This is a genomic window from Sunxiuqinia rutila, assembly GCF_050589705.1.
Taxonomy (GTDB): Bacteria; Bacteroidota; Bacteroidia; order Bacteroidales; family Prolixibacteraceae; genus Sunxiuqinia; species Sunxiuqinia rutila.
Genome location: NZ_JBNGOT010000002.1, coordinates 229,646 through 344,988, shown reverse-complemented (window position 1 = coordinate 344,988; position 115,343 = coordinate 229,646). Strand labels below are relative to the sequence as shown.

76 protein-coding genes (2 of these 76 running past the window's edge) are annotated in these 115,343 nt (G+C 39.5%); 20 read left to right on the top strand and 56 right to left on the bottom strand.

The window, feature by feature from the left end; translation table 11 throughout:
* The 3 genes in view from ACRD6K_RS03225 to ACRD6K_RS03215 are tightly spaced (at most 52 nt apart) and all read left to right on the top strand, a layout consistent with a single transcriptional unit that may run on beyond the window.
* Positions 1–1,165: the 3' portion of a glycosyltransferase family 4 protein gene (locus ACRD6K_RS03225; RefSeq protein ID WP_430972054.1), read on the top strand. 140 nt of this gene lie to the left of the window's left edge; only the last 1,165 of its 1,305 coding nucleotides appear in the window; its start codon lies off the left edge, out of view; its stop codon occupies positions 1,163–1,165.
* Positions 1,166–1,217: 52 nt separating this feature from the next.
* Positions 1,218–1,898, top strand: a complete 681-nt coding sequence (locus ACRD6K_RS03220; RefSeq protein ID WP_430972053.1) for an ABC transporter ATP-binding protein — start codon at positions 1,218–1,220, stop codon at positions 1,896–1,898.
* Positions 1,895–5,125: an ABC transporter permease gene (locus tag ACRD6K_RS03215; protein ID WP_430972052.1), complete on the top strand. Its 3,231-nt coding sequence runs from the start codon at positions 1,895–1,897 to the stop codon at positions 5,123–5,125. Before ACRD6K_RS03220 ends, ACRD6K_RS03215 begins: the two co-directional genes overlap by 4 nt.
* Positions 5,126–5,183: 58 nt before the next feature.
* Here ACRD6K_RS03215 and ACRD6K_RS03210 read toward each other — a convergent pair whose 3' ends face one another.
* Complete coding sequence (locus tag ACRD6K_RS03210; protein ID WP_430972051.1) at positions 5,184–7,460, bottom strand: FAD-dependent oxidoreductase; 2,277 nt, start codon at positions 7,458–7,460, stop codon at positions 5,184–5,186.
* 48 nt (positions 7,461–7,508) lie between these two features.
* Positions 7,509–7,931 carry a thioredoxin gene (gene trxA, locus ACRD6K_RS03205; RefSeq protein ID WP_430972050.1) on the bottom strand — a complete coding sequence of 141 codons (423 nt, stop codon included), beginning with the start codon at positions 7,929–7,931 and terminating at the stop codon, positions 7,509–7,511.
* Between the two features lie 154 nt (positions 7,932–8,085).
* Between trxA and ACRD6K_RS03200 the strand changes: the two genes are divergently transcribed.
* The 6 genes from ACRD6K_RS03200 (at position 8,086) to ACRD6K_RS03175 (ending at position 14,055) form a co-directional block, all read left to right on the top strand.
* On the top strand, positions 8,086–8,781 hold the full coding sequence (locus ACRD6K_RS03200; RefSeq protein ID WP_299577806.1) for a Crp/Fnr family transcriptional regulator: 696 nt from the start codon (positions 8,086–8,088) through the stop codon (positions 8,779–8,781).
* Between the two features lie 844 nt (positions 8,782–9,625).
* Positions 9,626–10,492 carry an ion transporter gene (locus tag ACRD6K_RS03195; RefSeq protein ID WP_430972049.1) on the top strand — a complete coding sequence of 289 codons (867 nt, stop codon included), beginning with the start codon at positions 9,626–9,628 and terminating at the stop codon, positions 10,490–10,492.
* A 109-nt stretch (positions 10,493–10,601) separates the two neighbouring features.
* Positions 10,602–10,823, top strand: coding sequence for a DUF5808 domain-containing protein (locus ACRD6K_RS03190; RefSeq protein WP_212733469.1), 222 nt, complete (start codon positions 10,602–10,604; stop codon positions 10,821–10,823).
* A 434-nt stretch (positions 10,824–11,257) separates the two neighbouring features.
* A complete protein-coding gene (gene tnpA / locus ACRD6K_RS03185; protein ID WP_430972048.1) occupies positions 11,258–11,710 on the top strand; it encodes an IS200/IS605 family transposase in 453 nt (150 codons plus the stop codon).
* 335 nt (positions 11,711–12,045) lie between these two features.
* Positions 12,046–13,032, top strand: coding sequence for a lipoate--protein ligase (gene lplA, locus ACRD6K_RS03180; RefSeq protein ID WP_430972047.1), 987 nt, complete (start codon positions 12,046–12,048; stop codon positions 13,030–13,032).
* A gap of 222 nt (positions 13,033–13,254) precedes the next feature.
* Positions 13,255–14,055, top strand: a complete 801-nt coding sequence (locus ACRD6K_RS03175; RefSeq protein WP_430972046.1) for an aspartate dehydrogenase domain-containing protein — start codon at positions 13,255–13,257, stop codon at positions 14,053–14,055.
* On the opposite strand, the gene ACRD6K_RS03170 is transcribed toward ACRD6K_RS03175, so the two are convergent.
* From ACRD6K_RS03170 to ACRD6K_RS03125, 10 genes are all read right to left on the bottom strand, one after another.
* Positions 14,023–14,943 carry an NAD(P)-dependent oxidoreductase gene (locus tag ACRD6K_RS03170; protein WP_430972045.1) on the bottom strand — a complete coding sequence of 307 codons (921 nt, stop codon included), beginning with the start codon at positions 14,941–14,943 and terminating at the stop codon, positions 14,023–14,025. The two genes, ACRD6K_RS03175 and ACRD6K_RS03170, sit on opposite strands and share 33 nt — an antisense overlap.
* Before the next feature lie 567 nt (positions 14,944–15,510).
* Positions 15,511–16,128 (bottom strand): DEAD/DEAH box helicase, encoded by a 618-nt coding sequence (locus ACRD6K_RS03165; protein WP_430972044.1) that lies wholly within the window; start codon positions 16,126–16,128, stop codon positions 15,511–15,513.
* A gap of 281 nt (positions 16,129–16,409) precedes the next feature.
* Entirely contained in the window at positions 16,410–18,806 is a 2,397-nt protein-coding gene (locus ACRD6K_RS03160) for a TonB-dependent receptor domain-containing protein (RefSeq protein ID WP_430972043.1), read from the bottom strand.
* A 169-nt stretch (positions 18,807–18,975) separates the two neighbouring features.
* The gene (locus ACRD6K_RS03155) at positions 18,976–22,104 is read right to left on the bottom strand and encodes an efflux RND transporter permease subunit (protein WP_430972042.1); all 3,129 of its coding nucleotides are present in this window, start codon (positions 22,102–22,104) and stop codon (positions 18,976–18,978) included.
* Positions 22,104–25,136: an efflux RND transporter permease subunit gene (locus ACRD6K_RS03150; protein WP_430972041.1), complete on the bottom strand. Its 3,033-nt coding sequence runs from the start codon at positions 25,134–25,136 to the stop codon at positions 22,104–22,106. Before ACRD6K_RS03150 ends, ACRD6K_RS03155 begins: the two co-directional genes overlap by 1 nt.
* A gap of 68 nt (positions 25,137–25,204) precedes the next feature.
* Positions 25,205–26,314 (bottom strand): efflux RND transporter periplasmic adaptor subunit, encoded by a 1,110-nt coding sequence (locus ACRD6K_RS03145; RefSeq protein ID WP_430972040.1) that lies wholly within the window; start codon positions 26,312–26,314, stop codon positions 25,205–25,207.
* 227 nt (positions 26,315–26,541) lie between these two features.
* Positions 26,542–27,678: a DUF4934 domain-containing protein gene (locus ACRD6K_RS03140; RefSeq protein WP_430972039.1), complete on the bottom strand. Its 1,137-nt coding sequence runs from the start codon at positions 27,676–27,678 to the stop codon at positions 26,542–26,544.
* 261 nt (positions 27,679–27,939) lie between these two features.
* The gene (locus ACRD6K_RS03135; protein WP_430972038.1) at positions 27,940–29,118 is read right to left on the bottom strand and encodes a DUF4934 domain-containing protein; all 1,179 of its coding nucleotides are present in this window, start codon (positions 29,116–29,118) and stop codon (positions 27,940–27,942) included.
* Between the two features lie 64 nt (positions 29,119–29,182).
* Positions 29,183–30,337, bottom strand: a complete 1,155-nt coding sequence (locus tag ACRD6K_RS03130; protein WP_430972037.1) for a DUF4934 domain-containing protein — start codon at positions 30,335–30,337, stop codon at positions 29,183–29,185.
* A gap of 137 nt (positions 30,338–30,474) precedes the next feature.
* Positions 30,475–31,665 (bottom strand): DUF4934 domain-containing protein, encoded by a 1,191-nt coding sequence (locus ACRD6K_RS03125; RefSeq protein WP_430972036.1) that lies wholly within the window; start codon positions 31,663–31,665, stop codon positions 30,475–30,477.
* 822 nt (positions 31,666–32,487) lie between these two features.
* On the opposite strand from ACRD6K_RS03125, the gene ACRD6K_RS03120 reads away from it, so the two are divergent.
* Complete coding sequence (locus tag ACRD6K_RS03120; RefSeq protein WP_299577794.1) at positions 32,488–32,820, top strand: hypothetical protein; 333 nt, start codon at positions 32,488–32,490, stop codon at positions 32,818–32,820.
* Positions 32,821–32,960: 140 nt separating this feature from the next.
* Here the strand turns inward: ACRD6K_RS03120 and ACRD6K_RS03115 are convergent, their stop codons facing one another.
* Together ACRD6K_RS03115 and ACRD6K_RS03110 are read right to left on the bottom strand one after the other, a co-directional pair.
* Positions 32,961–36,785 carry a polysaccharide lyase family 8 super-sandwich domain-containing protein gene (locus ACRD6K_RS03115; RefSeq protein ID WP_430972034.1) on the bottom strand — a complete coding sequence of 1,275 codons (3,825 nt, stop codon included), beginning with the start codon at positions 36,783–36,785 and terminating at the stop codon, positions 32,961–32,963.
* 457 nt (positions 36,786–37,242) lie between these two features.
* Positions 37,243–37,413, bottom strand: a complete 171-nt coding sequence (locus tag ACRD6K_RS03110; RefSeq protein WP_430972033.1) for a hypothetical protein — start codon at positions 37,411–37,413, stop codon at positions 37,243–37,245.
* A 177-nt stretch (positions 37,414–37,590) separates the two neighbouring features.
* Between ACRD6K_RS03110 and ACRD6K_RS03105 the strand changes: the two genes are divergently transcribed.
* The gene (locus tag ACRD6K_RS03105; RefSeq protein WP_430972032.1) at positions 37,591–41,688 is read left to right on the top strand and encodes a hybrid sensor histidine kinase/response regulator transcription factor; all 4,098 of its coding nucleotides are present in this window, start codon (positions 37,591–37,593) and stop codon (positions 41,686–41,688) included.
* A gap of 1,731 nt (positions 41,689–43,419) precedes the next feature.
* On the opposite strand, the gene ACRD6K_RS03100 is transcribed toward ACRD6K_RS03105, so the two are convergent.
* The 31 genes from ACRD6K_RS03100 to ACRD6K_RS02950 form a co-directional block, all read right to left on the bottom strand.
* On the bottom strand, positions 43,420–44,781 hold the full coding sequence (locus ACRD6K_RS03100) for a macro domain-containing protein (RefSeq protein ID WP_430972031.1): 1,362 nt from the start codon (positions 44,779–44,781) through the stop codon (positions 43,420–43,422).
* A gap of 4 nt (positions 44,782–44,785) precedes the next feature.
* On the bottom strand, positions 44,786–49,786 hold the full coding sequence (locus tag ACRD6K_RS03095) for a DarT ssDNA thymidine ADP-ribosyltransferase family protein (protein ID WP_430972030.1): 5,001 nt from the start codon (positions 49,784–49,786) through the stop codon (positions 44,786–44,788).
* A 2-nt stretch (positions 49,787–49,788) separates the two neighbouring features.
* Positions 49,789–53,925: an AAA domain-containing protein gene (locus ACRD6K_RS03090; protein ID WP_430972028.1), complete on the bottom strand. Its 4,137-nt coding sequence runs from the start codon at positions 53,923–53,925 to the stop codon at positions 49,789–49,791.
* 120 nt (positions 53,926–54,045) lie between these two features.
* Complete coding sequence (locus ACRD6K_RS03085) at positions 54,046–54,582, bottom strand: hypothetical protein (protein ID WP_430972027.1); 537 nt, start codon at positions 54,580–54,582, stop codon at positions 54,046–54,048.
* A complete protein-coding gene (locus tag ACRD6K_RS03080; protein ID WP_430972026.1) occupies positions 54,579–56,000 on the bottom strand; it encodes an ADP-ribosylglycohydrolase family protein in 1,422 nt (473 codons plus the stop codon). Before ACRD6K_RS03080 ends, ACRD6K_RS03085 begins: the two co-directional genes overlap by 4 nt.
* 450 nt (positions 56,001–56,450) lie before the next feature.
* Positions 56,451–57,602 (bottom strand): IS91 family transposase, encoded by a 1,152-nt coding sequence (locus ACRD6K_RS03075; protein ID WP_430972025.1) that lies wholly within the window; start codon positions 57,600–57,602, stop codon positions 56,451–56,453.
* A complete protein-coding gene (locus ACRD6K_RS03070; RefSeq protein WP_430972024.1) occupies positions 57,583–58,416 on the bottom strand; it encodes a tyrosine-type recombinase/integrase in 834 nt (277 codons plus the stop codon). The genes ACRD6K_RS03075 and ACRD6K_RS03070 overlap by 20 nt, the downstream gene beginning before the upstream one ends.
* Positions 58,417–58,678: 262 nt before the next feature.
* A complete protein-coding gene (locus tag ACRD6K_RS03065; protein ID WP_430972023.1) occupies positions 58,679–59,299 on the bottom strand; it encodes a hypothetical protein in 621 nt (206 codons plus the stop codon).
* The gene (locus tag ACRD6K_RS03060) at positions 59,286–60,740 is read right to left on the bottom strand and encodes a PglZ domain-containing protein (RefSeq protein WP_430972022.1); all 1,455 of its coding nucleotides are present in this window, start codon (positions 60,738–60,740) and stop codon (positions 59,286–59,288) included. The genes ACRD6K_RS03065 and ACRD6K_RS03060 overlap by 14 nt, the downstream gene beginning before the upstream one ends.
* The gene (locus ACRD6K_RS03055) at positions 60,730–63,495 is read right to left on the bottom strand and encodes a DEAD/DEAH box helicase (RefSeq protein ID WP_430972021.1); all 2,766 of its coding nucleotides are present in this window, start codon (positions 63,493–63,495) and stop codon (positions 60,730–60,732) included. Before ACRD6K_RS03055 ends, ACRD6K_RS03060 begins: the two co-directional genes overlap by 11 nt.
* Before the next feature lie 22 nt (positions 63,496–63,517).
* Positions 63,518–65,842 carry a GmrSD restriction endonuclease domain-containing protein gene (locus tag ACRD6K_RS03050; protein ID WP_430972020.1) on the bottom strand — a complete coding sequence of 775 codons (2,325 nt, stop codon included), beginning with the start codon at positions 65,840–65,842 and terminating at the stop codon, positions 63,518–63,520.
* A complete protein-coding gene (locus ACRD6K_RS03045; RefSeq protein ID WP_430972019.1) occupies positions 65,832–67,685 on the bottom strand; it encodes a DUF262 domain-containing protein in 1,854 nt (617 codons plus the stop codon). Before ACRD6K_RS03045 ends, ACRD6K_RS03050 begins: the two co-directional genes overlap by 11 nt.
* A 58-nt stretch (positions 67,686–67,743) precedes the next feature.
* Positions 67,744–70,362, bottom strand: a complete 2,619-nt coding sequence (locus ACRD6K_RS03040; protein WP_430972018.1) for a DNA methyltransferase — start codon at positions 70,360–70,362, stop codon at positions 67,744–67,746.
* A gap of 15 nt (positions 70,363–70,377) precedes the next feature.
* Entirely contained in the window at positions 70,378–70,818 is a 441-nt protein-coding gene (locus ACRD6K_RS03035) for a hypothetical protein (RefSeq protein WP_430972017.1), read from the bottom strand.
* Position 70,819: 1 nt separating this feature from the next.
* Complete coding sequence (locus ACRD6K_RS03030) at positions 70,820–71,206, bottom strand: helix-turn-helix domain-containing protein (protein ID WP_430972016.1); 387 nt, start codon at positions 71,204–71,206, stop codon at positions 70,820–70,822.
* 13 nt (positions 71,207–71,219) lie between these two features.
* Positions 71,220–71,762, bottom strand: coding sequence for a hypothetical protein (locus tag ACRD6K_RS03025; RefSeq protein WP_430972015.1), 543 nt, complete (start codon positions 71,760–71,762; stop codon positions 71,220–71,222).
* A 41-nt stretch (positions 71,763–71,803) separates the two neighbouring features.
* Complete coding sequence (locus tag ACRD6K_RS03020) at positions 71,804–75,463, bottom strand: DUF6079 family protein (protein WP_430972013.1); 3,660 nt, start codon at positions 75,461–75,463, stop codon at positions 71,804–71,806.
* Entirely contained in the window at positions 75,460–75,891 is a 432-nt protein-coding gene (locus tag ACRD6K_RS03015; protein ID WP_430972012.1) for a hypothetical protein, read from the bottom strand. The genes ACRD6K_RS03020 and ACRD6K_RS03015 overlap by 4 nt, the downstream gene beginning before the upstream one ends.
* The gene (locus ACRD6K_RS03010; protein ID WP_430972011.1) at positions 75,888–76,175 is read right to left on the bottom strand and encodes a helix-turn-helix domain-containing protein; all 288 of its coding nucleotides are present in this window, start codon (positions 76,173–76,175) and stop codon (positions 75,888–75,890) included. Before ACRD6K_RS03010 ends, ACRD6K_RS03015 begins: the two co-directional genes overlap by 4 nt.
* 432 nt (positions 76,176–76,607) lie before the next feature.
* Positions 76,608–77,261 (bottom strand): hypothetical protein, encoded by a 654-nt coding sequence (locus tag ACRD6K_RS03005; RefSeq protein WP_430972010.1) that lies wholly within the window; start codon positions 77,259–77,261, stop codon positions 76,608–76,610.
* Positions 77,262–77,275: 14 nt separating this feature from the next.
* Entirely contained in the window at positions 77,276–78,175 is a 900-nt protein-coding gene (locus ACRD6K_RS03000) for a relaxase/mobilization nuclease domain-containing protein (protein WP_430972009.1), read from the bottom strand.
* A complete protein-coding gene (locus ACRD6K_RS02995) occupies positions 78,172–78,516 on the bottom strand; it encodes a MobC family plasmid mobilization relaxosome protein (protein WP_320112772.1) in 345 nt (114 codons plus the stop codon). The genes ACRD6K_RS03000 and ACRD6K_RS02995 overlap by 4 nt, the downstream gene beginning before the upstream one ends.
* A gap of 88 nt (positions 78,517–78,604) precedes the next feature.
* A complete protein-coding gene (locus ACRD6K_RS02990) occupies positions 78,605–79,312 on the bottom strand; it encodes a DUF6371 domain-containing protein (RefSeq protein ID WP_430972008.1) in 708 nt (235 codons plus the stop codon).
* The gene (locus ACRD6K_RS02985; RefSeq protein WP_430972007.1) at positions 79,284–79,694 is read right to left on the bottom strand and encodes a PG0870-related protein; all 411 of its coding nucleotides are present in this window, start codon (positions 79,692–79,694) and stop codon (positions 79,284–79,286) included. The genes ACRD6K_RS02990 and ACRD6K_RS02985 overlap by 29 nt, the downstream gene beginning before the upstream one ends.
* A 12-nt stretch (positions 79,695–79,706) precedes the next feature.
* Positions 79,707–80,078, bottom strand: coding sequence for a helix-turn-helix domain-containing protein (locus ACRD6K_RS02980; protein WP_430972006.1), 372 nt, complete (start codon positions 80,076–80,078; stop codon positions 79,707–79,709).
* Positions 80,079–80,181: 103 nt separating this feature from the next.
* On the bottom strand, positions 80,182–80,880 hold the full coding sequence (locus ACRD6K_RS02975; RefSeq protein ID WP_430972005.1) for a hypothetical protein: 699 nt from the start codon (positions 80,878–80,880) through the stop codon (positions 80,182–80,184).
* Between the two features lie 5 nt (positions 80,881–80,885).
* The gene (locus ACRD6K_RS02970) at positions 80,886–81,986 is read right to left on the bottom strand and encodes a site-specific integrase (protein ID WP_430972004.1); all 1,101 of its coding nucleotides are present in this window, start codon (positions 81,984–81,986) and stop codon (positions 80,886–80,888) included.
* A gap of 2 nt (positions 81,987–81,988) precedes the next feature.
* On the bottom strand, positions 81,989–82,912 hold the full coding sequence (locus ACRD6K_RS02965; RefSeq protein WP_430972003.1) for a helix-turn-helix domain-containing protein: 924 nt from the start codon (positions 82,910–82,912) through the stop codon (positions 81,989–81,991).
* A gap of 239 nt (positions 82,913–83,151) precedes the next feature.
* Positions 83,152–84,549, bottom strand: coding sequence for a tRNA uridine-5-carboxymethylaminomethyl(34) synthesis GTPase MnmE (mnmE, locus tag ACRD6K_RS02960; RefSeq protein WP_430972002.1), 1,398 nt, complete (start codon positions 84,547–84,549; stop codon positions 83,152–83,154).
* 88 nt (positions 84,550–84,637) lie between these two features.
* Positions 84,638–85,453: a DUF4422 domain-containing protein gene (locus tag ACRD6K_RS02955; protein WP_430972001.1), complete on the bottom strand. Its 816-nt coding sequence runs from the start codon at positions 85,451–85,453 to the stop codon at positions 84,638–84,640.
* A 30-nt stretch (positions 85,454–85,483) separates the two neighbouring features.
* Positions 85,484–86,155, bottom strand: coding sequence for a glycosyltransferase family protein (locus ACRD6K_RS02950; protein WP_430972000.1), 672 nt, complete (start codon positions 86,153–86,155; stop codon positions 85,484–85,486).
* Between the two features lie 331 nt (positions 86,156–86,486).
* Here ACRD6K_RS02950 and fabG point away from each other — a divergent pair, with 331 nt between their 5' ends.
* The 4 genes from fabG to ACRD6K_RS02930 all read left to right on the top strand — a co-directional run bounded on the left by fabG (position 86,487) and on the right by ACRD6K_RS02930 (position 91,213).
* Positions 86,487–87,233 carry a 3-oxoacyl-[acyl-carrier-protein] reductase gene (gene fabG, locus ACRD6K_RS02945; protein ID WP_299577760.1) on the top strand — a complete coding sequence of 249 codons (747 nt, stop codon included), beginning with the start codon at positions 86,487–86,489 and terminating at the stop codon, positions 87,231–87,233.
* Between the two features lie 68 nt (positions 87,234–87,301).
* On the top strand, positions 87,302–88,162 hold the full coding sequence (locus ACRD6K_RS02940; RefSeq protein ID WP_430971999.1) for a PfkB family carbohydrate kinase: 861 nt from the start codon (positions 87,302–87,304) through the stop codon (positions 88,160–88,162).
* Positions 88,163–88,223: 61 nt separating this feature from the next.
* Positions 88,224–90,122, top strand: coding sequence for a SpoIIE family protein phosphatase (locus ACRD6K_RS02935; protein ID WP_299577758.1), 1,899 nt, complete (start codon positions 88,224–88,226; stop codon positions 90,120–90,122).
* A 56-nt stretch (positions 90,123–90,178) separates the two neighbouring features.
* Positions 90,179–91,213, top strand: coding sequence for a mechanosensitive ion channel family protein (locus ACRD6K_RS02930; protein ID WP_299577757.1), 1,035 nt, complete (start codon positions 90,179–90,181; stop codon positions 91,211–91,213).
* Between the two features lie 35 nt (positions 91,214–91,248).
* Here ACRD6K_RS02930 and ACRD6K_RS02925 read toward each other — a convergent pair whose 3' ends face one another.
* Positions 91,249–93,768, bottom strand: a complete 2,520-nt coding sequence (locus ACRD6K_RS02925; protein WP_430971998.1) for an ATP-dependent Clp protease ATP-binding subunit — start codon at positions 93,766–93,768, stop codon at positions 91,249–91,251.
* Positions 93,769–94,056: 288 nt separating this feature from the next.
* Here ACRD6K_RS02925 and gyrA point away from each other — a divergent pair, with 288 nt between their 5' ends.
* Both gyrA and ACRD6K_RS02915 read left to right on the top strand, forming a co-directional pair.
* Positions 94,057–96,594 carry a DNA gyrase subunit A gene (gene gyrA / locus ACRD6K_RS02920; RefSeq protein WP_430971997.1) on the top strand — a complete coding sequence of 846 codons (2,538 nt, stop codon included), beginning with the start codon at positions 94,057–94,059 and terminating at the stop codon, positions 96,592–96,594.
* Positions 96,595–96,664: 70 nt separating this feature from the next.
* Positions 96,665–97,873: a tetratricopeptide repeat protein gene (locus tag ACRD6K_RS02915; RefSeq protein ID WP_299577754.1), complete on the top strand. Its 1,209-nt coding sequence runs from the start codon at positions 96,665–96,667 to the stop codon at positions 97,871–97,873.
* A gap of 690 nt (positions 97,874–98,563) precedes the next feature.
* Here the strand turns inward: ACRD6K_RS02915 and ACRD6K_RS02910 are convergent.
* The 9 genes from ACRD6K_RS02910 to ACRD6K_RS02870 form a co-directional block, all read right to left on the bottom strand.
* Complete coding sequence (locus tag ACRD6K_RS02910) at positions 98,564–99,043, bottom strand: methylglyoxal synthase (RefSeq protein WP_430971996.1); 480 nt, start codon at positions 99,041–99,043, stop codon at positions 98,564–98,566.
* Between the two features lie 92 nt (positions 99,044–99,135).
* Positions 99,136–99,642: a flavodoxin gene (locus ACRD6K_RS02905; RefSeq protein ID WP_299577752.1), complete on the bottom strand. Its 507-nt coding sequence runs from the start codon at positions 99,640–99,642 to the stop codon at positions 99,136–99,138.
* An 11-nt stretch (positions 99,643–99,653) separates the two neighbouring features.
* The gene (locus ACRD6K_RS02900; protein WP_430971995.1) at positions 99,654–101,696 is read right to left on the bottom strand and encodes an alpha-ketoacid dehydrogenase subunit alpha/beta; all 2,043 of its coding nucleotides are present in this window, start codon (positions 101,694–101,696) and stop codon (positions 99,654–99,656) included.
* A 45-nt stretch (positions 101,697–101,741) separates the two neighbouring features.
* A complete protein-coding gene (locus ACRD6K_RS02895) occupies positions 101,742–103,076 on the bottom strand; it encodes a dihydrolipoamide acetyltransferase family protein (RefSeq protein WP_430971994.1) in 1,335 nt (444 codons plus the stop codon).
* A 185-nt stretch (positions 103,077–103,261) separates the two neighbouring features.
* A complete protein-coding gene (locus ACRD6K_RS02890; RefSeq protein ID WP_299577749.1) occupies positions 103,262–103,714 on the bottom strand; it encodes a hypothetical protein in 453 nt (150 codons plus the stop codon).
* 95 nt (positions 103,715–103,809) lie between these two features.
* The gene (locus ACRD6K_RS02885) at positions 103,810–105,111 is read right to left on the bottom strand and encodes a serine hydrolase domain-containing protein (RefSeq protein ID WP_430971993.1); all 1,302 of its coding nucleotides are present in this window, start codon (positions 105,109–105,111) and stop codon (positions 103,810–103,812) included.
* Positions 105,112–105,137: 26 nt separating this feature from the next.
* Complete coding sequence (locus ACRD6K_RS02880; protein ID WP_299577747.1) at positions 105,138–106,049, bottom strand: dihydroorotate dehydrogenase; 912 nt, start codon at positions 106,047–106,049, stop codon at positions 105,138–105,140.
* Positions 106,043–106,816 (bottom strand): dihydroorotate dehydrogenase electron transfer subunit, encoded by a 774-nt coding sequence (locus ACRD6K_RS02875; RefSeq protein WP_299577746.1) that lies wholly within the window; start codon positions 106,814–106,816, stop codon positions 106,043–106,045. The genes ACRD6K_RS02880 and ACRD6K_RS02875 overlap by 7 nt, the downstream gene beginning before the upstream one ends.
* Before the next feature lie 132 nt (positions 106,817–106,948).
* On the bottom strand, positions 106,949–107,392 hold the full coding sequence (locus ACRD6K_RS02870; RefSeq protein ID WP_430971992.1) for a helix-turn-helix domain-containing protein: 444 nt from the start codon (positions 107,390–107,392) through the stop codon (positions 106,949–106,951).
* 943 nt (positions 107,393–108,335) lie between these two features.
* Here ACRD6K_RS02870 and ACRD6K_RS02865 point away from each other — a divergent pair.
* On the top strand, positions 108,336–109,538 hold the full coding sequence (locus ACRD6K_RS02865) for a metallophosphoesterase (protein WP_430971991.1): 1,203 nt from the start codon (positions 108,336–108,338) through the stop codon (positions 109,536–109,538).
* On the opposite strand, the gene ACRD6K_RS02860 is transcribed toward ACRD6K_RS02865, so the two are convergent.
* Positions 109,530–112,448, bottom strand: a complete 2,919-nt coding sequence (locus tag ACRD6K_RS02860) for a TolB-like translocation protein (RefSeq protein WP_430971990.1) — start codon at positions 112,446–112,448, stop codon at positions 109,530–109,532. The genes ACRD6K_RS02865 and ACRD6K_RS02860 overlap by 9 nt on opposite strands.
* 702 nt (positions 112,449–113,150) lie before the next feature.
* Between ACRD6K_RS02860 and ACRD6K_RS02855 the strand changes: the two genes are divergently transcribed.
* Together ACRD6K_RS02855 and ACRD6K_RS02850 are read left to right on the top strand one after the other, a co-directional pair.
* On the top strand, positions 113,151–115,217 hold the full coding sequence (locus ACRD6K_RS02855) for a hypothetical protein (protein ID WP_430971989.1): 2,067 nt from the start codon (positions 113,151–113,153) through the stop codon (positions 115,215–115,217).
* 16 nt (positions 115,218–115,233) lie between these two features.
* Positions 115,234–115,343 carry the start of a DUF6340 family protein gene (locus ACRD6K_RS02850; protein ID WP_430971988.1) on the top strand. The gene runs 946 nt beyond the window's last position, so 110 of the gene's 1,056 nt are visible here — the first part of the coding sequence; its start codon is at positions 115,234–115,236; its stop codon lies beyond the right edge, outside the window.

Below are 115,343 nucleotides of genomic sequence, written 5' to 3'. Positions count from 1 at the left end.
AGATGCACATGATTTAAATGAAGTTCCTGTCTTTTATGGGGCAGTAGACATTTACCTGAAGCAGCGCTTTCCGGTTTTCCGGCACCTTCCCACTTTTGTGGATAAAATGCTGAACTCAAAATCCATCTTGCACCTGGCTGCTCAAAATGCGGGATCAACCCGGGCAAAAGGGCTGGAGGAAATGACCGTCTCAATGTTGCTGGGTGAAGAGGGCCTGCAGCGAGGGGAACTGGAGCGTTTGGTGGAGTGGTTGCGTGATGAAGCCAAACCGGATGTGGTTCATCTGTCCAATGCACTGCTGCTGGGATTGGCACGGCGCATTAAGCAGGAAATGAATATTCCGGTGGTGTGCTCGCTGCAGGACGAAGATGTGTGGGTGGATGTGATGAGTGATCAGCACCGCGAAGAGGTTTGGCAATTGATGGAAGAACGGGGACGTGAAGTGGATGCCTTTGTATCGGTCAGCGATTTTTATGCCCGGGAAATGAAAAAACGAATGCATATCCGTCCGGACCAGTTGTTTATCAATCATATTGGGGTGGATTCAGCCGATTATCCCATCAAGCCGGTTGAAGGCAAGGAACCGGTAATTGGTTATATCTCGCGCATGTGCGAAGAAAATGGCCTGGGCATTTTGGTTGATGCCTTTATTCACCTCAAGGAAAATGAAGCTTACCAGGCGGTGAAGCTGAAGATTACCGGAGGGAAAACCAATGACGATACCAGCTTTATCAAACAACAAAAGAAGAAAATTGCAGCAGCCAAGCTTGAAGATGATGTTTTATGGGTTGAAGAATTTGAAAATCCTTCGCGACAAAATTTCTTCGATACCGTTGCCCTATTAACTGTTCCGGTATTGAATGGCGAAGCATTTGGTTTATACCAGCTGGAAGCTCTGGCATCCGGAATTCCGCTTGTTCAGCCTGAACTAGGGGCTTTCCCCGAAGTGGTTGGCTTGTCGGAAGGTGGCTTGATTTATCATCCCAACAGTGCCAAGAAACTCGCCAAGGCCTGGAAAAGCATCATTCTGGATAAGGAAAAACTGAGTGAATTAAGCACCAAAGGGCAGGAAGGGGTCAAAGCGCATTTTGATATCCACAAGCAAGCTGCAAAGTTGGTGGATATCTATCAGAAGGTAACTGCCAAAGAAGAATATCGCTATTGAGTTGTTTTTTTCCCCATAATGAAACCACTCAAAACCCAAAAATCACAAATCTATGCTTGAAATCAAGTCGCTAAGCAAAAGCTTTTATTCCGGATCAGGGAAGAAACGAGTCATTTTGGATGAACTAAATCTGACGGTAAACGATGGTGAGAGTGTTGCCATCGTAGGGCCTTCCGGTTCCGGAAAAACCACTTTGCTCAATATGGTGGGGGCACTCGATCGGCCTGATGCTGGAGAGGTGCTGCTGGATGGTGAGTCTGTATTCAGCAAAAATGAAAAGCAGCTGGCTGAGTTTCGGAACCAATCCATTGGCTTTGTTTTTCAGATGCATCACTTGCTGCCTCAGCTTAATTTGGTTGAAAATATTTTGCTTCCGGTCATTGCCCGGCAAAAGAAAGTGGATGATCCGAGCCGCCAACGCGCCGAAGCATTGACGCAAAAACTGGGAATTCGTGAATTGAAACATCAAAAGCCCGGAGAGCTATCTGGCGGAGAGTGCCAACGGACGGCTGTTGCTCGCGCGTTGATTAATCAACCTAAAATTGTGCTGGCCGATGAACCTACCGGCGCATTGGATCAGCATTCGTCAGATCAGCTGGCTGATTTGCTTCTGCAGCTCAATAAAGAAGAAAAAACCAGCCTGATTGTTGTGACACACTCCATGAGTCTGGCTTCAAAAATGGATAAGATTTACCAACTTGAAAACGGAAAACTACAACTGGTTCAATCATGAATGGATTTCGTTACGCCCTTAAATCGTTGCTTCACTTTTGGAAATTAAACCTGACCATTGTATTCGGAGTGGCACTCAGTACGGCTATTTTGTTGGGTGCTTTCATCATTGGCGATTCCGTGTCCTACAGCCTGCAGCAAATTACCTTGCAGCGCCTGGGGCAAACTAATTGGGTCGTAACTGGTGGTGAGCGCCTTTTCCGGGCGGAGTTGGCAGAGGCTGTTTCTTCGGAAGAAATAAAAAACACTTCGCTGCTGTTTTCCAACGGCATGGGGGTGCTGAACGGCGGACAAGCTCGGGCAAATCAGTTGCAGGTTTGGGGCATATCGGCAGATTTTAATGCCTTTGCCGGAACCGATAGCTTGTATGCTTTGGCTAAAAATGAAGCGGTTATAAACGAAGCGCTGGCGGAGGTATTAGGGGTAAAAGTGGGAGAGGAGCTGCTGCTGCGTGTTAATAAGCTAAGTACTTTTCCGGCCAATACGCCTTTTGTTTCAGCCGAAGAAAATACAATTTCGTTTCGGGTAAAAGTAAAAGCGATCGCGAGTCAGGTACAAACGGGCAATTTCAACCTACAGAATATTCAATCGGCCCCTAAAAATATTTTTCTTTCCCGCGATTTTCTCAATCACGAAATGGATTTGGACGATAAAGCGAATGTGCTGCTAGTTAGTGGTTCCGGATTGAATGAAGCAGGCTTGTACGAACGCATTGCCACAAACTGGACCCTAAAGGATTTGAACCTTTCGATCCGGGAGAATGAAGCGCTCAATTATACGGAATTGATTTCGGACCGGGTATTTATAGAGCCTTCCGTTGCTGAACGTTTACTTGAGCAACCGGAAACCTATCCGGTGTTTGCTTATTTCGTCAACCAGCTGACCAATCGTAACCAAAGTACGCCTTACTCTTTTGTGGCTGGACTACCTCTTGAACAATTGGAACTAGGCGATCAGGAAATCATGATCAACCGTTGGTTGGCGGCTGATTTGCAGGCCAAGTCCGGAGATTCGATCATGATGAGCTACTTTGAAGTGGGCCCTTTGCGTCAGTTGGAAGAAAAGTCTGCCTGGTTTCGTGTGTCGAAAATTGTGGACATGGAAGGGGCGTGGGCTGATCTTATGCTAATGCCGGATATTCCGGGTTTGTCGGATGCCGGGCACTGCAGCGATTGGGAAACCGGAGTGCCGGTTGATTTGTCGGAAATACGGCCAAAGGATGAGGATTACTGGAACAAATATAAAGGAACACCCAAAGCCTTTGTCAACTTAAAAACAGCTCAGAAGCTTTGGGGGAATCGATTTGGGAGGTCAACAGCTGTTCGGTTAAATGGTTTGCATGCTGAAGACTTTACCCGGCGTGTTTTGACTGAGATTCATCCACAGGATGTCGGTTTTCAGGTGAAAGATGCCAGATCATCGGGTTTGCAGGCTGCCAACCAAGGAACTGACTTTGGTGGACTTTTTATCGGTCTGAGTTTTTTTGTGCTTTTTGCGGCACTCTTGCTGGCCTACCTTATGTTTCAACTGTACCTGAAATTTCGACGGGCAGAAATCGGCACCCTGCATGCCTTGGGTTTTTCATCCGCTACAATCCGGCGGCTGTTTTTTTCCGAATCAGTTTTACTGGTTTTGCTGGGTATCTTGCTGGGTTTGCCCTTCGGGTTGGGCTACAACAGCCTGATTATGGACGCAATCAACAGCATTTGGCGCGATATTGTCCGAACGTCAATTCTTGATATTCACATCACCCCAATGGCCATTATTCAGGCTGTTTTGATTGTTGCGCTTATTTGTCTGGTGACGGTTTGGTTTATGCTGAAAAAATATGCCAATCAACCAATTGTTGCCATGCAACAAAGACAAACGAAAAAAGCAAAGACAGGAAAAACATCCTTATGGCTGGGAACAGGCATGGTGCTTGGTTCGTTTTTATTGATGCTGTGGCAGGGAATTGGTGAGGAGCTAAATGCAGAGATCTTTTTCACCAGTGGCTTTGGGCTAATGCCGGGCTTAATCTTATTGGTAAATTACTTCTTCATCTGGAAAGCGAAAAAGCCAGCCAGGCAACTTTCAGTTAAATACTATTCCTTCAAGCTGATGCTGGATGATCGGCGCAGGAGTATGCTCATCATTGGTTTTTTATCGGTGGGTGTATTTTTGGTTCTTTCTACGGGTCTGAATCGGAAGGATTTAACGCGAAACGCCGATCAGCCATCTTCGGGAACCGGCGGATATTCCTATTTTGCTCAGACAAGCTTTCCGGTTCTTTTTGATCTGAATTCGCTGGAAGGCCGTTTCGAATTAGGGCTGGAAGATTCTTCGGCCAAGTTTGTGCAAATGCAGGCTCTGGCGGGTGATGATGCCAGTTGTTTAAACCTGAATCGCGTGCAACGTCCGCGTGTTTTGGGTTTCGATGTTGCCCGGTTTGATCAGCGACAGGCGTTTACTTTTGTGGCACAATCGGAAGAGCTGAATGCGGAACATCCCTGGCTAAGCCTGGAAGAACCATTACCCAACGGACAAATTCCGGCAGTTGCAGACCAAACGGTCATTAAATGGGGGCTGGGCAAATCGGTTGGCGATACACTGGTTTACCAAAATGAAGCCGGAGAACCCATTGTATTGAAATTGGTTGGCGGGTTGGCAAACTCTGTTTTCCAAGGGAATATCCTAATCGCTGATCGTTTGTTTTATACACACTTTCCATCGGTGAGTGGCTCGCAGGTATTTTTAATCGATGCCTCAAGCGACGAAGAGGATCGTTTACGCACGGCTTTTCGAAATTATGGCTTGGAAATTACACCTGCCAAAGAGCGTTTGCTGCTCTTTTATCAAATTGAAAACACCTACCTGAATATCTTTTTAATGTTGGGTGCCCTGGGCTTGTTAATCGGAACGATTGGCTTGGGCATCATCATTTTCCGGAGTATTTATGAAAGTCGCCCGCAGTTGGCTTTGCTGGAAGCTACCGGTTTTCGCAAACGAACTATTCGAAGGATGCTTTTGCGTGGCAACCTGCTGATTGTTTTGTTGTCACTGACTTTGGGTTTAATTCCGGCCTTGCTTTCTGCCTTGCCCAGTTTGCTTTCATCGCTTTACTCCGGTTTAATTTATTGGAGCCTAATGCTGTTTGTGACCGTTTTGGCAAGTGCCTGGCTTTGGGTGTTTATTGGTAACCGATTGGCCATGCGAGGCCGTCTGTATGAGACACTTCGGAATGATTAACGCATAAAAAAGGGAGCCATTCAAACTGAAAAGCTCCCTTCATTTTTTGCTGAAAATTTTACCGGCGCATCATCATATGCATGATTCCTCCGCCATTGCTGACTTGTGTGAAACCCATTTGCTGCAACATACGCTGTCCGTAGCCTGAGCGTGCTCCCGAAGCGCAGTAGAGTGTAATTTCCCGTGATTTACTGCCCAGTTCATGCACGCGCGAAGCCAATTCATCCAGCGGAATGTTGATGGCATCAGGATAAGCTCCTCCATGAAACTCTTCCGGAGTACGTACATCAACGACCAGCGGTTCGTTGGATGTGCCATGGGATTCTGATTTTGAATGCTGCCTGGCCATCATCGCGGTCAATCCGCCGCCGTTGCTGACATTGGTGTACCCAATTTGCATGAGCATGCGCTGTGCATAGGCCGAACGGGCTCCTGTGGCACAATAAACCACAATTTCGCGCGAAGCATTGCTGCCCAGTTCTTCAAAGCGATACATCAACTCATCCATCGGAATATTGATGGCATCAGGATAGGCACCGGCCTGAAATTCTTCGGGAGTGCGGACATCAACCACAAGCGGTGAGTGATCATCTTTAACCTGCGCTGGTTGCTGTTCCGATTTTTCCGTAGTTTCCTCTTCCAGTGATTTGTTCTCTACAGGAAGTAAATTGATGGCAATGGAATTAAAGCCGATGGTTCGGGCTTGCCGCTGCAAGGAAATATGCCCTCCGGATAAGTTTGTCACCGAATGAAAGCCGGCACCTACCAATGTTCGTAGCGCCTGATGGCCTTTCTTCCCGGTTTCATCATAAACCAAAATGGGCCAGTTGGCAGGAATAGTGTCAAGCTGTTGGGGTAACAGCTCCAATGGAATGTGCATGGCTCCTTCAATATGGCTTTTTTCAAAAGCGAAGATATCACGTACATCAATGATGACCGGATTGCTGTTGGCCAGAAATTCATCCAATTCCGAAGCCGTAACAGATGGACTGAAGCCTGATTGCCGGTTTTCAGCGGTGTAGGCAGCCATGTTGATGGCATCGTTAGCCGTTCCAATTGGAGGAGAGTAAGCAAAGTCGATATCAGCCAGGTCGCTGATTGTTAGCCCGGCAGCTGTGGCAGTGGCAATAACATCCAAACGTTTGTCTGCTCCTTTATAGCCAGCAGTCTGTCCTCCCAGAACAACCCCGGTGTTTCTGTCATATACCAGCAAGCTGGTAACAGTTTCTGCTCCCGGATAATAGGACGTATGATGTTCTTTATGAACAACCACAGCATCAGCATCAATGCCGGCAGCACGTGCCTGTTTGAGGGATAAACCGGTAATTCCGGCTACTGCTTCAAAAACCCGCACCACAGAAGTACCAATCGCTCCTTTGTAACTGTGCTGTCCTCCAAGGGCATTTTCTGCAGCAATGCGTCCTTGCCGGTTGGCGGGGCCAGCTAAAGGTATTCGTACTTTCTGTCCGCTTACACGGTGCTCAATTTCAACCATGTCGCCGGCAGCATAAATGTCTGGATCAGAAGTTTGCAATTGCGCATTGACCAATAAGCCTCCGGCTTCGCCCAGTTGCAGACCCGCATCTTTTGCCAGTTGCAGGGTAGGCCGCACGCCAATAGACAACAAAACCATGTCGGCTTCAAGTGTTTGCTCATTGTTCAGCTTTACCGAATTGGAATGAATCTCGGTTACGCAGGCACCAGTATGAATGCCGATTCCGTATGCCAAGAGCTCGTTTTCAATAAATCCGGCAGTTTCTGCTTCCATGAGCCCCATTACATGCGGCATCATTTCGACAACATTTACATGTAAGCCTCGCTTGACAAGTGCTTCCACCATCTCTAGCCCAATGAACCCTCCGCCAACAACAACGGCACTCTTCGGATTTTTCTTTTCCAGATGGTCTGAAATTTTATCCATGTCATCGAGTGTCCATAAGGTAAAAACATGATCCCGGTCCGCGCCCGGAAGTGTCGGGTTAATGGGTTTTCCCCCCTGGGCCAGAATCAGCTTGGTGTATTCAAAATGCTGTTCCTCTCCGGTAAGGCTGTTGGTGGTTTTTACCTGATGTCCCAGCCGGTCAATGGCGACTACCCGGGTGTTGGTGTAAACATCCACATCGTACTGTTCCTTGAAGCTTTCCGGGCTCTGTAAAATTAGTTTCGAGCGGCTTTTGATATCACCGCCGATATAGTAAGGCAGGCCGCAGTTCGCAAACGAAATATCTGGTCCTGCTTCAAGCATAATAATTTTTGCTGTTGGAGAGATTCGTCGTGCTTTAGCTGCTGCTGTTGCACCGGCCGCAACTCCTCCTATAATGACAATTTTTTCCATAATCTATTGCGTAATTTGTATTCTTAATCCAATATTAAAAGCTGCTGACTAGCTAACTTTTGCCATTTGTTTGATGATAAAATCCTTGTTTTTTATACCGACAAACCGGTTGATTTCCTTCCCGTCTCTGAAAAGAATGAGGGTAGGGATGCTTCGCACTTTAAACTTTTGAGCGAGGCTTTGGTACTGTTCAATGTCTACTTTCCCGACAAATGAATTGCCGTTTAGTTCGTCGGATACTTCATTTAGAATAGGAGCCATCATGCGGCAGGGGCCACACCAGCTGGCCCAAAAATCAACCAGAACCAATTTGTTTTTCGTTTTTTGCTGAAAGTTCTTGTCCGTCAGTGTCAGTATCTTTGGATGATCTTCAACAAGGGGAGTGTTTTTCATTTTGTTTTGTGCAACTTTTGCCAGGATGAAAAAGGCCACGAAAACGAGTACGAGAATAAGAAGAATTATTTTAAGCATTTTTTTTGTTTTAAATTGATGGTGGCAAAAATATTTTGAATCCGGCGATTCCGAAAGGATTTCTTTTGTTGGCTTTCCAACTTTCGAATTGAAATGGCTCAACTTTTTTCTTGATTTATTCCTAACTTCACGAATTCAAAACAAAGACTGATTCATGAAAACGATTTTGGAGACCGATGAGAATTTTATTTGCGATATTAATGCGCCTTGTTTTCAGGTGCTTGAACCCAATGAAATAGAGTTGGTAAGAGCCAGTAAAACACAGGTTCACTTTCGCAAAGGCGATAACCTGACCAAGCAGGGGGCTTTTGCCTCTTACGTGTTGTTTATTGCCGATGGTCTGGCTCGTCAATACCTGGAAGGCGAAAACAACAAGGTATACAACCTGAAAATCATTCAAAAAGGCGAGTTTGTCGGCCTTTCTTCTGCTTTTGTGAAAAATACCTTTGATTACTCCACGGTTGCTCTGACCGATTGTATGGCTTTCCTGGTCGAAAAACAGGCTATTGCCAAAGTTGTCAGTCAAAATGGTCTTTTTGCTTCCAGCTTTATCCAGCGTTTTTGCGAACAAGCTTCCGGTATGTATGCAACCATCCGGAATGTGCTTTACAAACAAATGAATGGTCGCTTAGCCGAAGCCCTGTTGTACCTGAATGGTTTTAAGGCTCAGAATCCTGAAATCTTTCAATTGCTTTCGCGAAAGGATTTGGCCGACTTTGCCGGCATTTCAACAGAAAGCGCTGTTAAACTGCTAAAAAGCTACGAAAAGGATGGATTGATTGATTTACGGGACAAAGACATCATTTTATTGAAAAGTGACACCCTTGAAGAGCTTAGTTTACGGGGATAAGCGACTGATTTTCTGAAAGGCCTAAAAACAACAATGGGAACCACTCGGTATGAATAGCTCCCATTCACTACTTGACGATCGAAATCGTTGTTCATGTCAGGCTACTGTTATTTTGACTGGCTGATCCATGAATCCAGGATTCGGGTTTCAGCCCTTGGCGTTCCGGCAATGCTTGTTACAGCACGCCTTCCGGCTGTCCGTTCAACAAAGCCGAAGCTTGTCTTACCGGACGAAGTTTTTGATGGCTCCTGAGAAATGCTGGTCTTACGATCATCAATTTGCTCATTTGGCAGTGGTTTAGGAACCGAAGTCCCACCATTGCCTGCTTTCTTCGGGGAACGAATTCCTTTTCGAAAACAGCCTTCAAACCTAAAACGACTTGGGAATGCCGAAGCAATCGTTTTTCGTTTTAATCAAGCATGTAAAGAACGGATCTTTGGTTGCTTAAACTTCGGCTCTCTGGATGCGCAAACCCGAAGGTTTGAATGATTTGACGCTGACTCAGCTAAGAGCTTTTGTCGCCTCCACATCTTCGGAGCAGTCTTTTATCGCTCACCTGATACTATCAAATGTACAGCTAAAATCAAATATAAGTCAATAGTTTTGAGCGTTTTAAATTAACTATGTATTAACCGATGATATTAACAATTGTTGGTAAGTCTCAGATAGCCTGATAGATGCGGTTTTTAGGATGTTTTCCTGTTGGTTTTCAGTATGGTTATCAACAATTTGCGGGGGAGGCATAGCGCTACTGACAGTTTGGAAAAGTAATTTCAGCTGCAAATTTAGATTGTTTTTCAGTCTTTTAGAGCCGTAAAACTTAAACAAGAACATCTAAAAATGATTGAAACGAATTTTTATTGAGAGGATTTGGGTAGATTTATTGGTCAAAAACCTGACTAAAGAAACGATGCTAAAGGAAAAAATCTATCGTGTTGTTAACAAGGGAGCTCATGGATCAAAATACAACCTAGTTTTTGATTATGGGATTATGCTCCTCATTATACTCAATGTCGTTGCATTAGCTATAGGAACAGTTCCTGAGATTAGAATAAAGGCAGGGGGTTTCTTAAGAATATTTGAGGTATTGTCGATAATCATTTTCACCATTGAGTACCTGATGCGGTTGTATGTGGCTGACCTGACACATCCTAGTTCCAGTCAGGCAAAATCAATTTTCAAGTTTGTATTTTCTGGCTATGGAATGATTGATTTGGTGGCAATTCTACCATTCTATTTACCATTCCTTATTGCTGTGGATATGAGGTTTCTTCGCCTTTTTAGGTTAATGCGTTTTTTCCGATTGATGAAGCTAAACCGTTACAATAGTTCTTTGAATTTAATTTGGGCAGTAATGAAAGAGAAAAGATCGGAATTAGCCGTAACAGGTTTTGTTTCTATCCTGGTACTATTGATTTCTTCCTTTTTAATGTATGATGTTGAAAGCAAGATACAGCCAGATAAGTTCCCAAATATTTTTGCTACATTTTGGTGGGCCATTGCTACATTAACAACAGTTGGGTATGGAGATGTTTATCCAATTACTGCCGTTGGAAAAGTAATTAGTTCTTTAATCGCGATCTTGGGAATTGGTATTGTAGCACTTCCCACAGGTATCATTAGTGCTGGCTTTATGAATAAGATTGATAAGAAGGAGGCAAGTGAAGATGTATGTCCGCATTGTGGGAAGGAAATTAGCCGAAAACCATAAAATAAAGTTCAACAGAGCGCAGAGAATAATCCACCACAAGTGTGGAAACAAAACTAAAAACCAATTAGACCTGAAAAGGGCAGAAGCTAATCATTAAATCAATGAACAGATGAAAAGAAGGAAATTGGAAAAAGAACTACTGGATGCGATGAGTCGGGATCTCAACAACTGGAAAGGTCCTTTTTACGTTAACCGCAAAGATCCACGACTGATTGTTCCCAAATACAGCCGTTGGATGGGGTGGACCTTCAACTTTGGCAACCCGTACGCCTGGCCGGCACTAATCGCCTTAATTGTCATTATCATTTTGCTCGGAACTTATACTGGTTAGGCTCACGCCCCTTCAGGGCTATAGGTCTGGCTGATGCTCCGGCAACAGGGCGTTGCCCTGTCCTGTTTGCGAATGCACCTTCGGTGCGGGAGGAAAAGGGATTTATCTAAATATTGTATAATTTTAAAAAGTCCAACGGGTTGATCGCGTTGACCTAGGAGATTGACCAATGAATATGGAGTTCCCATTAGGCTCACGCCCTTTCAAGGCTACTGGTTTGGAGAATACTCTGACCACAGGGCGTTGCCCTATCCTAATGCGAATTCACCTTTGGCGCGGGAAAAAGAACGAAATAACCTTGTAAAAACAAGTTATCTTAAAAGCCCAACGGGCTTATAGCATGAGCATAGGGTACCGCCCTATGAATATAGGTTACACTATGAAATAACGCCCTGAAAGGGCAAAAGCGATTGTCTCACCAAAACGAGTAAACTATGCCACAATCATTATCCAAAGTGTATCTACACATCACCTTCAGCACCAAACAACGCGAGAAGTTAATTGATAAAGACATTCAAACTAAACTCTTTGAATACCTTGGCGGTATTTGTAAAGGATTGGCATGTAACCCTGTTCGTGTAGGAGGAACGAATGATCATGTCCATATTCTATGTACTTTATCTCGAAAAATTTCTCAAGCCGAGTTAATTGAAGCTCTGAAAAAGAACTCCTCGAAATGGATGAAAACACAAGGACAGCGATACGAAAACTTTTATTGGCAGAATGGTTACGGTGCTTTTTCTGTTAATCCCACAGAAGTTGATGTTGTTACAAACTACATCAATTTCCAAGAAGAGCATCACCGCACAAAGACATTTCAAGAAGAGTTTCAGGCATTCTTAAAAAAGTACCAGGTTGAATATGATGAGCGTTATGTGTGGGATTAGTTAGGCTCAGGCCCTTTCAGGGCTGTAGGATTGGCTGATGATCCGGCAACAGGGCGTTGCCCTGTCCTGTTGCGAATGCACCTTTGGCGCGGGAAAAAGAACGAAATAACCTTGTGAAAACAAGTTATCTTAAAAGCCCAACGGGCTTATAGCATGAGCATAGGGCATCCGCCCTATGAATATAGGTTGCACCATAAATTCTTAAAAGCCCAACGGGCTGATAGCATGAGCATATGAGCATCGCCTCGTGAGTAGAAATTAAACCAAGTCCTTCCTTTGTTGTTGTTGAGTGTTTATCGTTTAAAAACTGCTATTTTTGGCAAAAAATAAGAACTATGCTGATTATTGACTCGCCATCGAACAATGCTTATTTCAATATTGCTACTGAAGAATACCTGCTGAACAAGTACCCTAAGGAGGAGCTGTTTTTGCTCTACATCAATGCACCATCCATTATTGTAGGAAGGTTTCAGAATACCTTGGCGGAGATCAATCTCGACTATGTCACCGAAAACCAAATAAAGGTAGTTCGACGACTTACGGGTGGAGGAGCGGTTTACCATGATTTGGGAAACCTGAATTTTTCGTTCCACACGCCACTGGGTGACGAGGATTTTTCGGATTTCTCGAAGTTCACACAGCCCGTGGTTGACTTGCTGAATGGATTGGATGTACCGGCTAAGTTGGAAGGCCGAAACGACTTACTGGTGGATGGTAAGAAGTTTAGCGGAAATGCTAAGTTGGCCCGTAATGGCAAGATGATTCAGCATGGCACCATCCTTTTGAACTCGGAAATGCAGGTTTTGAGCGAAGCCCTGAAAATTAATCCGCTCAAGTTTAAGGACAAAGCTGTGAAGTCGGCCCGTGCTCGTGTAACCAATTTGATTGACTATTTCCCGGGAGGAATAACGATCGATAAGTTCAAGCAATTGCTGATCGATCAAATCATTCGCGAAAATGCGGAACCTAGCCGCATGCATGAACTTAATCCCCAGGAGGTCGCCGAAATAGAGCAGCTGGCTCAAGAAAAATACAGTACCTGGGATTGGAACTTTGGAGGTTCGCCTGCTTATAATTTCAAGAAAGCGATTAAGGTTCCTGCCGGATTTATTGAGTTGCACCTCGATGTCAAGAAGGGGGTGATTCAACAAGCTCGGATCTTCGGAGATTTTTTTGCTTCACAGCCCATTGAGGAGCTGGAAGAACGGCTGGCTGGACAACTACACGAAACAGAACATATCCGGCGCGTACTGTCATCGGTTAGCTTAACGGACTATTTTGGGAAAGTTAGCCTGGATGAACTCATTGACTTGTTTCAGTAAAACTTTCCAGGCAATACTTAGAGGGAAATGGTGCTGATTTTAGCAGCGCTTTTTGCTGTCAGCTAAACAACACTATTTTATCGTTTTTTAACTAGAAGAAACATCATAGAAGAAGGTGTAAGGCTTGCTATTCGCCTTATTTAATAAACTTTTGATACCTTTGCTTTTCATCGTTTCGATGATTACTACTGCAAAAGATGACATAATAAATTGCCAATTACTATGAATACAAAAAGACTTGTTATTGTAGGCTGTGGAAAGCTGGCCGAGATTGTTGCAGATGCTCTAATCAATGGGATTTTGCCCGATTACCAGCTTGTAGGAGTGCTGTCTCGCACGAAAGAGAAGGCCGAAGCCATTGCCGATAAAATAGTGAAAGCTGATTCTGATTATACTTGTCAAGTTTGTTCTTCGCTGGATGAACTATTGGCACTGAAGCCCGATTACCTGGTAGAATCAGCATCGCCAGCAGCCTTGAGAGAGTTGGCTTTACCAGCTTTAAAGAACGGAACATCGTTGGTGGTTTTGTCCATTGGTGCTTTAGCCGATCGAGCGTTTTACCAGGATGTGGAGCAAACGGCACGGGAAAACAGCCAACGTGTGCATATCGTATCAGGAGCAACCGGTGGCTTTGATGTGTTGCGTACCGCTTCGCTGATGGGCAAAACAACGGTAACGTTTGACACCGAGAAGGGGCCAAATTCTCTGAAGGGAACTTCGGTGTATGACGAAGCTTTGCAAACTGAAAAGCGAAAAGTGTTTGAAGGAAATGCCCAGGAGGCCATTGCACTTTTCCCAACCAAGGTGAATGTTGCGGTAGCTGCTTCGCTGGCTTCGGTGGGGCCCGAAGACATTCAGGTGTCGGTAACATCAACCCCAGACTTTGTTGGCGACGATCACCGCATTGAAGTCCGGAATGAACAGGTTCATGCGGTGATCGATGTATATAGTCAAACAGCCCAAATTGCAGGCTGGTCGGTGGTTAATACGCTACGCAATATCAGTTCGCCGATCGTATTCTGATAAGTTGGCCAATACTTTTTCGCTCAGGCGCACAAAGGCTTGGCGGGTGCGGCCAGTTGACACCTGCATGCAACGCACATTCGGATGAGTAAGGAACTTTTCATCTCCCAAAGCTCCGAGGGTATCGCAATAGCAACGATTGTCGGCATCAATCCAGCGGGCAAAAGGAGCTTCATCCCAGGCAGGAGAAAGTCCGGTGTTGAATAGAATCTTCCGGTTTCCCAGTTGGGTAAACTCATTTTCGTGAAGCAGAATGGTATTCTTGTTTAAACAGCAAAATACCACTTCGCTTTGCGAGAGTAATTCATTCAAAGGGAGGAATTGATATCCTTTCTTTTCAGCTTCTTCTTTTTTGCTTCGGGCAAAGTAGGTGATGTCTGCACCAAAGAAATGAAGTGCATCTGCAATCATACCTCCCGATTTTCCTAAACCCACAATTCCAACTTTAAGGCCGGTAATTTCCCGAGCCATGCCATCCCAAGGTTCTGCCGGGCTTCCATCGGGATTGGAGCCAAAACCGTGCAGGCAACGTACAAGCTCACTCACCACATATTCCACCACGCCTTCGTCGCCATAATCGCGAATGCCGGTAACGGTGATCCCTTTTTCGTTGGCGTATTTAATATCGACATTGGCACTCTCCGGTGAATAAAGCGAGCAGCACATACCAATGTATTTTACTTCGGAGCATTGCTCCAGTACTGTCCGATTAATGGATGATGTATAGCTCAGCAACACTGCATCAGCATCAGCTATTCGTTTGATGATTTCATCATCATCCGAAGGGATATCCTGGTGCATGACCACTTCTGTTGCATACTGATTTAACGCTTTCTCTGCCGATGGAATTAAACTAACTGGTTCAATTGCCACAAGTTTCTTAAACATGATACTAGTTCTATTTTGTTCTTCATACTTAGTTTCTGATACTGATTCATTAGACATTTTAAGCTTATTCCATATGCACTCAAACACCTCATCAAAAGAGAATGCGTAGTACAAAAACAGGGATGACTTGCTTAAACTGGCTATGGTGGCAGTATCAGAATTTGCTGCAAATAGCAACAGTGGCTAAAAATAGCCAAAGCAAAGTGCTTAATCAAACAATTCTCCATTTTCTACCTGGATGCTTCTTATGAGTGGGGTCTCAATGAGTTTTTGAAGGATAAGGATGAAAAGGTTAAGCTACAAGGATTTTACCTGACTGCCGGTATCAAATTTTGACCAATACAACACCTCCGCACAGGGTTATTTGATTAAATAACTCCGAATTTTAAACTGGCTGAAGGCTAGCCTTCAATCGGTTTTGCTTTATAGAGCAACAGCATGCTTTAAAGACTGAGGGCTAAATCAAAATAGACTTACTTCTATAATCAATTCAAGTGAGGGAGGTTATTGCGCTTTGCTATAGATTTTTATTCGACATAACCTGGAGGTGTGTTTGTGTTGCTTATACTAAGCTTCAATGGTAATCACTTCCCAGTTTTTCTCAATTCGCTCTAACAGGTCGTCAAACTTCTCGTGCCCCTTGTTTGCAAACAGTAGGCACTGAATTTTGGGTGATCCATCTGTTATACGATATACAACGGGATGGACGCGGTTTGGGAAAATGGTTTCGGCATCGTCAACCACCAATAGTTTCAGGTTGGAGCAGGGAATTCCGGTATTACTCAGCAGTTCGTTAATCCGACGGGGAGTTCCGATTAAGATATCAAGCCCTTCATAAATCGTGTCTTTTTGGTACAGCAAATTGCCCTGCTCAAAGACGGTAAAAGTACGCAGGTTGGTATGCTTTCCCAGAACCTGAATTTGCTCCTCCAGCTCAAAGGCTTTTTCTTTGGTTTCAACCATGATAATTGCTCGTGGAGCTTCTCCAATAGCTTCCTTTAGCTGTTGAATGACGCCAATCGCAATCATTGTTGTCTTTCCAGCTCCTTCTGGCGCAAATACAAGCAGATCCGCTCCCGACTTGATTTTGGGCATACAACTCGTTTGGATTTGCTTGGTCTCTTTATCCAACCCTTGATCAATAAGGCCTGCTACTAATTCAGGATATAGTTTCTTTAATTTCATGTTCTCGTTCTTATTGTTGCGGTTAACAGCTCCTGTTCACTCAGAATACTGTGGTTGCAACCCGTTATCCGGATGATATTCGAGCACAAAACTAGTAAATTCCAGCAAGAGGAGTAGCACAAACCTCATACTTATACGCTGTAGCGAATATCTTTTATGAAGTCTTTTGTTGCTGTGAATAATATATTTAAAGTCACTACAGCGTTTGGGAAAGTGTCTGAATATTTTTCATTGAGTAACTTAAACTACGTCTAACCATCAGAAGACAAGCTCATCGCTGGCTAATCGATCCTTCTTTGCTCTGCTTCCGAGGCGGTATTGCGTTTTCTCACTTTTATCGCCTCATTTCCAAATTTGTGAGTGAAAGTTAGTCGTATGGCGCGCGACTCGAAGTCAATATACCAACGGGTATAAATATTCAGTTCCGGCTGATCAGCAACGCTTTTGAGTTTATTGGTTTTCAACAGATCTGTCACGTTTAGGTTAAAACGGCTGTTTTCATTCTTCAGTTTCCATTGCAACCCCAAGTCCAGCCTACCGGAAGGCTTTCGCTCATAAAGGCCTGAATTGGACTTTGACCGGTAAAAACCAGAAACTTCCCCCGAAACCCTTTGGCTAAAGGTAAAACTATGACTGGAGTTGACCCGGTAATTTTCGCGACTGATATCCAGTTGTATGTCTTCGTAATCGGTTTTTAGCTGATTCCACACCCACGTAACATTGTTTTGCATCTTCCACCATTCAGTCACAGTTACCGGAAAAGCCAGTAAAACGGAAATGGTTTGAGATTGATCAAAATTGCGGGAGACAAAATACTGCTTGGTTTCATCTTCACTATAAGTTGGCTGAAAGCGGGAGATAGCATCCTTGGTATCGGTGTAGGAAAAAGAAAGCATGGCAGATTTATATTGATAGTCGGCTTTTAGGATGTTGCTGAAAGCCGGGAGCAGATTCTCATTGCCGGAAATAAAGGTTTCCGGTGTCATTAAAATAATGAACGGAGCGAGTTCATTAAAAGTGGGGCGGTCAATTCGCCGACTGTAAGAGAACTGGAAAGTGTTATTTTCGTTCAGTTTCCGAGAAAGGTAAAAAGTAGGGAATAGTTTGCCGTAGTGCAAATCTACAATTCCCTTTTCGGTATCGGAATCCAACACGGAATTCAGGTATTCGTAACGAAGTCCGCCTACAATACTTGTGCGATCTCCAATTTTATACTGCAACGAAGCGTAGGCCGCCAGGATATCTTCATTCAGTGAATAGTTGTTGGTCAATTCCGGATCAAACTCCCAGTTGCCGGATCGCAAATAGCGAACTCCTACATCGTTTTTAAACCAGGTATAAGTTACTTTTACGCCCGTTTCAAGCTTAAAATCAGCATTGAACTGGTTGGAATAATCCAGCGATCCTACCACGATATCAATAGGGGTGGTTTTGGTTACTTTTATGTTTTCACTTGAGGTGATTTGATCAGCATTATCGCGGTTTTCAACGATATAGTCCGATGGATTATCATTGTAATAATTCAGGTAATCGAAGTTAAAGTCAAGTACTTCTTCCTCCTGAAAATGATGTCGAAGATTGATATTTCCCATCCCATGAAGCCATTTGTTGGTCTCAGTCAACTCCAGCATTGAACTTTTGGAAAACTGCTGATCCTCCCAATAACGCACATCGTTAAAGGCATCCATCTCCCAATCGCGGACATAGCCGTTGGTGAGCACACTCAAGGTGGTTTTACTGCTGATGGTATAGTCGAAGCCCATCCGGATGTTTTGAAACAGGAGCATGGGTTTACGCTGACTAATAGCATCCGACTCAAGTTGCACCCCGGATTGCACCAACCGACGGTAGGATTCAAAACGTTGCCTGATGTTGTTAAAGTTCACATTGTAAGTTCCGTAATAATTGACCTTATTGGTGTGATGGTTGATATTGAGACCTGCATTCATCTTTTCGCGGGTGGCTACTCCGGCCCCTAAATTGAAGGACCCGTTGGTGCCAAAATCTTCGTGCTTTTTAAGTACGATATTGATGATTCCGGCATCTCCCTCCGCATCATATTTGGCGGGAGGAGTCGTGATCAATTCTATCCGCTTTACATTGTCGGCACTCATACCATCCAGCATCTGTATCGCCGCATCAACAGGCAGGGGCGTCCGTTTGCCGTTAATTATGACCATCACCCCGCTTTTTCCCACCAGGGAAATTCCATTGTTTTGACGATCGACCACCACGCCCGGCGATTTTTCCAGCACTTCTAATGCCGTGTTTCCACTGGCGGTGATGCTGTTTTCGACATTTACCACCATTCGGTCTATCTGAAGTTCATATACCGGTTTCTTGGCTACTACATCTACTTCCTTAATCTGTTGGTTGTCCATTTCCAGGAAAATGGGATCGTTGTGGCGGTGATCGTTGCTGGTGGCGATGCTAAACGGGGGCGAGTAAGCCGGCTTATATCCAATCAGGCTGGTGCCTATAATGTATTTTCCCGGCTGAAAACTGGTGATGTTATAGGTTCCTTCATCCGTAGCCATAACGGCTGATACAATGGAGGAGTCTTTCTGATTCAGTAATAAAACATTGGCATAAGGAACCGGCAGGTTTGTGGTATCACGCACCGATCCCTGAATTTGGCTCCACCCAGTAGTTGAAACCAGGGTACAACACAGGAGCATGAAAATTTCTTTTAACCGACAGCAAATCAAATACATCATTCCGGGGATTAATCGCATTCGAGACTTGAATGTCTTTTTCTACGGCTAATCCGGTTCGAGGTTTGCGAAATGGTCGAGTTATTTTGGAGTAATAAAGATTAAAGTGCTCCTTTTTTCTTTTATTGGCTATTTATTTGATTTTTAGAAACAAGGGGAGGAAGAATATAATGGCAATGATTGAAAAGAGCAATCCTCCCATGGCACCGGCAGCAAATGCAAACCAGAAGACCTCCTGTTGTCCGCCCCACACAAAAGGGATTAAGCCCAGAACCGTTGACAGGATAGTAAGTGTTATGGCTACTATTTTTTGATTAAAAGCTTTTAAATAGCTGCGAACTGTCGGGAGCTGGTTCTGTCGTGATATCAGGTTGTTAAAATCGTTGATGATATAGATTGCTGCATTAACAACCAGCCCGCTAAGCAGAATGAAAGAGGCAAAGCCACCCTGGTCAAAATTAAAATCAAATAAGTAGAAGGTCAGGAAAACCCCAATAAAGGAAATTGGAATCAGGCTGATCACAGCCAGGGGCTTCAACAAGGATTCAAATAGGATGGCGGTAATAAAGTAGATGATTATCACGACAAGTAACAGTAAATGATACTGCTTTTTATTGCGCTGATCCCAATACCAAAAGCTTTTCTGTTTTTGTGCTTTGTAGCCTAAGGGCAGCACTTCATTGATCGCTTCAATTTCACGTTCCTGTACCATCTTCCCAAGAGGTGAGGGACCTATGAAGTTATAGTTCAGGTAGATTTGGTATACCTGGTTCTTTTTGATAATGCTTTTACCAACCAGTCGTTTTTTGATCTCTCCGGCTTGCGACAGTTTCTTTTGTCCTTGAGACGTGCCTACCGGCATGTTGTAAAAATCCCATTTGTTGTATTCCTGGTTTTGGTCTGACATTAAAACCACGGGCTGCAACTCTGTCTGGTTATAAAAAGAAGCCAGGTTGCGGGTATAAAGCTGGGTAAACAACGAACGGGTATAGTCGTAGTAGTTCAGTTTGTGTATGGCCAGCAAGTCCTGATCAACATTTAACTGGTATTCGTAGCGCGATGTCGTGTTCCATGAATTCGAACTTGCAATTTCCGTGTTGTCAACCCGCGGGTTTTGCAGAAGCTTTTCTTCCAATTGTTCAGCATATTTATACAGTTGGTCGTAATTGTAACCGGTTAAAAGAATGTGGCTGTTTTTTTGATCCATGTTCAGGGCATTGGAAAAGTATTTTCCAACACCATAAACACCCCAGTCCATTCCGCCCAACGAAATGGCTTTGGCTTCAACCTCACTCTTGAGTATAAAAGGAAAGGAGGACTTTTCTGCTTCTTTGGTAAAGTGAATGGTAATGGACGAGTTTTTATAGTCTGAGATTCGGGTTTCAAACTGTGCGACTTCATCAAACTGGCTGATGTACTGTTCCATTTTCCGGATCGCTTCATTTAATTGGTGAATGGTGCATCCGTCCGGCATTTGGCCGCGCACATACAAGGTTGTTTTTCCCGGATCAGAATAGAAACTACTCTCAAAAACATGCTCGGTAAACAGGCGTAAGGAACCACCCAGTACCTTTTCAAGCACCGGCTTAATGTTGGATTGAAACTTATCAGAACCAAGGGTTTTATTATAAAGCTCAGCTGGTTTGGTCTCTTGTTCTATTTTGTCAGGAAGAGAGCCGATTGGCAGACCAAATGCAAGAATGATCAGAATAAAAAATGCCCACCTGTAGCGCTTCTCAAAACCAATAAGCCGGCTATAGAAACGGGTGATTCTGACTACTCTTCGTTGCATGTTTACGGGGACTTTGGCATCTGGTTTTTGATGATAGAGTTTGTCCATCAGGGCAGGAACCAGGAATAGCGAAACCACCAGGGAAACGGAGAGGTTGATGAGCATGACATAGGTGAAGTCAATAAGAAGAATCCGCTGATTTTCTTTCAGGAAAAATACAACCGATAATGCTCCCAGGGTCGTTAGGGTGGCTGCCAACAGGGAAATAAAAACGCGCAGTCCTTTTTGCTTTTGCAGGTGGGTAACCATCAGGATACTGTTATCGATAATGATTCCGAAAGAGACCGTAATGGCGGCTAGCGAGTAGATATGAATTTCAATCTTTAAAAGGTAATAAAAGACGCAGGCAATAAGCAGGTTGGCCCCCAGGGAAATGGACAAAATAGCCAATATCCGAAAGGATCGGCTAACGGCTAATACGAACAGCAGCAAGATGATCAGTGAGAAAAGCGTACGCAAGCCAATTTTGGTCAGCTCTTCGTGAATGTATTCGGTACTGTCTGCGACAACCAGAGCCGAATATCCTGCTGGCAGTTTTTCCCGGACAAGCTTTAGCCGATGGTCAACTTCCTGCGATAGCTTTAATTGATTCTCGCCCGAAGCAGCATAAAGAACCAGGTTGACCGTGTTTCTTCCATTGATACGATAATATGAGGTTGGTGGCTTTTCTTTGAGCTTTATGCTGGCAACGTCTGAAAGCTTGATAATGCGCCCACTGTTGTTGGCAATTGGTAGTTTGCCCCATTCGCTGGGTGAAATGTATCCGGAGGAAGCTAAAACAGGGATAAAAGCCCCGGAAGCATTCTTTTGATTGCCCAAAAAGAAGCGGTCGCCCAATCGGTTAATGGTACGACTGATGGCCTGGGGGGAAAGCGAGTAGTTTTTGAGTAACTCCGGATCAAAGCTAATTTCCCATTGGTAAGGAGTAGCCCCGTGAAGCGAGATATCGTCAATTCCATTCACTTTCAAGAGTTCCGGAATAACTGCCTGGTTGGCTATTTCTTTGATGTAGTGGGTTGATGAGCTGGCATTAAGCGTTAAGACCATGAACGACACCGCATCGCTGTTATTAACTGAGCTGGAGGTAATCTCCGGGTAGCTCATTTCATCGGGCATGTCGTTACGAACTTGCCGAATAAGTGTGGCTACTTCATAGCGCTTTTGGTTTAAATCAGCGGTTTTATCAAGTTCCAGTGTAATTCTTCCATTCCCCACAGACGATACCGACTCAATATTTTTCACCTGGCTGATTTTGCCCAGCACCCCTTCAATTTTGGAACTTTCTTCTTCAATTGTTTTAGGGGAGGCATTGGGCCATGAAAAATGAATGGTCAGCCGTGGTAAATTGCGGCTGGGCTGATAGCTGATATTCAGCAGTGGAATAAATGCAATTCCAATAATCATCAGGGCCAAAAACACCACTATGATGGAGAAGGCAGAAAAGGCCGGCTTTTGATTTAAAGTGCTCATTAATTATCACTTCTTTTGTTGTTCAGCAAATAATACATCAGAGGAATAAAAAACAGGCTGATCAGGGTGCCAATTCCCATTCCTCCAATTACGGCAAGCGCCAGTGGTTTCTGAAGTTCTGCGCCCATTCCTTTCTGGAAAAGAAAAGGCAGCATGGCTAAGATGGTCGTCAGGCTGGTCATGATAATTGGTTTTAACCGCCTTCGTCCGGCTTCCATGATCGAACGTATCAGCGAGTTTCCTGAGTTGCGCAGCTTATTGATGGTGTCAATCTTCAGGATCGAGTCGTTAATGATAATCCCGGTCATGACAATAATCCCAATGGCAGACATGATGTTAATGCCTTGCCCAAAAACAAGAAGTAGGAGGAAGGCTCCAAACAGGTCGATGGGCACTTCCAGAAGGACAATCAGGGGTAAGACAAAGGACTCGAATTGGGCTGCAAGAATGAAATAGAGCAGCAGCAAACTGACGGAGATAATCACCAGAAGCTCTCTGAGCATGCCTTTGTCTGCCAATATTTCTCCGCTAAAGCTGACATCAAAATGGTCGTCATTGGCGACCAGCTGTTCGATTTTAGCGGTGGCCGTTTCCAGCTCACGATCTTCGATCTGGAGCAAAACCGGGAAGTACTCACTTTCCTTACCGGCAACAATGCCTTTTAAGCCACTTCCGGAGCTGACTTTCACCAATCCCGATAAGGGAATTTGCTCTCCATTCTGGTTTTTAATCGTGAGGTTTTGAATAATATCGTAAACTGATGCATAGCTATTGCCAATGCTTACCGGAACAAAGGTGTTGTTGTTGTTGATTGAAAATACTGTATTTACGTTGAAGGCGCTTTTTATTTCGCGATAAAGGGCATCGGTATTCACTTGGTAAAACATCAGCTTTTCCGGATCGGTCTCCAGTAGAATAAGGTTGCGGGTGATCAGTTTTGATTGCACTTTTCCGGGGAAAGCTTGTTCCATATTCTGCTGAATTTCAGCCAGGCGATCCAGGTAGCCCTCGTTGCCGGGGTTGAAGTGGGCAAACCGGGCGATCAGGGGAGCTTCCGTTTTTCCGAAAGCCAGGTTAAACAGGTTATCAGCTTCAGCAAAATGATAGTCACTTTGTGGGTAGTTTCTGCTCAACTGTGTGCTTAGCTCAGCACAAATTTTATCCAACTTCTCCGGCGATGAGGCTTTTAGGTAAAGGTGATTTTCCGAAGTTCCCGATTCTTCTCCGGAGTTAAGCAGGTATTGTTGTTTCCCGGCTTCCTCGGTGAGGTATTCGGGTTGCTCACTTAGCGAAGCGAATAAGGTCTTTACCCGTTTGTTGTTTTCTTCGATGGTTACCGGTTCGTTCCAGTCAATCTTTAAAATGGCTTCCTCCTGACTGACCCTGGGAAAGCGGGAGACTGTCATTAAATCGTAGAAAAGGATTCCGGAGATAATCATCCCCATAACCAGCAAAATACTTAGGATTTGATGTCGAAGAACGAATTTCAGGCCTTTTTCATACCAGTGGAAATAAGCCGGAAGCTTCTTTTTAATTCCTTTTATTGCATGCTTTTGGTAGAAAAGACGGTAAAGGATTGGGAGAAGGGTGATGGAAACCACCAGGGAAACCACCAGTCCAATCGAAACAGAAACGGCCTGGTCAAAAAACAGCGCTCCGGACATTCCCTTCATAAAAATGAGCGGGATGAATACGGCACAGGTGGTTAGCACCGAGCTGATCAATGGTCGGATAATTTCGTTGGTTCCTCCATCGCAAGCCTGATCCAATTGGGCATGCCGTTGCCGGTGCTGGGTAATGTTGTCAATGACGATAATCGAGTTGTCAATCATCATACCTACTCCGAGTACCAGCCCGGAAAGCGAGATAATGTTGATGGACAAGCCGGCCAGGTAAAAAAACAATAAGGTAATGACCAGCGAAATTGGGATGCTGACTCCAACCAACCAGGGAGCCCGTCTTTCGCGAAGAAACAGGAACATCGCTAAAAAGGCTAAAAGACCTCCAAACAGCAAGCTTTGTCCAAGGTTATTGATGGAGTAGGCCAGTAGCTTGGATTGATCCCGGGTAACCGAGAATTCCAGCTCCGGGTAGTCCGTTCGAAAGTGTTGGATCATTTGATCCAGTTCTTCTTTGAGCCGGGCCATTTTGGCATCAGACTGTTTAATTACAGCCATGCTTATCGCTTGTTGGCCGTTGTATTTTACATTTCCTTGTAGTTTTTGTGATTGCAATGAGATATCGGCCAGTTCATCCAGTCGCATGACTTTGCCATTGAGGTTTACCGGAACCTTGCCAATATCAGACACATCGCGCAAACGGGTGTTAAACCGGATGTTGTATTGGTACTGACCATCGCGGATGAGCAGGTTGCCCAAATCGATGTTGTTCTCGGCAAGTGCTTGCTCCAAGGCTGTAACAGAGAATGCCCCACTTTGGAGGTGAGCCGGATAGGGGCGGATTTTTATTTCAGGAAATTGAAGCCCGCTCATGTCAACCAGAGCTACTTCGGGAAGTTGCTCCAGCCGTTTGCGGATGACCTGCCCGGCAAAATTGCTGAGCTGCAGGAATTCATCCTGATTACCGGTGGTTGTTTCCTGTTTGCGGTTCACCATCAGGTAGAAAATCGGGATATCCGAAGCACTGGCGCGGATCACTTCCGGTCGGGCCATGTTGTTGGGGAAGAAGTTCATGGCCTTATCCACCTTTTCGTTGACCTCGACAGAGGCCAGGTCGATAGGTGTCCCGTGCCGGAAACGAAGTTCAATCCAGGCTGAACCATCCCGGGTTTCGCTTCTCATCTCTTCAACATGGTTAACCTCCTTGAGGATATTGCGCATTGTTTTCACAACGGTGTTTTCAAGTTGGCGGGCAGGCATCTCAGAAGAAGTTACCCGGATGGAAACAACCGGAATATCGATGTCAGGCATTAGCGAAACAGGCAGACTGGTGGTGGTGGCAATACCAATTAACAGCAGTGCTAAAAATGCCATGCTCACAGCAACGGGTCGATGAATAAGAAATTTTACCATGCAGTTAGGGGAGTTATTTTAGTTTCTGTTGTTGCTTATTGTTTGAGAACTTTTCAAACCCTCTCAAACTATTCCTCTTCCATCTCCACTTTTGATTCGTGGGCCAGGTTTAGGTTGTTGGATATGATGATGGTGTCACCCGAATTTAGTGTCGCAGCTTCTGCAGCTTCTACCGAATACTGGTTTTCATTTTCATCCAAAACATTTACATAGGTCCAGAAGGCTATTCCGTTGGTATAGCGGAAGAGGACTTCGCGGTTTTGTCGCAAAACAACAGCCTGTTTGGGAACTACCAATTGATTGGGAATGGCTTTTTTAATACTCACCTTAACATTCATGCCCTCCAGGTAATCCCCCGGATTTTTGACTTCTGCCTTGATCCAGATTAAGCCATTTTCATCGATACGTGGATTAATTTCGGTTATTTTGCCGGTTGATGTTTGTGCACCGGCAATGGGGGAGACGCTTACCTTTTGGTTCAGGCTTATCTGTCCGATTTCAGGCTCGAGTACCGGAAAGTTGATGAAAAATCGTTTATCGTTAATTAGCGTACAAAATGGTTTTGAAAGGTTGGCTTTCTCGTGTTGTCGCTGGGTAATCCCTTCAATTTTGCCGGAGAACGGAGCGATCAGGTTGGTGCGTTCCAGTTGCATGCTGGCCTCTTCGTATTGAATCAGAGCCTGATTGTAGCCTGATCGGATATCGGCGATTGATTCGTGGTTTGAATCAATTGCTTTATCTTTTTGGCTATAGCCCATGCCAATCAAGACATCAAGCTTATCAATTGCGGCTCTTTCTTTGGTTAACTTTGCTTTTTTCAAGGCAAACTGATAACTGTCGTTCTCCAGGTTTGCAACTTGGAATCCTCCAGGAACGCTTTGTCCATTTTGAACATTAATCGCTTCAATTAGTCCCGGGTTTTCGAAATAGAGCTCAGCTTTTTGGATGGCAGCCAGCTTGCCATTGCTGATGATTTCGATGGTGAAATCCTCCCGATCAACGATGGTTGTTTTTACATAGCTCTTCTCTTCAAGTAAGCTTGTACTGGTATCAGTCTCTTCGCTTTGAGAGGCTTTGCTTGTACAGGCGTATAATCCAAGTACAACCAGGCATAGGAATAATGAGCTCCATCTTCTTGTGTAGGCTTTTTTATGGTTTGTAAAGTTGTTTTTTTTCATGGAGTTAGGTGCTTGATTAGTGTGATGTAATTTAGCAAAGATTATGCAGATGTCTAATTGCAGAAGTAAAAGACTTGTTCTACTTATCGCTGTACGATTACTCTTGTAATTTCACCAGCATCAAAACCGGATTGTCGTTTTCATGAAAACTGTTGGGCAGTTTCTCCAATTCCTTTTTCTTTTTATCCAACTTTGATTAGTCATATCTGGCCTCTTCCCATCAGGTTCTATTTGAATCTTGTTATTTGAATTACCGGGTTATCGTTCATATCTATTTTTTTTGCAATCTCTTTAAGCTCTCCTTCCAAGTCTCCGTCATCCAGCCATTTCTTTAATCTATAGGCATTTATTAGTCTCACACTCATATTGGAGGGGATATCGACATTATATGCACTGTGCTTAAAATCAGTACACTCATAAAACTTTTGCTCCTTAAAATCGAAGAGTAGTTTTGTTTCCTCTACAGATCTAGGGTGCTGTTTCCCGTTCAACTGGTCTCGGTAGCTTCCTTTTACATTATAGGGATAGACGCTGAGGACAATAAAGTCATCGGTTTTCAGCTTAACTTTGGTTACTAAACGGGAATCGGCCAAAACACCTGGAGATTGTACAAATAGTTTGGAGACTTTTTGGTTATGATTAAGCACGGAAATTGTATCAGAGCATATGCTGGCCAAAAAATACTCATTTCCAAACTTGCAGTTTCCAATAGAAGTTTTCGTAGAGAATATAATTTTATCGGTGGCTACTGAAGTCGGGTTAACTTTATCAATAAAGAAGTTGGCCTTTGAAATGATCTGTCCATCTGTTTTTGAGATGAATAGATAGGGCTGCCTTTGGCTCAGATCGTCATACTGATGCTGGTGATAAACAAGCAATGCCTCGTCATCGAAATTATAGATATTACCTAAATACAGGTTTGCAGGATACTTTAATGTTCGCTTTAAAACCCCTGCTTTTGAATATACAAGAATGTTCTTTTTAGCTCGATCAAGGATGAATACCTCCTGCTTTTGTTCATCATAAGCCAGATAATTTATAAATAAATACCCCATGCCTCCTTTCTGATTGAAACGGGATACAATTTTTCCGTTCCAGTCGAAAATGTATACATCGCCCCTTTTCCAGTTTGATATCAGTATTTCTTTATCTGACACATAATATACATGTGCTCCGACATCCAATAAAACCTCTTTGCTTGTTTCCAACGGAATATAAAAAGTCTCTTTTTCCAAGTCATCTAAAGATATTTTGGGATAAGATTTGTCCTTTTCTACAGTAAAAATCTTGTTGTTTGTTTGTTGGTTCTGGCTGGATACAGTCTGACTAATTGAAAGAAGGAAAAATACAGAAAGTAATCTCATGCTATTTCGTTTTTTTGTTGAGAACTAATATGGTAACATGCTGAAATATATAAATACAACGGAAAAATATATTGAACTAGTGGCTTGTTTTATCGTCTCTTGCCTTTATTCTTTAAGTGTTGCAATAACCACCACCGGATTATCCGATTCTTTTACTGTCTTTAGTTTTTGTAGTTGAGCTGGTAATCTTTTAGCTTGAAATTGAGTTAACCTTTTTTGTTATTCATTTTTATCGCATCATTCCTAAGGTTCTGGTTGATTTTATTCCTTTAATTTCACCAGCATCAAAACCGGATTGTCGTTTTGATCCAGGCTGTTGGCCAGTTTTTCCAGTTCTTTTTTCTTTTCAGGGTAGAGTGGGGTGGAGTTTTTAAAGGCTTCAGAAGCTACATGGGCTTTAAGATCAAAGGCATTAATCCAACTGATAGCTGTATTTTTAGCTATTGTTGTTTTTAATAGAATACCTGGGCCTCCATCAATGTCGTTAATAATTAGATCTTTTGTAATAATATTGAAATCTTTGTCGTGAAATGAACCGAAAAAGTTATAGTAACTTCCTTGAAAGGAGAACTCTGAAAATACATAATCGCCCCAAAGCAGCATGTTTATCTCCTTGGAATGTTGATCAGCAATTTCTACAAACGAATCAAAATTGTCGATTTTCTCTCGTGCTTCTACAGAAATCGTTTTTCCCCCATGATCTAGAATAAATGCTGGCTCAAATTTCAAGTTCTTGAAAACAAATACTGTATCCGAGTATATCTCCTTTGTATATACATTTTCGTGGTGGTTGTATATTAAAAATTCCTCTTTAAAAACACTTGTAAAGCTTGTATTTATATACTTATATTTATCCGAAAATCTTTTTATAATATTTCCTTTATCATCAATCAAGAATATTGAGTTTTCTCCTTTATACTTACCCCCGTAATAATCACACCGACATATTATTCCTTCATCGGTATGAAGTATATTTCTTGTATACTTAGTACAAGGAATTGACTTAAGAAATTTTCCATTTAATGAGTAAATCATTAACCTGGATTCATTCATAATTGGAATCAATAGTTGTTTCTTTTCATGGTCAATAGTAAAGTCGAATGCAAACTGATATTCTTGTGGTCCTTTTCCAATAGTGCCAATTTTATTAATAAAATTGCCATTAAGGTCAAAGTGAAAGAAATTAGTATTAAAGTCAAATATAACTAGCGTACTGTCAGTTGTAACCAGTTTATTGATATCCGACATTAAAAAATTAGTGTCAGTTTCTAAAGGTACGTATTGAATACTCTTTACGTTTAAATCAGACAGTCGCACTTTAGATGTTTTGTTTGTATCTTCAATATTGAAACGCGTCAAGGAAGTTTCCGTGTTATTCTGTGATGTACAGCTTACAAAAGAAATAACTACGATAGTCCATATTAGGTAGGTTATTCTCATTCTTTATATTTTTATATGCCAATAAAGAGATACATTATTTCAAAGTAAAGAGTTCTTTTCAGCTTCATTCTTTAAGTGTTGCAATAACGACCACCGGATTATCATACTTCTTAATATTTTTAAGCTTTTGCAAGTGTGGTGGAAGCATGGGAATTTGTTCGGGGTTTTTCTTAAACCATTCGAGCAGTTGGTATGGTTCAATAAAACCAACAAGCTCATTGTTATTGCTTAAGGCTTGCGGGCAAAACATAACAAAATTGTCAAGATCATTCTGATATCCTGATGTTTGCTGTTTGTCGAGGGAAGATATCCTACTTGTGCGTGTAATTTTATCATAGAGACTAAAGTGTGTTTTTTTCTTAAATATAAATCTGAAAAACAAGTATCTTTTTGATTCCATGATTAAGTCAATGCGATGATAATCTACCGGGTTAAAAGTTTCCCGTTCCTCATATGGAGGGCTAAACTCTCCCGAGTTAAATACAAATTTTGGGATCAGTTTTTGCTCAGTCACCTGAAAGATGGTATCATTTAGGTATTCCTTAAATAAAAGACTATCCCCCTTGTAATAGAACCATCCTTCAAGTCCTAATTTACGAACGACATTAGCTTCTATGGTTTGTTTGTAATTTGGAAATTCGGATACAATTTTTCCATCCTGCTGGTTGTAAATGCGCATGCGGGAGTCATTGCCCCGGTCGTTTACAAAGAAAGCAGCATAGTTTTCTTGATTGAGCCGGGTTACATATGAGGTCCATGGAAACGTTTCAAGCTTCCCGATCAGCTGTCCGGATACATTATATTCCAATAGAGAATACTTCGATCCTCTCGCATTAATTATGATTCCCCTTTGGGGATCTTTGTAAACACAATAGCTTGTGGCTAGATAACCGTTGGGTCCTCTGCCATGTTCCCCAATCTCACGAATAAATTGTCCTGTTTTTGCACAGAATAAAGATATTTTTTGAAACCCGGTATTGATAATAAAAGAGTCCAGTACTGAAATTCGGTTACCAGGAGCTATTCTCGTTTCTGAATTGCTTTCAAGTGTTACATAGCGCAGCTTAGTTGCTATGCTGCTAAGTTTTATGGGAGAGTTACTGATGGAATCTCCAAGAAGATTTATGTGGTGCAGTTCTGGCTCTTGCTGGTCTTGCTTTTCATGATGACATGATATTGCCAACAAGGAAATTAGGATAAAAGTTATTGTTCTTCGCATTGTCTCGTGCATTTAAGTATGAAGATTGGCGATAAACGCTCAACCTTATGGGCTGTTGTTTTGCGAACATTTAACCAGGTTAACAGTGCTTAGAAAAGGAATTCATCACTGCTATCCTGGCTTTTATTGTTGTCCGATCACTCTTTCAACTTCACCAGCATTAAAACCGGATTGTCGTTTTCATCCAGGCTGTTGGCCAGTTTCTCCAATTCCTTTTTCTTTTCGGGATAAAGAGGGGTAGCGTTTTTAAAAGCATTGGAAGCTACGCGTGCTTTAAGTTGGTAAGCATGAATCCAGGAAACAAGAAACTCGCCAGCTTCTAATGAAACCTTTGCCTTGGGACTAAAGGGCAATCCTCCATCCCAATTATTGGGCAAACCATAATTATTGGATCTGGAATCTGTATTACAGGCCACATGATAGCTTTCTTTAGTACAATCATAAATTCCCATTACCTTTTTTTGTCTTTTTGTTGAAATATAATCCAGCACCAAAAACCTTCCATTTTTAAGAATGGATGTTAGCAGAAAAGCATTCATTTGCATAAACGACGGAGGATCTATAAGGTCGGTGGGTTTTACACGCTCGTTCGTTTGAGCAAAAATGAACTGAGGCTGGTGGCTTGATAAGCCCATGCTGAAGACCGTATCATTTAAATAGTTCCAGTAGTAAGTTTCACTCTGATCTTCAAAATAGGTTTTGTTTGTTAAAGACATGGAGGATTGGAAAGGCTCAACAGTGTTTAGTTTATGGCCTTTTTCCTGCCCTGAGGAATCGACAATAAACCAATTGTATTTTAACTTGCCAAAATCAAAGGAATCAAACAAATAAATCTGGTTGTTAAGGAAACTGATGTTCTGGAAATGTTCTTCTATGGGTAAGTTGATTGCTTTTATGAAGTTGCCTGAAAAATCATACATTAACAACTTGAATCGATTTAGAATGTAGATTCTTTTTGCGGACTTATCGATGGCATAGTCTACAAGGTTCGAAACTTCGCCAGGTCCTTCTCCCAGCTTACCCACACGATTTACAAACTTCCCTTCAAGGTTAAAAACATTTACTGACCCTTCCTCGGATTGCATGAATAGGAGCGATTCCGACGATTTCAGTTTGTATATGTCCTCCAGTAAAATAGAATCGTTAAGGGGCAGATAGCTTATCTGCGAAGCGACATCAGTCAACTCAACGGACGGTTCACTGCTAAAATCAGGAATAATGGTTTTTAGTTGATTGGTCTTGGTGTTATTACAGCTTGAATTCAAAAGCATCAAGCATACGGTAAATAACACAGGAAACTGGGCGATTGCTTTTTTGTAGTTTGACATTATATTTCAATATTGGGTTAGTCTTGATAGTTAGGGTTATAAGTTATCTTACTGGAATAAGAAGTAACTTTGATTATGCACAATATGGGGAATATTGTCTTCGGGAACAATATGTTTGATAGCAGGTGCTGTTTTTTTGTTTCTGCTAGACTGTTTGTTGATTGTTTCGTTGGGGGATTAATGACCAACTAAAGGGATAGTTATTTTATTGCCAACTAGCGCTAGTATACCGATCTGTCGAATACACGCTAATTCAATTAGACAAGGGCATTGTCCGTTATTTTTTATAGGATAAGGTTAAGTCAAGCAGGTTATTCTACAAACTGCCTGATACTTGTAGACAAAATGGGGAAGGGAACTACGAGTGCTTCACTGGGGCTTTATTTTCCGATAGTTACCTTTTGGGGGATTTTGTATTTTAAAAATATTGAATGCAGAAATGCTAAAATTAATTGGGCAACCAATTTTAGTATTTCTGCAGTAATGCTTTCTATTTTGGGTGGAGCTTTACTTTCCGATACAGAAATTCAGCTTCACTGTTTTCGTGTTTAACTGGATTACGGATTAGCGATACGATAATACGCCCAAACAATACTTTCAGGATAATAATTATATACTGTCTAAAAGCCGTTTATTGTCATCCGATTTCAATGATAAAGCTGAAATCATCCTACAAATAAGTTAGTTTCATCAATAAAGACCTATTAAGAACAGCGAGGTTACAAGCAGAATAATTTATTTCAGTTTTAAGATCACAAATTGGCGAAACTGATACTTTAGAGCTCTTTAAAAGATACAAAGTTAGAACTTCTAAGTTATGGGATGAAACAACAATTATCTGGTAAATCGATTTCGATGAAAATAATCGTACGGGAAAAACAATGCAATATTTTCCCTAAACAGGAAAACGGCTTAAACATCCATTTAGCCAAATCTCCAAGGTTCATTTCCGAATTAAACATCAAGACTTTAAACTCAAGCAGTGTTTTTTTTGGGAATACCTGCTTTCTTATGAAGAATCAAAAGCAAGCGAGAGTTTCTGTTTTTGAATGTATAGAAACCTGGTACAATACTCAGAGCCTCCATTCTGCTTTGAATTATTTGTCGCCAGTGGAATTTGCAGAATCAATTAATAAACAAAAATTGGCAGCATAGCTTAACTCAATGTCCACTTTTTTTGTAGGAACCTGCTCTGAGTTTAAGAGCAGGTTCCTCTTTTTGATCTTCGGCATAATCTGTTACACAGGTTATGAAATAGTGCTGAATTTAAAGAATTTCTATTATGCCTGCCAAGTTTATTGCTTTATAACTTTCAATTGTTTTTGATAATCTTCTCCTCTTACATGAATAATATACATACCTGTTTGAAGGTTGTATAATGGTATTTTTATTACTTTTCTATCCCCCCCCTTCAAATCGAAGATTTTTCCTCTCGTAATATGATATAAGCTAATTGATACTATCGGCTTATCAGAGCGTAACGTACAATCACTATTAAGCACAGGATTAGGATAAACAATAATGGAATTGTCAAGCTCAACCAATTCCTTCTCTTCCTGATAATTTGCATTTATAATCTTCGCATTTTTAACCTTTTCCTCTGGAATCTTAGGCTCACCTCCTGTGAATTGCACTAATAACTTAGGATGCGTATTAGTATCTACGGCCTCTCTAGAAGCAAATGTAGTCCATTCACCTGTTACCGTTGAAATCACTTTGAACGATACAATATTCCCTGCCAGAGAATCCAATACACTAGAGACATCCCATATTACGTTTTCCGCTCCACTCGTTCCGGGACTAGTCGCAATCAAAACCTCTGTATATGGGGCATTGTTTGCTGTTATTCCAGTTTCGGTCCAATCGTTTCTTACCTTATATAATTCCCAACTGGAACTTGTTGTTTCATTACTATACATCTGTAGGTTTCCCTGAGTTATATTATCATTAATGCCACTTAAATCAAACTTAACAAATGTCTCTCTTTTATAACCTGTTCCATCATTTTTGGCCACCAAATGTGTTGCCGTACCATAGTTTGTATCGGCATATGAACCATCTCTGGTATAAGAATCAGCAACTACATCAACCGTAACATCAAAAGCTTCTTCTACAACAATGCTTGGTATTAACATAGAATTTGAAGCTTCTTTCGAGGCAAACGTGGTGAACTCTTCAATAGCCGTAGAAACAATTTTAAAAGAAACTTCGGTGCCCGATAGCGTATCTAATACCGGCTTTATATTCCATTCAGCAAAACTAGCATTTGGTGTTCCGGAAACAGTCGCTACAAGTACTTCTGATGCAGGGGCATTATTTGTTGTTAAACCTGTTTCAGTCCAATTATTCCCCACCTTGTAAAGCTCCCATTTCGTATTGGCTGCACCGTTACTATACATTTTTAGCTTTGCTTTGCCAATACTTTGCGGAAGTAAGGCGACATTGAACTTAACAAATGTCTCTCTTTTATAGCCTGTTGCATCATTTTTGGCCACCAAGTGTGGTGCCGTACCATAGTTTGTATTGGCATATGAACCATCTCGGGTATACGAATCGGCAATCGTTGTATAAACAATGGTCTTTGGGGAACCAAAAATATCTGTCTCAGTAATACTATTCCACATACTATTGGAGTTACCATGTCCAACTATTCTAAAATACCTGGCGTACGTATCCGTAATATCATAATCTTCCTGTTCAAGCGTTGTTCCTCTGGATACTCCGCTGTATACGTTTATCCAATTTATACCATCTAAAGATACTTCAATGTCAAACGAAGATGTTCGCTCGTTCCCTTTATACCATGCAATGCTGGCCTTCATTAGCTTATTAACAGACCCTAGATCATACCGAATCCATTCATTGTCCCCTAGAGCCGACCAGCGAGTGTTCAAATTATCGTCAATAGTATTTCCAGGCATATTCCCGTCATCACTACTGGCTGTCACTGCCACAATCGGCAACCCTTGTTGTAATGTAACCTTGTCTGGGGTTTCTGCATCTACAATTTTATTAACAGTGGCCCCTGCATGAGGTACTACCGGCATTGTAAAGTCCAGTTGTTTTACTCCTTCTATAGCCGGTAATTCAAAATAGGCTGTTATGTTGCTTTGCTGTTGTGCAGGGTCTGCTATCGAAACATCCACTCGGGTACTACTTACATTTTTCAGCAGCATCACACAGGGTTTGTTCACTGTTACAGATATTGGTCCACTTACAACCGTTCCCGCATCATGAAACACAATTTGCATCATGTCTAAAGTTGAATTTAACACTGCCTGTGTTGATGAAGTGTTTTCAACTATTGTGATGGCATTAAGATCGTATGCTTCCATTTCGGCAGTATTACTTAGTCCAGGCACAACTATATAAAAGTACGTATCGCTTGAGGGTTGTGCTCCATGATCTAGCCACATTTTAAATACATCTCCGCTGACAACCTCATTTGGTTGACTTCTATTGATGTCATACCAATTACCACTTTGTGTCAAATTACTCACCTTTAAATCTCCACCTTGAGGAAAAAAATAGCCAATACTATCGTGTTGTACCCAACGGGGGGCTGTATATTGCATTAGAGAACTCGCGGGTAGAACATTTGTTCCTCCGGATGTAGATGACACTGTTACTGCGCCGATTAACCAACATTGATTTATAGTAGTAGTAATATTCTCTGACAAAGTGCTGTTAACACCCGCTCCTAAACACACAACTTCCTTATCAAAGAAGAACCAAGATTTTTTAGCTTTAGTATTGTAATAGCTCATATCGTATGTGGTTGCCCCATAAAGGCTATCATTCACTCCGCCAACAAATTCTGTACTCCCGGGTTCTCCCCACAAAACAGTTATTGCAGGTATTTGAGTAAAATCTCCAGAAGTGGTCCCTGGTATCTTATCCCATTCCCATATAGGCATAATATTATAGTATTCGCCACCTCTTCTCTGAATTGTTGTAGCGCCATCAGGTAAAAATTTTCCTTTTAGATTTTGATCATTTCCTGATTCGGTACGTTTAGTTCTGGATGATACAGTCCGAATATTAAGGTTATATCCAGAACGCTGATGTCTGGTATAGTCAGAGCTATAGAAATGTTTATGGTTTGGCATTATCATATATTTTGACGATACAGATCCGGTCGTCCGAGCTATGGCTGCATCCCATTCTGAATTATAGGCTGGAGCTATTAGTTTTGCTGTTTCTAGCCTAGCATGCTCTTTATTCTTCAAAAGTGCATTTTTTCCGCTTATCCCTCTTCCATCTGCACTAAAGTCCATGTAAGCCCCTCTAATAGCCTTCAAATATGTGTCTTTGTAATATGTTGAAAGGATCTCCAGCTGATGGTCCGGTAAACTATAAGCAGTTTCTCTAACATAGGAAGCTATTTTAAACTCTCCATCTAAAAACACTGAACCATAAGAAGCTATCATTAGTTGAGAACCATGCTGTTGATACGAATAGTCGTATTGTATTCCTTCTTCAGTAGTAAGTTGAATCGGCTCAAAAGCTTGATTTAAGGCATATTGTAGTAGTGTTTCATCCTGTACTATACATGCTCTGTAAAGAAAATGAATTGCAACATCAAGTTTGTTTGCACCAGTAAGCGCTTCGGGGTTACCGCGATTCATCTGGCTAATTAAATTGGTTTCCAAATCGGCGGGGATTGCTGTTTGTCCAATTTTGAGCAATAATAATATTTCTCCTATTATTTTTGGATTAGCTATTTGATTCCACCACCAATTAGAACTTTGGAAGTCATTCGTATTCCAATACTCTAAGGCATTAATAATTGCAGTATATAATGGCGCATTCCGGTAGTAAGAGCTCGTTGACAAGGTGTAACCTTTCGATAAATTTAAAACTCTTGCCAGATGATCATATGGCCTCCATATTGAAGAAGAAGTATCCGAATAGTTTATGTCGTTCCAGCTTCCGTCTGTCTGGATCGTATTCAAATACCCTGTTATGTTGTTGTCTAATGATGTTGGTGTTTGTATGTCGTCATAAATCTTATTAACGATTCTTCCAGAGATAATATCAAAATCGGATTGTCCTCTTGCTAAATTAAAAAACAAAATTGATAATAGCAATGTTAAATAGAGTAGAAGTTTAATTTTCATAATTGTTTTTGCTTAATTAGTTTTTAGATTTGCAACATTCATTTTTCTTGAAACCAAAAACTAATTTTTAGCTTCGAGAAAGTCTGACAAATATGAAAAACCCAATTAATTCATTAGGTTGGATTTCTTAAAAAAAGAGGGGGGATATTTTAAACTACCTAAGTAAATAACTATCCTCAAAGAGAACGTGCCATTAATTTTCAATTTCAACCTAAAAAGGAAAAATTTTAATGCCGAATCCTTTTCCTGATGGCCAACAAACCTTCTAATCATTTCTTCATCCAGACCAATGGTGCTAACAAAATAGTCTCTTATCTAAAAGTCTATTGCCCCTATAAAGCTTTTGTTTTAAACTCGATAAGATTGCAGAATTCGCATGGCTAACTTGCCATTCAACAATCCCATAAAGTCAGATACTGAAATCTAGGGAGGGATGGAACAGGCCATATGAACATAATCAAATGGCCTGTTCTAAAACTTCTACTTCTTTCCATTGACTGATTCTAAGAAGCTCTTCTACTTGTGCTTTCATTGTTCCTGTCAGTATCCGAAAACGATGCTTCAGAACAAAAGCTACCTGGTAATCACATGTATAGTACAAAGGTGATAATTGTCTAAATTCACCCATGTTGTTGTTTATTTTAATGGTGGGCAGAATAAAAAGACTTAGCCGATTGTCCATTACCTCCGTCTAAGACGAAGTTTTTTTAATCTCAATGAAAATGTGTTTGATCAAAATAACCAAATGAGAAACCATTATATTTAGATTAAAATTTTAAAGAATACAATTCATCTAAAAAATGACATGTACAAAGGCTTATTAATAGTATATTTCTTTTTCACCATGGCACTTGTTTTTGGTCAAGAGCAAGAAATCAATCATAAAAGTCTAAAATTTAAACACATCTCAGTAAATGAGGGGCTGTCGCAAAGTTCGGTACTATGTATTTTACAGGATAAGAAGGGATTTATGTGGTTTGGAACCCGAGATGGGTTAAATAAGTATGATGGCGATTCATTCAAGACCTACCGTTATAGTGCACAGGATAGTACTAGTTTAAGCCATAATTACATAGTGACCCTATTTGAAGATGACTTAGGTAATTTATGGATTAGCACCAAAAATGGGTTGGATAGATATATCCCTGAAACGGAATCCTTCGAACGAATTAAAAGCCTGGACTCGTTATTCTATGCAAGTAACAATAGAATACTGGGTATCATTGAAGACAATAAGACACATTTATGGCTTGCCACAAATCAGGGTTTGATCAATTTGAACACCGAAAACGAAGATATTGAACAATACATCCATAGGAGGGGAGATATCAATGGGGTGTCCTCCAATGCCTTAGGTGCGATATTGAAGACAAATGATGGTAGGGTTTGGATTAAAACATCCATGAATGTCGAATTATTTGATCCGGAAACAGGAGTGTTTAAGCACTATGCTTATCCGGAGGAAGACACAATGAAGATTAATAAAAACTATAATCCAGTTTTATATGAAGATTTTAAAGGTACTCTGTGGATGGGGTACAGAAATGGGTTGGCTTTTTTTAACAAAAAAGAGGATGCCTTTCAGTTTTTTAAAACAGCTCCTCAGTCCGGATTAGCCATTACTAGCGAAGTACGCAGTATCTGTGAAGATTATAATGGAATGCTGTGGGTTGGCACCTATAATGGGTTGTACATTATTAATAAAACAAAGAATAAGATATTCCACTATACCCATGACGAAAATAATCTAAACAGTTTAAGTCAGAATTCCATTTTTGAAATATGTCAGGATATCAAAGGGGATATGTGGATAGGAACTTATGCAGGAGGAATTAACTATTATGACAGGAATTGTAATCTATTCAGACATTTCACGTCAGGCACAAACAATACCAAACTAAATTACAAAGTAGTTAGCTCCATTATTGAGACACCGGACGACAAACTGTGGATAGGTACAGAAGGAGGAGGTATTAACGTTTATGATAAAAACAAGGGAGCTTTTAAATACTATACCCATAATAGTGATGATCCAAATAGTCTTAGTGTAAACAATGTGAAAGCCATGATCAGGGATCATGACGGAATTTTTTGGATTGGGACACATAATGGAGGTCTTAATGTTTTAAATCCTAAAAAGCGACCATTTATTTTTAAAAAGTATAGTAATATTCCCGGTGATACAACCAGTCTTAGTGACAATAGGATTCTATCATTATTAGAAGATTATAATAAAAATATCTGGATTGGCACTTCCGGAGGAGGACTTAATGTTTTTGACCGCAAAAGTCAGTCTATTATACGTGTCGCCGACACAACATTTATAGGGAAATATGTTAATACAATAGTAGAAATACCAGATAAAGACCATATTCTGTTAGGAAGCAATCGGGGGGTGGCAAAGTTAAATTTAGAAACTAAAAAACTAACCCCCATTCCATTTGTGGACAAAGAGCATGATTTTCACAGAATGGGTGCTGCGGTTTCAATTATATACCAAGACCATAATAATAATCTATGGATCGGCACTGATGGTGATGGATTATTTTGCCATAATCTGATTACTGGTAACACTAAAAAATATGATCACCTACAAGGGCTTCCAAGTGATGTTATTTACGGGATACTACCTGATGACAATAACAATATTTGGATTAGTACAAATTATGGACTTAGCAGACTTAACCTTCAATCGAGACAAATAAAAAACTTTAACGAGTCGGATGGGCTACAGGGCAATGAATTTAACTATGGAGCTTATCTTAAAGACCGTATCGGAAACCTAATTTTCGGAGGCTCCAATGGTTTAAACATATTTAATCCAAACACCATCACTGAGAACACCTTTACTCCTCCTGTTTGCATAATCTCATTTAAGGTAAATAATAAGCCATATTTAAATATCACGGATTCAATTTCCGAAATTACCTTAAAACATTTTCAAAATGTATTTAACATTAATTTTGTAGCACTAAGCTATTCACAATCTGACAAAAATCAATATGCATATAAACTGGAAGGTTTTGATTCTGACTGGAATTATATTGGGAATAAAAAATCGGCCACTTATACAAATTTGGATGCTGGAACATATAGATTTAAGGTGAAGGCCTCCAATAATGATGGGATATGGAACGAAATAGGCGCATCATTAAAAATAAGAATACATCCTGCTCCCTGGAGAACCGGCTGGGCTTATCTAATTTATACCTTGTTATTAACTAGCATATTTCTGGTTATTAGAAGATATAGTTTAATTAGAATTAGAGAACGTAATGAACTAAAGCATCAACGCCTTGAAAGAGAAAGAATTCAAGAAGTAAATAAAATGAAACTTCAATTTTTTACAAATATTAGTCACGAAATAAGAACATATCTAACTCTGATTTTAGGTTCGACAGAAAAAATATCTCATGTTTCCCTCGAGCAAAAAGCAAACATCGATATTCTAAAAAGCAATGTACAGAACTTACTAAGTTTGGTAAAAGAACTAATGGATTTTAGAAAGGCAGAAACCCAAAATCTTAAATTACAGGTTTCTAAGGTAAATCTTATTCCCTATTTACATCTGTTATGTGATGCTTTCCAAAACGAATTTTTAAAAAAAGACATTACCCCTGTTTTTTTATCTAAAGAGGAATTGAATGTATGGATTGATCCGAAACAAATGAAGAAAGTATTTACCAACCTTCTTTCAAACGCTGTCAAATTTTCAAATAAGAGAGGAATAGTCCAGATTATGGTATTAAATCATAAAGACAATATTGAAATTAAAATAATAAATAATGGAAAGGCAATTGAACCCGATCAAATGAAAAATTTGTTTCAGCGATATTATCAAGGAGAATACTCAAAACAGCATGACATAGGTTATGGAATAGGATTGGCATTGTCAAAAAGTATTGTTGAATTGCACGGAGGAATTTTAAAAGTTGAAAGTCATAAAGCCATTAGGAAAAGACATCAAGAGAACAGAACCTGTTTTTCTGTATTTTTGTTGAAAGGTAAAGACCATTTAAAGACACATTGTATTATTGAAAATTCAGGACTTATTTCCCCAAAATTATCCAATAAAATAACTGAAGATATCACGCCTTCTTATAAAACCTCATCAGACAGCAAACCTATTAATATTTTACTGGTAGAAGACAATAAATATTTACGGCATTTTATTTGTAATTCATTAAAAACCAGCTATAACATTACAAAAGCCAAAAACGGGGGAAAAGGGTTAAAATCAGCTATTAAAAATATACCTGACATTATTATTACTGATATTATGATGCCTAAAATGAATGGTTATGACTTGGTCTGTAAACTAAAAGAAAATATCCAAACGAATCACATTCCCATTATCTTTCTAACAGCTTTAGATTCCAATGATCAACAAATAGAAGGCTTTCAATCTGGAGTTGATACATATCTAACTAAGCCATTTAGTATGAGTGCTTTAGATTCTCAGATAAAAAGTTTATTGAGAAACAGGGATTTACTAAGGGAAAAATATAAAACTACTATCAATATAAGTACTGTACATCAAGAACAAACAAATGCTTTGTTAAATGAGAAAGACAAACAGTTTTTAAAAGAAATAACATCGATTATTGAGAAAGAGTTGGGAAATCAGGATTTTAGCGTTATTGACTTAGCAAAATCTCTTCATATTAGCGCTCCAATTCTCTATAAAAAGCTGAATGCTTTGACAGGCATGTCGGTTAATAATTTTATAAAATCCATTCGGCTGCACAAGTCTTACGAACTTTTAAAGCTCAAGGAACTAAAGATTTTTGAGATAGCTTATTCAGTTGGTTATAAGGATGAGAAGTATTTTAGCAGAGAATTTAAAAAACATTTTAATAAAACACCATCCGAAATCAGAAATTTGTTCTCTTGCAAACTGTAACCTTATCCTTTTTGCAGCCTTCCATGAAAATCGGCCAGATTAAATTTAGACAAATTATTAATTTTAAGCAATCAAAAACAAGATGAAAGAAGGAAAAGACACAGTGCTGAAAAAATCCAATACCTCACTTTAGATTAGCATATCTTTTATCATGCTTAAAGTGTATTGTTCATTTAATGAAATTGAAGGTGAACTCGATAGGCCTCCTAATTACTACTGAACGTGGAGAAATAAATATCATGTGATCAGAGTCAAATATTAGCTTTGCTAATATGATATATTAATAAAATTATTATTGCAATACATCATGATTTTTTTGTAAAAATAATGGAACATATGTGGTCATTTTTTGAGAAAAGCTGCCAATCAAGTTTAAAAAAGGCAAGATATCTTATGAAACTGATAAGCATGGCTGGAAAAACCGAACATACCATCAAAGTGGGATACTTGCTTTTGTGCATGACAATCGCCCTTATCATCAAAAGGAATGGTTAACGGAAATAAGCCATTAGAATCTTTTTTAGCTGAAATTTTAGCCTATTTTGAGACATATGCAAAGATAGAAATCGAATGAATTGAAATAACGCCGTTGAATCGGAGAAGAAAGACGAAAAAGGTAACAAGAACGTCAACGTAAAAAAGATGCTGAAATAAGAATAATTAAAGTGCTTATAAACATGGCTAGCCACTGGAAACAAGCACAAATTCTGAGAGATTATGTAACAGCCATAGAAGACACCGGAGAATTCAATTCCCTAGGCTAAGCAAAAAATTGAATGGTTCGCCCCTTTTACAGAGTCACGTGATGAAATTCTCGACGATAACGACTGACAAAAATGATGGAAGAACTCAATAAGAAAGAGCCCCACTCAAATTTCTACAGGTAATATTTGAAGAAAAATATAAATGAGTTACCAAAATAATCAGACAATTAGATAATTATGGCTAAGATCTGTTTTTATCTAACCCTTTTTAAATGCAATGCCTTGATTACTTGGTGTTTACGTGACTTGTTTATTGAAGATATCTGAAATTACTTTCCAAAGAAAAGTGTGAAAAAAAATATTCACGAATATTACATTTATGCTTCAATAATATTGGAATTATGATCTAATTTACTATATTGAATACAGCTTCAATGCGCTGGTTGTTAGTGTTTAAGGATTATTTTCCGATACAAAAATCATCGCCAATATTACGTACTTGAATTTAAAATATATAGGTTGTTATCCAGGTTGTTCGAGGGACAAATAGGGGACAAAAAAGATGTTGATGAAAGTGGCAAGATATCGTAATAAATGTCAACGTACTATTTTGAATACTTCTGTTCATGGAGAAAAATATTTAAAATCAGAAGTTACACAATGCGATTTTAAGTTGTAAACTTAAAATATTCATTCCAATATTCGTGTTTAAAATCATAACTAGGTACTAATTTAATATCGCATCTCATCGATTCGATCCAACCATTTTTTAGTTTCGCCTTTTGAATCAAAAGGAGTATTTACTCTTCCTTCGAAAGACAGATTTCCCTTAGTGCTGGGTAAATTTTAAAGACCATTATATTTTGCCATAATTTGATATTTTAAAGTTTTACGATTAGTTATATGCTCGTGAGCTTTCTTCTGTGTTTTCAGCCTAATAGAAAACAAGATAGAAAAGTAAATTTTAGTGATTCCCCGCTTTTTGCTGGAGCGTGCAACAAATGTTGATGGCTTATTAAAAAAGACATTAAAACAATTTATTGTTTACACGTGATCGCATTACCAAATTAAAACACTTCTCCATTGTTTTTATCCCAATGCCCTTGCAGTCAATCAACGAAATCATTGATTTTATTTGTGGAGAATTTATCGCATTGTCCAATGTTTCTATTTGTTTTTGAGTCCTAATCCCAGTCGTGATCTTTTTATCTGTCGGTGAAATTGCATTCCATTTTAGCTTAAAAGATTCAAATAAATCATCCGGGGACGAAGGATCATATTCATAAATCTCTATTGAGAGATTCGTGCAGCTGCCCAAGTATTTGGTCATCAAATTCAATACTTCTTGTCGATCCAGACCGCCGTTATGAGTTCCTAATAGCGGGAATGCAATTGATTTAATATCTTTTTCCCGATAGGTTTCAACAAACTTAATCAAGCCCTTCTCTATGTATTCAATTTTACTCGGATATTTCCAGTGAAATTTCGTTGGAAAATTCAAGACCCAAGGAGCATCTTTCTCTTCTTTATAAAGCCAAAGCTTACCGATGCCGATATATTTTTGTTTACAGTAATCTTGATATATTCCAAACATATTAGGATAACGAAGTTTAAAAACCAGTGCGACTCCCTTACCCATAACGCCCACGCAATTAACTGTGTTAACAATCACTTGTGCTTTAGAATTAAATATGTTCCCTTTTAGGAACTTTATTTGTGAGGTTTTTGTAGCAGCAATCACTTTTTGTTTGGATTTTTCACTGTTAGTTATCCTATCCATCAATAAACTATACCGCTGTTGATAATTATCCGAGAATCGTAGTAATTTGCTTTCTTTATCGTAGAGCTTATTTCCACCTTGATAAGCAAACAAATGTTCCAAGAATTTTAAGCCGCCAGCATCCTCAGTATAACTCGCCACGTCACATTGGTAATACACTGACAGTAAATAGAAAAATGATTTTTGTGATAAGCCAGAGACTTCACTTTGCTTGACTATGTTTTTATAAGCTTCGTTTAGGGACTTCTTACCTTGCATGTACATGCCTAGCGAATCAGTGCTTAACAAAGCCTTAAATAAAAGAAATCCTTCGTTTGAGATATTTAGATCCTGCCTATACTCGCTTATGATATTTATCGTTTCTTCATACTGATTACTTCGATTATCGTTCTTATAGGCAATTGGTTTTCCAATATCGTGTAGCAGCAAGAATAATTGGAATACTTCAACCTCAATTTCACAGAAATTCCTTGAAAAATATTTTTCGAATTGATTTAAGACATTTAATGTATGTTGTTCTATTGTATAATGTCGTACTCTAGCTTTGAATAACTCAGCAAGAGTAGGAATAGCTATACAGATATCTGATATTTTTTTACTTCCGTTCATATTATCAATTTTTGTAAACTAACCAAGTTCTTGTAGCGATAGACAAATCGACAAAATGAACTTCTATCGGCTGGTCTGTTTTGGTAAATCTAATCTTTGGATATACCATAATTTCATTCTCCTTTTCAATCTGTATATTTTCGGGATTGAGTATTTGAATGCTTTTTAGTCCTTCTCCTTTAATTGACAAGCAAGCATTGTCTCGGTAGTCTGAAGAAACCGATACTTCCGAGTCTGATTCATGTATATATAATTCTGGATTTTTCCGGTGGAAAATACCATAACTATTTGAGGTAATCTTTTCACAAATAGGATCATCTCCTAACTGTGCTTTAAGTAATCTGGCTTGTTCGTCATCATAGCAAATGATTTCAAAAGAATTTAGTACGGAAAAATCAAATTCTTCGAGAACAAGAAACTCTTGTTGAGAATACTGTTTACAATCAGATTTATATTGACTCATTAGCTGACGAAATTTTGGAGGATCATAACCATCACAATTATAGCGTGCATAGTTGTATGCTTCTTCCATATTGTAATATAAACCTTCTGTAGTTAGACTATTGGGATTATCTGCTATTTTAATTACTGAAGCCCAATTTGTTTGCATATTCCCAGTGCTGTAATAGCACTTTTCAGGTATTTTCGTCAATACTTCTTTCAAATCAAATTTTAAAAAAACAGGTATCGGACATTTTGGTAAGCCGAGCCGAATAGCTCTTTGAAAATATTCATCACTACTGTCTTTACCTAAGCATTCATTATAAAATTGTGTGAGTGTTTGTGGCCGATAATAGAACCGAGCATAGTCGTGTGCCGTGCTTCTACGTGCAACAAGATTACCTGCGGCATTAGCAAATTGCCCTTCGGCTTTGTTGCGGCTTAAAATCCTTCGACTTTTGATAATATCGATCGCATTGAACAAATGCGTAAAATGATATACATAAGGTGTATTTGGGAAATGTTCAATAAAATCTACACAATTTAACTCTGCCTTGTATTTCTCTGTCAATATACCTCGTTCAATAACCTTTGGATTATTCCGCAGCTCAGACCAATTCCAATATTTACGATACTTATCAATGAAATCAGATGTATAGTCGATAGCCTGAGACTTTGAAGCATTGTCCCAATCAACAACATCAATTAGTTTATATAAATGATCATCGGTGATATTGGTTCCAATCTTCTTGTTTATAACTGACCAATTCAGACGGGCTTTATACTTATCTAAAAACGGAACAGTAAGTATGTCCTCTTTAGCATTTTGCGACATTGCAAACCAGTCCAGCGAATCCCATTTATCTTGAATACTAGACAAAACAGAATCATTCAACACAAAGCTTATGTTTCTCGAAAGCAACTTCCAATCAAAAGGCTTTTCAATTAGTGCAGAAATAACTCTCTCATTAAATTGGATATCTGTTCGGGTTGAAATAATAGACCAATCCCACGGTTTATCCGCATATTTAATGAGAGAGTCTCCTGTCAGTTCAAAGTTTATATTTTGAGACAGAACACTCCAATCCCAATTTTGGGTTGAGTATTTGTCGATAATGTGATAAGTTAAATCTTCTCGACTTGACAATATCCCCCAATCCCAAGGCTTCTCTATGTGTTTTAACATAAAACCGAACGAAAAGGTGATAGATGGATTATTTACAATAATGTCCCAGTCCCAGTTTTTTTCGAAATGTTGCTCAATCAACGATTCATTAATACCCGAATCAATGCGTTTAGAAAATACTTCGTATTTGATATTGTCTTTATGCAAAGAAAAAGCAGCATCAAAACTTGGGCTATCAAAGAAGCAAGAACTAAATTCCGAAATATAGTTCCAATCCCACTTTCCCGCATTAATTGTGAATATCTCGTGGTTGTTATTGATTTCAGGAAGTTTGGATAGCTCGTTGTAGTCCCATTTGTAAGAAGGATTGTTTAATAACTTAGCAACTACCTTGTTGACCCAAGTCTTCTTGCTGTAGATGCTTTTGTCAAACACAAACAGACTATTAGCTGCATCCGAAGCCGAAAAATCTTTCCAACTGATGCATTGAAAAGACTCCATCAAATACCTTTTACCATCGAAATACTTGGAATTATACAGATATTGATAGTCCCAGAAGAATCCCTCGGAGTTATATGTTTTTGCAATTAATTCTTCTAATTCACGAATCGTAAATTTCCTAGTAATAGCCGGCCAATAGGAAATAGACAACTCCTCAGCTACAGACAAAAGACATTGTGCAATTGAGTGAAGAACACCATCTTCCAGAAGATGCTCATCTTCCAATTTATCATTAAGTAGTATATTCCAGTCCCAAAACTCTTGATATGTATTCAAGTTTTGAGTCGCGAATTCTGGTTCTATCCGTTGGGTTATAGTAGTCCAATCCCAATTGTCGACATAAATGCTCAGTTTATCTTCAATACACTCAGTATCTAAATTCTTTGATAGGTACCCCCAGTCCCAATAGTTTTGATATGTACTGAGATTCTGAACAATAAAATCCGAACTTATTCTACTTGTAACTGTATTCCAATTCCAATACTGAACGTAATCACCTAAATTATCCTCAATTTGATGAATGTCTAAATTACTTGATAAGAATTCCCAATCCCAATAGCTTTGATACGTATTGATATTCCGAATAATAAAGCCGGAACTTATTCGACGAGTAATAATACTCCAGTTCCAATATTGAACGTAACTACCTATACTATCCTCAATTTGGGAAATATCCATATTTTTTGATAGGTATTCCCAATCCCATTTTTCTATCCAAATGGGATTTCCCAAAGATTTGACATTGATTGTATTACAAAATCGATGGGTTAGAATTGACCAGTCCCAATTATATTCGAGATGATTTAGAATAAAATCTTTTGTTGCAATCTGAGTCAGTCGCTCCCATAAATGAACATTATTATTTAAGAAAGCTGGGATGTTTAACTTGTCAAACATGAGCTCTATAACATTCCACGATACAGACTCTAGGATAATATTAAGATTTATTTTCTCCTTAAAATCTTCAAGAAAGGATACGCTAGTGTTGAAAACATCAAGCGAAGAAAGAGTATCCCAATCCCAAGAATATTCAGGATATGCTTTCAAGATACTTTCATCATTGATCATACTTGAGACTTGGCAGAAACCTCGTTCCGTCTTTATCTCCGTATGGTATTTGTCAAAAAACTCTCGATCCCATTTAAGATATGAATTACATTCAAATCCAGATGTGTAGCCGAACGATTCCCAGGTGATCAGCCCCAACTGACTTAAAGTAGATATTAGCAAATCTGTCCATTGGTAATCAGCGTTATTTGCTGAGAACCCAATTAAAGAGGGAGTTTCAGCATTTCCTATAACTTTTTTGAAATCCGAAGATATACAGAATAGTTCAACAAATTCAGGAGATTTGAACGCACGATTGCAAATCGTTTTTAAATTTAGATAAGATGATAGGAATGCTATATTTTCAAGTATGAAAGACAAACTAAAATCACTTGAAATATAATTCCAATCCCATCTCTTAGCCGGATAATCAGCAACATAATTATACTTGTCAGGCTCCAATTTTTGAGTAAACTCCGATAAATCAAAATTAATTTCGTTAATGTGTAACAAAATAAAATCATGGTCAAGCAGGGGCATTATTACATCCCAATCCCATTCAATATATCTTGTCTTATTATCTCCATCGACTGCACTTTGGATTTGCTCACTTTCTTCTATATCCTGGATCTCACTAATATCTCTTAAATACTGATTTAGAAGTAATGATTTGATATTCTCAACTCCTAAATTTTCTTTACTGATTAATAATTCAAAGTTCCAGGGAAATTCTGTCGGATACTGAAGAATAAAATCATTTTCAAAACGAATAGTTAATGTATTCCACTCCAAATTTTTGGAATATGCGTTCAAATAAAGTTTTAGTGTATCTGTAGGACAAATCTTTGAAATCGTTATCCATTCGTTTGCGTTTGCCTGAGATGCAATATAATTAAATAATGTATCATCGTCCCATGCAAAACGAGTATCTCTAATAAGATTGTTTAGGTTAAATATATCCAAAAATGGTTTCAGTGCGTTATAATCGAGGATTGCGTTTGGATCATTAAGTAACCGTAAGTACAACCCCCATTCAATTTTAATATCCCTAATCCTGACATTTTCTGGACTATTAAGTAATACTGTCGCAGCATCGCTAATCTGCTCATCAAAAAAGACAATCGGATAATATTGTTGATCTTTAAGATATAGTTTAAAATCAACATCTACGCTTGTAAAGTTAAAAGTACCAGCAATTGATGAATAGATATTGAAGTTTTTAACTGATTGAAGTTTGTGTTTTTGGAGTGTTTCAACATCTTGTGGATTGAATATTGTTTCTAAATCTACTATTTTGTCATAGGAAATTTTTGAGCTGTTTTCTATTTGAGAGTAAACTCCTAATGCTTTATAAAAAGGGAAAAATTTACCCTCCCCTTTGGCTGAAGAGTTAAGTCCATTTTCATATAGTTTTTTTGTGCCTGAAAAAAACTTGTATTTGCAATTATCTGCTAATGCCCTTATTCCCAAAGCTGTTAACTTAATGTTGACATTCTTATCTACAAAGTCTCCAACAAGTTTTTTATCATCAAGCTCAACTAAACCCCATCCCAAAACCTTTTTCAAAAGTTCGTCGAATATTGCTATTTCTGCAGAATCCTTATAGTGCTTAACATTAGATTCAAAATTGTCATAGACATTGAATCCTAATAATGTAGCTAATTCAATTGCCGAAGTAGAATTTTCCGGCAAATTTTGTAAAATGCCAGCAATTATCAAATCAATATCAACAAGTGGATGTGCTTCATAATAGCAGACCTTGCATTGAATTTCTTTTAACGACCATTTGCGAAAATTTCTGTCTTCATCTTCCCACTTTGAAGAAGATTCATTTCGCTTTTTAGAAGCGTATATGAGCTCCGCTTGATTTATTATAGCTTTAAAATCCATACCTAATCTGCTGCATTAAATAGATGTTGTAAATATATACCGTACCACAAACCAGTACCGCTGATATGTACTTTATTAATATTGAATCTCTCCATTAGTGACAAGTACATTGGTAACCCTAAACGAATTGTTATTTCTTTGTCCACTGGATGATTTGAATTATTAGAGTCGAAATCAAAATCATTCAATTCCCCGATACTCGAAAAAGCCTCTATTATTTTATTTTCCGCTTTTATAATTCGATTGGTAATGAAGTCTCTTGTCAAAACAGAATCGTGCTGAGAAGCATTGCCGGTTTTATTTGTAGCTTTCGTAATTGCAGTACCAACACTTATGCAAAACGTTCTTTCATCAGAATGCATATGCTCATCCATGTTCTTATAAAAAGAGATCAAACGTTCTTTGATCATTTGATCACTTTTCTTCAAGGCTTCAGCTATTGACGTTTCTCTTTGAGAATCTTTAAATAACATATTGCGTAACGCTGTAGTCCCAAGATTAATACTGTATGCCCCAATCAAATCGTTGTCCTTAAATACCGATACTTCGGTGGAACCTCCACCCTGGTCAATCATAATAACGTGAGGAGAATTACTTATTTCTGTTTTATATTTTGTTGAAACAGAATAGCCAAATAAAGTAGAGACTGATTCCTCTTTTTTCGATAATATCCTGACATTCAAACCTGTCTTATTCCTAATTTCATTGATTACATCTTCTCTGTTTTTTGCTGCTCTATATGCAGCAGTTGCAACCGAATAAACGACATCAACTCCTTCCTGGTGCATCATTTTTTTCATCCGTTTAATGCTCGGCATTACTCTGGAATTAAAATAATTCAAATCCATAATGTTATTAGAATCAAGCCCTTTACCTGTTTCTGTTTTTTGAGCGTCCCTAATGAAATTCTTGAAATTAAAGCTTTGCATGTCTTTTATTTCTTCTTGATTTTTGCCAATCAATAGCTTTACAGCTTTAGTTGATAATTCTAATACTGCAATTTTGGGGTTTATAATAGTATCCGCAGAGTCCTTCATCCAAGTAGTTATATGCCGTAAGTTGACATCGGAGTCCTTTATATCTCTTGTATTCAAGTTGATGGACCTATTCTTCGCCATTGGTTTGGGTTTTCTTTTCTCAAATTCACTTTCCCAGGTTAGTACCCTGCCATTAGGATTCTTTAAGATGCTTTCATAAACATTCTTATAAATGGCATCTCCATTTTTATTCTTGTAAGCAGAATAATGCTCACTATTGCCCACAATTATCAGTAGTCGTTTTGCTCTGGATAGTGCAACATTTAAGCGGTTAGGCGATCTTGCAAAGCCCAAATCGTTTTGAGCCGGATAGCCTAATTCTCCATATATACGAAAATCAGGAGATTGATCCTTTTGTTCGGCAATTCTATTACTTCGAACAAGGGAAACGATGATAATATTTCGTTCCATCCCTTGGAATCTATCAACAGAGCTTAACTTTATTGACAGATTTCCTCCGACGGCATTTAAGCTGTGATTTAATAATTTAAGTTGTGACGAATAAAAGGAAATTACACCAATTTCTTTGTCCTCGTCTTTAGTAAACCGACTATTGTATTTTTGAAATGATTCTGATTGTGCCAGGGAAGATACGACCCAATGAATTGCATCAACTTCACCTTGATTAGAACGCGAACTACCGTCTAAAAATTCCGGTGATTTTACATCCACCCAAACCACATGATTCTGGGGAGAAATAAGTCCATCTATATTTATTCCATGAAAACGAGAATACCATTCCAAATCTGGGCTATCAAACGGCTTTGCAATAAAACCACATTCCAGCCCTCCATCGTATTTATAAAACTGCTTGATAACTTCGTTTATATCTGGATGCATTCTGTACTGATAGCGAAATGTTCCTTTCAATGAGGAATCTATTTGCATATACAATCGTTCGAAATGAGATTTTTCCAACTCTTCAAAACTATGCTTAACAAATTTCTGAAGATTTATGATACGATCTCTTTCTTCCTGGTCTTGAGATATAAGCTGTTGCAGGTGGAGTTTATATAAAATATCTTCCCTGTCCAGATTCGGGGGTAATTGTCGATGGTCGCCAATAACAATGGCCTTCTTGCCATAAATAAGAGGTAATGATAACTCGGCAGGCGTAGCCTTACTTGCTTCGTCCTGAACTACTGTATTAAAAGAAATTCTGTCTTTCCAAGGGAAAATAGTTTTATATTTTCTAAAAAATCGGGACTGAACGGGTTTTGAAAATTCTTCTGAGGCTCGATAGTTTTGTTCACTAATGGAACTACACGTTGCGCCAATGACATTGCAATTTTTCACGTATTGTTTATAGACTGTATCTTTAATGTCATCGGGGAGATTGTTCAAGTATTTAAACCACAGATAGCGAATATTTTCATTCTGAATATCAGACCGTTTGTAAATATTATTCATCCATTGATTCAGAACAACATTTTCAGAATTAAATGAAGAATATTCTTCCGACGAAATAATAGACCGATTATCGTCCTCTTCTATCGGATTCAATTCTTGATTTGCCCATTTTTTCAACTCTGTAATTGCATATGGCAAACCTTCTACAGAGATTTTGTCACCAGTTCCTATTCGTATTGGTTTTACAAGGTTGTGAATCGAATTTTTTAATCTGTCTAGCGCATTATCTACTGCCAAATTTGCTTCAGAAGTAAGTAATACGTCAGCCTTTCTATCTGCTAATACAAGTTGCCAAATTAGCTCAGCAATTGCTGTCGACTTACCGGTTCCGGGAGGCCCTTGTATCAAGGCAAGATCTTGTGCTTCTACAGCCTTAGCAATGGCTTCAACCTGCGACTGATTCAAATTCGTATTTAACTGATTGTTTCGAATTATGCTTTCCCGCTCCTTAATACTGGCAGTTTCGGTAGGAGTAGCTTTGCTTGCCTCGAACAAATAACTTGCGAGCATTGGATTCGCTAGCTTTTCCGGCTGGGATGTTATTTTTGCGAACGACTCATTTAGTCTGTTGACTTTTTCAGTTGCTCCAGAAAGTTCTGAAGAAACACTATCTATTACTTTATCGTCAACAAGTTGTTTAATTTTCTCTTTTTCACTTGAAGGAACTACAAATGTTAATTTCGGATAATCTACCCGGGATAACTTTCCAATACAAACAGATTTATAAAAGAATTCTTCTTTTCTTAATGCCCCTATAATTGTTTCCTCGTTCTCAATTTGACCAGCTAAGTTCTTTTCAAACAGAAACTTGTCACCTGAAATAGGAGGTTCCTCTATGTGAAATTTAAAATTAAGTGGTTCAAACTTTTCACTTTCTTCTAATGTCGAGCCATCCTGTATTTCTTTAAGAACATCATTTATAAGATCATACAATTCTTTAGCCTGAAAGTGTTTTGAATATGTCTGTCTGAAACGCAAGTCATACTTATTTACAGCGACAAAACGAAGGTTCGGCAAATAATCTTGTAACCGTTTTTGAATTAGATCTTTATTGTTATAATCAAATTGATAAATCTTCCCTTCAACAACAGGTAACGGGTGGAATATTATATAAAAGAATGAACATTCTTCCTCAAACTGAACTCTGTCGCTTTCTGATATGCTGTCGACATCGGAAATGAAATACCATTTGCCTTTTTCGTATTCAACAATTTCAGCACCAAATAAAGCTCTTACTCTTTGTGAAAAAAGTTGAAATTTTGATTCTGTATTGACCTCTATTGTTAATCGCTGTTTAGATTGTTCAAACTTGGCAGATGAGGGCTCTAGGGAAATTGGCAATTTCAGAAATTGGAGCATATATTTATTTACCTCTGTAAAAACTTTCCATATTTCTCGAATGCTCATTTCTTCCTTGTTCAAGGCAACAATATCTTCCTTAACAGCCGACAGTTTTTGTTCCTTTTGAGCTTTTTTGATGCTGAGATTGTATTTATTTGAAGACTTCTTATCTATTATTTTAGCGTCAACAACATCTCCAACAGAAAGTACAGAAGTAATATTACCATGCCTTGCCTTTGGTATTTCAGTATAATAGATTAATCCTGAAAAACTATCAAATTCAACAAAAGCCCCAAAATCCAAAATGTTCGAGATTCTTGCTTTTACTATGTCTCCGATGTTGTAATTCATGTTGCTTGTTTTATAAGAACCAAAGTTTGATTTTTCGGTGGTATCAAAATATTTCCGTTGCTGACATTAAGAAGGGGGCAGAAAAAACACTCATTTGTCCAAATTTTGAAGATAGAATTATTAAAGCTCACCAAAACTTACTTTAATTGTACCATCTGTTTGATCGACTACTAGGTTCAAAAACTCATAGCCATCGGAATAGCTAAAAAAAACGCGATTCATATTTTTGCTCCAAGATCTATTGGTGAAATTATTCTGATGACGATTGCATGAGTCAACCATTTGATTTAAAGTTGCATATAGTAATCTTGTGTTTGTCGTGTCCAGCTGGTAGTATTTTACTTTAGTGAAGTCACCCTGCAATGTTGGGCCATATAGTAATTCGTCGTCAGAGCGTTGAATTAATCGTGGAAATTCGATGCCAGTACGAAGATTAATTTCAGAACGACTTGCGCGCCATTGTTGATGTATATAATTTTTACTCGACATGACGCTAATAAATAAAAGTAAAAGCGTCATTGGAGCAATTAGACTTACTCCAATGCGTTGCCATGGACGCATGATCTTCCAGACATATGCGAGCAGTATATATAAAGGCGGAAAAATAAACCAACTAACGACTAGGATAGCTGACTTAAGTAGTCGTTTAACTTTCATATTACTAGTTTTTTAGCTAGCCTTTCAGCCAGGTTTTCAATATCTTTTGCCTTGGCAAGCTTGGTCATCCATTTCTCGGGGATATTGCTAAACCCATAGAGCAGTCCAGCCAACCCCCCGGTTACTGCTCCAGTAGTATCTGTATCTTCCCCCAGATTTACTGCTTTTAAAACGGCTGCCTTGTAGTTATCAGTATTCAGCAAACACCAAATGCTAGCCTTTAGAGTATGAAGTACATATCCCGAACTCTCAATATACCTTTCTCCCAGTTCATGAATATTTCCTATGAATAACTGATCAAAGGAATTTATTTGATGCTGGTCTACTCCAATCGACTGAAGGAATGACGGTATCTGCTGTTGCAAATTCTGATACACATTGAACTTGTCGATACCCTCATATAGCTGTGCTGCGAATTCGAGGTAATAAAAGCATGCTATAACGGACCGGATATGTCGGTGCGTTATAGAAGAAACCTTTTTAGTGATTTCAAAACGCTCCTCAATCGGCTTTCCGTGTAAATAAAATAGTAGAGGCAAAATCCGCATTAATGATCCGTTTCCGTTTGAAGAACAGTCAGCACTACCGGCTAATTCAGCGGGAACATCTTGTCGAATTCGGGTGATTGCTTCTCTCGTTGCATTCCCCACATCAAATACTCTTCCCGTAGCTGTCCAATAGTTCAGAAAGAGCCATCTAACAAAATTCCATCCGATTTCGCTCACATCAAAGTCATCAGTCAATGCTTCGGCCATGCAAAATGTAAGTGAACTGTCGTCAGAGAAAGTACCAGCAGGCTCGTCATAGGTCCCATACCCCATCATATCCGACACAGGAGTTTTCTCCAAATATTCTCTGCTCTTAAATTCAACAGGTACCCCCAAAGCATCACCAACTGCAACTCCAAATAGAACTGACTTTGTAGCATCCATACCATAAAGAATTGTGTTGCCAAGTTTACTTGAGGGAGTAGGAGCCCAACTTGCAGAAAGGTTTCCAAATTTGCTCCAGCCTGTAATACAGTCTATTCCCGATTTAGGATTCTCTTTCGTGGTACTACTCGTATCAATACCTAATAGTCCAACTGCAATTAAATAGAAGAAATCATTGATATCAGCGTCATCATTCTTGTTTGAATACTTCTTTCTGTTTCGTTCAACCCAGAATTCTTTGATTTGATAATTATCTCCAACATTTAGTATTTCGGCTTTGTATGTGCCATAACCTGTCCATGATCGGTGAAAATAGATCCACCTATTCTCGTAATAGATAAACCATTTATCTTCCATTTCACGAGGTATTAAACCTTGTTTCAGCCTTTCAAACTGTTCTTCAGTAAATGACAGGTCAATTTTTATCCTTTTGGGGTAGTCAATTGGGTAGTTCTGCCATGTCGACTTAACTGCAATCTCTTCCATTCGAACGAATTATGAAATTTTATTTGTTATCTGGAATTTTCCCTAACTTAAGTAAAAATTATACTTATTGCTACAATCGGATATGATAACTTATTATCATTTTTCAAATGTTTTTAGATGGGTATGCACCGAACGTTCTAGTATTTTATCCATCGTTCTGGCATGCTGTTAAATTAGCAATAATAATTGATATTGTTATTTTGCTATTGGGAGAGTTTAAGATGATGGATAAAATATAGTTGGACTATTCCCCGTCGACGCTATGGGCTTCCCGCTTGCAGAATCTCCTCTATTGTCTCAGATTAAGATGATTGCCGTTTCGTTTCTTTCGCTTCTTGTTATTCGAGCACTGCTTTTACTTCAGGGGCGAACATAGTTTTCCCGTTGACCTTTAGATCAGTCTGTTGGAAACTTATTGTTCGGTTTATCAAAGAACGCGTGTTTGTTAGTTCAGGCAGAGTTGCTTATCGGGTAAACTTTCATGATCCCTTCGCCGCATTGCTTACATCGCCAAGGGTCTTTTCCGCTAAGGATCTGGAAAGCTTGGTAAGCATTCAATCCTTCCACCGGCGAGAGGTACTGGTCTTTGTCTATCAGAGCCAGGCATTGCTCTTTTTGAGCGGCAGCATTGGCCGAAGCCAAAATGCCAAAGTACCTGATTTTGTAGAAACCCGAAGGCAAAATGTGGAGTAAAAATCGTTTGACAAATGTTTCAGCCTCCAATTCCATTTCGCGGGTGTAACGACCGGTTTTTGAATCCTTATAACGAAAGCAAACTTTACCTTGGTTGAAGCTGCAAATCCGGTTATTACTAATTGCTACCCGATGAGTATAACGCCCCAGGTACTCCAATGCCCGACTGGCTGTTTTTCCGGTCTTTTTGGCGTAAACAACCCAGTTTTTAGCGTAAAGCTTTTGTTTGAGACCTTCGGTTTGAAATCCCTCGGGGATGTTCAAACTTCCGGACCGGAGCAGTTTAAGCAAAGCCTCGCAAAACCGGGCCCGAAAGACTCTGGACAGGGCTTTAACCGGTACTAAGAACTTGTTCTTTGCTTTGACCCATTCCATCCCGTCTTCAGATAATCCCCCGGCGGGAACCAGCATATGAACATGCGGATGATAAACCAGCGTGGAAGACCAGGTATGTAACACGGCAACAGCCCCGGGCTGCGCCCCCAAAAAGCGCGGGTTGGCACATAAGGCCTGCAAGGATGACCAGGCCTGAGCAAACAACAAACTGTAACAGAGCTGCTGATTGCGGTAGATCAGTCGGTTTAAGCAATCAGGCAAGGTAAAGACCAAGTGAAAATATTTGCCTGGGAGTAGTCGCCCTTTCAGGTTTTCGACCCAGATTGTTTGCTTTTGGTACTGGCATTTATTGCAATGCCGGTTACGGCACGAGTTGTACGATTGCTCCCGGTAAGCGCATTTATTGCAAACAGACAGGTGCCCTTTTCGTTTCGATGTCCGGCAAGAACTGATATCTTCAATGGCTTTATGTTGCTCAGGACATAAGTTCCGGTTTTGTTTCAGCCCGGCAGCATAAGCCCGCATAATATCGGCCAATTCTACCGCTTGACGCTTATTCTCTGTCTGTCCCATGCTCCTGCTCTTTGACTTGAGTTAAATCAGGAAGACGGCTATTCCCCGTATCAGCCAGGTGTAGGTAAACCGATGTTGTTTTCATGGAATTGTGCCCCATCAATAGTTGCAGGCGTTTCAGGTTTACACCCCGTTCGAGCATGTGCGTGGCAAAGGAGTGGCGCAGTATATGCGGCGAGACATTCTTTTTGATACCCGCCCGGGCAGCATTCCCTTTTATAATCCAGGTCAGACTGCTGGCCGAATACGCTTTACCCGGAACATAACCTTCAAATAAATAAACCCTTGGACGGTAAGCCCGAAAGTATGCTTCGAGCATCTGCAACACCGTTGCTGGCAGCGGAATTTCGCGTTGTTTGTTACCTTTACCCGTAACCCGGATGACCCCGCGTTGACGATCAATACACCGGGGACGCATGGTCAATAACTCATTGCGCCGAAGCCCTGTGGCATAGGCCAGGTTCAGTAAAACACGGTGCTTGCTGTTACGCGGGGAGTTACATAAACGGATGGCTTCATCTTCCGAAAGGACCTGGGGAAGTTTCTTTTCACGCCGGGGACGTTTGATTTGTATCAAACGGTATTCCCGCCCCAAAACATCCTGCTGAAGAATTTTCCAGGCGCTAATGTTTTGGTTTATTCGGCTAAACGAACAATGTTCTTTGACAATTAAATGGTGGAGATAGTCTTTAAACTGAGTAGTACGAATTCGGCCGGGAGGCAGATTACAAAATCGGGATAATTGACCGATGCTGCACAGGTAAGAAGTAATGGTTCGTTCACTGTAGTGGCGGATGAGCATATGTTGCTCCATCAACGCACGAATGCTTTTTTTTCCATAATCATTGAGCTTAAATATGAGTACTCAAGTTAAGCCCATTTCCTGCACAATCAAAGCCCAGCCCGCATCGCGGGGTTTAGTTCAACTGAGGTGTTTAGGTCAGGTTGAGTATCAGCAATAAGCTTCCCGCGAACATTGTCTCAGGATGCATTGAAAGTTGTTAATAAAATGTTATAGCTCATGCGATAGTTGTTGTATCTCGAATTTGGTAATTAATCAATGGTGAAAAATCCATTCATAGCGCTAAAAACTCAAAATATGGGTCATTTAGTTGATAGGCTTGAATTTCATTATTTGCATTATGAACTTTGAAGGACTCAATGTAAATTTTTTGGCTAATCTCGTTGGTTAGGTTTATGGCTTCTTTGAACTCATAAAGCCCGGGAGCAGGACGGCTAAAAAAACCAGCCTCGATGTACATTGGAATAACACTGTCAATTGCATTTGGTAAGGAACGGTTGCTCCCGTATATCTTCGAAATTTCTTTGGTGAGCGCTTCCCGGTTTACAAATTCCTGCACCTTGAATAATTTACCCAGTATAGACAACAAGTCGTAGGAAAATACAAACGAACCGTTTAGCAAAGCCATCAGAATTACATTTCTATCAGATTTGGATTTAATTGCTGATAGGGTTTGTTCCCGGTTTGCATCAATAATGTCAATTATCGGGTTGTTGGAAATTATCTTTTTGACAATACGGACGGATTTCTTCAAACGATTTTCACCTGAAAAATGGAGCCTAAGCTGTTCTAAAATGTACTCATCAGAATAATAATCGTTCAGATAACTCTCTAATACAGACTGTAGCGTTTCCAGCGGAATACGTTGATTTATATCAATTTTATTGTTGGTCATTCTTAATTTCTACAAATGGTATTAATACTTCCAAAATGTGTGAGCCACCGTGCGTTACCAGGCTCTCTTTTGAGGAAAAGCTAAAGTTGTTTTTGAAATAAATGGCTTGCTCTTCCTGTGCTACCGAATCGGTTATGTCCGGGTTGTTTTTGAGCAGATCGTCTTTCAGCCAATTTTCAGAATATTCAATATGCCTTTCACTCCGGCTACCTGATTTGTTGGTGCCCAGCTTTTCACGTCCCTGGAGGCTTCGCCATCCTGTTGCCTGAATGTTGCCATGATCGGAGGTGATAAACACCCTGAAGTTTTGATTTAGGAGCTGGTGAACTACATCAACGATTTTCGACCGGCTAATCCAATTCTCCGTTAGTTTTAGCAAATCAGTATAATCTTTTGAGCTGTGCATATAATCATCAAGATCCTTAAAAACTAACGCGAAACGTTTTACTGGCGCAAGGTTCTCCAGCTTTGTATTTTCATGTTGATACCTGATTTCTGCACTATTCAAGCCTTTATTTTTCCAATAAGAAAGCCACAGCTTTTCTTCATTGGCGGGATTTTGCCTGTAAGTTCTTTCAGGAGAATCGCCTTTAAATATTGCCTGTCGTGAGAGTTGGGTGATTGATGGTAGCCAGGAATATACACAACCTTCCTGTTTTGCAGCCTGGATTCTGTCCCGGAACAAGTCATACTGCCAACTGCTTAATCCATCGACAACGATTAATGCAATTTTTTCGGCCTTGTAATTGAAATCGATGTAATCCAGAATTTTAGAGACTATTTTGGGGCTTTTTACAGCACTTGCATTTTTAAGTTGTGCATAGTTTTTCGCTAAATCCTTTTGAAAGATTTCATTAGCGTCATTTATTACGCCAACAATATCATTGTATTGTTTTGTCCCGATGGCTTGAATTAGTCCATTTGATATGATTTGCAGGACTACCGGCCAGTTAACCGGTTCCTGAGTCAATTCTGCTTCAATTGCATCTTTAAATTGTTGTGTGTCAAAGTTACTCCCGGGAGACTGCGATTTGATTGAAAGAATCTCCTTCAGCGTTTCTTTCTTTGTTAAACCAACAACCGGGTTCTTTGAAAACAAAATCTCAAGTATTGGCAATTCTTCGTGTATGAGACTTGGAATGTGGTAACTCCCTAAATAATGTTGGAGAAAAAATTCATACCGTATTGAATGGCTGCTAATATCTTCGAGGTAATTTTGGCGGTTAGCACTTAGTAAAATAAGTAAGAGGTGTCCATCCTTTAATTCGTATGTGATTCTTTGTTTTAAAGGTGAGCCTTGAACTATATTAATTCCTTCATCAGCCAGTTTCACTATCACATCTTCACGAAAAAGAAATCGATCGTTGTTTTCAACCAGCAGCACTTTTGTTGCCTGGCATTTCAGATCATTGGCAATATTTTTTATTAAACTATCTGACATCAATTCGTACTGTTAACAGTTGTTTTAGACTTGGAATAACCATTTGGTTCATCTGAAAATCCTTCATCCATTTTTCATGCTCTTTTTCCAGTCTGTTTAATTTGGATTGCCGAATGTTCTCAATACCAATTTTGCTGATTCTTAATTTCTGGTATTCGTAGAAATTAACCCGGTTTTCCTTTTTCTTATTCATTTTGTCCGAAACGCTTGCTTCAAGGTTTTGGAATACTGTATATAAATCGTTTTCAAGCTCTTTTTCACTATCAAATTGTTGGGTAGCGGTGCCATTTTCAATTTTTGCGTTGCCAATTCCTGAAATAAAACGACTCCACAAATCGTTGGCATAAGCCGCATAATGTTTGCCGTTATCAGCTACAAAAAATGGTTGATAGTGGGTAATTGTTTCCAGTTGGCTTTGTGCTGTAATTTGCCACAGGCTGAAATAGCCAGGTGTTTCTTCGTCGCTGTTAAATCGCAATACTGGAATACCTTTCGACGCGTCGAAGGTGCTCAAATCATTCAGAATTTTACGAATCCAATCGTGCTGCAAGGTGAGGTGTTCAATTCCAGGGTTATTTAAGGAAACCTCAGAATCGAAAGCTACTTTTTTTGATTCACCATTTACTTTGACGCTGGCAAAGCCCAGCAGATTTTTCGAGAATGTGCCGTTCTGAATTTTACAGTGTTCCATAACCAATGATTCGAGCCATTGGGGAAGGGGACTGTGTTTTATTTCAGCTGCTTTCTTATTGTCAATATCTGTTTCCTGCACCTGCGGCAGAATGCCTTCGGTACTTTGGAAGTTTCGTAATTTCGCTTTGATCTCGTATAACCATTTCTCGCCCACAAATTCAAAATGTTCCGGGTCTAACAAGTTTCTCAGGTATAGGCCGCTGACACTTTTCATTTCGATGGTTGAATCGAGCACATCGGATGTTTTATCGATCCCTAACTGATTAAGAATACTATTTAGTTTTTCGTGAATGACTTCGTACACCCTTAAATCGACACTGTTATTGGTAAGCATGTTGAAGGCATGCACTGTATTTTTTTGACCAATCCTATCCACACGACCAATGCGCTGTTCAATCATCATTGGGTTCCACGGCAGGTCGTAATTGAATACAATGTGGCAAAATTGCATGTTTAAAGATTCACCGGCTGCATCGGTGGCAATTAGGATTTGAGCTTCTTCCTTGAACAGGGTTAATGCCCGTTTCCGTTCATCCAAGTCCTGACTACCGTTGATGGCTGCACATGTGTAGCCTTTCTTTTCGAGGATGCCTTTCAGCATCTTCTGCGTGGAACGAAACTCGGTAAAAACAATAATTTTTAATTCCGGGTTTTCTTGTTCGAGTTGTAAGGTTTTGTACTGCTTTAACAATGCTTCTGCTTTGGCATCGGTTTCGTTTTGCAAACATGCCTTTGCTTCTTCAATCAGGTTAGCCAGAATTTGTTCTTCATCAACCAGACTATCTGAATTGCCGTTTTTGCCGTTAAAGTCCACCAAATCATCGTATTCATATTCACCTGAATCCAATTCGTCCCGGTAGTTATCCAAATCATTATCATCTCCCAGGCAAAGCCTTTCCAAACGACCTTGCATGGCCGAAAGAATGGCTGCGGTTGAACTACTTACCAGACGCTGAAACAGAATCATAATTAAGCCTTTGGCTGTATTGTTGTTACGTTTGGCCTGGTTAAATCCTTTACGAACATATTCAGTGACCGATTGGTACAGTTGCATCTGGCGTTGATGCCTGTTTATATCGAGCAGCACATCGAAACGATGTGTCTGACGTTCGTTGAACAATTTGTTGCCGTCGTAATCAACGGCCAGTCGTTTTTCTGTACGGATAACATAGGGTTCCAGCTCTTCAATTTCGGGAAGTCCTTCACCTGCAAACGCATCGGGATCGAGCAATTGAAGGATTCGCCGGAAATGGTCTGATTTGCCCCTGTGAGGGGTTGCAGACAGCAAAAGTACATTGGCGACCGTATTACAAAGCTCCTGGGCTAAAACATAACGTGAAACCGTTGACGATGCACCTCCCATTTTGTGTGCTTCATCAATCACCACCAAATCGAAATCGGCATCCAATACGGCTTCAATTCGGTACTTGTTGTACTCGTCAATGCGTTCTTTTGTCCAGCCTTGTCTTCTATCCAGCGGTTTTAGCGCATCGGTTGATACAATTATCTGGTTGTGCTGTGTCCAGAAATTATATTCTTCGTCGGCATTGATGTTGGAGAAGGTGCGGGCCATTGAGGTAATCATATCAGAATCGTAGAGATGGAATACCTCGTTAAAATGTTCTTTCAGCTCGCTTTGCCATTGCAACATCGATGATTTGGGCACAATAACCAAAATGCGTTTAATTTCGCCACGCAGTTTTAGTTCTTTCAGAATTAAACCGGTTTCAATGGTTTTACCCATACCCACCTCATCGGCCAGTAAAAAACGGTTTTGCATGCTCTGCATTACCTTTTCCAATACCAAAACCTGATGCGGTAATGGTATTAAGCTGCTTTCGTAAGGAGCCAGAATGTTTTTTTTGGCAACTTCGTCTTTTATTTTAGCTGCAATGGAAACAAAGCGAAGCCAGGGCAGGGTATAGCTCAACGAATCGGGTTCGAGCTCGTTGTAGTTAACCTGCAGGAACGTATTGTCTTCGAGAATACGAATCCAGGCAATTCGTTGACCGAATAATTCTTTTTCGCCAATGACTTCTATTGCTTTTCCCTTGAGTTTCATCTTTTTTTGATGCTTAAAATGATTATTCGCTTAACGATTTAGACTGATAATCTAACAGCATCTCAACCAGTTTTAATCCTTTTTCTACACGATCTTCTAAATCAATATAGTCGGCATTCTGATTAATTGCATATCGTAACTCTTTTGTTCCGTTTTGCTCAAATAGTTCAAAATCATCATTTGTAGTTAAGCCATTGTTTAGTTCTTCTTCATTTTCCGAAAGTACCTTTACAACATACCAGCTATTGTAGTTTCGAATACTAAATGAATTTCCATGCTCATTGAATACGATTAAGGAGTTATCGTAATTTTCAAGTGAGGTTCTTTCTTGTGTTTTTTTATGGATACAGAATAAATATGGAGACCAATTTTGCCCGTTAAGCTGGGTACTATTCATCATTCGGGAATGGTATTGATATTTCTTGTCCATTATCCAACTTGAATATCCTTTGGGCATATGACGACATTCTTTGTATTTAATGTAATAGTAGCGCCAGTCTTTAATGGTATCCTCTGATTGTAAATAGTTATCAATTATCGTTTCCAGGTTTGAAACGCATAGTTTATCTAGTAATTCATTTAATATGCTTTTTGTGTTTGCATAACCAACTCTCAAATTACTTGGTGTAAACAATTCACGCCATTGGCTTTGGTTATTTGCTCCAAGCTGATAGTGCATCCAAACTCCCCACCTTATTTTATCCGTTTTAGATTTACTTGAACCATAAAATTGTGAATAATCACCACAACTAAACATGGCTCTTTTAATGCTTCTATAATCAGGATTGCTTTCGTTGAATGTTTTCAAAAACTGCTGTGCTCTGGACACAAATAAATCATCTAAATCAAAAATTGTTGTGCAGCCTTGCAAAATACTATTATCCTCTAACTGATATAAACACGTTTCTGATTCCGGATGAGATCGTAAGTATGCTTCTTTGTCCTCCTCATTTCTAATTTGAGAACTATTAAACTTTGATGTTTTATCAAGAGGCTTTCCTTCCATTACCTGTTCAACCGATACAAGCAAATTGTGCATATTATCTTTACGAACCGTATCCTCGGAATTAGCGATTAAATTTCTAATTTTTCGATAAGTTTTCTGTGCCTCTTCAACACCATTGACAATGCCATAAATAGCAGCATAAAACAGCAGTTGTTCACCAATTGAAAAGGGATTACTTCTTTGAGAAGGGTCGTAATTTGCAGAACATAAGTTGAACAATTGAGTCGATTTACTTGAAAAGAATAAGCGAATAGCATTTTCACCTTGATTATTCTCTCCTGTATAAAAACAACCTGCAAAATAATCTTTGAAGTCAACACCCTTTATATGCTCAAAAATTTCAAACAGATTTTCAAGCATACCTCCAGTAGTATAAACATGTTTGAAATACGATATTTCGTCTGGGAATGATGATTGGTTTATAGATAACTGTTGTCTGGCAATAAATATATCTGTGATATACCTGAAGAATTTTAAAAAAGATTCATCAACAAACTTGGCAATATCTTTTATTTCCTCACCATTCTGCTCTTTTGTTTCAAATAATTGATACCAAAACAAATCATACCAGTCTTTATCGATCTTATCATTAAATTCTTCTTTCTTGTTGTCAGGTACTATTTTGGAAAACTCCGATTTGAAATATTCAAAGTTGGTAAGTGGCTTACCCCTTGAATTCATTTTTATATACAGCTCATCTGGTAGATTTAGTTTAGTCATGTCCAGTTGATGAAACACAATTTGAGCATTATCGTCCCACAGAGCACTCCACAAATCATCAACACTCTTGTTCTGAGCCTTTTCTTCAATTGCATCAAGCATTGTAAGCATTGATGATATAGTTGGGTCATTATCCCAACCAGAAAAATACCAGGATTGATTGGCAATATGTTCGCCAATAGTTTTTTTGTTCTCTTCAGGGGCTACGCCATCCTTGCCGATTGAGAGTTCAGGAATAAGGATTTTATCTGTAATCAGTTTTTCGCAAAAAACACGAGAGCTATGCCTAGTTTCGTAACTAAAGTTCAAAAGAACAGAACCTACTTCATGTAGTAGATTTTTCTTGTATGCTACAAACCAATGCAATAAAAAAAGAGTAGTTAAACGTTGCTGGCCATCCAGAGGTATAAATATTTGATTTGTACCTTCTTCAATGTAACCATATACAAAATCTAATTCCAGAATTTCAGCATTGGGTTTACAAGCTTCTAGCAATCTATTTAAGAATCCATCCCTGATTTTGGGAACATTCCCATGTTGCCTCCCTTGTGCGTAATCCCTTTGAATAATTGGAATTTCGACTTTATATTTTTTAAGCAGTTGCAATAAACTAGTTGCCATTTTCAGTAGATTCTTGTTTTAGATATTTATTTAATACATCGTGAATAGCAGAAACATAATTCGCTTGCTCCTTTGCTCCCCAAAAATAGAATTGTTGATTAAGTGATTGTTTTTCAAAATATTTAAGAAAAACTCGCTTAGTACATACCGGAATATAATTCCCCTCGGTATCCATCTTCATGATTTTTCTTCTCTTTACTTCAAAAACTGAGTTGTTCAATGCCGAGTTATCTGCTTGTCCCAATAATGCTAGGTTGGCTATGGAATGAATATCGCCTCTACTGTCATCTTCAGCGTTAAAATAATCGAATGCCTTGTTTGCCAATTGTTCAAATTGAGCCCATGTGTCACCATCTTTTAATCCTCTATAATTTTCGAGATTGGTAATCAGTTCTTCAAGGTCTTTATCCTCATTCGTTTTTAATAATTCCTGTAGCAGAGGTAAATGATTATCTATCCAAACCTTCCATTGTTCTTTCTTGGTTTGGTCAAGAAATTCAGAATTTTGTGCATGAATATGTTCTAAAGACCAATTTTCGACATTCTTGTGAAACTTGAACGGATAGAATTCTTCAATATTTCGGTTAATCCGAATCGTTTCAACATTGAAAAACAATAGAACAGTTTCTAATTTATTGTACTGCGTTTTCTTGTCGTACCGAAGGTTTAATATTTCATCGAAGCTGCAATTAAGAACTTCATCCTTAATCATCTTGTCCAGGTAGGATGAGAATTCATCCTTCAAACAATGTTCTGATTTCTCGATTAATGCCCTAGCGCTTTTGCCTACTGCAATTAGAAAACCTACTTTGTGATATAGGGTTCTATCTTTTTGCCATTCCACAAGGGTTTGAAAATATTTCTCAATCTTTAACCAAACTGACCAAAGTTCCTGATTTTCGTCCTTTGAAAGTTTTAAGAAGTATAAAAAAGTATGTAATGAATCTCTTTGATGTTCATCCTTATTTGCCATAAAATCGAGTAGAAGCTCAATTTTGGTTGGATATTTATCTTGTTTTTTATTGGTAATAAACGCCCAAAACGATTCATCAGCAATTTGTTGCTCAATAATATCCCACATTTGGCATATCTCTAATTTTCTTCTACTTGCCTCTTGTGGTGATACATAGTTGAAGCTATAGTCGGATAAAAACAATGCTTTAACAAGCTCTGCATTGGTTAAAGGTATTTTACCCATATTTAACCGGGTAAATAGTTCCTTGCTTTTCTTTAATTCGTCTGCTTCATTGATATTACGATGCTCCGGTTCATACCAAATAACTTGCACAGAACCACTATCAGTTTTTTCACCAAGAAAGGTGTTTCGCAACTTTTCTTTTTTGGTCAGTGTCTTAACTTTTTCACTTTCATTAAACCATTTTTCTATCGTGTCATAGGCATTGAAAATGTGGTAATAATCAATATTCTCTCGTGCTTTTTCTGGAGATAACGATGCCAGATAGTTTTCACTCTTTTTCCTTGTTTCGTAACGTAAAGTGAAAAGCTCATTACCATATGCATTGAAAAGTGAGCCTCCAGCTATTAGATTTTTCTCAATGTACTTAATAATTAAATAGCTTGTTGTTAAACGTTGTTGCCCATCAATAACTTCATAACCGTCAATGTCTATATTGTTTTCGCTCCATTTTTTAGGTTTTACAACGATCGGTTGAATACAATAAAATTCACCTTTTGCAGGATCTTTTTCTGCAAAATCCCACACATCGTCGAGTAGTTGTGTGACTTGTTCTGAAGTCCACCGATATCCTCTTTGATAATGAGGAATATAAAAATGATGCCCGAGTAGGTCGAATATTGTTCGTAATTCTAATTCTGCGTTCACTTTGTGTTTTTTTTAGTCCTAACCGTATTTATACAATTTCGTGCGTCAGTAATTTACACTACACTTTGGAGCTTGCAATATCATAGAACTGCAACAGCACCTCATCTTCCATTAATAGGTTGTTGGGGATACGTTCGCCCACCTGTACGATGGTGCGAAAATCCTTATCCTGGTAACATTGTTTAAAGCCAGCGCGGAGGGATTCTACACGTACTTCCTTTATTTTGCCTCGTGGTTTAAAGGCTTCGGTTTTGTAGCTTTCAAATTGTTTGAGTAAACGTTTGTTGCGTAATTTTTCCAAATCAACTTCATTCTCCGGGTCGGGGAGGTACCATTTCCCGCTATCGTCTTTTAAGAAGTTTTCGTCCAGTATGGTCGCCAGTTCCGGGATAATATCGCCAGTACGCACACCAGCCAGGGCTTGCATCCATTGTGGTTGAATGTCCTGATATGTCAGTGGATTGTTTCGTAATAGGTTTTTCAACCAATACACACCATCTTGCTCCGATGATACCAATAAGGAAAGTTGAATAAAAGTAGGTGCTTCGGCTTTCTTTTTATCGTATTCCTGCACTTGTTCACTGGTAAAAAACATACCATCCCGCTCTATAAAACGTTCACGTAAATCTTGTTGGAATCTTCCTGCATCAATAGGAACGGGTAGTCCTTTTTGTACATAAAAGGAAATTAGCCTGTCAAATAATATTTTGGGGCTACGCTCTATAATAGCGGTTGTGGCATTTTCTTTAGCTAAATGGATAGGCAAATGGTGTAGATGTTCATCTACAAAATCCCAGACAGCTACATCGCTATTCTGATTTTGTTTAAACTTCTCATCAAATTCAGACGACGGTTTATAGCATGAAATTATTAAGTCTTGTTTTACAGCTGTAGTGTAAGTCATAGATTTTATACCACCGTGTTTCTTATCTAATGCTGCCACATTTGCAACAATAAATCCAGAGTTTTGAATTGCGGTTTGAATCCCATTCCAAACCGCAGCACTTGTATTGCTAAATTCCACTGTCATCCATTTCCCCGGTTTAAGAATCCTATGGTATTCTTTAAAGCACTCATGCATTATATTTTGGTAAACCAAAGTAGTTTTATTCTGTGTAGAATTTTCAATAGCTTCAGGTTTATTATCCGTAAATACACCTAACCAAGATTCCCAAATAAAATTAAGCTCTGAGTACATTATATTTGCGCCAAATGGGGGGTCGGTAAATATGTAATCTACCGAATTATCAGCTATTATATTCGATTGAGCTGGATTGGTTGATGTAACAACACCAGAGTTATTCCATGAGAATTTTGGGATCTTTGACTTTAGCAAGTCAAAAGGATTTTGCTCAACATACTCACTTGATACATATAATGTTCCACTCAATGGTCCGTTAACTTCACCGTGTGGAGTTCTGGGTTTTAGAACATATCTATTCAATTTAGTTAGGTTACGAGATAAAATACTTGTGGCGACAAATTTTTCCTGAAGGTTTAATTGGCTCCATAATTCTGAGATAAAAATGAGATTGCGTTTTGTGTAGAAATGATGAACATGTGTCATCCCATATTTATCATTTCTTCTTGATTCGTCGCCTTCTGGCAATCTGCTAATTGGAATCCAATTATTAATTGTTAAATCAATTATTTGATTGTTAACTTTTAAATCAAAATCGTCAGGTTTCTTGTAATAACTCTTTCTATTAGTGGTGTATTTAACTAAAACTGGAAAATATTTTTTTGACTTCAAAACTTGATTAATGTGATTGTCAAAATCTGAAATCAAATAATTGGAACAACTGTTTTTAGATAGCAGAGAAGAGCAATTAGAGCAATTAAATTCCTTTTTCATTCTGCCTTTATTTGTATCTGCCATTTCGTCCCATAACACAAATTCATGATTGCACTCAGGGCATTGTGTTACTTCACTCCAAACCACGAAGTCAATTCTACCTAGACTGCCATCTGTATGTCTAGTTTCGTACATCCACTTGTATTTCTTATATAGCTTAGCGAGTTTTTCATTAATATTCTTTGTAATTGAATGTGTATCATACTGGCTATTCAAATTTGCAGAAATGAAAGTTGCAGATGGAGCTAAATCAGATACAATTGCATGTCTTTCTCCCCATCGCGGTTCAGAGTTGTGAGAATGAGTATATTCAAGAGTTAATCTAGTTTTCAAAGCATTGTCCGCATTTCCACATTGCTTTGCTGCTACCCCAGTCATTCCAGTACCTGCAAAACCATCAAACACAATGTCCCCTGGTTCTGTATAGTGTAATAAATATCTCATAATGGCAGGATGCGGGACTTTTGTATGATAGGTGTGTAAAGAATAGAAAGGATTATTTTTCCCTTCACTCACATCACTTGCATAAGGTTCATCAACTGTGAAATCAGCAGAACGTTTGCCTTCTTTTTCCAACTGCTTTTTTTCTTTTTCCCAGTCGCTTATAAAATCGTTTAACCAGGGATTTGGGCAGGCTGTATAGTAGGGTGGATCGGAGAGCTTAATAATGTCTTCGTCTTCACCAATGGGGAAGCCTTCCATTTGTTTTAGTTCCGGTAGTTTTTTTCGGAGTTCGTTACGGAAGTGTTCGCGGCGTTCTTCTTCGGAGTTAAAGGTTAAACCCAGTACGGTAACGGGTTGATTATTGGTTTTTTCGAACATGTTTGTTTGATTTTTTTACTTGTTGGATGAATTTGCCAGCATTTTTTGCGGCGAAACTACGGGGAGAATGACATTTTTTAGCCCGGCATTTTGCAGCTTCTCGAAGATGATTCCCCGGGCAGTTGATAAACTTATTCCGAGCAGGGTGGCAATCAGGGGCGCATAAAAAACGGGATAGTTTTCTTCTTTTAACTGGTAAAAATCGGAAAGCTGTTCAACGTTAAAATGGAAATCGATTTGAAAAAATAACAGCTGTGTTTTGTTGGCATCTTCAAATGAAAAAACGAGTTCCAGTTTAATTCGTTCGTCTTTCAGGTTATGTAATACTTTGTGCCCAACATTTAATCGGTGTTCCTTGTGTTTTTTAAATGCCTGTGCATCTATTTTTTGTTGTGCAACTTCTATGGCTAACAGATGAATGTGCTCAGGTATTATGGGTGCTTGCTTTTGTTCCATATTACATTGCTATTTCATATTCCTGCGACAGGCATGATACTGTATATTCTTCCCCTTTGGTTTTTAATTCGTCTTTGTTCTCAATTGTTCCCAGGAACACATATTCGTATTCTTTTACCGGTTCGGTATGAATAAGGTCGATACCTAAAGCCATTTCCATTTTAATGGTACTCTTTAGGGTGAGGTTGTGCATCCCAGTCAGCCATTTTGAAACTTCAGATGGCTTTTTTCCCATTGCTTCGGCTAGTTGTGCTTTCGACCAGCCTTTATTTTGCAGGGCTATACGCACTTTTTCAACGATGGCCAGATTTTTTTCAATAAAACGATCTATTTCAGGGTCACCGTGTTCTTTTAACCAGCTTGATATTGAATTTTTTGATTTTCTCATTTGTTTTCTTTTTTTAATCCCATTCGAGTTTAAAATCATCATCTACACGAATATCTGACCAATCCTCATTCCATTGAATCTCTTTATTAACTATTGCTTGATCTAGTAATTTAGAAAGTTGATTGGCCATTTTAAAATGTGATCTTACATTGTCGCAATCTTGTGGATTTTGTTTTGTTTTGATATCTCCATTAAATAGGAATACTACTGATTCGCTTGCTCTGAAACAATATAATCTTAAATTATTGGCTGTGTTTTCATTATTTTTAGTTGCTTCTGAATATTCCACATAGACAGGATCTCTGTCTTTACCTTTAGGAGGTAATGCCCTTGCATCACCCGTTTCTGCTTCATTTCTAAAGTAGTTTTCATACGCCCCAATTTTATCACCAATTTTTTCTAACCATGCCAGGATGTGATTTAATTTTTCACTGTTTTCAGCAGTATGCTTTTCGACAAACTGATCATATAAGGCATCATCATCGTTAATAGCTACAGAATAGTATGTTACTTTTCTGTATTGTTCAACCAGTATTAGTTCTGCAAAGCTATTCACTTATAAGTTAATTTTCAAATTTATTTCACTTTAAGGTGAATTTACTTGAGTATTATCCTAATTTTATCTCGCTCTTTACCTTTTGAAATACTGTCGATATAGGCTTTAAATGCCTCAATCGCGTCGTCGGGAGTAAGTGGTTTGTTGAACTGTACTTTTAAATTATCGATCGTCAGTTCGATTTTTTCAAGTCCTTTGTGCAAGTCCATCACTGCATTGGTAATTTTCCGCACATTGTCTTTGGCCAGTACGATGACACCCTTTTTGAAATCGTTTAAAAGTTTGGCCTGTGCTGGCTCAAGCAGACTCATGTTCTTTTTAACAATCGGGTCTTCCAAGGTATCTTTTAATGTTTGCTCCCAATTTTCCAACAGTGCTTTCAGCTCTGTTTTTAAGGTTGAAACAGAAATACTGGTTGTTCCTTCGTATTCAATTGGATTAAAATCCTGATATGGCGCGGTTAGTATCAGTTCTTTATTCACCTTGCCATCGGCAGGTTGCAATTTATTCAAGCTGCTATGCCATTGTGCATATTGCCCTGTTGACAAGAAATCGGCATCTTTTAAAACATCGCACATTACTTTCTCATCCGAATCCAATAACGCATGCTTTTGAGTATTGTCGGCATCGCTGATTCTGTATTTTAAGTACAGTTTTAAATACCAGTCGGCATATCGGTTTTTAAGGTCGGACAGTTTTGTTTTGTAGGTTGTCTTTTCAGTGGAGTTATCCGATGAAAGGATGGCTGCAAGTTGAGTAATGGCATTCGTGATCTCCTCCTTAAATGCGGCATCCGTTACATATTGGCGGCACTGTTGTAAATAGGAAATATCGTCGTTAAACTGTGCTATTTCTTCCAGTTGCTTTTCGAGGTTCTCAATAAGTGGTTTTGCTTCCAGTAGTTTGTTTATTTCGTCGATGCTGTATTGAAAGTTTTTAATTTTTGCCTCGGAGGTATAATTGGCCAGCTTATCGCAGAATCCGGAAAAGCCGGTAAATTTTGTCCGGTAATGAATGCTTTCTGATTCTGAAATGATTTCAATACCTTTAAATACAAGTCCACCCTGAATCTTATTTAAAGCAGTGACGGCACGTTTCGCCCAGTCGGTCGCTGCATTAACCAAACTCGTGTACGTTGTAGGATCTTTTAGTTGTTTGCTTAAATCTCGGCCTAACAGCCCGACAAACATGGTTTTTAAGGCAGCTTCGTTGAGGCCTTTGGGCGGTTTAACGTGAGTAAAAGAATAAAAATCTTCTTTGACAATATCTTTTAGATCATTAAGATTTGTCGAGTTAATGGATGAGCCTGAACTTAAAACGATTTCGAGTTCACCCAAAGCTGCTAAGGTTGATAAAACAACAAATTCAAGCTCTGCTTCAATTTTAAAATCTTTTGAAAGCCACAGGTTATCGCTTTTATCAACGTACTCGATAATATCTTCCTTGTTCAGCACTTTCCCGTCGCCTTTTTCTTTCAATAGCTTCACAATGTTTTTTGCGTATGGCGAATGCGAGTAATCTAACATGCCGGGCACCCATAAACCTAAGCCGGAAAGGATTCCCTCACCATCTTTATTCGTTTGTTCGGGATTTGAAACTTTCGACAAAGCACTTCTAATCCGATTAAAGATATTGTCTTTGGTATTCGGCAAAGCGAGCTGCGAGAATTTAGGGTAGTTGGGTGTTTCCTGTTCAAACCAATTTTCAAATACTTCGGATGCAATGGCTGCAAATATTTGTTCTTTGGATGAACCTACGCCCGGCAGTGCAAAACCATTCAACGGGTATTCCTTACCCTGATAATCAACTTTTGTAACCTGGAGGTATTCCTGATTGAAAAGTTTGATGGCTTTTTTCTGTAGTTCATCAATCTTCTGGCGGTAAATTGTTTTCTGCGATGAATCGGCCCTTACTTCTAAGGCTAATGCTGCACCGTAAAGTGTTACCGCATTTTTAAAGTCAACAGACAGATCATCCATGATGAAATAAACCTCATCTTCTTCGTGATTGCGTATTTTTTTTGTTTCATCGAAGATGGGCATGAAGTACATGTAGAAATGCTGGCGTGGATGGGTTGTTGACTTTTCGTTTGGATTACCAAAGAAAATATAGCCATCGCGATAGGTTTTGTGCGATTTCCACTCGATGCTGTGTCTCCAGATATTGAAGGTTGGCCTGTAGGTATCGTAATCCAAAGACAGAATTATCTTCATGAAATTGAAGAAATATTCGTCTTTGTTTGAATCTCCCATAGTAGCGGCATAATCCTTGATTTTTTGGTCGAAGTTTATTCCTCCTTCGATGCGCAAGTGATACTCACCGTTTTCAGCATCTTTGTCGAAGTATTGCCCGGATGTGGCGGTGATGATTTGCTGAGCTGTTGATTCCATAATGTCCATCAGGAAATCCCTGTCATCAGCCAATTTATCAGTCAGGCACAGGTCATCGACCAGGTGTTCTGTATTTGTACCGTTTTGCTTGTTTAGTTCATGTTGAAGGATTTTAATTGCACAAGCATTTGCAATTCGTTTGGCAATTTTTTTCTTTCCAGCGCGGACGCCGGTAAAGTAGCTTTCAATTTTATCGTTAATTGTTTCAGTTACCTCTTTTACTTTACGAACATCGGGAATAGCCATTAAATCCTGACTTTTTTGGATGTCTTCCCAATATCTGTCATAGGTCAAAAGTCCCGGGTTGTCATTAGGTATATCAACCTCAAGTATCTCACGAAACTGGTTGGACAGTGTTTTTAAGATTTCACGCTGGCTTTTGCCAATTCTGATACGTTCAAAATTCTCGAAATAAGTGGGATGCACAGGGAAGAGTTCCACGTAGTCTTGCGTTCTTCCGTGCATATCGGTGAACAGCTTTAAAAAGCTGTCTAAGTGGTCCTTTATTTTCTGTTTTTGGTGTTCGTTTTTACGGAGAAGGCGATTTTTGACGATGTAGGCAACATCCTCTTTTGTAATCATTATGTCCTTGTACCTATCGTTTACTTTTTGCAGCATATCTGCTGCAAACTGAAATTCAGGTGAGTGATAAATCATTTCCTGAACGCCAAATATAAATTTGAATTTTGTTGAGTCACAAGCTTGCCCAAGTGCCTGTAAAACCTGTAAATCCTGGTTTAGTTTATCAGGAGTACTTCGTCCCTTTAGATAGGCCAACATTTCATCGATTACCACCAAAAAGCCTTTGTCCGGGAACTTCTCTTCAAACTCAGCCATCATTAATTTGAGTTTATCGGCATAGGTTAATCCTTTGTGCCCTTCGAACGAGAAATCGATTCCTATTTCTTCAAAAAATATTTCAATTTTGACGGTTACAAAATCCCATAGACTTTCAGTACCACCAAGCTCAAAGCGTAGGACTTTAAACTGGCCCGCAATTTTTAACAGCTCTTTTTTTGGAATTTCGTCCTGTACCAGTTCAATTAATTCTTCCTGTTCCGCGATTAATGAAACCAACGACATTAAGTGGGATTTACCTGTACCGTAATTACCAACCACCTGGAGCCCGAATGTTTCTCCGTCGTAACTGAAATCCAGATTACGAACCATTAGTGGAATAAGTACTTTTCTAAATGTGTCGGAGAAAACAAAGGTCTTTACCAGGTTTCTCTGATAGTCTGTTTGGTTAGTCTTGCTAAATTTTACAACCTCTGTGATTGGTTCAAAATTTATGAGTTCGTTGTACTTCATATTATTATGTGGCTGATATTTTTTAAATTGATTTTGATTCCATTATATTTTGAAAGAAAGTATAAGTTCCCGGCTTCAATTTCCCCGTCCCATTTTATGAATAAAGCATTGTCGCAGGAAAATCTTTCAAACAAGCTGAGAATGTCAATTTTTAAATCAGGTTCAAAAAGAATCCCAATGTTTGAAATTGCCATTAGTTTGCCGAATGTTACATGATTAATGAGTATTGACGTGAATAGCTTATCTATTTCGTTTTTTGCTTTGAATGAAAGCTTTCTGTCGTCTAAAAGATGAGCGATTTTTTCCGCAATTGCGATTCCAATATCGAAGGGTTCAACACCAGGAATATCGTCGCGAAACAATACGATTTTGTTTCTTGCGGTTGATTTTAAATAACTGAGGATGTTGTCTGGAGAGTTCTTGCTCATTTTTTTGTATCTAACTTAATTGACACCAACGATATTGCTTTTCGAGCAAGCTCTTCGTCTTTTATTAGTTCATAAATCTGACCAGCTAACCAAAGCGTAAGAAGTTCATTCTTATCGGTGCTGAGTAATTTCGCGAGTTTAATGACTTGTTCTCGTTTGGCCTTGCGATCGCCACGTTCAATCTTGCTGTACATGGGAGTATCAATCTCCAATTCGGCAGCCAGTTGGCGTTGAAGGAGGTGCTTTTCTTCCCTCAATTCTTTAATGCGTTTGCCTAAAAACATAATTATATAATTAATGACTTGTCAGAAAATGTCTAAAATACAAAAAGTATTAGTAAAAAAAGAAAATCAGAGAAAGATTTTATGAACATTATTCCGGTTGTTTTTTCACCGGGATATGGCTTTTATTCCAAATCGTAAACACTCAAAAATCAATTTAATCCGAATTGCAAAAGGAATCGGAATAAATGGACGATGGTAATCGAAGCGGGGGAGGCGCGTTAATAGTCAAGTGTTTTTACCGCTGTTTTTGCAATGAATTTTCCTTTCGAAGTATGAGAAAGGTGTATTCATGCAAAAGTATAATCGTTTTCATAAACTCTTGACTATTCATGCGCTGCGTTTATGCCGAAGTCTTTTGCAACCGCAGGCTTGTTTGGATTGAATTGAATACATTTGTTTGTGATTTGGAATCACCTTTAAATTTTATGGAGTTCATTTTGGTAAGCTTTCATCAGGAGAATTTGCAGGTTCGGAATTTATGGCATTCCCGTTTTCATTAAGGCCTTTTTTAATGTTCAATTCGTATGTTTCTACAGCTTTCCGAATGTCTTTAATAAATTCTTTGTCGCGCTTAATATGAAATACTGTTTCTATGTTTCTCAAACCTTTTGAATCAATTCCTTGAAGGGAATTAATATATCTATATTTCAGATCGTTGTCTGCCAGTTTTGAGTTTTGGATCATCAGACCGCCAATGCTAATAAATTGCAATACTAAAATCATAATAGAACCTATCTTCCAGGTTTTAAAAGAATCGACAGCAATGAGCTTTTTCTTCTTTTTGGGAAAACATTTTAAACTTTCGATACTTGTTTCTAACTGTTTAATACTATTTGTAATATCAGATTTGGCAAGCCGAATTTCTGAGTTCGTCTTATCAAAATCTTTTTGAAACGAAGTTTCTATTATCCGTTGGATGTCATTCAGAAACGTACGAGCCGATACGAATTTCTGCCGTTCCTCTTGTTTTGGAGAATCTTCTTTGCGCTTTTGATTAGAATTGTCGTTTCCCATCTCTTTTTCAATTGTTGATAGTCTCTTTTTGATTTCCTCAAACATGGCTGCGATTAAACTATTGTTACTCATATTCAATTATTTGATTACCTGCTTAATCCTCGATTCCTGTTCTTTCGCTTTTTCCTCAGGTTTACAGAAGAACTATGGTTTTCTCTATCAATATGCCTGTATTTATATGCCGATAATGATACATCGACCAATGGATTCATTTCATGTCCACGGCTATATTTTGTTTTGATGCTGGGTTCACGCGAAATATTTTGCTGTATCTGCCTATTTATTTTGGAGAAACTAAATTGCCGGTCAACTTTAGAACCATTGAATTTGAAGTTGTTTTTTGTGAATATTATTCCCTGAGCCTCGTCTGTACGCCCTTTATATTTAAAAGAAGTTTGTATTCCTTGTTCTTTCAAGGCTTGAATCAATGCATTCCATGACTTGCAATTAGGAACAACCTCCTTTAGCGTATTGTATATTTCATATTTGGTTTTATCCGGCTCTCGCAGACGGTGTTCTTTTACATTCTCTTTTCCTTTTGCGAAATAAAGTCCGAAATCAAAAGTCAGGTCCTTACAGGTCTTTTCGCTGCGAAAGCGATCATTTTTATCTGAAATAGTTTTGCCTTGATTGTTTACTCTGTTAAAGACCAGGTGAACGTGTGGATGCTCCTTGTCGTAATGGCGAACAATTATATATTGGGTGTCCTTAATGTCCATTCTCTTCATATATTTGTGAGCAATTTCCAGCATTTTAGGATTACTAAGGTTGTACTTGTCCTGCGCAGAAAAATCAAGAGAAATATGACCAACCGTTTTGGCCACTCTGGGATTCAGGTTTGTCTGTTGGATAAAACTCTGAATAATAGCTTTGGCGTTTTTGGTTCTAACTCCATCTGTGGAAAGAATTTCGGCTGCCTTCTTTTTATCAAGTACATATTCCACCGCTCCTTTAAAACCTTTTCCTTTGATAATTTTTGCGATCATTTAATTTTGTCAATGATGTTGTCAATCTCACCGGCTAAATACAGGTACTCGGTTCTGGCGTTTTTGTATCCTCCCGCATTAGCCTTCTTTGCTATTTGATTTAGATTGTTAGCCATTCCGCAAAGCTTCCTGATATGATCGTTCAGCTCGGGTGTCAACCTTTGAATTATTGTGCATGAAGCAATAGACTGTCGGATAATCTCACTCATTGATGTTTTGGCTTCTGAAGCTTTACCTTTTAGCGTATAATATTCTTCAGTTGACATCTTCAAGCTGACGATATAAGTTTTCTTTTCGGAGACAATTTTCGTGGGTCTACCACCTTTTTTATAACTGTTCATTTTCTTCTACTTAGACCAGCGGGATGCAGAAGCAAGGGTTTTGGTAATACCAAAACATAAACTTGCTTCGCATAAAACTGACAGGGTATTAGCGTTTGATGGCTTGTAATTTCAGTTGTTTTCGTTGAGAGAAATTCAACGTGATTTCCTCCTTCAGACTATCGTCCGGCACTAGTTCAAACTTTTTAATCAGCAATTTTAAAGCTGGATTTTGCGTTGTCATTTGTTCTGTAATGCACCTGGTTTCCGGTGTTAGTTTTTCGATTAAATAGTCTGCAATTTCGTAACTGGCTGGTAACTTTTCAGTTTTACTTAAGCCTTCCAGAAACTCAGAAATTCGAATGTCGATGCCATATCTTTTCATGAGTTTGGCTTTTCTGTGCCATGTTTTGAAAGCCCCCAGATCAGGAAATAAAACCACTTTCTGATCGGACAAAATTTTAAAATTACTGGTATTCAGACTTTTATATTTTCCGCCGGAAGCAATCCAGCGGTAATCTTTTAAAAAATGGGCAGCAATTACAGCATTTTTCTCACTTTCTACTATTCCAATTGGTTTCGAAGTATCTTCATTAAGTAGATGTTCGCCGAAAAAACACTGCTTGAGTTTAAAATCTTCATGCTTAATTCGGAGATGTACCCAGGAGATGTGATTGAACGGATGTTTTATACGTTTCCCAGTTCTTGGGGAGTATTGCATAATTTTACCTGTGCGAATATTTCCATTGGAATCAACTTGCCAAAATATTGTTGCTCCATCCCATATTTTAGAGGTTCCAATTTTTGTATTTCGCAAATAGTTCCTGAGTTGCAGTTTCCCCAATTTGTGAACAAAGAAACTGGAACAGATTATTATGCTTATAGGATCTCTGGCTTTCGCACAATAGATCCTTATCAATAAAACTTATTGACTGAATGGTTTCAGGAGTGATGTTGCAAGGGAAGGAGGTTTCACGTGTTTTAGGTAGAATGTAATTGTTGTCCTGAAAGTATTGACTGGGCGTATAATGATAGCCGCATTTTTCTTCACGGTTACACCTTCCCGCATTTTCTGGAAAGGTAATCTGCTTTTCTGTATCAATATATCTTACAAATACATTCTTTTTATTACAGGCAGGGCATAAATGTCGTGTTGTAGAACCTTGATATGGTTCAAGTTTAAATCTAAAAGTATTCATCTTGGCTGGTGTTTATCGTTTTTTTGAAAATGGAATGGAATAATCTTCTGAGAGAACTTCAGGTGTCATTATTGCGGGAATATGCGAATGGATACCGGCTGAACTATTTTTTCTGCCTGTATTTATCCATTCCAATAATTCATCCTCATAGAAATAGAGCTTCTTGCCACTTTTGTAGCAAGGAATGCTTCCTTTTCGTACAAGGGCATAAACTGTCGATTTGGCTTTCATAAGAATTTTACAAGCCTCATTGATCTCGATTGGCCTTTTCGGAATATCCGGCCTTTGGATTTCTTTGATCAGATTTCTTAACTGTGTTACTTCATGAATTAGAAAGCCTACAGCTTCCGGTAATTTTTCGAATGTAATTTCATCTTTACACATGGCAACTGTCTTTAATTATCTGTTTACAAATGAAATAGGTGTTTTACAGGTGCCTTTAAGTCACCAAAAAAACACCATAGAAACACCGGAGATCGAGAATATTTTAGTTGCTGAGTTTATACTTGATTGGAATATTGCAATTGCTGTCAGGAATTCTCAGTTTTTTCTTGATTGTCTTGATTTCACTCACTTTCTGAAGGGTAGGGGCAAACACTATTTTAAGGAAATGGGAGATGGATAATTGGTCTGTTATTCGAAAATGGTTCCAAATATTCCACCCATAATGATATATGTCGTTAGCTTTCAGCTGCTTGTCAGCTTTTATTGGTTGTATCGATTTTAATTCTTCACCATTTGAATACATTTCTACAAATGTACACAGTCTTAAAAGTTCAGAATCTGAGACATATGGAGCAAATACTTCTTGGGAATATTGGAGAGCTTGTTTTAATAATTTTTGCTTTTTCTGATCTGATGTTTCCTGAAATGTTTCGCGTATTTCATTAGTCGGGACGTTGTAGGGAATATATTCCAAACCTGTTTTTATCTCATTATTAGCAGGTTCTTTTCTCTCAAATACTTTAGAAGAAATTATCTTGGGTAGCAAAAAATTATCGATCAGGCTATTAATACTAATATACACAGCCACTGAAAATACAACGACAATTAAGAAAACGATATTCGATGTAAATAAATCAAGCTTTGTTAATAAGCAGAAATACCTTGTTAATGTCGCCAAAACCAGAATGGCACAGCAAACAAGAAGAATAAGAATAATATTTTCTAGTTTCTTAAATGTCATAGAAACTATTTTAAACTAATCTTGTTGGCAGACTCCCGTTTCTTTTCATTAACTAAATCAGCATAAATCTGAGTGGTCGAAACGTTTTTATGAGTTAGCATTTTCGAAACGGTGTAAATGTCTGTGCCAAGAGCTATCTGTAAGGTGGCAAAAGTATGTCGGAAACAGTGAAATGTAATCTTCTTTTTTATTCCGGCCGAGGCAACCCAATTCTTCAATGGTTGAAAAGTCATGCTTCTCTCCAGATCTTTAAAAACTCTTCCATTGGTGCGTTTACCACATAATTGCAGAGCTTCATTGCTTAGAGGTAGTGTTGCTTCCGTATCGGTTTTTTCTGTTTTTAACCGCATACAAAATTCGCCTTCGGATGCTGGAATAATATTATCCCACCTTAAGTTCAAGATATCGCTGATCCGTAATCCGGTTAAACACGAGAACAATGAAGCAGACTTCAAAACAGATATGTCGCAAGGAGTTGCAGCAAGCGTTTTGAGTTCTTCTAATGTCAGGTATTCAATTTTGGTATCAACGGTTTCAATGCTTTCCAAAAAGTCGTTTATATTCTCAAATATTAATTTGTCCCGATAAGCCAGTTTCAATAGTGCCCTATATGTTGAGAAATATGAGGCTGCAGAGTTTTGAGAAATGGGAAATTTTGTATGTTTTAGCTGTTTTGCACTCAGTAGATATGACCTGAATTTCCTACTTAAATCAACTGTTATATCCTCAAATAAGCATCTGCTATTCACAAATTTCTCAAAATGAGCATATACCATCATCCACTTCTGATCTTTCTTTAGAGCAATTTTGTAGAAGTAATCTAAAAAGTCTGCTTTAAGTTTATGCTTGTCCAGAAATCCAAATTGATCATTTATTAGCGATTGCACCCTGATTGCGCGAATACCTTCAGCTTTGTTTAGTACTTCGCGGTTATATTCCTTCTCAAGCTCCGTTCTTGGCTTTTTGTAAATGTATATGCCGAGAAACTCTCTGCGTGTCAGTTTCATCGTATATGGATTCCTTATAGCAGGATAATAATCCAAATAAAGCGATAATCTTCCTTTTGAAATCGCGCGTTTTCTTAAAGTAACTTTTACACAAGCCATAATTATTCAGTGTTTGTTGGTGAAAAAATTCTGTCTAACTCATCTTTTACAATCTTTATGTATTTTCCTTCTTTGACCTTATCAATATTATTTCGCTTTATCAAGCCATACAGACCGTCCCTGCTAATGTTGAATTTTTGCATTGCCTCCTGGACAGTATAATAGGGGACCTCATAAGGTGCCTTTTCCCCTTTGGCAATTAGAATGTGTCGTCTTGAATAAAGTGCCGTTCTACCTTTTTTGGTTTTGGGAATATCATGTCTGGAAACAAAAGTATAGACAGCAGAACTTGTCATCGAAAATTCCGAACATATATCTGGGATCGTAATCCAATCAGTAATATCTTCATGATTAATTCTTCCCTTTCGTTTAAAATAGTTATCAAAGTCTTTTTTGCTATAATAGGTTTTGCCCTTCTTGACTATTTTAACAATATTATTATCCCGAATAATCTTGTATGCCCATGTCGTTCCGATATTATAGAATTCTTCAATTTCTGAAATAGAATAAAAAGTCGTGGATATTTCTCTGGCACCAGCTTGATTAGGAATTATCCTATTCTTTCCTTTCTCAAACATTTCATCAATGTCTTTTCGTTTTATCAAGGTCAATCGTGATGAAATTCGAGAGGCTGGAAGTTGCCCTGATTGAATTAGATTATAAATACTTTGTTTGCACAATCCTAAAAGATCAGCCACCTCATTTACTTTCAGAAAATCTTTTGTATTAAGTTTCTCCAGGTATGGAGTGTTTATAGATAGTAGATTGTCAGCTTTTTGTTTCCTAATCTTTTCTTCACGTTTTTGAGCTTTGTATGCTTGACTATTGCAATTGTGCGAACAATATTTTGTAGTTGTTTTTTGCGCAATAAATTCTTTATTACACCAAACACAAGTTTTTACAATTTCCAAATTTTTCTTCTTCATTTCGCTTATTTAAAGTTATGGTGTTAAACCATAGTCTACATTAGTCCAAATATTGTATTATATTGCACAATTTATCTTTCTAAATTACACAAAATTCAGAATAAATACAAATGAGGTGCAAAAATGAGCGAAACATTAAGAAATTATGGCTAAAAGCAGAAATTGCCTCTAAGTATGATGTAAAACAATGTCTTGATTAGCATGTATTTGTGTCATTTTGTAATTAAAAATATCAGAAATTACTTTCCGATACAGAAATTCTTAAAGATATGTCCAAGAACTTCGTCGTTGCTGATTTCGCCGGTGATTTCGCCAAGAAAGTGGAGGCATTCACGAATATCCTGAGCCAGGAAATCGCCGCTTATTCCGTTGTGCAAGCCCTCAATCACCCGAAGTACGGCTTGATGTGCATTGGTTAGGGCCTCGTAGTGGCGAATATTTGACACAATGACGTCGGTTCCTTCTGGTTGGGCTACCTGGGCATTTTCTTTCAGCAGCTCAATCAGTGCATCCAGGTTTTGCTGTTTCTTAGCCGAAATAAACACCAAGTCTTCATTGTCATTCAAGAGAATAGCTCCCAGCATTTCCTTGATTTTTTCATTCCCGCCAAGGTCGGCCTTGTTGCCAACAATGATCAATTTTTGATCCTGAATACGTTCTCTTATAAGGCTCACCCGTTGGCTTATTAAATCGATTGGGTTACTCAAGTCGGTGACCAACAAAATAATGTCGGCTTGCTCCAACTTGCTATAGCTCCGTTCAATCCCTAAGTTTTCAATCTGGTCAACTGTTTCCCGAATGCCCGCCGTATCAAAAAAGCGGAAAGCTGTTCCTTCAATGTTCACCACATCTTCAATCACATCACGCGTAGTCCCGTGAATATCCGACACAATCGCTTTTTCTTCATTCAAAATGGCGTTCAGTAAAGTCGATTTCCCCACATTGGTCTCCCCAACAATGGCTACCGGAATTCCGTTTTTAAGGGCGTTCCCCAGTTTAAATGAGCTGGCCAGTTGATGTAAGAGTTGCTCAATCTTTTCGGTGAGCTCTACGAGTTGTTTGCGGTCTGCGAATTCGACATCTTCTTCACTAAAGTCAAGCTCCAGTTCAACCATGGCAATAAAGTGCAGCAGTTGATCGCGCAACTTCTTAATCTCATTGGAGAAGCCTCCACGCATTTGTTTCAAGGCCATTTTATGGTTAGCCTTGTTGGTTGATGCAATCAAGTCGGCCACAGCTTCGGCTTGCGACAGGTCCATTTTGCCATTCAGAAAAGCGCGTTGGGTAAACTCGCCAGGCAGGGCCATGCGCGCACCACTTTTCAGCAACAACTCCAAAATGCGTTGCTGGATATAAACCGCACCGTGACAGGTAATTTCTACCACATCTTCGCCGGTGAAAGAGTGGGGGCCACGAAACAAAGCAACCACCACCTCATCAATAATCTCATCAGCATCGCGAATGGTTCCTACATGCAGCGTGTTGGCTACCTGCTCCGATAAGCGTTTTGCTTTGGCCGGAGATTGAAATACCTTGTCTGCAATGGTCAGTGCTTCGTCGCCTGACAAACGAATGGTAGCTATTGCTCCAACTCCGGGAGAGGTGGCAATAGCGCATATAGTAGCTTGATCAATCATTATATCGTCATTATTGTGAAGTACAAAAGTACAAAATGTGTGGGGCATAGCAAGCTGCTAAAGCAGCCACCACAAGAACCGTTTCAATTTACTTGCTAAACTTAAAGTGCTTGAAATAGATAACAGGCAATTCTTTGATGCGCAATTGTTGTTTTTCAATCCACACATTAAGCAGGCGCTCGGCAATAAACCCTAGAATGCGTTCCTGGTAGCCCTGATATTCAGCTAATTTTACCCGATTTTCAAATTCGAACAGGAGCTTAAACAGCCAAGACATACAGCAATCAAAATCAGCTCGTTTCATCACCAACATGTTGTTGGCATACATGCGTTTGCTAGCCAACACCCGCTCCAATGCTCCGCCATACTCCGGACATTTCTCTTGAATGATCGTTTGAAGCAGTTCGAGGTCTTTGGCATTGTGGTACCGCTGGTAATGTTCTCGAACGGTATATTTGAGTTTTCGTTTCGTTGGCAAGATGATGTCATACTCATTGAGCAGCTCAATAATTTCATTTTCGTTGAGAACTGCACCTTTGAACTTCTGCACATTTTTTGTGTAGATTAAGCCATACCGTTTGTAATGAATTCCGACCAGATAATAGAGCAAGCGCTTAAGCCGATAGGATAGTGGCTCTGTTTGTTTTGTCAGAAAACGGCGATAGTGTACCACACCTACAATATCCTGGCAGGTGTTTTTCCATACCCAATATGTTCCAGTCAGTTCGCTATAATACTTATTTTTCGAAGAGATATGATCACCGGTATCATCTCCTTGCATATCAATGGCTGCTTTGGATTGCGCATTGCCAGCCATGATTGGAATATAGGGCGAATGGTTAATAATAACCGGTGCGTTTTTGTAGAAAAAGGTATAGAGTTCTATTGTAGGTGTCTTTTTCATCTGCTATTATCAATGATTAAAGTTGATTAATTAGACGGGCTTCTGGTACCATGAACTTCCAATTGTCTTGCTTCGATAATGTATCTCTTCGTCTGAAAGTGTTGTCGGATTTTCATACCAAGGTAAATGCCTAGCCATGTATTTCCCCCCGGTTCGTAAGGTTTTACCCCATTGCTGATTTTTAGTGCCTGGACGATACAGTGCAAATGTTGTATCAATGTCTGCCTCGTACAAATCAGAAGAGATCTGCTTTTCCCAAAACTTTCTCTCCCATTTAATAACCATTTCTTTTTGCGGATAAAAATCGGGAATGTCATCTATTTTCAGTCCAAATCCTACTTTGGTGTAGCTTGGATAATCATTTAACAATTGTTGAAAATAGCCGACAACATCCAAAGGGCAATCTTCTATTGGCAAAATATCAGGATCGGTGTAAATGTAGGGAAGTCCCTTAAACCATAAGTAAATGGAGGTGTCCCAAATCGATTTATATCCGATGTTGGCATTCATTCGAATGACAGTATGTGGTGTTTCTTGGTAGAAGTCTAATAATTCTGGATAGCAAGAGTTATTATCGATAATATAAATGTTTCTCATCTCTGCTTTCTCCAGCCATGAAATTAGCTTGCGCAAACAAATTATACGGTTGTAATTATTAATGATTACCGGAATATCTCGATAGTCAATCTCATTGCTTTTCAAGCTTTTGAGGAAACGCCTCCTTATGAAGGGGCGCTTCAATGATCTTGCTAGTTTGCAGTATATTCTGGCCAATTTTCTGTATCTCGAAAATGGGATATTGTAAGTTATTATCATAACAATTTAAATAAATGCCAAAAATAGCTAAAATCTTTGTTTTTTATACTTTTAAATGAAAACCTAATATTTTCATTTTTGAATTATATGGTTTAAAAGTCGGGGGTTAGCGACTAAAAAGCGCGTTTGCTTATGTATTTCAGGACGGGTTTTGATTTACTTTGACTGTTTTTTATATACTTTTGCTTGAAAATAAATTTCCATAAAAGAAAAAATTATGAAATTATTAGAAGGTAAAACGGCTCTGATTACCGGTGCTTCCAGAGGTATTGGTAAAGCCATTGCAGTAAAGTTTGCCGAAGAAGGCTGTAACATTGCATTTACGGATCTTTTTGACGATGAAAATATGAAGGCCACTCAAGAAGAGCTGATCGCTATGGGCGTAAAGGCTAAGGGGTATGCTTCCAATGCTGCTGATTTTGCAGATACTGACCGGGTAGTTGCTGAAGTAGTCAAAGAATTTGGTCAAATTGATGCGTTGGTTAACAATGCCGGAATTACTAAAGATACGCTGCTGATGCGTATGACAGAAGAGCAGTGGGATGCCGTGATTAATGTAAACCTGAAGTCTGTATTTAACTTCACAAAGGCAGCTCAAAAAATCATGTTGAAGCAACGCTCAGGATCAATCGTTAACTTGAGCTCAGTAGTTGGTGTGAGCGGAAATGCTGGTCAATCTAACTATTCAGCATCCAAAGCCGGTATTATCGGTTTTACCAAGTCAATCGCCAAAGAGTTGGGATCACGGGGCATTCGCAGCAATGCTATCGCTCCGGGTTTTATCATTACCGAGATGACAGCTCAGATTCCGGAAGATGCCCGCAAAGCCTGGGAAGCCAATATTCCGATGAAACGCGGTGGTACTCCTGATGAGGTTGCCAAGACTGCTTTGTTCCTTGCTTCCGACTTATCAAGCTATGTAAGTGGACAAGTGATTAATGTTTGTGGAGCCATGAACACGTGATCTTGTTAAAATATAAAATACAGAGCCGTCACCTGAAAATGTGACGGCTTTTCTTTTGAATTGTATTTATGAAAAAGGCACTCTTTCTGGGTTTAGCAACCTTGGATATTCAATATTTTGTTGATGAGTTTCCGGCAGGGAATGTGAAAATAAAAACCCAGGCACCCGACTGTTGGGTTGGAGGGCCTGCAACCAATGCTGCAGTGGCCTTTGCAAAGCTCAATGGAAACACCCACTTGGTAACAGCTGTAGGGAAAAATGCTTTTCAATCAGTTTTCAAAAATGATTTTGAGCAATGTAACATTCAATACATTGACCTTTTAGAGCGGGTGGATTCCCAACCGGTACTTGCCTCTGTCATTAGTGCATCAAATGGCGAGCGAACAATTTTTACGCATTATCCGGATCGGATAACACAACCTATTGATGAGAAAAAGCTGCTGGATCAACTTCAGCCTGAGGTTGTAATGCTGGATGGTTTTTACCCAGAGGTTGCTGTAAAACTGGCGCACGAAGCAAAAAACAGACAAATTCCTGTTGTTTTTGATGGTGGCAGCTGGAAATCCTACCTTCCCGAATTGCTGCCACATGTGGATTATGCCATTTGCTCCAATGATTTTTATCCTCCAACGTGTGAGCAACCCAAGGAGATCTTTGACTATTTAGATCAGTTTGCCATTTCGCATAAAGCAATTACGCGGGGGAATCAGCCAATTTTAGTTAGCAGCAGGGAAATGAACTGTGAGCTAGACGTCCCGCAAGTAGATGTTATCGACACACTTGGAGCCGGTGACTTTTTTCATGGGGCATTCTGTTATTATCTTTTAACGAAAAGTAATTATTTGCAAGCGCTGCAAAAATCAGCAGAATTTGCGTCCAAAACCTGTTTGTTTAAAGGACCTCGAAGCTGGCTGAATAAACTAATCTAAGGGCTTTCCTTTCACTTCGATTTTTCATAACTTGTTTGCTCTTTAAGATCGTATATCATTCATGAATAAAAGAAGTATTGCCTTTCAGCTGGGATTCTATGTGTCATCAGCCGTGCTCATTGTTATTTCCTTGATTGTGTTTCTAAACTATAAGCATAGTCGGGAGATAATTATGGATAAAATTGAAGAATTGGCCATTCATCAATCCAGCTTGATTATCAATGAGATTTCAAAAAATGTGGTCGCCAGCCAGGAGATAACCCGCAATGTTGCCAGTCAGGCTCTTTATTACCGTTCACATGGCGATTTACAGTTTTTTCTTCATCAGGTTGTACAAAATAATCAGGTGCTCAATGGCTTGCACGTTCAGCTGTTTGAAAATCAAGACACCTTAATTTATTCTTCTTACCATGCGCATGACGGAGAGCTTGTTGACCGGCAAGATCTGGATTTTTGCGCGATATACAATTTTGAAAATCTGGCAGACTCAGTCCTTCAAGAAAATTTGGGTATTTGGTCCGATCCTTTTTACTGTCCACTGGATTCGAGTAAACTAATGATTTCTTTTTTTTTACCAATAGTCAATCCACAGGGGGAGTCAGTTGGAATTATTGCCGGTGACATCAATCTCGAATTTCTAAATAAAGTCATTTCTGACATCAAAATAGGAACCAACGGATTTGCGCTTATTGCATCGAGGCAAGGGTATTACCTTACTCACCCAAATCCTGACTGGGTGATGAAAAAACAGGTTTTTGACGTATCCTCCGAGACTTTGAGAACTGACAGGGATTATTACATGCAGCTGCTGAGAGCCGGCAAGTCCGGATCCGGATTTGCTTATCCGGAATTGTTCAACTATGAAAGAAGCTGGTTTTATTTTTCATCGATTCCCTATACTGACTGGCGTGTTGTTATTGTGATTCCGGCAAAGGAATTGTTTGATGACCTGCGGTCCGTTTTTCGTAAGATTGTCGTTGTATCGCTTATCGGCTTTCTGGCAATACTGGCACTTATTGTCGTTATTTTTACCCGGATGTTTTCTCCATTGGTACAAATTGTTCGTTCTATTCAGCGTTTTAGTTTTGGAGACCGGGGAAGAAGAAGGGGAGATAAGAATGAAATTGAGCTGCTGAGTGATAGTTTGAAGGAGTTGCAATTTCAGTACAATACCTATTTGGCAGAGCAAAACCAGATTCGGAAAGACAAGCGTAAGTATGAGAAAGACTTGAAATCAGCGAAAGAAATCCAGCGAACAATCATTCCGCAAGACTACAGTTTTCTGGAAAAACGACATGAAATTGATCTCTTTGCCATTCTCCAACCCGCAGAAAGTATTGGAGGAGACTTGTATGACTTCTTCTTCATTGATGATGAACACCTGCTCTTTACGATGGGTGATGTTTCCGGCAAAGGCATTCCTGCTGCTTTGTTTATGGCAGTTGCCAATACGATGATCAAAAGCAAGTCAACTGATGTATCGGCTCAAAAGATTGTGGACGTTGTAAACAAAGCCCTAAGTAAAGAAAATTCCAATCAGCACTTCCTAACCCTTTTTCTTGGGGTTCTGAATGTTAAAACAGGCATACTAGATTATTGCAATGCTGCACACAATTATCCGTTTTTGCTGCGTCGAAACAAAGGGGTAACCCAGCTGGAGCAAACGCACGGCTTGCCCATAGGCCTTTACGCTAACAAAACCTACGAGTCTGAATCGCTGTTGCTGTCCAAAGGAGATATTCTGTTTTTATATACAGATGGGGTCACCGAATGTAAAAACAGGTATGGTGAAATGTATGGTCTGAACCGGTTATCCAGTCTGATGACAGAAAGCCAGAACATGACACCTGAATCGCTTGTAAAAGGTGTAATGAGCGAACTGAAAAACTTTAAAGGAGAAACCAAACAAGCTGATGATATTAGTTTAATGGCCATTCAGTTTAAAGGTATGTTCGAGTAGTCGAATGAACGACTTCCGCTTTTTGGTGTTATTCAAAGAAATACTAAATTAAAGTTATGACTTTATTTTTACAAATTGCTATTGTTGCTGCTGGTCTTGTTTTAGGTGTTTTTATTGCTTTTCTCATTATCGGGTACTTAAAGAAATTGATCCGAAAAAACTCTAATCATACAGTAGGACTAAAAGTTATGCGTTTCGTAAGCCTGCCCTTCATTTTTTTGGTGATGCTAATTGCAGGTTCCATGTTAGTGCCTGCCACCGCATTGTTGGATGAAGTAAACAGCAGTATCAATATCATCCTGGGAATTGTATATACCTTGATTTTAGCCTGGCTAATAATTAGTGCCATCCGGGGAATTAAGGTCTACGTGTTGGCAAAATATGATATTTCGACAAGAGATAACCTAAAAGCCCGAAAAATTCATACACAGCTGTCGGTGCTTGAGCGTATGTTGATTACCATTGTCGTGATTATTGCCATCGGAATTATCCTGATGACCATTCCTCAGATACGTAAAATAGGGCTTAGCTTGTTAGCCAGTGCCGGAATTGCAGGGATTATTATTGGTTTTGCCGCTCAGCGCAGCATTGCAATGATTCTGGCTGGCTTCCAAATCGCTATTACGCAACCCATTCGGCTGGAAGATGTCGTGATTGTAGAGGGGGAGTGGGGCTGGATCGAAGAAATTACACTCACTTATGTGGTGGTGCGTATATGGGACAAACGCCGCTTGATTCTTCCGATTACCTATTTTATTGAAAAACCATTTCAGAATTGGACTCGAACTTCTGCTGAAATTTTGGGAACAGTCTATCTGCATGTTGATTATGCTTTTCCGGTTGAGAAAATGCGTGAAAAGCTAACCGAAGTTTTAAATCAAACAGATTTGTGGGATGGAAAAGTGAACGTACTTCAGGTGACCAATTCCAATGAACGAACCTTGGAGTTGCGTGCTTTGGTAAGTGCCGAAGACTCTCCAACAGCGTGGGATTTAAGAGTGCATGTCCGCGAGGAACTCATTCGTTTTGTGCAAAATGAATATCCGCAACACCTGCCTAAAAGTCGCATAAACCTCTTCGAAGAGCAATAAAAAAGCCGGTGAATTCACCGGCTTTCATTGAGTACTTATTCTGCTTTGTCATTGGTTGCAAGTATGCGAACCTTTATTTTATCATTCTTCTTATCGTAGCCAATTGAAATCGTATCACCCTCCGAAATAGAGGCCTTAATGATTACCTCGGCCATTTCGTCCTCCAGGTATTTCTGAATTGCCCGTTTTAGCGGACGTGCGCCATATTGCGCATCATAGCCTTTTTCGGCAATGAAGTCCTTGGCTGTCTTCGAGATTTTCAGCTTATAATTCAATGCTTCCACGCGTTCGTAAAGTTCTTTCAACTCGATATCAATAATTTTAGAGATATCTTCTTTTGAAAGCGTATTAAACATGATAACATCGTCAATCCGGTTTAAGAATTCCGGAGCAAAGGCACGTTTCAATGCCTTTTGAACGATGTACTTGGCATGATCACTTTCTTCTTCTGCCGTTTTTGGTGTTGAGAATCCAACGCCTCGCCCGAAGTCCTTCAATTGACGTGAGCCAATGTTGGAGGTCATTATAATGATGGTATTTTTGAAATCAATATTGCGTCCCAAACTGTCAGTCAAACGACCTTCGTCAAGCACTTGAAGCAGAAGGTGAAAAACATCGGGATGCGCTTTCTCAACCTCATCCAGCAAAACAACGGAGTAGGGCTTGCGCCGTACTTTTTCAGTCAATTGTCCGCCTTCTTCATAGCCAATATACCCCGGAGGTGCACCCACCAGTCGCGAAACAGCAAATTTCTCCATGTACTCGCTCATGTCAATGCGAATTAGCGAATCAATACTGTCGAACAAGTATTTGGTCAATACTTTGGCTAACTGGGTTTTACCAACACCCGTAGGTCCCAGGAAAATAAAGGACCCAATTGGTTTGTTGGGGTCTTTCAGGCCAGCACGGTTACGTTGGATTGCCTTCACAATCTTGGCAATGGCGTCATCCTGACCAACCACACTTCCTTTTAGCATAGCTCCCATGTTCATCAGTCGAATACCCTCTGCCTGGGCTATTCGTTGAACCGGAACGCCTGACATCATAGCAACCACTTCGGCCACTTTTTCCTCTTCAACGACCTCGCGATGGCTGATAAGTTCCTTTTCCCAGGCTTCTTTTTCCTGATCCAGTAACTGAAGCAGGTTTTTTTCCTTATCCCGGTGGTTGGCAGCCACTTCAAAGTTTTGACTTTTTACGGCTTTTATTTTCTCTTCGCGCGTGCTTTCAATCTTTTCTTCCAGCTTGACAATGCGTTCCGGAACATTGATGTTGGCAATATGAACCCTGGAACCAGCTTCATCCAGCGCATCAATGGCCTTGTCCGGTAAGTACCGGTCGGTAATGTACCGCGCCGTTAACTTGACACAAGCTTTAATGGCATCATCTGAATAAATGACATTGTGGTGATCTTCATAGCGTTCCTTAATGTTATTCAGAATTTCAATGGTTTCATCAACCGAAGTTGGTTCAACCATAACTTTCTGGAAACGACGCTCCAGTGCACCATCTTTCTCAATGTGCTGGCGGTATTCGTCAAGGGTTGTGGCACCTATGCATTGAATATCGCCACGTGCAAGCGCTGGTTTCAGCATATTGGCTGCATCAAGCGATCCGGTTGCTCCTCCGGCACCTACAATGGTGTGAATTTCGTCGATGAACAAAATGACATTATTCACTTTGGAAAGCTCATTCAAAATGGCTTTCATGCGTTCCTCAAACTGTCCCCGATATTTAGTTCCGGCCACAATTGAAGCAATGTCCAGACTCACAACTCGCTTGTCGAACAGCACCCTGGAAACTTTCTTTTGAATAATACGGATAGCTAAGCCTTCTGCAATTGCAGATTTACCAACTCCCGGCTCTCCAATCAAAATCGGATTATTCTTTTTGCGACGCGATAAAATTTGTGCCAGTCGTTCAATTTCTTTGCTCCGTCCTACAATGGGATCCAGGTTGTTATCCTCTGCAGCTTTGGTTATGTCAATCCCAAAGTTGTCCAGTACCGGAGTTTCTGATTTTGAGCTACTTGATTTTTTTGAAGATGAACCTGACGGGGGTTGCTGCTTTGAGAACGGATCATCCATATCTTCTTCATCTCCAAAGTCTGATTTAGCTTCCGGCTGTTTGTAATCCTCAAGCCTTGACTTTAGAATGTAATAGTTAACATGAAATTCGCTCAGCAAGGTTGAAATCTGACTGTCTTTGTCTTTTAACAGCGCCAATAATAAATGGCCCGTATTAATTGTTGAGCTGTTGAATGCACGTGCTTCAAGATAAACAAGCTTGAGCGCTTTTTCAGCTGATTTTAAGAGTTGAACGGAAGCTTGTGGATCAATAATATTATCGGTACGAAGCGCAGATTCAATGGCTTCTTTGATTTCAGATAAATTTACTCCCAAATTGGTGAGTATATCAATTGCTATCCCTTCTCCCTCTCTCAAAATTCCCAGAAAAATATGCTCAAGTCCAATCTGCTCATTTCCTAACCTGATGGCCTCTTCACGGCTATAGGTCAGAACATCTTTTATTCTTGGTGAGAATTGAGAATCCATAATTGAAATGTCCTTAATATAAATTTGTAAGTTATTTCTGTTTTAACAAATACTATTCCGAAATGTTGGATTTCGGCTTTTTGAACTGGAAACAGAAATTCAAAGTAAAAGTAAGCAATATTTAAAGACACGGAACTTGAATCAATAGGATTTTTAAACATTGACTTGTTAAAATCTTGTTTGAAGAAGTCTAATTAATACCACTTATAATGGCTGATTTTATTAGTATTTTTATATTTTTGTAAGTCAAAATTTTTCAACATAAAATTTCTTTAAAAGGAGGATTAAATGGCTGAAGGCGAAAAAATTATAAAAATAAATATTGAAGAGCAGATGAAATCTGCTTACATCGACTATTCGATGTCAGTCATTGTGTCACGGGCATTGCCCGATGTACGTGATGGATTGAAACCTGTTCACAGGCGTGTGCTGTTTGGAATGAGCGAGTTAGGTATATTATCGAACCGTTCCTACAAAAAGTCTGCAAGAATCGTAGGGGAGGTACTTGGTAAGTATCACCCACATGGTGACTCTTCTGTTTATTTCACAATGGTGCGGATGGCACAAGAGTGGTCTTTGAGGTATCCTTTGGTTGATGGACAAGGAAACTACGGATCCATTGACGGGGACAGTCCGGCTGCAATGCGTTATACCGAAGCACGCTTGGCAAAAATTGCAGAAGAAATTCTACAGGATTTGGATAAAAACACGGTTGATTTTCAACCAAACTTCGATGAGTCGTTGAATGAACCAACCGTACTACCAACCCGAATTCCTAACCTTTTGGTGAATGGTGCTTCAGGGATTGCTGTCGGAATGGCTACCAACATGCCTCCTCATAACTTATCTGACACAATTGATGCCATCGTGGCATACATTGACAACCGGGAAATTGAAATTTCAGAACTTACATCTGTTATAAAAGCCCCCGATTTCCCAACTGGAGGTGTTATTTATGGTTATAAAGGCGTGGAAGATGCCTACGAAACAGGCCGTGGACGTATTGTTTTACGTGGGAAAGCTCACGTTGAAGTACAACCTAACGGACGCGAAAAAATTATTATTACTGAAATTCCTTACCTGGTCAACAAGGCAGAATTGATTATGAAAACTGCCGAGTTGGTTAATGATAAGAAGATCGAAGGAATTTCGAATATCAACGATGAGTCAGACCGCGATGGAATGCGCATCGTTGTAGATGTGAAGAAAGACGAAATATCGAATGTTGTACTAAATAAACTTTACAAATACACTCAGCTTCAAACCAGCTTTAGTGTAAACAACATTGCTTTGGTAAAAGGTCGTCCCAGAATGTTGAATCTGAAAGATTTGATTCATCACTTTGTGGAGCACCGGCACGATGTTGTTGTACGACGGACTCAGTTTGAACTGGAACAGGCCGAAAAGCGTGCACACATTCTGGAAGGTTTGATTATTGCGAGCGATAATATTGATGAAGTTATTGCCATGATTCGAAGCTCAAAAACTCCGGATGAAGCCAGAGAACGCTTGATGGAGAAGTTTGAACTTTCTGAAATTCAGGCACGCGCCATTGTTGAAATGCGTCTTCGTCAGCTAACTGGTCTGGAGCAAGATAAGTTGCGTTCAGAATATCAAGAAGTTATGGCTTTCATTGAGCGCTGCCGCGAAATTCTGGCCAACGAATCACTGCGTATGCAAATCATCAAAGACGAACTGTCCGAAGTGAAGGCCAAATACGGTGATGAGCGGAAGACAGAAATTGTTCCGAATGCCGAAGAATTTAACCCGGAAGATTTTTATGCAGACGAGGAAATGGTAATAACCATTTCACACATGGGCTATATTAAACGTACGCCGCTGACTGAATTCAAAACACAGGGCAGGGGAGGTAAAGGTTCAAAAGGAGGTGCTACCAGAGATGAAGACTTCCTGGAACACATGTTTATTGCCACCATGCACAATACCTTGTTACTTTTCACCGAGAAAGGTAAATGCTTCTGGTTGAAAGTTTATCAAATTCCGGAAGGAACAAAAACATCCAAAGGACGTGCAATTCAGAACTTACTAAACATTGAACCAGACGACAAAGTGTTGGCTTTCAATAAAGTGAAGCGTTTGGACGATGAGGAGTACATCAACAATAACTTTATTATTCTTTGTACCAAAAAAGGTATTATCAAGAAAACTTCGCTTGAAGCTTATTCTCGTCCCCGTCAGAATGGAGTAAATGCCATCACGATTCGAGAAGGAGACCAACTGCTGGAAGCGCGATTGACAAACGGCAAACAAGATATTATGATTGCTGTAAAATCAGGTAAAGCTATCCGTTTCCACGAGGACATCGTTCGCTCGATTGGAAGAACGGCATCCGGAGTACGCGGTATTACCCTTGGAAATGAGCAAGATGAAGTCGTTGGCATGATCTGTGTAGAGAATGAGTCCGAAGACGTTCTGGTTGTTTCTGAAAAAGGATACGGTAAACGCTCAAGTATTGACGGTTATCGAATCACAAACCGAGGAGGAAAAGGAGTTAAAACAATTAACATAACCGAAAAAACAGGTGGATTAATTGCCATTAAGAGTGTCATTGACGCAAATGATTTGATGATTATCACTCAAAACGGTTTGACAATTCGCCTACCTATTTCTTCATTGCGCGTTATGGGCCGTGCAGCTCAAGGAGTTCGTTTAATTAACCTGAAAGATGAAGACCGAATTGCTTCAGTTGCCCGCGTTACCTTTGAGAGTAATGGCGAAATTGAAGAAGAAGACGGTGAAATAATTGAAAATCCAGAAATTCTGGATGCTCCAGATACAGAAGAAAACACTGAAAATGAATTATAAGGCATTTTACTATCTTGATTTGAAATGATAGTAAAAAAATTAAATTTGTAAAAAAAATCTAAAAATAAGAATGATGAAGAAAACAATTTTTCTATTTGTACTTATACTTTCAGTAACAGCTGGATTTGCCCAGAAAGGGAAGGTGTCCAGCGCTCAAAGCTATAAGGATGGCGGAAAGCTCGATAAGGCGGTTGAAACAATCGAAATGACGATTGATCCGAGTAATGAGAAATCTGAAAAAACCTTAGATTGGCCCAAAACTTGGGAAGTTAGAGGTGAGATTTTTCAAGCCGTTTACCAGAGTAAAGATGCCAATATTAAGAAGTTGTCAGACAATCCTCTGGCAGAAGCCTTAAAATCGTACAAAAAGGCACTGGACCTGGATGAAAAAGACAGAAACGACAACAGCATCAAAATTAAGCTGACCTTGTTGATTTCTGATTTTACAGATCAGGCCGTTCAAGCTTTCCATGACAATAATTATGAGCTTGCTTTACAGTCATTTAAGCAAATTCTTGAAATTCAGGATTTGCCATTAATGGTTGATGCTGAAAATCCACAAGCTGTTGATACGGTTATTATTTTCAATGCCGGTCTTGCAGCTTACAATGCAGAGAAATACGATGAAGCCATCAAATACTACGAGGAAGCAGCTAAGCATGATTACAATGGAGCACGTACTTATGAGCTAATTTCTTCAAGCTATATCTTAAAACAAGACACTGTGAATGCTGTTGAAGCATTGCAAGAAGGTTTTGAAAAGTACCCGGATAATAGCTCGATTATGGTTCAGTTAATCAATATCTACCTGAATTCAAACAAGGTAGATGAGGCGATGAAATACCTGGAGCTGGCGATTGAAAACGATCCAAACAATGCTTCATTTCACTTCGCACGCGGGTCTTTATATGATAAAATCAATGAGTTGGATAAGGCAGTAGAAGCTTATAAGAAAGCCATTGAAATAAAAGAAGATTACGCAGATGCTTATTATAACTTAGGTGCTATTTATTACAACAAAGGAGTTAAGCAGATTGAAGTGGCCAATGATGTGCCAACCAATCAGCCTGAGAAATTTGAAGAGGAAAAAGAAAAAGCTGACATCGAGTTCAAAAAAGCTCTTGAGCCAATGGAAAATGCCGCAAAATATGCAGCTGCTGCCAATGAAAAAGATACTCAAATGAGTGCGTTGGAAACCTTAAAAACGGTTTATTACCGATTGAAAATGATGGATCAGTTTGATACGGTTAACGCTAAGTTGGAAGAATTACAACAATAATAGACTAAATTAAAAGGAGAGTTTTCGCTCTCCTTTTTTTGAATACACAAAAATAACATAATATCAACTATAGGACAATTATTTTTGTTAAATTTGAAAACCTCAATTTATGGATTAAGCATTTATATTTCATTTTGCTACAACAATGATATCTTCCTTCCAATTAGTTAATCCAACTCAAAACTATAGTCTCCAAATAAAAGGATCCTTAATTCATCGGACGATGCCCACATTGCACAAACTAGTATCAAGTACCTTGGTTGCGATTAATTATCCTAGAAATTAGTTCTAAATCTGACTACCCATGGCATTCCGGTATTTCTTATCAATGGTAAGGATCACTTAGAATATTAAAAGCTCAGGCAGTTAATTATGTTTTCTAATAAACAGCATACTTCTGCAGTTATATCCGCTTTTCTATCGCACTTGATCTTTCCATTCATCAAACTGCATCATCATCCCTTTATAAAATTAAATCTTCCAGGCCATACTTCAACTATTGGCACTGGCCAGTTTGTTGAAGAGCAATCTTGCCCTTAGATGATTACAGTTAAATCAAAACTGACGCCACAAAACTAATGTCACAAATGTGAACTGCCAAATACACTGCAGGTCAAGTGATTAAAGGTATTAGGATTGAATAATTCACATTTCAACACAATGCGCATTTAGCAAATTATTATCACTAATTTACATATCTACACTGCGCAAAATGTAAGTAGAATAGTCCTTTATTAATGGATTGTACTTCTCATGGAACAATTTCGATGAGATTATAAAATCCGCTGTTGAACGATTAGTTGCTACGGGAATATTGTATAGGGTGGATATGCGTAGCAAGGCTTTAACATCAACGTCGTGAGGCTGTGGCTGCATTGGATCCCAGAAAAAAATCAGCATATCTACCTTTTCTTCAGCAATATAGGCCCCCAACTGCTGGTCTCCCCCAAGCGGGCCAGACTTAAGCCGAATAACTTCAGGCGGAATAAGCTCATTTTCATGGCACTTCATTGAAAGTGTTTCCTGAATTAACTTACCCGTTGTTCCGGTGCAAATGAGGTTATGAAATACCAATTCCTTCCAGTTGTATGACACCCATTCCATCATGTCTTTTTTCCGGTTGTCGTGAGCAACCAAGGCAATAACTTTTTTCTGCTTAATTGTTTTCATTGTATTTCAATTAGTGTTTTAATATCCTGTTCAAACAAAAAAGCATGGACTAAACAGCCCATGCTTCATCACTTTCGAATAGCTGTCAGAGTCTACTTGAAAATATTTTTCAGGTCTTCTACCCAATTTTCGATTCGCTTTTTAGACAGTCTGGCTTGATTTTCCTGATCAAGCACCAAGCCCATAAACTTATCATTCTCAATAGCATGAGATGATTCAAATTTGTAACTTTCGATGGCTGTTTCACCTACAAGTTCGGCACCACGCTCACGCATCAAGCGTCCCAGGATGCCAATGCCATCAGCAAAATTCTCCGGGTAGCCAACTTGATCGGCCAACCCGTAAATAGCAACCTTCTTGCCTTTCAAGTCCATTTCTTCAATCGCTGGAACAAACTCATCCCAGTAATGGGGCAACTCTCCGTCAAACCAGGTAGGCACACCAAGAATCAGTTGATTGTAAGCAAGAAATTCTTCCTCTGTCAATTGATCGGCATCTACCGTGGTTGTTTCAAATGATTTACCGATAGCAGCGACAATCTTCTCGCCGGCCTTCGCGGTTTTATTTGAGGTAAAACTATAGATAATTGCAGTACTCATATTTTCTGATTTTAGTAAGCAACGATACTTTTGGCAGCATCGTAAATTTTAGTTGCATTAGGCAAAATAGCACGTTCCAGTATAGGATGGAAGCCAACCGGCATAAATGGTGATCCAATGCGGTGTACCGGCCCATCCAGGTATTCAAAAGCTTCTTCCATAATTGTTGCCATAATTTCAGCACCAAAGCCGGAATGTACTTTATCCTCATGAACAACAAGCACTTTGCCGATCTTCTTCACGCCGTTAATAATAGCCTCTTTATCCATCGGAACCAGTGATCTTAAATCAAGAACTTCTGCATCAATACCTTCTTCAGCTAATTTTTCGGCTGCTTCCAGGCAGTGATGCGTTGTATTTCCATAGGTTACAATGAAAAGATCGCTTCCTTCTCTACGGGTTCGTGCTTTTCCAAACGGAACTTCAAAGTCTTCCGGAATGACCGTTGCGGCCTTCGGATCGTTATACAGCGCTTTGGGCTCCATAAACATAGTCATTCCGCGCGAGCGAATTGATGTGCGCAACAGGCCGGCAGCATCATCTGCAAAAGACGGATATACAATTCGCACTCCCGGAATGGACGTTAATGCGCCTTCAATATTTTGTGAATGGTAAAGTCCGCCACCAATATAGCCCCCTGATGCCAGACGGATTGTTACATTGGGTGTAAATTTACCGTTGGAGCGCCAATAGTCGTGACTTGAATCAACATATTGCTCCATGGCAGGCCAAAAGTAGTCGGCAAATTCGGCTCCCTCGACAACAACACGTATTTTCTCACTAAATCGAGACATCCCGTTAGCCGTTCCCATGATAAAATCCTCGGCAATAGGTGCATTGAAAATTCGTTTTGGACCAAACTCCTGCTGAAGCCCTTTCGACACATTAAAGATTCCTCCTTTGTCCTTATTGGCCATATCCTGCCCCCACATAAATGTATCGGGGTTATGGTGAAACTCAGCTTTTAGTGTTTCATTTAAGCCGGTAATCAGCTTTTTCTTTTCGCCTTCTTCCTGGTGGGTGCCCTCCGGATATTTCTCAGAAGTGTAAGCTTCCGGCAATATAAAGTCAAAGATTGAATCCGGGTCCGGATCCGGAGCAGCCAAGGCCGCTTTGTGAGCAGCTTTTAAGGTTGCCTTAGCTTCGGCCTCAATCGCCACAATTTCTTCTTCAGTAAAACGCTTATAGCGAATTAGCATCCTTCTGAACTTAGCCAATGGATCATATTCCAGCACGTATTGACGTTCTGCCTCTGAGCGGTACAAGTCATGCCGGTCTGAGTTGGAATGCGAACGCATGCGCACACAGTTGGCCTGCACAATAACCGGCTCCCCAGCCTCCAATACATGGCGTTTAGCCTCAGTCATGGCATTCATCGAATCGAAAACATCTTTTCCGTTGCAATGAATAATGCGCAGGTTTTTAAAGCCTTTGAAGTTATTGGCCACTTTGCGTGCAGCTGTTTGGTCTTTCTTAGGAACTGAAATTCCATAGCCGTTATCTTGCACCGTAAAAATAACCGGAAGCTTTTCCTTCGAAGCGCCGTTAATAGCTTCATACACGTAGCCTTCAGACAAAGACGACTCTCCCTGCGAGCTAATGGACACCGCTTTTTCGCCATAATATTTGATGGCTCGGGCCACGCCCACTGCATGCAAGGTATGATTTCCGGTAAGCGATGAAACATTGTGAATATTCCATTCGGGCTTGGCAAAATGGTTCGACATATGACGCCCACCACTGGAGGGGTCGGTTGCCTTTGAAATTCCATTCAGAATTAATTCTTCGGCGGTTAAACCAGCAGAAAAGGCTGTTAGCATATCCCGGTAGTAAGGGAATAAATGATCTTTCTGCTTTTCAAAGATTTGTCCAATAGCCAGTTGAATACCATCATGTCCGGCATATGGCGCATGATACGACCACCCAATAGCCTGCTTCAGGTAATTGGGGGCCTTGTCATCAATAGCCCGTCCCAAAGTCATTAGTTTGAACCATGACTCGAGCGTTTCCTTTGGTGTATCTTTTATTGAATATACTTTAGGTATGGTTGTCATTTCTAAATTATCTCTAAATGATTAGTAAATAGTAAAATATCCCGATCAAATTTCCCGATTGATATCGAAAGCCTCGAGAATATCACCAATACGTCTGACAAAAGCTCCACCCATGGCTCCATCAATAATTCGATGGTCGTAGGACAACGAAAGGAACATTTTGTGTCTGACAACAATTACATCGCCAGTTGGAGTTTCCATGACAGCCGGTTTCTTTTCAATCGTTCCTGTAGCCAAAATAGCTACCTGAGGCTGGTTGATAATTGGGGTTCCAATAACATTTCGGAAAGAGCCAAAATTGGTGATGGTAAAGGTTCCGCCCTGATAAGCATCGGGTTTGAGCTTATTATTACGGGCTCCTTCTGCCAGTTCATTCAGGTTTTTAGTAATACCCAGCAAATTCTTTTGCTCAGCTTCCTTAATCACCGGAACAACCAGATTCCCATCGGGTTTGGCTACTGCAATTGCAACATTGGCCGACTTGTGCAAGATGATTTTATCGCCATCAACTGAGGAGTTTACAATTGGAAACTCCATCAATGCTTTGGCTACTGCTTCTGTAAACACAGGCATAAATGTAATTTTCTCGCCGTATTTTTCCTGAAATTGATCTTTCACCTTTTTTCTCCAAAGGACCAGGTTGGTAACATCAACTTCAACAACAGAAGTTACGTGAGGTGAAGTTTGCTTCGACCGTACCATGTGGTCAGCAATCAGCTTACGAACGCGGTCCATTTCAATGATCTGCTCATTGGCCCCAATTGATGGGCTGATTTTAGGAGCCGAAGGTTTCACTTCTTCGCTTGTGCTGGCAGTTGTTGCAATTTCGGGTTGCGCTTTACCTGATTTTTTGTCTTCCAGGTATTTCAACAGGTCATTTTTCTGCACACGGCCATTTTGCCCCGAGCCTTGAATGGTTTCGAGCTCCTCCAGGCTAATATTTTCCTTTTCGGCTATGCTTTTAACCAAAGGAGAATAAAAGCGTGTAGCTGTTGTTTTAACACTTGCAGATTTAGCTGATTCTGCTGGCTGACTTTCTTCGGCCTTCGCTTCTGTTTCTACCTCAGAAGTCGGTGCTGGTGCTTCTGTTTCTTTATCCGTTGCTTGTGCTGCATCTTCTGTTGTATCGTCAACATCGCCGTCAATTTTAACAATAGCAACCACTTCACCAACAGGAACCAATGCATCTTCCTGGAATAGGATTTTTGAGATAACGCCATCTACTGGCGATGGGATTTCAGAATCTACCTTATCGGTTGCCACTTCAAACACAGGATCATCCTCCTCAATTGTATCTCCCTCTTTGACAAACCATTTGGTAATTGTAGCTTCCTGAACACTTTCGCCTAATTTAGGCATTAGGATCTTGAACTCTGACATACTCCAAAATTATTTATTTAACATTTGATTATTCTTGAAAATTCAACTTATTCAACAAGCTAGATATTGAAAAGTTCAAGTCAACAAAGCCTTCCCAAATGGGATGTGCTAAATAAAATTGGAGAAAACCAATGTTCTTTTAAGAGCTGGCTAAAGTAATGAGATAATTTAGAAGCAAATTGCAGTTATTCAATAATGATTCGCTCGAAAACACCAATAATATCTTCCGAATTGTTAGCCTGCCTCAATTCCTGCTCAACCGAATCTGTTTGCTGATTAAAAATAAGAATCGACTTGTCGATAATTTCAACCATCTCTTTCTCTATTTTTTCCTGAGACAGGATATCCTTTTTTTTGCACTTGCGGTAGTGCTTGGTAAGCTTTTGGATGGAGTAATAAAGGTCGGGCTTTTGAATTTCAATGGAAGAAATATAGTTGGGAGGACCGCAATTAACCTCTTTGGTGTAAACCCGATTAAACTGTTCAAGCTTAATGGATAGCTTTTCTCCCAATAATTTATCGTACGTACATTCCTTAATTTCCGGAAAATCGCAAGCAATTTGTTTAAACTGAAAAGTTTCCTGCCCCTTTGAAGATACTGCAATTAGAAAACAGCAGATACAAAAACATAACTTCATAAATCATTCCTCCTCTTATCAGATTTCGGTTAAAAATAGGAAAAAATAAATCAGAAGAAATGGGTAAACGCAGAATAATGCTGAAGAACAGGTTCTCAGTTAAGTGCCAGCGGAAGCGTTTCAATCGGGTAATAATTAAACAAATCCTGTTGTGGCCATTCTTTTACGCGCCGGGTTAGGTTGCCCATAAAACGGTTAATTTCGGAGGAAAAGCGCGAGCCTTTCCAGCTGCTGGTGTTAGAAAGAAAGATCCAGCTAAGGCCATCGTTTTGGCGTTTGAGCATGGCTACAGAGCCGGCCATACTGCCTGTGCGCGCCCATGTGCCGTGATCAGTAGTTGCCCGCCATCCCAGAGGCCCTTGGGCGTAAGTATTGTCTGTCATTTCCAGAATTGAACTGTCTTGTAAAATATCGCGTACCGCTTCGTGTCCGTCAATTAAAACCAACAAGCGAGCCAATTCAACCGAAGAACAAATCCACCCACCGGCAGCTCCTAAAAGCTCAATTGGATTTCCTCCGTCTGACTTGGGAACCTTGATTCCGGTTCCTTCATAAGCAAAAATCTGCTGGCTTCCGCGTTGTTCAAAATAATCGACTTCATTGGGATAACGGTATTCAACGTGGCTACGTCCGATGTGCATATCGACAATTCCGTTTGGAATCAAAACTTCGTCCCGAACATAGTCTTCATAGCTTTTCCCACTGATGGCGGAGATAACCTCTCCCAAAAACATGTAGCCCAGGTTGGAATATGAAACTTGAGTACCTGGCGCAAACGAAAGTCGTCGGCTGGCCACATATTTTGAATACGTATCCATCGTAGCGGGAGGTGTATCCCCAACAATATCGGCAATACTTAAGGAGTGAAATGCCGGATCACCATACCGCTGTGACCACCCGCCAGAGTGCGCAAGCAAATTACGAACCGTAATGTTGTATAGTTTTTGATCGCGGACTCGCTCAAAGTGGCTGTTATCAAGAATGGCTCCAGGGCCAAAAACCTTATCAGATAAGGATAAGCGGTTTTCTTCCACCAATTGCATGATCGCAATGGCTGTCAGTAGCTTGGACACACTGGCCACGCGAAAAAGGCTGCCTGGATACACCTCATTGCCCTGTTTATCGGCCTCGCCAAACCCTTGGGCATAAACTAGTTTTTCGTCTTTTATAACAGCGATGGAAACACCTTTGAGTTCCCAGCGCTGAATAAAACGTTTGACTTGCTTGTCGATGTATTTGGAGTATTCGAAATCTGAAAGATCATTTTTTATACGGTAGTTCAGGCCTTTAATCTCGAGCTCATAATAAGCCGGAATTTGTTTCTGCCTATTAATTCTCTTTGATCCATAAGACAGAACAAAAAGAATGACAAGTACCGTATATTTCAAGTATTTCATATTTTACAAACGTAAACTTCTGTATTTTATATTTGTAAACTGCCAGTAAGCTCGCTGGCTGACTGAATTCCATGCGTTTCCATGTAGCTCTGAATACCTGATACAATTTGAACCGGAATGGTTGGGTCAATAAAAATCGCAGTTCCCACCTGAACGGCTGAAGCACCGGCAAGCATGAACTCAATTGCGTCAGTGGCATTCATAATTCCTCCCATACCAACAACAGGAACCTTTACGGCCTGATATACCTGCCACACCATACGCAGCGCAATTGGCTTAATCGCAGGCCCCGAAAGTCCTCCTGTGATGGTAGATAATACTGGCTTCCGGGTGTTTGCATCAACGGCCATTCCTAAGAAGGTATTAACCAGCGATACGGCATCAGCTCCCTGGCCTTCAACTGCTTTTGCAATTTCAGCAATGTTTGTCACATTGGGTGATAATTTAACAATCATGGGTTTGCTATAAACCTTACGAACTGCGCGTACAACTGCTTCTGCAGAAGGACAGCTAACACCAAAAGCCATTCCGCCCTCTTTTACATTCGGACAGCTAATATTCAATTCAATGGCCGGAATTTTATCCAGCTCATTGATTTTTTCCGTCAGTTCAACATATTCTTCAATGGTAGATCCATTAACATTAACGATGAACTGACTGTCAATATCTTTTATATTGGGATAAATATTCTGAATAAAATTGTCTACCCCTTTGTTCTGTAAGCCAACGGCATTAAGCATTCCAGAAGGGGTTTCAGCCATCCTGGGGTAATCATTCCCTTCACGAGGCTTTAGCGTGGTTCCTTTCATCACAATGCCACCAAGCTTCGACAAGTCCATAAAATCAGCGATCTCTTCCCCAAATCCGCACGTTCCGGAGGCTGTTAAAACCGGATTTTTAAACGTTAAATCTTTTATACGAACACTTAAATCTACCATGTTAGCTTATTAATATTAAATACCGGTCCTTCGGTGCATACACATTTATTTCCTTCTTTTGTTTTTTCTACACAGCACAGGCAAACGCCAAATCCACAGGCCATCATATTCTCCAACGACACTTCACAAAAGATATTTTTGTCAGCTGCTTCTTTGGCAACTGCTTTCATCATTAAGTCCGGTCCACAAGTGTAAACTTTATCAAATGAACTTAATTCCTGGCTAAAAACAGGATGATGCGTAACAAATCCCTTTTCGCCCAGACTTCCGTCTTCAGTCGTGAAGTAATAGTTTCCAAAGGCTTTGTAAGCACTAATATCAATGTGATCTTGCTGACTCCTTGCTCCAAGTATAACATGAACATTTTCGGGCTTTAAACCACATATTTTTGCTAAGAAAAGCATAGGGGCAACACCGCTGCCACCACCAACCAGGAGTACCCGGTCGTTTTTATCCGGCAACGTAAAGCTGCTTCCCAATGGGAATATAACACTGATTTTATCGCCGGATTGGTAGGTTGTCAAGACTTTTGAGCCTCGTCCTAATATTTTTACCAGCAATGAAAAGGTATTGTTCTCGTAATTGACATCCAATACCGAAAAGGGTCTTCTTAGAAAGATTTCAGTGGCCTTTTTAATTTCAACATTAACAAATTGCCCCGGAAAAATCTGAGGTAATTTGGTTGGTGCCTGAAGTACTAGCTTGAAATTATCATGGTTTAATTGAATATTATCAACCAGAAGTAGTTCCTGAACCGTCTTTTTCATGTGTTTGTAATATTTGATTTTTTAAAGTAACACATGTCACTCGCCATTATATAAAACCGGCCAATTCCTGTTAGCCTTGGCCTGGCTCGTTTCACAGATACATAATACGCGGGCAAAGATAGCCAGAAAAATTTATTTTGAAGGACCGTATTCTTTAAAAGTTTGATCGGTGTAAAACACAACAATCCGCTCTATTTCCTTTGTTTTATCGGTATCGGGCATACGGTTCTCAAAAGCAATTGGTTGAGCAAAACCAGTTAGGGGTTCTTCCCTTTTTTCCTCTACAGGTGGTCTAGGCTCCTCTTGCTTAGGTTCTTCCTTAAATAGCTGCTGTTGCCCGGACTGTTCCTGAAGGAGCGACTCTTCCTGCTCCAGCATGCTTCCGGTTCCCATAATCAGCCATTTGGCATTAATCTCAGGGTAAGTTTCCAATAGTTTAGCGATAAACTGAAAACTTGGTTTGTTACGTCCATGAAGTACGTGTGTAACATTGGATCGCTGAACACCGATGGTGTCGGCCAGTACCGAAGCGGTAATGCTTTTATGATCCATAAAACGCTGTATCCTGCTATTCATAAATGAGAATTCTAGTTCTTTACAAAACTAACCTATAAAATTCATATTTCAAAACACTTCTAACCGCTCAAGTAGTTCTTTTTTGTAAATAGTAAGAATTCAATCGTGTTTAGATTACGCCAATATCCTTAAAGCTATATTTAAGACAACACTCATAAATAACTGAAAATCATTATAGTGTGTTTACTAAAAATGACCAACAAGGGCGCTTTTCGGAGATATACCCAAAAATAACTATAAATAGCTTCAAATAGATAGCAACAAGTCACTGATATACTGTTAATTAACGCCCACTTTACACCCCTAGACTAACCGGTCGGTTAACGATATGGAGAAGTTTCAAAACTGAATTAGAAGAATCTCACTCGAAGAGCTATTTGTTAATCCTGTAGCTTCTTTTGGGTTACATATGTGTTTCCCTCCTCTTTTGCATTGAATGAAAATGTGAATTCAGTTTTGTATACTATTAACATCCCGGAAAACCGAGTACAACTACCCTACTAATTTTAGCTGGCCGTTTTTTTCTGAATTATATTCTTGCTTCATACTTCTTATTTTCGTGTTTTATGTTTCCTGTTTTTTGATCCAGCAATATTGTAGCCTTAGCTAGTGGCAGCTGGCGTTTTTCACGATAAATCCCCGAGGTGAAAATAAATATTCAAACCTCAGGAACTTAAAAACACCAACATTTCAGTATTTCATGTTGAAAATAAACAGATTACACATCAGTCGGCATTTCTGTCGGTTCATTCAATCCAGCGCATTAACAGCTATTTTCTATGATTTTTCATTTTTTAGGTCTTTGCTCGCCAATTATTTGGACTTTGTCTATAAATTTTGAAAAATCAGTCTCAACCATTGTCTTTTTTTCAATAGCTTGTTTAAATTCGCTCTCACGAAATTTTCAGGTTGAATTGTTAAACTGAAACAAAAGAATTATCTCATGCGCGGAATTCCCAGCTCTGGTGTATTTATCTTTTTTGCCTTGGTGTTGATCATCGAATTATTGGCTTATTTTTCGATCAGGCAACTACTGCCGCAACCCAAAGTCAAAAAAACGTTCAGTTACGGTTACTGGTTGATGAGTGCCCTGTTGGTTGGCATCCTTGCTTCAGGCTTTTTAAATCCGGATAAAATCAGGGAGACTCCGAATTACCAATTCTTTTACTTTGTTATTTCTGTTTCGTTTTTCAATTTACTTCCGAAGTTCCTCTTAGCTGTTGCTTTTGTCGTGTCCTTGGTGTTTCGTTTATTCAAAGCCCAGCACTATGCACGAGTTATGCTCATGAGTACTTTAATTTTGTGCTTTGGTCTGATGCTTTCACTGGGGTATGGCATTCTGTTTGGCCGTAAATCGTTAAGGGTTGTTGAGCAGGAAGTTTATCTTCATGACCTCCCCAAGTCACTCGACAAAACCGTTGTGGTTCAGCTATCTGACATTCACTTAGGAAGTTTTGAAAATGATCGTTTTTTGAAAAAGACAGCAAAGACCATAAATCAATACAATCCTGACTTTATCCTGTTTACTGGCGATATGGTTAATAATTATGCCCAGGAAATGAATGGATTTGAAGAAGAGTTTGCCTCAATGAAAGCAACTTACGGCAAGTTTGCCATTTTGGGTAATCACGATTATGGCGATTATACAAAATGGCCGAACCAGCAGGAAAAGAAACAGAACCACCAGGCTTTGATTAAAAAAATCGAAGTTGCCGGTTTCCGTTTGCTGCTAAATGAATCGGCAGAGGTTGTGAAGAACAAGTCGTTGGTCGAAATTGTAGGGGTTGAAAATTGGGGGCATCCGCCTTTCCCGCAATATGCCGATTTAGATCAAGCACTGCAAGAAACAAACGCTGAATCGTTTAAAATACTGCTCACACACGACCCGGCCCATTGGGGACAGAAAGTGGTTCCCGACATCCCAATCTCCCTGACGCTTTCCGGACATACACATGCTGCTCAATCCGGCGTACAACTGGCTGGTATTGAGTTTAGCCCCATGTATTTTGTTCAGCAATACTGGGGAGGGCTGTACCAAAAAGGCAACCAATTTTTATATGTCAACCGGGGACTTGGCTGCGTTGGTCTTTTGGGGCGTGTGGAAATGGCGCCCGAAATTACCGTACTCACCTTACGATCAAAGTGAATCGAGGCTAACAGAAAATAACATCTGCAGGTAAAAGTTCTTCGAATCAGGAATAAAGGCACAACGAACACCAGCCGATACGGGCGAAATTAAGCGTAAAAAATGGCCATCGCCCATCAATTCAACTCCAAGCGACTTCATTTGGGACGAATAACGGGCAACAATTTCTCCTTCGTCGGAGTAGATGTTTCCATTGGCCTGGCTGTAGTCAAAAAAGAAAGAAGTTCGTAGTCGCTTCAAGTACAGCAAGCGTCCCAGGTTCCAGTCCGGATAAAACAAGGGCATCACATAATCGATTCCACCAGTGTACATTTCATTATTTTGAAAACTGTTATACCCCCTGGGAAAACGCACAGTATTGCCAAAAGTCACCGAAGTGCCTGATTCTTTTTGCTGATAACCATTGTAAATCTTAATCCCGTGGTTGCCAAACAAACCCGGAAAAAACAGGTAACTTTCAATGGCCGATAAACTTCCAACATCATTGCCTCCGCTCAGTCCATCGCGGTAGCTCAAGTCTACAATTTGCGCCCAACGCGGCTGCAAATCCAACTCGGAACGAGCTATGGTATTTTGCAAATACAGCTGATAGCTTATCGAATGATAATACCCCTTGTAAAAGCCTTCCGGCGTGGTGCTGGTGTGCGCCACTTTCTGATAGGTATACTCAACAGCAGGACGGATGTATTGGCTATATTTACCTTGACTAAACCGTAATGGAATAAAAACCTGCCCATTAAAGCCCAACTCCTTCCATTCAATGTTTTCCCTAACCGTATCATTGACCATTGTGTAGCCGGTTGTTGTTGGGACAGAAACTTGTCTGATCACATTAAAGTCGGCATTTCTTTTTCCCGAAGTCAATTCAAAATCGAAGACCGGGAAAAAACCGGAATACTGAAAGCCCAGGATATACTTGCCGGCTTCTTCTTCCCAATTGTATTCATAGCCTAAACGTGTTTCGGCCGTGCCCAGTTTATTTTGTGAAAACAGCGAAACTCCTGGCCTGACCTCATTATCGTCAACATCGACATAAACCGGTGCCCAACTATGAAAATTGAATATATGAGCCAACTTATTGTATTTCTTACTGGGGTAAGTAACGTCTTCTTCTTGTTCAAAATCAAGCACCTTCCCTTCTTGCTGAGCCAGAGCTTTGGCCAACTCGTATTTTTTAGGTTGAATATTAGTCAGAGGCTTATTCAAAAAATGGCTTGTGCTCAAATTTGCCAGCTGGTACCCCATAGATGTATAGTTACTAAATAGGATTTCATTTTGAAGTCGAATTGGATAGTCGGCACCAAAAGGTACTGAGCTTAACTGTTCCGTTTTTCCTGAATCAAAACGATACGCATAAATATTGTCAATGCCCGTGAAGGAACCTGTAAAATAGATGGTGCCATTTTCGAAATAAGGGTTCCTGATTTCATGAAACCCGCCTTCAACCAGTTTCGTCACCTCGCTGGTATTTACATTGAGTGAGGCAAGGGATTTTCCATTAGAAGTTAGCATCACAAAAAAGAGTTTATTTCCTTGCTGATCCCAGCAGGGCGTGAAGAGGAACGGATTTCCGTCCAGGCCAAATTGCTGAATTCGTTCGCCGCTAATTAAATTAAAAACCGATAAAAAGTATCGATTGGTTTTGTCTACTTCAACAGCTGCAAAACGAAGCTGCTTCAATGAAATCCGAGGGCTAAACAATTTGTTCTCGTAGCGGAATTCCTGTTTCCTTCCATTGGCCATATTATACACCACAATCACAGATCGATCGGCATGCGTCCATCGTACATCAGGCCGTCGTTCTGACCAAATCAGCATATTTCCCTCTCCTGAAAATGACTCTTGAAAAATTTGTCCCGGAGTTGTTACTACTTGCTCTTTACCCGAAACTATTTTGACAATCCGATCCAGATCCGATCGACTTTGCTTATAGGCAATTATTGTTGAATCATTCCGCGCATAAGCTTGTGTATATTGAGTTGGGAACTTAGGCACTGGTGTTAGAGGACGAACCGTGGTTTGCTCCAATTGACTGAGCTCATCTGTCCATTTTGATTTGTAGTTTTCAAAAAGTTTTTGATACAAGTCCTTTTGATTCAAGCCTGTCTCACGCCTTAACACTCGGTTCACAGGACTAATGGAGAGTGGCTTTCGGGCAATTTCTGTTAAAATGCTGGACCAAACCTGTGGACCATAAGCCTGCCGCACTCCGCCAACCATCCAATATCCGAACTTATACCGGTTAGGCACAAAATCCTTATACGATCCCAGGTAGGCTTTATCAAACGAATAGAGCCCGTTTTCAATGCTCTGAGCTTTATTCTCCATAAGAAAGGAAGCCTTTCTTCCGCGGCCAGCATGCGACAAAGCTGTTTCTGTTACCACGGCATCACCTTCAATAAACCAAAAAGGCAGATATGCCCCTACAGCCAGTGCTGCAGCTTGCTCGCCGAACAAAATTGGAAGAATATCCGGGAGCTCCTGTTGAATTTTATCCATCTGAACAACATGGCGAAATTCATGAATGGCTAATTGCTCCAGCCAATCCTGCGCATAAATGGCTTGGTGAGGTGTCGTAAAAAGTTCTACCCGTTTTGGCGACCAAGCCACTAAACCATTTGATTTAACAGTATGCGTATGTAGAATAACAGATATTTTTCTTGGAGGATGCTCCAGTGTACGGTAGCCAAACTCATAAACTTTCTCAAAAATGGAAGCCACCTGCTGGGCTTTCGCTTCGTAATCTTCCGGATAAATTAATTGAAAATGGACCGTGTTAATTTGTCGCCAACGAATATTTGCAGGCTCTTGCCCTGTTGAGAAATATTGCGAATAGCCCGCCAACGGTACCATTAAGACAATCACAAAAATTAACTTTAAGCACCATTTCATCCGACCATTTCGTTTCATGTATAGGGATATTTGATTTTTGAAGCAGAATTTTATTTGAGAAAAGCGAAGCCATCCTTCAAAATTAAATTCTGAAAAATGAGGCATAGTCACTCTGCGAACCAAGCCGCTTTGCCCATAAAGGACTAAAGATAAAAAAAGCCATGAATTCCACCCGACTTGTATTTGGATATTTTTTGCTCTGGTGTTCAATCCTTTCAATAGGATTTAATTATACAGCAAATTCTTGCTGCCATCAGGCCAATCCCGCTCCCTGCCCAAAGGCCAGCCTTTCGCTTTTTTCATGTCGATTCACCAAGGAATTTCCTTCTGCTTATTTCCGAAATTCAGTTTTACAATTAGTCTGAAAACAACAAAATTTTCTTAAATTATTAGCTGCCACTATTATCACGAAGCCTCCATTTAATGGGCACTTCGCATGGATTGAAGCTTATTTTAATTGGTTGGCATCACCCTACTTCCCGGCTTCGAAAATTTTATAGTTTGTTGAAATTTGGCTCATCCAAATTCAGAAAATGCAAGCTTTAAGAACTTCATGAAATCCCTTCAAGGACCTGGGAAAAATGACCTCTGTACTGCCTCATAAATGCGTGATTTATTTTACTTGATTACACAAACAAAGAATATGACTACGATTCCCTTGTTTTCGTTCGCAAGTTTATCGTAAGAGTGTTAAATTTGGAGACTTATAAAATTTTAATTTTGGAAATCTACGCCAACTCACCATATACTTTTGGAATCCTTGTGTTTTCGTTACTTCTTGCAGGAGCTTTTAGCTTTATGCTGTATTGGAAGTCGGGCCAGAATTCTCCACTTTCTGAGCGACAAGTGTATAGTTTAAGTGCTTTGCGTTTTATTTCCGTTTTTTTGCTGTCTGTTCTATTTTTACAATTAGCCGTCAAGTACCTGAAACACCGGTCATACCAGCCCGCATTGATTATTGGTATTGACAACTCCGAATCCTTATCTCCGTTTCAGCAGGATGTGCTTTCGCTGAAAAATTATTTGAAACAAGAACTAAACGCCTATTCACCCGAAGTTATTTTATTTGACAATGAGGTTATTCGGGAAGTAGAACCAACTTTTACAGGAAAACGGTCAGATTACAGCAAGCTGTTTGATGAAATCGATCAATCCTACCTTTCATCCGATGTTGGTGCTCTGGTTCTTCTGGGTGATGGAATTTTCAATTCGGGCACCGATCCTGCTTTCATTTCTGAAACAGTAAACTACCCTATTTATGCTATTGGTTTTGGCGACACGACCATTCATACCGATGCTGCCATTCGAAAAGTGATTCATAATTCCAGGGTCTTTTTAGATAGCCCTTTTGCTGCTGAAATTGATCTCAGCTTTACAAAAGCAGCAGGGCAACTAGTTAATTTAACCGTAGAAGAATCTGGCAAAATCATCTATTCACGGGCTATTCGCATAGAATCGGACCACTATTTCATTACCGAAAACATTAGCCTGAAACCCACAAATGAAGGAATCACAAACTACTCGGTAAAACTGGAAACCGTGACTGGGGAGCAAAACCTGGCTAACAATAGCTTTGATTTTTCCGTGAATGTCGTTTCAGAAAAACAACATATTCTAATCTTAACGCATGGACCGCATCCGGATGTTGGCGCTCTTATGAAAACCTTGGAAAATGAAGCCAAGTATGAAATCGAATTAATTCATAATCCAAAATCGGAGCTTGATTTTAGCCATTCGGATTTAGTTGTTGTTCACCAGTTGCCTGATCAAACTTCGGAATCTGTTTCCTTGCTTCAAAAACTTTTGGCAAGTGGACGTCCCGTTTTGTTTATTCTTGGGCAAGAAACAGCAATCGCTAGCTTTAACGAGCTCCAAACGGGCTTGGAGTTTTTGCAGGGCAACAGCTTTGAACAAGCTACTCCGCTACTTCGGGAAGACTTTAGCTTGTTCCATTTTGATGTTTCCGAACTGCAAGTGCTGGAGAGCTTTCCGCCTTTGCAGGTTCCATTTGGTGATGCAAACCTCCATACAGGCATGGAAGTTTTGGCCAATCAGACCATCCAGACAATTGAAACAAACCGACCATTAATGGCATTTGGAAGGGTTAATGGTAAAAAAAGAGGTTTTATTGCAGGTGAAGGCTTGTGGCGCTGGCGCATTCACAATTACCTGAAGAATGGATCGCATCAAAACTTTGACAGCTGGATTCAAAAAGCGATATATTATTTGGTTCTCAAAAACAATGAAGACAATTTCAATCTTTTTTATGAAACCGAGTACGCAGAAGATGTGCCTGTAATTCTTCAGGCTGAATTGTTTAATGAAAGTTTCGAGTTGGATAATTCTCCTGATATTAGCATTCAGTTTACTGCTAAAAATGGACAGCAATACGAAGCGGTCTTTGATAAGGCAGGTGAAAAATATCAATTAAATATGGGGCGGCTTCCTGTTGGTGAATACGAATTCTCCGCTCGCACCGTTCTTGGAGAAAAGACGTATGAAGAGTCCGGGAGTTTTACGGTCAGCCGTATTCAAATTGAATTGGTTGATACCGAGGCCAACTTTCAGTCATTAGCTCAAATGGCACGAAAATCCGGGGGCAATTTTTATTTAGCAGAACAAGTCGATCAATTCATTGAACAACTAAACGAACAGTCGAATTTAAAAAGCAATCAACTTGAACAGCAGATTTATCGCGAATTGTTATCAGTCAGATGGATCTTCTTTGTCCTTCTATTTTTATTAGCTTTGGAATGGTTTTTGAGAAAATTCTGGGGCATATACTAACGCATGGAATAACACTATGAATATCAACAAACTCTATAAGTATTCAGCATTAGCTGTTTGTATTTTATTTTTGGCTTCTTGTGCAACAAGTTTAAAGACAGTTTATATTGAGGTGGCCAAGCCATC

Bases quoted from the DNA above. Each gene is read 5' to 3' on its own strand.
- ACRD6K_RS03220 (WP_430972053.1), top strand. From the start codon at position 1,218: ATGCTTGAAATCAAGTCGCTAAGCAAAAGCTTTTATTCCGGATCAGGG.
- ACRD6K_RS03215 (WP_430972052.1), top strand. From the start codon at position 1,895: ATGAATGGATTTCGTTACGCCCTTAAATCGTTGCTTCACTTTTGGAAA.
- ACRD6K_RS03210 (WP_430972051.1), bottom strand. From the start codon at position 7,460: ATGGAAAAAATTGTCATTATAGGAGGAGTTGCGGCCGGTGCAACAGCA.
- trxA (WP_430972050.1), bottom strand. From the start codon at position 7,931: ATGCTTAAAATAATTCTTCTTATTCTCGTACTCGTTTTCGTGGCCTTT.
- ACRD6K_RS03200 (WP_299577806.1), top strand. From the start codon at position 8,086: ATGAAAACGATTTTGGAGACCGATGAGAATTTTATTTGCGATATTAAT.
- ACRD6K_RS03190 (WP_212733469.1), top strand. From the start codon at position 10,602: ATGAAAAGAAGGAAATTGGAAAAAGAACTACTGGATGCGATGAGTCGG.
- tnpA (WP_430972048.1), top strand. From the start codon at position 11,258: ATGCCACAATCATTATCCAAAGTGTATCTACACATCACCTTCAGCACC.
- lplA (WP_430972047.1), top strand. From the start codon at position 12,046: ATGCTGATTATTGACTCGCCATCGAACAATGCTTATTTCAATATTGCT.
- ACRD6K_RS03175 (WP_430972046.1), top strand. From the start codon at position 13,255: ATGAATACAAAAAGACTTGTTATTGTAGGCTGTGGAAAGCTGGCCGAG.
- ACRD6K_RS03170 (WP_430972045.1), bottom strand. From the start codon at position 14,943: ATGTTTAAGAAACTTGTGGCAATTGAACCAGTTAGTTTAATTCCATCG.
- ACRD6K_RS03165 (WP_430972044.1), bottom strand. From the start codon at position 16,128: ATGAAATTAAAGAAACTATATCCTGAATTAGTAGCAGGCCTTATTGAT.
- ACRD6K_RS03160 (WP_430972043.1), bottom strand. From the start codon at position 18,806: ATGCTCCTGTGTTGTACCCTGGTTTCAACTACTGGGTGGAGCCAAATT.
- ACRD6K_RS03155 (WP_430972042.1), bottom strand. From the start codon at position 22,104: ATGAGCACTTTAAATCAAAAGCCGGCCTTTTCTGCCTTCTCCATCATA.
- ACRD6K_RS03150 (WP_430972041.1), bottom strand. From the start codon at position 25,136: ATGGTAAAATTTCTTATTCATCGACCCGTTGCTGTGAGCATGGCATTT.
- ACRD6K_RS03145 (WP_430972040.1), bottom strand. From the start codon at position 26,314: ATGAAAAAAAACAACTTTACAAACCATAAAAAAGCCTACACAAGAAGA.
- ACRD6K_RS03140 (WP_430972039.1), bottom strand. From the start codon at position 27,678: ATGAGATTACTTTCTGTATTTTTCCTTCTTTCAATTAGTCAGACTGTA.
- ACRD6K_RS03135 (WP_430972038.1), bottom strand. From the start codon at position 29,118: ATGAGAATAACCTACCTAATATGGACTATCGTAGTTATTTCTTTTGTA.
- ACRD6K_RS03130 (WP_430972037.1), bottom strand. From the start codon at position 30,337: ATGCGAAGAACAATAACTTTTATCCTAATTTCCTTGTTGGCAATATCA.
- ACRD6K_RS03125 (WP_430972036.1), bottom strand. From the start codon at position 31,665: ATGTCAAACTACAAAAAAGCAATCGCCCAGTTTCCTGTGTTATTTACC.
- ACRD6K_RS03120 (WP_299577794.1), top strand. From the start codon at position 32,488: ATGAAACAACAATTATCTGGTAAATCGATTTCGATGAAAATAATCGTA.
- ACRD6K_RS03115 (WP_430972034.1), bottom strand. From the start codon at position 36,785: ATGAAAATTAAACTTCTACTCTATTTAACATTGCTATTATCAATTTTG.
- ACRD6K_RS03110 (WP_430972033.1), bottom strand. From the start codon at position 37,413: ATGGGTGAATTTAGACAATTATCACCTTTGTACTATACATGTGATTAC.
- ACRD6K_RS03105 (WP_430972032.1), top strand. From the start codon at position 37,591: ATGTACAAAGGCTTATTAATAGTATATTTCTTTTTCACCATGGCACTT.
- ACRD6K_RS03100 (WP_430972031.1), bottom strand. From the start codon at position 44,781: ATGAACGGAAGTAAAAAAATATCAGATATCTGTATAGCTATTCCTACT.
- ACRD6K_RS03095 (WP_430972030.1), bottom strand. From the start codon at position 49,786: ATGGATTTTAAAGCTATAATAAATCAAGCGGAGCTCATATACGCTTCT.
- ACRD6K_RS03090 (WP_430972028.1), bottom strand. From the start codon at position 53,925: ATGAATTACAACATCGGAGACATAGTAAAAGCAAGAATCTCGAACATT.
- ACRD6K_RS03085 (WP_430972027.1), bottom strand. From the start codon at position 54,582: ATGAAAGTTAAACGACTACTTAAGTCAGCTATCCTAGTCGTTAGTTGG.
- ACRD6K_RS03080 (WP_430972026.1), bottom strand. From the start codon at position 56,000: ATGGAAGAGATTGCAGTTAAGTCGACATGGCAGAACTACCCAATTGAC.
- ACRD6K_RS03075 (WP_430972025.1), bottom strand. From the start codon at position 57,602: ATGGGACAGACAGAGAATAAGCGTCAAGCGGTAGAATTGGCCGATATT.
- ACRD6K_RS03070 (WP_430972024.1), bottom strand. From the start codon at position 58,416: ATGGAGCAACATATGCTCATCCGCCACTACAGTGAACGAACCATTACT.
- ACRD6K_RS03065 (WP_430972023.1), bottom strand. From the start codon at position 59,299: ATGACCAACAATAAAATTGATATAAATCAACGTATTCCGCTGGAAACG.
- ACRD6K_RS03060 (WP_430972022.1), bottom strand. From the start codon at position 60,740: ATGTCAGATAGTTTAATAAAAAATATTGCCAATGATCTGAAATGCCAG.
- ACRD6K_RS03055 (WP_430972021.1), bottom strand. From the start codon at position 63,495: ATGAAACTCAAGGGAAAAGCAATAGAAGTCATTGGCGAAAAAGAATTA.
- ACRD6K_RS03050 (WP_430972020.1), bottom strand. From the start codon at position 65,842: ATGGCAACTAGTTTATTGCAACTGCTTAAAAAATATAAAGTCGAAATT.
- ACRD6K_RS03040 (WP_430972018.1), bottom strand. From the start codon at position 70,362: ATGTTCGAAAAAACCAATAATCAACCCGTTACCGTACTGGGTTTAACC.
- ACRD6K_RS03035 (WP_430972017.1), bottom strand. From the start codon at position 70,818: ATGGAACAAAAGCAAGCACCCATAATACCTGAGCACATTCATCTGTTA.
- ACRD6K_RS03030 (WP_430972016.1), bottom strand. From the start codon at position 71,206: ATGAGAAAATCAAAAAATTCAATATCAAGCTGGTTAAAAGAACACGGT.
- ACRD6K_RS03020 (WP_430972013.1), bottom strand. From the start codon at position 75,463: ATGAAGTACAACGAACTCATAAATTTTGAACCAATCACAGAGGTTGTA.
- ACRD6K_RS03015 (WP_430972012.1), bottom strand. From the start codon at position 75,891: ATGAGCAAGAACTCTCCAGACAACATCCTCAGTTATTTAAAATCAACC.
- ACRD6K_RS03010 (WP_430972011.1), bottom strand. From the start codon at position 76,175: ATGTTTTTAGGCAAACGCATTAAAGAATTGAGGGAAGAAAAGCACCTC.
- ACRD6K_RS03005 (WP_430972010.1), bottom strand. From the start codon at position 77,261: ATGAGTAACAATAGTTTAATCGCAGCCATGTTTGAGGAAATCAAAAAG.
- ACRD6K_RS03000 (WP_430972009.1), bottom strand. From the start codon at position 78,175: ATGATCGCAAAAATTATCAAAGGAAAAGGTTTTAAAGGAGCGGTGGAA.
- ACRD6K_RS02995 (WP_320112772.1), bottom strand. From the start codon at position 78,516: ATGAACAGTTATAAAAAAGGTGGTAGACCCACGAAAATTGTCTCCGAA.
- ACRD6K_RS02985 (WP_430972007.1), bottom strand. From the start codon at position 79,694: ATGAATACTTTTAGATTTAAACTTGAACCATATCAAGGTTCTACAACA.
- ACRD6K_RS02980 (WP_430972006.1), bottom strand. From the start codon at position 80,078: ATGTGTAAAGATGAAATTACATTCGAAAAATTACCGGAAGCTGTAGGC.
- ACRD6K_RS02975 (WP_430972005.1), bottom strand. From the start codon at position 80,880: ATGACATTTAAGAAACTAGAAAATATTATTCTTATTCTTCTTGTTTGC.
- ACRD6K_RS02970 (WP_430972004.1), bottom strand. From the start codon at position 81,986: ATGGCTTGTGTAAAAGTTACTTTAAGAAAACGCGCGATTTCAAAAGGA.
- ACRD6K_RS02965 (WP_430972003.1), bottom strand. From the start codon at position 82,912: ATGAAGAAGAAAAATTTGGAAATTGTAAAAACTTGTGTTTGGTGTAAT.
- mnmE (WP_430972002.1), bottom strand. From the start codon at position 84,549: ATGATTGATCAAGCTACTATATGCGCTATTGCCACCTCTCCCGGAGTT.
- ACRD6K_RS02955 (WP_430972001.1), bottom strand. From the start codon at position 85,453: ATGAAAAAGACACCTACAATAGAACTCTATACCTTTTTCTACAAAAAC.
- fabG (WP_299577760.1), top strand. From the start codon at position 86,487: ATGAAATTATTAGAAGGTAAAACGGCTCTGATTACCGGTGCTTCCAGA.
- ACRD6K_RS02940 (WP_430971999.1), top strand. From the start codon at position 87,302: ATGAAAAAGGCACTCTTTCTGGGTTTAGCAACCTTGGATATTCAATAT.
- ACRD6K_RS02935 (WP_299577758.1), top strand. From the start codon at position 88,224: ATGAATAAAAGAAGTATTGCCTTTCAGCTGGGATTCTATGTGTCATCA.
- ACRD6K_RS02930 (WP_299577757.1), top strand. From the start codon at position 90,179: ATGACTTTATTTTTACAAATTGCTATTGTTGCTGCTGGTCTTGTTTTA.
- ACRD6K_RS02925 (WP_430971998.1), bottom strand. From the start codon at position 93,768: ATGGATTCTCAATTCTCACCAAGAATAAAAGATGTTCTGACCTATAGC.
- gyrA (WP_430971997.1), top strand. From the start codon at position 94,057: ATGGCTGAAGGCGAAAAAATTATAAAAATAAATATTGAAGAGCAGATG.
- ACRD6K_RS02915 (WP_299577754.1), top strand. From the start codon at position 96,665: ATGATGAAGAAAACAATTTTTCTATTTGTACTTATACTTTCAGTAACA.
- ACRD6K_RS02910 (WP_430971996.1), bottom strand. From the start codon at position 99,043: ATGAAAACAATTAAGCAGAAAAAAGTTATTGCCTTGGTTGCTCACGAC.
- ACRD6K_RS02905 (WP_299577752.1), bottom strand. From the start codon at position 99,642: ATGAGTACTGCAATTATCTATAGTTTTACCTCAAATAAAACCGCGAAG.
- ACRD6K_RS02900 (WP_430971995.1), bottom strand. From the start codon at position 101,696: ATGACAACCATACCTAAAGTATATTCAATAAAAGATACACCAAAGGAA.
- ACRD6K_RS02895 (WP_430971994.1), bottom strand. From the start codon at position 103,076: ATGTCAGAGTTCAAGATCCTAATGCCTAAATTAGGCGAAAGTGTTCAG.
- ACRD6K_RS02890 (WP_299577749.1), bottom strand. From the start codon at position 103,714: ATGAAGTTATGTTTTTGTATCTGCTGTTTTCTAATTGCAGTATCTTCA.
- ACRD6K_RS02885 (WP_430971993.1), bottom strand. From the start codon at position 105,111: ATGAAATACTTGAAATATACGGTACTTGTCATTCTTTTTGTTCTGTCT.
- ACRD6K_RS02880 (WP_299577747.1), bottom strand. From the start codon at position 106,049: ATGGTAGATTTAAGTGTTCGTATAAAAGATTTAACGTTTAAAAATCCG.
- ACRD6K_RS02875 (WP_299577746.1), bottom strand. From the start codon at position 106,816: ATGAAAAAGACGGTTCAGGAACTACTTCTGGTTGATAATATTCAATTA.
- ACRD6K_RS02870 (WP_430971992.1), bottom strand. From the start codon at position 107,392: ATGAATAGCAGGATACAGCGTTTTATGGATCATAAAAGCATTACCGCT.
- ACRD6K_RS02865 (WP_430971991.1), top strand. From the start codon at position 108,336: ATGCGCGGAATTCCCAGCTCTGGTGTATTTATCTTTTTTGCCTTGGTG.
- ACRD6K_RS02860 (WP_430971990.1), bottom strand. From the start codon at position 112,448: ATGAAACGAAATGGTCGGATGAAATGGTGCTTAAAGTTAATTTTTGTG.